The organism is Pseudoalteromonas sp. PAST1 (assembly GCF_021532515.1).
Taxonomy (GTDB): Bacteria; Pseudomonadota; Gammaproteobacteria; order Enterobacterales; family Alteromonadaceae; genus Pseudoalteromonas; species Pseudoalteromonas simplex.
Map to the genome: position 1 here is coordinate 1 of NZ_JAKGBH010000019.1, position 89,039 is coordinate 89,039.

Below are 89,039 nucleotides of genomic sequence, written 5' to 3' on the forward strand. Positions count from 1 at the left end.
TCACCCGTCCGCCGCTCGTCAGCAGAGTAGCAAGCTACTCTCTGTTACCGCTCGACTTGCATGTGTTAGGCCTGCCGCCAGCGTTCAATCTGAGCCATGATCAAACTCTTCAATTAAAAGTTTTTTGCTTGAAGTAAACTTCAAACCATGCTCAATGAATTCTGATTGTTTGTTTCTACTTTTTAAAAAAGTAAAATCAAAACGAATTGACTATATAGTCACTCAGTTACATTTGAGACTCTAAATTTGTTTGCTCCACTTAGTAAACTAAGCTTCGCTGTTAGAACTCAATCTGTACGAGTGCCCACACAGATGATTGCTTTATATTGTTAAAGAACGTTGCGACGTTGTCGCTAGGGATGCGTATAATACATCCTTAATTTTTCGAGTCAACACTTAATTTTAAACTTTCTTTTTAGACCGTTTTAAACCGAAGTTTTACTTAACTCTCTGTCACGTTGTTCAGCGCTTTTCATTGCTGCCCGCCGTGTCAGTGGATGCGCATTATAGGGAGATGGATTTTTAACGCAAGCACTTTTTGTAGAAAACTACTAAAAACTTACCTTTCGCGCAAAAAAAAAGCTAAAGGCAGTAAAAAACACAGTTTACTGTACAAAATACAGCCAACTTTTCTCGAGAGGATCTTAAGTATTATCGAAATTAGGTAATACGCAAGTTTTTAAATAAAAAAAAGAGCCACAATCTTAGTGGCGCTTTTATCAATCAACTCTTAATTAGTACAAGATACTATATAACTTACGACGATACTTAGATGCCAAGGCATCGCCATCAGGTAAAGAAGCGATAATTTCTAGATAGGTTGGTTTTGCATCTGCGTAGTTAAGATCTTTTTTAAGTACATTAAATAACATCTCTAGTGCTTCTTCTTTACGACCCGCGCTATTAAGAGCATTACTTAGTTCTACTTTTATCTCTAAATCATTTGGGTATTTTTCAACTTTATCCTGCAGTACTTTTATCTCTGGCGAATCTGTTGCAGCTAATGCTTGCTCACATTTTGCTTGAATATTTGTGAAATACGCATCACGTTCGTTTTCTGCAACCGAATCTAATAATGCCTGTGCATCTTCTAATTTATGAATTTGAATACAGATATCAGCTAAAACTAACTTTACACGTGTGTGATTTGGATCAAGTTCATAAGCCTGCTTTGCATAGTTAAAGGCATTATTTAGATCTTGATTAATTAACGCTTGCTTAGCTTGCTCTAATAATAACTCGTGTTGAGCTGGTAAATGTTTAGCTAGCGCATCGCGAATTTGCTGTTCTGTTTGAGCACCCGGTAACATATCCACAGGTGCTGAATCTTTTAACATCACAAGCGTTGGTAATGCTTGTAAACCAATTTGCTGCGCAAGTTGCCCTGCAAGAGCTTGCTCAACATCGCAATCTAATGTCGCTACTAATAAATGCTCACCATACTCATTTGCTATTTTCTCTAAAATTGCAGCTTGCTGATGGCACTCTGGGTTTTGCGCAGAGTAAAAAGTAAGTAGCACTAGCTTTTCAGCTGACGTTTCACCCAATGCTTGCTGCAAATTTTGTGGGGTAAGGTTTATCATATTATTCATTTGATTGATTGCACTATATAAGTATTTAGGTTTTTATATAGTGGCAAACATAACAATTACAAGCCCAACGGGTCGAGGTCATTATGAAATTATCTGCTATTTCTGCAGCTTTATTACTTCTTAGTCCATTCGCACAAGCAACAACGCTCGATTTAAACCTTCAAAAGACTATGCCTGAAATTGAAAAGCTATATTTAGACTTACATCAATCTCCTGAGCTGTCTTACCATGAAAAAGAAACGGGCCAAAAGCTTGCAAAGCAATTAAAACAACTGGGCTTTACTGTTACAGATAATGTAGGTGGTTATGGCGTTGTTGGTATTTATGAAAACGGTGATGGCCCTACAGTAATGATCCGCACTGATACTGATGGACTCCCAATTGTTGAGCAAACTGGAAAACCTTACGCTTCTAAAGTGACTGTAACAAATGATGCTGGTGCAACCGTTGGCGTAATGCATGGTTGTGGTCATGATATTCACATGAGTTCATTTATTGGCACAGCACAACAGTTAATGACACATAAAGAGCAGTGGCAAGGTACGTTAATGATGGTCGCACAACCTGCAGAGGAAGTTGGCGGTGGTGCAAAAGCAATGCTTAAAGAAGGGCTTTTCACTAAGTACCCTACTCCAGATCATGTTATTGGTTTGCATGTAAGTGCAAGTGTTCCTGCTGGTAAAGTTAGCATGAAAACTGAATATACAATGGCAAGTGTTGACTCTGTTGATATTATAGTAAAGGGCAAAGGCGGTCATGGTGCCTACCCACACACAACGATAGACCCAGTTGTGATTGCTTCACGTATTGTATTGGCACTGCAAACTATTACTAGTCGCGAATTGTCACCACTCGAGCCGTCAGTGATCACCGTTGGCTCAATTCATGGAGGCTCTAAACACAATGTCATTTCAGATGAAGTAAAACTACAACTTACATTGCGTAGCTATAACCCTGAAGTTCGTTTACAACAAATCGCGGCAATTAAACGAATTACTAAAGGCATCGCATTAAGTGCTGGGCTTGACGAAAGCTTAGCACCAGAAGTCTATGTGCATGAAAATGAGTCAATTCCTTCAACTTATAACAATCCTGCACAAACCAATGTAGTGCGTTCAGCAATTGCTAACGCTATTGGTGAAGACAATGTACTTGAAACTGAAGCTGTAATGGCCGGTGAAGACTTTGGCCTTTATGGCCGTACAGAACAAAATGTGCCGATTACTTTGTTTTGGTTAGGCGGTGTTGAACCGAGTCAATATGACTCAGCAATGCAATCTGGCGCAACATTACCTTCTTTACACTCAAGTAAGTTTGCACCTGATTACAAAAAAGCACTTCCTACTGGAATTACAGCAATGAGTAACGCCGCGGTTGCCCTATTCAACAAAAAGTAGTTTAGGCTGACTTAGCTCTGGGCTTAGCCTTCCTTTTAAAACGTCGCTTTTGCGGCGTTTTTGGTAACTGGGCAAAGACTTGGCTATCGCATTGCTTGGCTTGCTCAACTAAAGCATGTAACTCTTCCAACAATGGTGTTAAAAATTGCTGATAACTCATATGCTGTTCAGCGATATTACCTAACGATGCTTCCCACTTAGCTGTTAAGTCAGGGCTAGCAAGCTGTTCTGGTAATGTACTTATGAGTGCTTTACCTGTTGCGGTAGCCAGAATGTTTTTACCCTGACGTTCTAAAAAATGGCGTTTAAATAAAAGCTCAAGAATACCGGCTCGCGTAGCTTCAGTACCAAGACCATCTGTTTCCTTAAGGATCTTTTTAATTTCTGGGTCTTTCACATACCGACTGATGCCTGTCATGGCACTTAATAAGGTCGCATCAGTAAAATGCGCTGGCGGTGTCGTCATTTTGTCTACTACTTCACCTTGATTGCAATGCAGCTGTTGACCTTTTTCAAGTGGTGGTAAGGTTTGCTCATCTTTTAACTCTGTTTTGCCCATTAATATTTTAAAGCCTAAGCTAACATCTTGCTTAGCTGCTGCTTTAAAAAGCCCACCCGCAATTTCAACCGTTATTTTGGTTTCGTTAAATACATAGTCTGGATAAAATTGGATTAAATAATGACGACAGATCAAGCGATAGATTTTTTGTTCATCACTATTTAAGGACGCTGAGCGAAGTTGTTTTTCGGTAGGAACAATAGCGTGGTGAGCTGCCACTTTGCTGTCATTAAAACATTTACTCCGCTTACTGCTATCAGCTTGCTTACAAGCTTCAATTGCTTGACCTTCATTATTAGCGATGGCGGCAATAATACTCGCGGCATCTTTATGATGATCTTTTGGTAAATAGCGATTATCTGAACGAGGGTACGTAATTAACTTATGACGCTCATACAAGTTTTGGCAGGTATCTAGCACTTTTTGTGCAGGCATTGAAAACGCCTTTGCCGCATCAATCTGTAAAGCGGATAAATTATAAGGTAGCGGTGCCTGTTGTTTTTTTTGCTTTTGCTCAAGCTCAACCACTTTAGCTGGTTGATTAGTTATGCGTGACACAACATTTTCAGCAAGCCCCCTATGCAATACTCGCCCTTCTTCATCTTGATAAGGTTCACATGCTTTACTTGGTTGCCACTTTGCAGCAAATGTTTGCTGCTGCTGAGTTGCAAGGTGCGCTAAAACTTCGTAAAAAGGTTTTGCTACAAAATTAGCGATTTCATTATCACGATTAACGACTAAACCTAAAATAGGCGTTTGAACACGCCCAACAGATAGCACATTGCCAAATCCAGCTTTTTGCCCAGCAAGCGTATAGGCTCGAGTTAAATTCATGCCAAATAACCAATCGGCACGTGATCGAGCTAAGGCAGACACACTCAAAGGAATAAAATCGCGGTTCGATTTCAAATTATTTAGTGCTTTTTTAACTGCACTTAAGTTTAAGTCGCTGATCAAGAGTCGTTGAATTTGCTGTTTTTTGGCTTGGCTAAGTTTAACCTGTTCGATCACTTCATCAACCAATAGCTGGCCTTCCCTATCAGGGTCGCCAGCATGAATTATTGTACTTGCCTGCTTAATGAGCTTTTTTAGTACAGTAAGTTGTTTGCGTGTTTTTGCTTTAGGTTTTAATTGCCATTGTTCTGGCACGATAGGTAAATGCTCAAATCGCCATTTTTTAAAACTTGCATCGTAATCATCGGGCTCTGCTTGCTCAAGTAAATGACCAATACACCAAGAGACACAATCTCCATTACCAAGCTCTATATAACCATCCTGTTTTTTTTGTGGTTTTGGTAGAGCATCTGCAATGGCTCGTGCCAAGGATGGTTTTTCGGCAATGTAAAGTTTCATAACGCAACACTAAATACTGTTTTTATAAACAGTAGTCTAGCACAGGATTTTTAACGAAGAAACGCCTTAAGCTTGCTGGCTTCGTCGAGTAAAAAGATAGATAAGTGGCAGGTAACATACGACCACAGTACCAATATTGATTAGCGGTAGCAGGGTCTTATACATGTAAGTGCTGTAAGACAAATCCCAAAGGTGGCGGTCAACTAAACGGAACAATTGCAAAATAGGCGCCATTATCACAACCAACTGCCCTAAAACACTTTGCCATAAGTAGACTTTATCTTTAATACCTAAGTAAGCAATGATTGCCATCCAAGCAATATCATTAAAAGCCCAAACGACATAGCGCCAAATATAAATGTCATCAAATTCACGTAAGCCGCTATGAATTAAGGTACCGTATAAAAAGAAACATGCAGTTATTACGGTAAAGTGGAATGCCTGCCAATCTTTGCGGAGGTAGAAAACGAAAATAGCAGGGATCAGAATGAACACCCAGCTATTATTCAAAATTGAGATGGTATATACAAACCAATCAGGCAAAATTAACTAACCTTAATCTGTTTTACCATCATCGTCGCCACTACCATTACCAGGCATGTAGGTATATTTATCAACTTTTTTCATTTTTATTCTCTATTACATTTGTTAATGAGGCTTAACTTTAATTGATTTACTGCCTTACATCAATAGGTTCAGATTCGTGTGCTTTACCTTGCATAATAGAGATTTCAACACGGCGATTTCGCTTGCGATCTTCGTCGGTTACATTCGGTACTAGAGGCCTCGTTTCTGCGTGGCCGACTACCATCATACGGGACTTATCAAACCCTGGCGCTTTTTCCATTTCACTGGCAACTGCCACCGCACGTTTTGATGATAAATCCCAATTATTAGTATAAAGCTCATTCGATACTTGGAAGTCATCAGTGTGACCTGACACGGTTATTTCACCCGGCACATCTTTTAACAGCGTAGCAATATCACGAATAATAGGTTTAAATTTTGGCTGTAAAAAAGCACTACCCGATGGGAATGAACCATTCTCACGAATGCGAATAATAATTTGCTGGCCTAATGACTCGAGCTCAATCGCACCATCCATAATTTGCTGTTCTAGTTGCTGAGCAATTTTCTTCACAAGTTCATTTGTTTGTTCTTGATCAGCCGCAGAAATTGACTGTTCTAAAGCTTGTTGCTGAGCCGTACTTTGCGATTCACCACCACGTTTATTACCGCGCTGTTCTTGTCGACCACCGGCGGAGCTTTCGTCGCCAGCCTGAAACTCAAGCATTTGTTGTGTCATCTCAACGGTTTGTTGCTGAATCGTTTCAATAGGTGTTGGCTCAGGTTTGCCTGGAGTAAACTCCATGGCAATAACAGAGGTTCCTTTTGGAATATCTTTTACTTCAATTTTATTTTGTACACCAAAAGCAAACTTCATAGAGCCAGCAATTTGCTTAAACTTCAGCACGTCCATTTCAGAGAAAGCAAGCAAGAGTACAAAGAAGCACATTAATAATGACATTAAATCCGCGAAGGTACCCATCCATGCAGGCAAGCCTGGTGGAGGACATTTGCACTCTTCATCTGACATGCTCTACTCCTCGGTATCAACTTTACGTTTTGATTCGGCTAAGTAGTTTTTCAAAATACCTTCAATTACTTTCGGGTTCTGACCGTCTTGAATACCTAGCACCGCGTCAAGAATTAAGCGTTGATTGAGGGCTTCTTCGTCTTTACGCAGTTCTAGTTTTACCTGAATTGGAATAGCGACAACGTTTGCTAAGAAAGCACCATAGAGAGTTGTTAAAAGGGCAACTGCCATTGCTGGGCCGATTGCCTTTGGGTCATCCATGTTTGATAACATAGCAACCAGACCGATTAGCGTACCGATCATACCCATTGCAGGCGCAATATCGGCAAGTGATTTGAATAAACCAGCACCGAGTTCATGACGGTTAGCAGTAAGAGAAATATCTTTTTGCAGCGTGGCGCGAACGACATCAGCATCATGACCATCCACTAACATATCGACCCCTTTACGCATAAAACCGTTGGGGATTTCAGCTTCTTCTAATGCTAAGAAGCCACCTTTACGTGCAGAATCAGCTAATTCTACTGCTTTTTCAATTAATTCTTCCGGAGATTCGATTTTGAACATAAAAGCTTTTGCTGCCACTTTACCTATGCCCAAAAATTGCCCCATGGTGAAATTTGATAATACAATAAAAATCGAACCACCAAATACAATGACCACCGAAGGCGTGTTGTAAAACATTGCAACTTGGCCATCACTACTTAACACCATCGACATAGCAATTAAGCCTATGGCACCAAGAATACCTATTATGGTTGCTAAATCCACATACCCCTCCAGAGGAACAATTACACGATACACTCAAGTATCAAATTTTTATTATTAACTGTTTATCGGCAAGCAGTTGAAATACTTAAATCATTAAATGAATTAATTTTATTTTAATGTAAGATTTTTAAGCTACAAGTTTAAGCTGTATTTAAAATCGTAAAAATAGCATACTAAAAATGAATTATGCGTAAAAAAACACATCATTCTTTGACCTAGTTTAGCATTCCCCCTAAAATTGGCCTCACTTTCTAACAGCTATCGAGGCCACAATGGCAACAAAGAAACCAGAAAACTTAAGCTTTGAAGAAGCACTGGATGAATTATCTCAAATTGTTGCACAAATGGAGCAAGGTGAATTGTCACTGGAACAATCACTAAAACAATTTGAACGCGGCATTGCGCTAGCAAACGCTTCGTCTGGTAAGTTACAACAAGCCGAACAAAAAGTTGCCATTTTAATGGGTAACGATAGCCAAGCGCCTCTTAGCAATTTTGATTCAAACTTGGACTAATTAAGTGCAATTAAAAGAACAATTACAACGCGCTCGTGAAGACGTAGAAGCACACTTAAATCGCTATTTTGAACAGCCACTTAATACCGAAAAAAACATCAAAGAAGCCACCCACTACGGTGTTCTAAATGGTGGTAAACGCTTACGTCCTTACCTTGTATATGCAACGGGCCGGATGATGGGCGCGGACAAGGCCGATCTTGATATTCTTGCCGCCGCTATTGAGTGTATTCATAGCTATTCTTTAGTTCATGATGACTTACCAGCAATGGATGATGATGACTTAAGACGTGGCCGCCCTACCTGTCATATTGTCTATGGCGAAGCACAAGCCATACTCGCAGGTGATGCCTTACAAACACTGGCATTTGATTTAATTGCCAATCATCAATTTGCTGTTTCTGCGAGCCAGCAAGTAAAAATGATTGCCTCATTAAGCAAAGCCTCAGGTATTGAAGGTATGGTAGGTGGGCAAGCACTGGATATTGAAGCGACCGATAAAGAAATTACAGTTGCTCAGCTAGAGCGCATTCATCAGCTAAAAACGGGTGCCTTGCTTAATTGTGCAATTACACTCGGTGCATTGAGTGCAAAAAGCTGTGATGAACATACACTCGCGCAATTAAACCTATTCGGTCAAGCAATTGGGCTGGCCTTTCAGGTACAAGACGATATCCTTGATGTAGAAGCTGATACTGAAACATTAGGTAAGCCACAGGGTTCCGATGTTGCTGCAAACAAAGCAACCTACCCTGCTTTATTAGGGATGGCAGGCGCAAAGCAAAAAGCACAAGATTTGCTGGCTCAAGCCCATCAAGCTCTTGAGGCTATTGATTACGACACCAGCGAATTAGCGAGTCTTGCAAGCTATATTGTTGAACGCAATTATTAATACCTAAAAAGAAAGACAAAATAACTAAAAAATCGGAGCGGCAATGGGCTATAATGCACTCTGGTTAGCGAAGGATGTATAAAAAATCATGACACTTGATAGTAGCAAGTATCCATTATTAAGTTTGGTTGACGAACCAGCACAACTGCGTGATTTAGCGCAAGACAAGTTACCTGCGTTTAGTAAAGAGTTACGCGAATACCTACTTAACTCAGTTTCGCAAAGTAGTGGTCATCTAGCATCAGGTTTAGGCACTGTTGAGTTAACAGTTGCACTGCATTATGTTTATAACACTCCTGAAGATCGTTTAGTTTGGGATGTGGGTCATCAAGCATACCCGCATAAAATCTTAACGGGTCGTCGTGACCAAATGCATACTATTCGTCAAAAAGACGGTTTACACCCATTCCCATTCCGTGAAGAAAGCCCATACGATACTTTCAGTGTTGGTCATTCGAGCACCTCAATTTCAGCAGCCTTAGGTATGGCCATTGCTGCAGAAAAAGAAGGTAAAGATCGTAAAACTGTTGCTGTTATTGGCGATGGTGCGATCACTGCTGGTATGGCATTTGAAGCAATGAATCACATGGGTGATGTTAATCCTAACGTGTTAATTATCTTAAACGACAATGAAATGTCGATTTCAGAAAACGTGGGGGCACTCAATAACCACTTTGCCCGAATTTTATCTGGTAGCTTCTACACCAATATTCGTGAAGGCAGTAAAAAGCTCCTTTCTGGTTTACCGCCTGTGAAAGAACTTGCTAGCCGCATGGAAGAGCACCTAAAAGGAATGGTCATTCCGGGTACGTTCTTTGAAGAGTTAGGCCTAAATTACATCGGCCCAATCGATGGTCATGATGTAAATATGTTGGTTGATACCTTACGTAATATGCGTAACCTTAAAGGCCCACAGTTACTACATATTAAAACGCAAAAAGGTAAAGGTTATAAGCCTGCTGAAGCGGATCCAATTGGCTACCACGGCGTACCAAAATTTGATCCGAGCATGTCGAAATTACCAAAATCAAAACCGGGTGCTGCCACATTCTCAAATGTGTTTGGTGACTGGTTATGCGATATGGCAGCCCAAGACGACAAGCTAATGGCAATTACCCCTGCGATGCGTGAAGGTTCAGGCATGGTGCGTTTTTCAAAAGAGTATCCTGCGCAATACTTTGATGTGGCGATTGCTGAACAACATGCTGTAACGCTTGCAGCAGGCCTCGCTTGTGAAGGGTTGAAGCCTGTTGTTGCTATTTATTCAAGCTTTTTACAACGCGCTTACGATCAACTTATCCACGATGTAGCATTACAAAACTTACCTGTTTTATTCGCTATTGACCGTGCAGGTATTGTTGGTGCTGATGGTGAAACTCACCAAGGCGCCTATGACTTAAGTTTTATGCGCTGTATTCCTAATATGATTATTATGGCGCCAAGCGACACTAACGAGTGCCGCCAAATGCTTTACACTGGCTACCAATGCAATCAACCTGTTGCTGTTCGTTACCCACGTGGTAGTGCCGGCAATTGTGATGTTGAATCAACAATGAGTGCGATTGAAATCGGTAAAGCGCGTAGTATCAAACAAGGTAGTAAAGTGGCCATCTTGTCGTTCGGTACGCTGTTAGAGAGCGCCAAAGTAGCCGCAGATGAGCTAAATGCAACAGTGATTGATATGCGCTTTATCAAACCTCTTGATACTGAAGCTATTAATGAGTTACTTAGCAGCCATGATGTCATTGTTACTTTAGAAGACAATGCCATTGCAGGCGGTGCGGGTTCTGCTGTGAATGAATATTTGGCTGCAATCAAAGCCGATGTGACTATCTTAAATTTAGGTATTCCAGATGAGTTCATTAAGCATGGCACACAAGATGAAATGCACGCTGAGATGGGCCTAGATGCCAATGGCATCTTAACTCGCATTAAAGAGTTCATGGCTTAAAACTATACGCAATTCATTAAAAAGGAGCCTCATGGCTCCTTTTTTATTATTTAAAACCATACACATAAAAAATAACTTACCTATTTTCTATTTTCTTGCATCCAATATCTTTAGCTAGCCGTTTATTCATTGAGGTTAACTCGTGAGCACGTATTTTGTCGTTAAACAATACAGGTTGTTTGTTCACATTTGATGGAATATTTAAAAGGTATAGACAAATGAATACGATTAAAAGTAAAGCTATTAAAGATCAACAACTCGCTAATTCAAAACTATCTAAGGTCATGTTTTCTGCCATTGCTCTTGCTGTGATGCTGGGTATTACAGGGTGTGATGGAGATGATGGTAAAGATGGTGCTATGGGAGCTCAAGGTGCAGCAGGGCAAGACGGTACTAATGGTGTCGATGGCCAAAATGGCGCTGACGGTCAAAATGGCGCTGATGGTATGAATGGCAACGATGGCGCTCCTGGCTTTGCATCAGCAACATTTATATTAGCGAACAATGGCTCAGATAATGCGGGCACTATCAACCTCATTGATCAAAATGCCGCTAAACTCACAACATTTAATACTGGTGCTAATGAAGGTGTTGTTTTCGATAGCTTAGGTAATTTAGTGCAAGCTGCTGATTCTGGAAATGGAGCACTGAGTACCGTATGCCAAGTGTTAAACCGTGCAGATGGCATGTACACCAATAATATTGATCGTACGTTAACTGGCACAAACACCACACTTGTAAATCCGAAGGGCATACATATCTCTAATAAATATGGTCTTGTTTTTATTGCTGATTTTAATGCTATGCAAGTAACTGTATTTGGTAAAGAAGCTGCAGGCGATGTAGCACCATTAGCAACAACGGTAACTGATGCAACACCATGGGATCTTACGTACGATGAAAATAATGATCGTCTTTACGTCGCACTAACTAATGGTGATGTTGCTGTTTACGACAATTATGTAATGGGTGGTTTTACTGCAACACCAACTCGAACCATTACACCAAGTGATGAAACTGGTACAAAAATTTCAGTCAATATTCATGGTATTGCTTTAGATATGACTAGTAACAAGCTTGTGCTGTCTGATGTAGGTAGTGCATCTGATGCAACAGATGGTGCACTCTTTGTCATTTCAAATGCTGCTCAAGCAGATGGTATGGTAGCGGTTGACCGTCATATAGCAGGTCCAATGTCTATGCTCGGTAACCCTGTGGATATAAGTCTTACTGGCAGCGACTTGCGTGTGGCTGAAAAATCAAATGATGCAGTTTTAGTATTTAGTAATATATTTGCAGGCGAAAGTGGTGATGTATCACCAGATCTCATCACGCCAACAACAAAACCTGAATCAATAACAGAAACCGTTATGCATAATAATATGCAAGATAGCTCTGATAGTATTATGGTTAACATGCCCCTGCTCGGTGTAGCTGTAAGTAGTAACCCAGGAACAGTAGGTCCAACAACAGGTCAAATTAGTCGTTTAAACGCACCTTTAACAGCCGAACTGGCAACGTATAATGCAAATCAAACAATTGAAAGTGTGGCTTTTGATAAGTCTGGCACTAGCTACGCAACATTTGATGATGCAGTTACATCGATGGGTGGTATCGTTATTTCAAACAAGGTTGCAACACAGCGTAACGGCGAAAGTTACGCAACCAACCAAGATAGAACAATCATGGGAGCAAGTACTGGTATTATCTCACCAAAAGGTATTGATATAGCTTCAGATACAGGCATGATTTTTGTTGCTGAATTTAATGCAACAACGCCTGGTGTTCTCATTTTCTCTAGCTGCGCAACAGGTGATGTAAGCCCATTAATGACCCTAAAACCCAGTGCTAGTGCACGCCCTTGGGATGTAGACTATGATCCATCAACTGACAGGGCATTTGTTGCACTTACCAATGGCACAATTGCTGTTTTTGATGAAGTGAAAAGCAAGTGGATGTCAGGTATGACAACCATTACAGGTGAAGATCGTTTAATTACCCCTGCATCGGGCGGCACTGCATTTGCTGCACCAACCAATATTCATGGTATTGATTACGACCCATTAAGTGACTCACTAATAGTTTCTGATGTTGGTTCTGCAGCCGATGCCACCGACGGGAAAATTTATGTGATTAATAGTGCCGCTATGGCCAGTGGTTTAACCAATGTAAGTGTAAATATCGCAGGTCCTGCAAGCCAATTAGGTAACCCTGTCGATATTATGTATACGGGTAATGATTTATATGTTGCCGAAAAATCAAATGGCCTAGTTATGCGCTTTGATAATATTTTAAATAGCCCTAGCGGTGACATTGCAGCAACGGTGAGCTACTCCTTTACCGCCCCAGAGTCTGTGGCTGTTTTACCAGCTTGGCTTAAACACTAACCATCAAAAGGTGTTTAGGTAACGAACGCCTCTGTTGGCCTCCAATGCCTTATCTAGCCCTAGGTAAGGCATTTTTTATATCTGCTCACTTAGTTTAGAGAGTATTAACGCATCCAAATTTTAATATCGGCTAAACCATTGGCTTGCAGTGCGCTGAGCTGCTGATCAACATTGTTGCTTTGCTCGAACTCAAAAGCATCTAATTGCTCATCAAAGGTAATGTTTGCTACACCATCGCCACCGCGCTTTTTAACTTGATGCAGTGCGATATCGGCAAGGTTAACTGAGGTTTCCCAACCAATAACTTGGCCACCCAGTAAAGGTAACGGATAAAAAGACCAACCAATCGACGCAGTGATAGTGGTCGACTGCCCATTCGGTAATCTAAATGGGTTTGCTGCAATTGCTTCACATAAATCGGCCACATAATTGTCTATTGCTGTGCGTTTGAAATCACGTAGTAAGAGTAAAAACTCGTCACCACTCCAACGCGCAACATAGTCAGAACCTTGAGTACGGCTATTCAACAAAGTCGCCATTTGCTGTAAACAGCTATCGCCTGCAAGTGGGCCATACGCATCATTAATGCGGCTGAAGTTATCAAAGTTTATTATTAATAGCACTAGCGACTTACCCTGCGCTTGCAATGACTGTGAGTTACGCTGGAAGTGTTCGATATCTTTAGGGAGCTGATCAAACAAGAAGCGACGGCTACGTAAGCCTGTAAGCTCATCTGAGTGACTAACTAGCTTAAGCTGTGAGTTCACTTGGTTAAGCTTATCGTTAGCTTCTCGAAGCTCTACGGTACGTTCTGTTACTAAGCTTTCAAGGGCTAATTGCTTACGTTTCTCTTGCGCTCTAAATACCCAAAACACGAGGTAGAACAGTAAAATAAAGCTGCTGGTGATCAAGAGTCTAAAATAAATAGTCTCATCAAAACGACGCGGCACTACAAAGCTGTACTCGGTACGACGTGCTTTTTGCCAATCTTCACCACGACGCTTTGCTTCAAGTTGGAACAAAAACGACCCCGGCGGTAAGTTGGTATAGATTGCCTCACGACGAGTATTGGCATAACGCCAGTCACTGTCTAAGCCACTTAAACGATAACGGAACTCGATACTTGAAGGGGCATAATAATCAATCGCAGTGTATTTTAATGTTACATCGCGTTCATCAATTTGTAGCTCTGGCTTACTGCCTAAAGTAGCTGTACTTAAATGACGAAGCGGCGTGATCAAGCTTTCAATGCGAGGCTTAAGTGCTTGTACACCAAACAGCTCAACGCTCTTTGGTATTTCTACCACACCTTGCAGACTTGGGTACCAAATAGAGTTGCCTGTGTCTGCTACAGCATCATGGCCAAGGCCAGCACAACATTGACTGGCTTTACCATCAAGTTGACGGTCAAACGATGAGATCACTTGTTCTACTTTTAAACTTTCGATATCAGTACCAAACTGCTCTACAGGCATACGGTATACGCCTTTCATAGTACTGACCCAAATACGTTTTAATTGCTTGTCGTAAACTAGACTGAAAATAGAGCCATACGGTAGACCATCGGTGGCATCTAACTGACGCCACTGCCCTTTGGTACTGCGATAAAATAAGCCATCGTTAAGTGAACCAATTAATATTCCCACTCCTTCGATATTCAAAATACTGGTGACGTAAGCACTTTCTAAACTAGTTTGGTCGCCAATTTTTTCAATCCCGCGGTCGGTAAAGTAATAAGCTCCTTTACTGGTACCTATTAAGCCAAAATTTTGCTCATCATGAACATAAGTAATAAATTTGCTGCTTAAGAAGGCATTGTATGCAAAAGGTGTTAAACCACCATAACTTAAGCGGTACATACCGCGGCCAGTACCGAGCCAAAATCCACCTTTGCTAGAACGGCTAATTGCAAATACTGGGTTATCGCGCAGCGCTCGCCCAGGCACCGTATACAGGTTTTGGTTTTCGTAATAAAACACACCGCGGCCTGTTGCGATGTACAAACGATCACCATCAAATTGTAAGTCGTGCACTGCTGCTCGACCAAACTGATTACTCGGAATTTGATTTACAAAATTCTTGTTGTAGTCGAAGTAGCCAACACCGCTACGGTTAGCCACCCATAATTTGCCATCAGGTGCTTGGCTAATCGCCATCACCGCTTCGGTCATATTTGAGATAGCTGAGTGACGTTCAATACGCCCTTCGTGAGCAAGCCATAAGCCTTCACTGAAGCTTGCCAGCCAAATGTTATTTTGATTGTCACGGAAAATATCGGCAAACCAAATGCTTTGATCGAGCTGGCTAGGTTCAACCCATTGCCAATCTCCTGAATTATTACGGAATAATAAGCGTCCATAAGTAGAGATCCATAGCGCGCCATCGGAGTCGCTCATAAACTTATAAACGGCAGAGTTACTGGCATTTGGCAGTGGGAATGGACGCAGCTCGTCATCTAAATCAAGAAAGTAGGCACCAAGCTCTGAGGCAAGATACAAGTTACCTTCAAGCCACGCCATGTCATGAATAATGGTTTGCGCTAATCGTTCAGGTAGTGAAACCTTGGCAGTCAGCTCTAATCGTAATTTCGCAAAATCAGAAGAGGTATTAGTTAAACGCAATAAGTGACGCTCATTAACCAGCCAAATGCCTTCTGGCGACAACGCCATTTGGCTCACTGAACCCACAATTTGCGTAATAGCAGTGGCATTCGAGACCGGTACAATTAACGCGGAGTTTTGATTGAGTGTGACTTGATTTCGAGCAACATAATAAAGGCCATTCGCTGCAATCCAAATACTGCCTTTGGAATCTTCGAGAATATCGCGCACCGGACCTTTAACGTTAAAGGTTTGCGACATCATGGTTTTAGGATCAAGTGTTACTAAACCATTCTTGGTACCAACCCAAAGTAACCCTGTGCTATCGACTAGTAATTTATTGATACCATTACTTGGCAGGAAGTCGCTGTTTTGCGTATTGAAGTTAGTGAACGTATTACCATCAAAGCGGCTTAAGCCAAACTGAGTACCCAGCCACATATAGCCTTGCTCATCTTGAGCAATACTTTTTAATGATTGCGATGGCAAGCCATTTTGGATGTTCCACTGTTTGACGACGTAGTCAGTAATAGATGCAAACGCAGGCATGCTGCAAAGCATCAACAAACAGACAACTAGAAATCGCATCATATACTTGCCACCAAGTAACACTTAACTCATCGTTTAAAAAGGCAAATAGCCTGCTTTAAACAAGGCTTGAACACAAATTAATGAAAAAACACCTGCTAAAATATCATCAGCCATGATGCCCAAGCCCCCGTGTAAACGTCTATCTAAAATTCTGATAGGACCTGGTTTAGCGATATCAAAAAAGCGGAACAATAAAAAACCAACCAACAGTGACTGCCAACTCAGTGCAGCACCAATCATGGTGATATAATAACCAGCAACTTCATCCCAAACAATGGCTGGATGATCATGCACCCCTAAGTCATCTGCTGTTTTACCACATGCCCAAATACCAAACACACTGATCACGACAGCAAATACAATTTGTAGCCAAAGCGGAAAATACATTGTGGTGAAAATAAATGGCAAGGCAGCAAAGGTACCAAATGTGCCTGGCGCTTTAGGGGCAAGGCCTAAGCCAAAACCCAAACCAAAAAATTGGTGTGGGCGTTTTAAATTGAATAAACGGTTACTGCTCAAACCGGCTCCTTCGCGAAGTGCTGAAAGCCCTTACCTTGATAGTTAAACTTTTCACCATCAAGTAATAGCTCAATCTCACCTTCGCCACTTTTAATTTGACCCACACAACTTGCTTCAACACCATATTGGCGCAGTTTCATATCAACCATGCTTTTATTGCTTTCAGGCACAGTAAACAGCAACTCGTAATCGTCACCGTAATTTAAGATATAATCAAACTGCTCGGCACGTGGAATCGACGAATTTAATGCATCAGAAACAGGCACTTTATCGACATTGATCACTGCACTAACTTGCGATAGCGCTAAAATATGGCCTAAATCTGCCAACAAGCCATCAGAAATATCGATAGCCGCAGAGGCAGCGCCTCGCAAAACCTGACCGGCTGCAACACGTGGCGTCGGATAATCAAAACGATTATTTAAATAGCTTAAGTGTTCAGGGGCGATATCGAGGCCTTGTTTACGGGCTTCTATGGCTACACCAGCATCACCTAACGGACCTGTTACATAAATCCAATCGCCAACTTTAGCACCGCTACGGCGCAGTGCTTTGCCTTCAGGCACGATGCCTTTAGCACAAATCGTAATAGTTAAAGGGCCTTGAGTGGTATCACCACCAATGATTTGCACATTGAAGTACTCTGCAATTTCATGCATGCCTTCAGTGAACTCTTCAAGCCACTCTATATTTGCTTCAGGCAAAGTTAGGCCTACCGAAATCCACGTAGGTTCAGCGCCCATTGCCGCAAGATCACTTAAGTTAACAGCTAAAGCTCGATGCCCAAGAGCACGCGCAGAGATGTCATCAAAAAAGTGTACGCCCGCAACTAAAGTATCTGTTGTTACCGCCAATTGACAGTTTTCAGGCACAGTTACTAAGGCACAATCGTCACCAATACCTAGGTTCACATCACGGCGAATAATGCCACGGCCCTTAAAGTAACGATTGATTAATTCAAATTCCTTCATACACAAAAAAGCCGGCCCAAGCCGGCTCTCCTTTACGGGGTTACTTACTTACGCAGTTCTTTCACTGCTTTATCAAGTACACCGTTGACAAATTTATGGCTGTCTTCAGCACCAAACATCTTAGCAAGCTCAATGCCTTCATTGATTGCCACTTTGTAAGGTACGTCTTCACGGAATTTCAGCTCATAGCCAGACAGACGTAAAATTGCTTTTTCGACCATGTCTAACTCATCAGCTGGGCGTGCTAAATGTGGTGCAACGATTTCATCTAATTGCTTACAGTTAACAACAACACCGCGTGCTAGGTCTTTGAAATATTCGACGTCGATCTTAGTCACATCATTTTCAATTAACATTTGCTGTTCAATATCAGCAATTGGGTTGCCGCTTAACTGCCAAGAGTATACGGCTTGAAGTGCTAAGATACGTGCTTTACGTCTTGCTGCTGGTTTCACAGAGATTCCTTAAACTTAAATTTTGTCTAACACATTAACCATTTCAAGCGCACCTAAAGCAGCTTCGCCGCCTTTGTTACCCATTTTGGTACCTGCGCGCTCAATTGCTTGCTCAATACTTTCAGTGGTTAATACGCCAAATGCAACCGGGATATCGTACTCAAGAGATACTTGTGCAAGACCTTTGTTTGATTCGCCAGCGACTAAATCAAAGTGTGGCGTACCACCTCTGATCACGACACCTAGAGCGATGATTGCATCGTGTTCTTTCTTTGCTGCAACGCGTTTCGCTGCTAAAGGTAATTCAACGGCACCTGGTACGTAAACAACAGTAATGTCGTCTTCAGAAACACCACCTGTGCGCTTAAGCTCATCAACAGCACCTGCTAATAGGCTGCTACCAATAAAGTCATTAAAGCGAGAAATGACAATGGCAAATTTTTTGCCCGGTGCGTATTTGTTACCTTCAATAATTTTCATTTAATAACCCTAAAAAATAAGTTTAAGCGGTTGCGATTGCGCAAAAATTACGGCGCATAATACCACAAAAATATAAAAGTAGCCTAGTAAATCTATTTTCCCAAATTAAGAGCGAGGCTCAACATAGTCAACCACTTCTAAGTGGAAACCAGATAGCGCGTGGTACTTCTTAGGACGGCTCATTAAGCGCATCTTTTCAATACCTAAATCAGCCAAAATTTGCGAACCAACACCCACAGTACGCGAGGTACCTTGGAATTTACGATGACTGACATTTTCGCCCGCATCTTCAGCGGCAAAGGCTTTAACGGTTGCTTCTAAATCTTCAGTTGATTCTTGTTTACCTAAAATAACCAGCACGCCGTTATGCTCAGCGATATAAGCCATAGCATCTGATAAGCCCCAGCTACGATCAGCACTTCTATCTGATAATAGAATATCGTTAAAGGTGCTTTGTAAGTGAACTCGTACTAACGTTGGCTCATCTTTCGATACTTCACCTTTTTGTAAAACATAGTGAAGCTGACCATCAATGGTGTCTTTGTAGGTCACTAAATCAAACTCACCATGATCCGTTGGTAGTTTACATTTAGCAACACGCTCAATGGTGGTTTCGTTTAGGTTTCGGTATTCGATTAAATCTGCAATAGTGCCAATCTTTAAGTCATGCTCTTTAGCAAATACTTCAAGATCTGGGCGACGGGCCATAGTGCCATCTGCATTTAGAATTTCAACAATCACAGATGAAGGTTCAAGACCTGCTAAACGTGCTAAATCACAACCCGCTTCAGTATGACCAGCACGTGTTAACACGCCACCAGGCTGCGCCATAATTGGGAAAATATGCCCTGGCTGTACGATATCGCTCGGTACGGCACCTTTAGCGATTGCGGCTTGTACGGTACGTGCGCGGTCGGCTGCTGAAATACCTGTAGTTACGCCTTTTGCCGCTTCAATCGACATAGTGAAGTTAGTTGAAAAAGCTGCACCGTTATTTTTAACCATCAGTGGTAATTCTAACTGCTGACAACGCTCTTGTGTCATTGTTAAACAAATTAAACCACGGCCGTGTGTTGCCATAAAGTTGATGGCATCAGCACTGATATGTTCTGCCGCGATAATTAAATCGCCTTCATTTTCTCGGTCTTCATCGTCCATTAAAATAACCATTTTACCGGCTTTAATGTCATCGATAATTTCTTGCGCGCTGTGTAAATTCATAATGTGCCCATGAGAGTATGATTAATAGTGACGTATCTTTGCTTATTTAATAAAGCCAGCTTGTGCGAGCAAGCTCATTGATATGTCTGAACGGGAAGGTTGTTCAGCCCCTTTAATTAGGCGCTCTAAATAGCGAGCAATCTGGTCAACTTCTAAGTTCACCTGAGTACCCACCTGAAATTCTGCAATCGTTGTTTGCTCAGCAGTATGTGGAACAATCGTTAGCTTAAAGCGATTTTGCTCAACCTCGTTGACGGTTAGGCTAATGCCATCAATACACACCGAGCCTTTGTACGGAATGTACTTCATTAAATCATTGTCAGTACTTAACCAATACTCAGTTGCACGAGCATTAGGACTAATACTTTCGACAGTAGCAATACCATCAACATGGCCTGACACTAAGTGCCCACCTAGGCGAGAAACCGGTTGCATAGCTTTTTCGAGGTTAACTGTTTGCCCTTTTTTATAATGTGCAAACCCAGTTAAGCTAATTGTTTCGTTTGATAAGTCAGCACTAAAACCATCGCTATGTTTAGCGACAACCGTTAAACACACACCATTGGTGGCAATACTGTCACCGAGCTTGACGTCTTCCATATCCAAATTAGCGCTTTGAATACGAATAGCTAGATCGCCTTGCTTTTGTGTTAGTTCAACAATTTTACCTGTTGCTTCAATAATTCCAGTAAACATAGTGCTACTCTTTATTTTCAATTTTTGAGGCTTGCTTTGCTTTTGTCGCTGTTAAGCGAATATCGTCGCCAATCATCACTGTGTCAGTAAAGGTCAGTTCAGTGATATCACTCATCATGGTGACTTCTGCAAAGTTTAGTAAGCTTTTGCCCATATCACCTACTAACTTAGGGGCAATATAAACAATATATTCGTCAATTAAATCTTGCTCGGCAAACACCCCAGCAAGGGTTGCCCCCGCTTCGAGCCAAATATGATTAAATTGCAGTTCAGCAAGACGCTTTAAAACCGCCGATAAATCAACTTTATTGTTAACTGCTGGCACCACTTCGTGTTTAACAAAGTGAGGCCACTTGGTGTGATTATCAAGCGAAGTGGTAAAAATTATTACCGGGCTCTCGATGCTGAATAACGCAAGCTCAGGCGTTAACCTGTTTTGTGAGTCAATAATGATTCGGGTTGGTTGGCGCAAAGGCAACGAGGTTGGCATGGTAAATGGCAACTCATCAACACGGACATTAAGTTTTGCATTATCAGTAATAACGGTGTCTGCACCGGTTAAGATAGCGCAGCTTTGCGCACGAAATGCTTGCACATCTTGGCGCGCTTGAGGGCCTGTTATCCATTTACTTTGACCGTTATTTAGCGCAGTTTTACCATCTAAACTACACGCCATTTTACAGGTTACATATGGCAACCCAGTTTCCATACGCTTTAAAAAGCCTTTGTTTAAATCGCGCGCTTGTTGCTCAAGTAAGCCAGATGCCACACTAATACCAGCGTCAGCTAATATCTGCAGGCCGCGACCACTTACCGCAGGGTTTGGGTCAACCATAGCAGCAATCACCTTGCTTACACCCGCAGCTTTTAAACCTTCGGCACAAGGCGGAGTGCGTCCATAATGACTACAAGGCTCTAAAGTGACATAGGCAGTGGCGCCCTTTGCTTTATCGCCAGCTACAGCCAACGCATTCACTTCAGCATGGCCCTGCCCTGCGATTTGATGAAACCCTTCACCGACTATTTCGTCATCTTTAACCAGTACACAGCCAACATTCGGGTTTGGCGTGGTAGTAAAACGGCCGTGTTTAGCAAGCTCAATGGCACGCGCCATGTAAACAGTATCAAGTTCTGTAAACGACATGATTAATCACCTAAACGAGCGATTTCTTCTCCAAACTCGCGAATGTCTTCAAATGAACGATAAACCGATGCAAAGCGCACATAGGCTACTTTGTCGAGTTTTTTCAGCGACTCCATGATGCATTCGCCAATTAAATGGCTAGAGATTTCACGCTCACCGGTAGCACGAAGTTGAGATTTAATGATGTTAACGACTTCGTCGACCTGCTCAGTGCTCACTGGGCGTTTCTCTAAAGCGCGATGCAAGCCATTCAGTAACTTGTCTTCGTTAAATGGTTCGCGGCTACCGTCTTGCTTGATGACTCTTGGCATCACAAGTTCAGCGCCTTCAAAGGTGGTAAAGCGCTCATGGCATTCGTTACATTCACGTCGACGTCTCACTTGGTGACCACCGCCAACAAGTCTAGAATCAATTACTTTAGTATCTTTTGCGGTGCAAAAAGGGCAATGCATAGGGTTCTAGTTCCGTTTATAAAAAACAAAAAGGCCGCTTAGTAAGCGGCCTTTATGATAGCAAAAAACAACGCTATTGTTATCTTAATTACGGTTTAACCAGTAATTAAGCGTAAACTGGTAATTTTTTACAGATAGCTTTAACTTTCTCTTTTACTTCTGCTTGAACAGACTCATCGTTGATGTTGTCTAGTACGTCACAGATCCAGCCAGCAAGCTCTTTTGACTCAGCTTCTTTGAAACCACGGCGAGTAATAGCCGGAGAACCAATACGAAGACCAGACGTTACAAACGGTGAACGTGGGTCGTTTGGTACTGAGTTTTTATTTACAGTGATGTTAGCGTTACCCAGAGCAGCGTCAGCATCTTTACCTGTGATATCTTTATCGATTAGGTCTAGAAGGAATAAGTGGTTGTCTGTTTTACCAGAAACAACTTTGTAGCCACGCTCTTGCAGTACTTTAACCATAGCTTGAGCGTTCTTAACAACTTGTGCTTGGTACGCTTTGAATTCTGGTTGTAAAGCTTCTTTGAAAGCAACCGCTTTAGCAGCGATGATGTGGCATAAAGGACCACCTTGACCGCCAGGGAATACAGCGCTGTTTAGTTTTTTGTAGATCTCTTCATCACCACATGCAGAAACGATTAGACCGCCACGAGGACCCGCTAATGTTTTGTGAGTTGTTGTTGTAACAACGTGTGCGTGAGGGATTGGACTTGGGTATACACCCGCTGCGATAAGACCAGCAACGTGAGCCATATCTACGAATAAGTATGCGCCAACTTTATCAGCGATTTCACGGAATTTAGCCCAGTCAACAACGCCTGAGTATGCAGAGAAACCAGCGATGATCATTTTTGGCTTGTGCTCTAATGCAAGCGCTTCAACTTGAGCATAATCAATTTCGCCTGTTTCGTCGTTTAGGCCGTATTGAATTGCATTGTACGTTTTACCAGAAAAGTTAACGTGTGAACCGTGAGTTAAGTGACCGCCATGAGCTAAGCTCATACCTAGTACTGTATCGTGCGGCTGAAGAAGTGCTTGGAAAACAGCTGCGTTTGCTTGTGAGCCCGCATGCGGTTGAACGTTAGCGTAATCTGTGCCGAATAATTCGTTTGCACGGTCAATTGCTAATTGCTCAACAACATCAACATGCTCACAACCGCCATAGTAACGTTTGCCTGGATAACCTTCAGCGTATTTGTTGGTAAGCTGAGAACCCTGCGCTTCAAGTACGCGTGGGCTACAATAGTTTTCAGACGCGATCAGTTCGATATGCTCTTCTTGACGAGCCGTCTCTTTAGTGATGGCTGCAAATAACTCTGGATCGAAATCCGAAATATTCATGCTACGTTCTAACATGGGGTCTCCTAAGGCAACGTGTATGGTGTTTTTTGAAGGCTGTATTGTACGTTTAAAACGCACTTTTGCCTATCTTGTAAAGATGAACATATTTAAACAGGGATTGAATTTATTTCACAGTGTTTTAATAATGATATTTTTTTATTGATACATAATAAAAATTTATAGATTTAAAATATTTCATAGATATTTAAAATGTTATTTCAACGAAAAACCGCCCGATTAAATTGCGTTTTTATAGGGACAAACTAAGCTTATTGGACTAGTCAATATCAAGGATGGTATAAGTACATGTTAGCTAAACCAATATACGAATTAGTCCCCTACGGATATTTTTTTCTTGGCATAAGCTGTATCGCATTGGCAAATAATTATGTGCCAACTCTCATAGGTGTAATCTTATTTTTATTAGGTGCTAATATTTGGCGGATGCGTTCAGAAGCCAGAAGAACCGATCATTCAAGCCAGCGTGTTAAACAAAAAAAACGTCGCTATTACTATGAATTTAAACCCTTTATCATTTTTATTTCGGCTTTCACCTTGATGCAATGGACGCACAGTGAACTCGTCTCGATGATCAGTATTTTGCTGTGTATTTCGGCCGGGGTCATTCTTATCATGCGGGTTTTAAACCGACATAGTCATTCGTTACTTCATTAAAGGCTTCATTAAAAGGCTGCATTAAAAAGAGCGGCTTAGCCACTCTTTATACCTTTATTAAGCACTAAGCTAATTTATTAAACAGCTCAGTGCGAAGCAATTGATAATCAAACTTAATATCTTCAGCTAAACACTGTTTTGCTAATGCATCTGCTAGTGGTTTCGGCATAGGCAATTCGATGTCTAAAATTTGCTCTACGCTGTCTTTGAATTTAGCTGGGTGTGCAGTCGCTAAAAAGATACCTGCACTGCCATCAGCTAGATTTTCTTTCAAGCCCTGATAAGCAATTGCAGTATGAGGCTCTGCGATGTAACCGGTTTGATGAATTTTTTTCATCACTTCTTTTGTTTCTTCTTCACCAACACAGCTTGAATAAAAGTCATTATAACTAAACCATTCGTTATCCAACATAAACTGAACACGCGGCCAGTTATTCGGTTTACTTACATCCATCGCGTTCGATAGTGACTCAAGCGTATCATTCGGTGCCCACTCTTTATTTTGTAAAAAACGTGGCACCGTGTCGTTTTGGTTAGTTGTAGCGCTTAATTTCGCTACTGGCATACCAAGCACAGCACCGATCATCGCGGCACACACATTACCAAAGTTACCACTTGGAACTGAGATATGCGCTTTACTACGCTGCTCTTTTGGTAATTGAGCAATCGCTTCAAAGTAATAGCAAACCTGTGCAACTAAACGGCTGATATTAATTGAATTTGCTGAATTCAGACCAAGCTTTTGTTTCACTTCATCATCTAAAAACGCCTGTTTTACCATGCTTTGACAATCATCAAAGCTACCATCAACCGCATAGCAGTGAATGTTGTTGCCTAACGTTGTGAATAGCTTTTGCTGCGCTAATGAAATTTTACCTTTCGGGTATAAGATCACGACATCGATATTTGGCTTATTATAAAATGCATGGGCAACTGCAGCCCCTGTATCGCCTGATGTAGCCGTTAAAATCGTGACTTTTTCACCCTGATTAAATTGCGCAAGACACTCAGCCATAAAACGGCCACCAAAGTCTTTAAACGCAAGCGTTGGGCCATGAAATAATTCAAGGCAATAAATATCTTTTTCTACTTCAACTAATTTCACATCAAAGTTAAACGCATTTTGCACCATCTGTGCAACGGTATCGGCAGGAAGCTCGTCACCAATCAGGTGCGATAAAATCTTTCTGCTACGGCTCACAAAGTCTAAATCAAGTAACTTATCAATGTCTTGAATTGGTGTAAGGCTATTAGGGAAGAATACACCTTGATTACGCCCTAAACCAGTTTTTACCGCTTCAACAAACGACACCTGTTGTGTTTCATCTTTTAAATTATGTAATTGCATGTTTATTCCTTAAATTCTTTAAAGCTGTCGTGTGCCAAGCTGATCAAGTTGGCAGATGTGGCAGAAGCCCTGCTCATTGATGTAATTATCATTCAGCCAAGCTGCACACTGCTTAGCAGCTTCCAGGCTCTTACACACGGTAAATAATGTTGGGCCCGCACCAGAAATGCTGACAATCTCTGCACCAAGCTCTGGCAAGGCACTCTTTGCTTCGGCAAAGCCTTGAATGAGCGGTGCGCGATGTGGCTCAGCGATTTCATCACTCATAATGGAAAGCGCTGCGTCAAAGCGACCTGTAAGCAATAAGCTGCTAAATGCAGAAAGTCGCTGTGCGAACTCAACACTGTCGTGCATTGATAATTGCGTTGGCAAGACCGAACGCGCTTTTGCGGTATTCAGTGAAAATCCCGGAAAAGCCGCTACGTAATACCATTGATTATCAACAGGTAACGAAATTGACTTGTTCGGAATGAGTTCACCAGTTAATTGCAAGCCACCTAAATAACAGGGTGTGATGTTATCGTAATGACGACCGCCACTAACAATGGCTTCAAAATCAGCCATCAACTCGATAAGTTGCTCTTGAGATAAGTTGGTTTCAGCGAACTTATCAAGGGCTGCAAACGCAGCCACCACAGAACAGGCACTCGAACCTAAACCTGAACCAATTGGTAGGTTCTTTTTAAGCTCAAGTTTTACCGCTGGCATAGTCGGTGCAACGTGTTCTTTAAAATGAATTAAACATTGATAAGCCAAGTTTTCTTCAGCATTAGCAGGCAGTTTATGGGCATAGTCGCCAGAGCAGACAAAAGTATCTTGCTCAGCGGCACTCACCTCTACAACATCGCCTAATAAGGTGCCATCGATTGGTGCTAGCGCAGCACCTAACGCATCAAAGCCTACAGCAAAATTCCCGATTGAAGCGGGTGCATATACACGGATCATGACCAGCTCCTAACGTGTTAACGTTTTTAAAATGTCGGCAAATACACCAGCAGCCGTTACTTCAGCACCTGCGCCATAACCACGAATAACAAACGGACGAGGTTGATAATATTGACTTAAGATGGCCAGTGCATTTTCACCGTCACGGATATCATAAAGAGCATGGTTACTATCTACGGCTTCAATGCCTACTTTACATTGACCGTTTTCAATAGTACCCACATAACGAAGTACTTTACCTTCGCTTGCAGCACTTTGTATACGGTCGTTAAACTGTGCATCAAGTGATGGTAGTTTTGCCATGAAATCTGCTACAGAATCATCTTCTGCAAACCCTTTTGGTAAAACTGATTCAACTTCGATATCGCTAAGTTCTAACTCAAGACCCGATTCACGAGCAATGATCAGAAGCTTTCGGGCAACATCAGTACCTGATAAATCATCACGCGGATCTGGTTCTGTAAAACCACTTTCTTTTGCTTTTAACGTGGCTTCGCTAAGTGATAAACCATCTTGTAGCGCACCAAACATATACGATAATGAACCCGACAAGATACCGCTGAACTTAATAAGTTCATCACCGGCACCAAAGAGTGATTTCAGGTTATCAAGTACTGGTAAGCCTGCACCTACGTTTGTTTCGTATAAAAACTTACGATTATTCTTCTGTGTCGCTGCAACTAAATCTTGGTAGTAAGCATACGAGCTAGTATTGGCCTTTTTGTTTGCCGCAACAACGTGGAAACCGGCATTCAAGAAATCAACATATTGCCCAGCAAGCTTATCGGCTGAGCTACAATCTACGATCACAGGGTTAATTAAATGGTTTTGTTTAACAAATTGCTCGACCAAATTTAAATCAAATGCCTGCTCTGACACGGCTAATTTGTCTTGCCAACCATCAAAAGCAATGCCTTCGCTATCTAGATAAAGCTGCCTTGAATTAGCAACACCGTACAAGTTCAGTTTAATATTACGTTTTTCAAGCCATGCTTGTTGACGCTTTAACTGCTGGATAAGTTCTTGACCTACTAAGCCACAGCCAAGTAAAAACACATCGATTGAAGGAATGTGAGTAAAGAAGTTCTCATGGCACACTTTCACTGCGTCGTTGCATAGTTCACCATCGATAACCGCTGAAATAGCACTCTCAGTCGAGTCTTGTGCAATAGCAACAATGTTAACCTGCGCTTGAGCTAATGAAGCAAAGAACTTAGCTGCTAAGCCTTTGTGCGCACGCATGTTATCACCAACTAGGGTTACAATCGCAAGGTTACGCTGTACTTGAACTGGTTCGATTAAACCGGCTTGTGATTCTAATTCGAAAGCAGTTTGTAATGCTTCTAGAGCAAGTGATAGGTCGCTCTCATGCACACAGAAACTGATACTAAATTCACACGAAGATTGTGTGATTAGTACAATTGACACATTGTCATGCGCCAATGCATTAAATACTTTTGATGCCATACCCACTTTGCCTTTCATACCTGGGCCAGACACCGTTAACATAGCGAGGTTTTGTAAACTTGATAGCGCTTTAACAGGCTCGTTCGACACACTGTCGTTACTAATCACTGAACCTTCTGCACGTGGGTTATGAGTATTTTTGATCTCGCACGGCACGCCTGCTTTAGCACAAGGTAAAATCGTTTTCGGGTGTAATACTTTCGCACCAAAGTAAGACAGCTCCATTGCTTCTTTATAAGATAACGAATCAACCTTAGATGCTTTTTTGATATAACGCGGGTCAGCATTGTAAACACCGTCAACATCAGTCCAGATCTGGCATACATCAGCTTCTAGGCATGCTGCCGCAATAGCTGCTGAGTAATCTGAACCATTGCGACCAAGTGTTGTTAGTTCCCCCTGCTCATTGGCAGCAGTGAAACCCGGCATGATATAAATTGTGCTCGGTGCCGCTTTTAATGCAGCTTGAAAACGTAACTTACTTTCGGCCAAGTCAGCTTCAGCATCAATGTAGCCACCCACTGAAGCTATACAGTCTGTTGCTTCTAAATAACGAGCATTACTTTCGTTAAGCATACACTCCATCAAGGCAACACTAACGCGCTCACCAAAACTAATTGCATAAGCACGTACTTGGTCTGGGCAACACTTCAAAAGTGCAACACCATCCAGTTTATTCTTAAGTTCGTTTAAATCAGGCCAATTCACTACCTGACCAAAGTCAGCTTCAACAGCAGCTTTTAATTGTTCACAGCGCGCAACCAATGCTTGCCATAACTCACTAAAATCTTGCCCCTGCTCTGCAGCGCTTGCTAATGCTACTAATGAATCTGTCATGCCACCTGGTGCTGACAGCACTAACAGCATTTCATCGCGTAATTCTTCTTTGACTAACTGAGCTACCTGTTGCAAACATGCGTAGTCGGCCAAGGACGACCCACCAAATTTTAATACTCGCATTATTTATGTTTCCTCATTCCATAAACGAAAAAGGCCTGTGTTCTAGTGAACACAGGCCTATAAATTTGTTGCACCGACCTATGCCACTATCCCGTAAGGATGATGGTTGTAATAATAATGGTCGTTGCGTGATTAAATGTTTTCATAGCCTTTAGACTGCCTTAAATGTAGCCAAGCTGTCAACCCTTAAAGAAAAGATAAATTATGCGCTTTTGTTATACAAAAGATTAATGAATACCAAATTTATGCAAAGTTGCTTTCAGTCGAACAATATCTATTGGCTTATCGATGAAATCAATGGCTCCCAAACTAACTACTTTTTGCTTCATTTGCGCTTGAATATCAGCTGAAATCACTATAACAAAGCACTCTATTTTCTCTGCTTTGATCGTTTCAAGTACAGCAACACCATCTAGCTCTGGCATAGTTAAATCCAAACACAATAGATCAAAGTTTTGCTCGCGTAGTAAAGCAAGTGCTTCTCGACCATTGGTTGCTTGTTGAATATCAGCACTTAAACAGTTACCTAAGCACCGAACTACTTGTTTGCGAGCTATACTTGAATCATCACAAACCAGTATTGAAAAATTAGGGTTATTCATGAATATAAAAATCTTCGCTGTAGCAAATACAACATCTAAAAAGGCTAAAGTAAAAGACGAGCGAAATTTATAACACACTTTTATTGGTGCAGTAAGGTTAAGTTTTTTTAAAAAATAGTAACAATTTATAAATACTCCAGTAAAAAAGGATTTATTTATTTATTTTTAACCGTTTATTAGCTAACTTTAGAACTAATTGAATGTATTACAAATGTAACCAAGGAGCTATGGGTATTCTATGTTACAGAAAAGCCTATCAAAAGAATTGTTAACAAATGTGCTCTCGGTCTACTTCTTACTCACTTTTGTAGTGACCTGTGGGCAGGTTATTGCTGAATATGTAAACACTAAAGATTACATTCGTGACGAATTAACCACTTTACAAAAAACATTTAGCCGTAGTTTAACCCGTGCAATTTGGGAACTTAACGATAAACAAACCATCACAACAGCTGAAGGCTTACTCGCAATTCCTATGATCGAAGGCATTATTGTGCGCGATGATAGTGGCGAAGTACTCTCACAATTAGGTCGCTCATTAGATATTCACGAGCTATATAGCCAGCAGTTAGTGCAAGAAGAAGCGATAATTGAAGATACACCATCCGGTTTATTCGGCTATACATTTCCGCTTATTTTTGAGTTTTCGGGTAAAACAACTCAAGTAGGCGATGTAACCTTATTCTCAAGCCGAGAAGTGGTATTTAGCCGCATCATGATCTCTATTTATTTTCTAATCGGTAACGCAATGATCAAAACCACCTTTTTGATCATACTTTTCTTACTAGCATTCAGAAAACGCTTAACTGAACCACTTGCGCAATTTACAGAACAAATTGAAGATCTTGAACTAAACGATTTAGAAGGCCGCCATATCGAGATCCACACAACTGAACACAACGAATTAAAAGTAATGGAAGAATCTTTTAACCGTTTAATAGATAAAGTTGTTCTCTACCGAGAAGAACTGGAACATACTCAGAAAGAGCTTGTACTTAGTAATGAAAAACTCGATCAACATAATTTACAGTTAGAGCAAGAAGTCGCGCGCAAAACATCTAACCTTAGCCAAGCGATGATGGATTTGCAGCAACAGAAATATGAATTAGAAAAACAAAAGCTAACACTGACTGAAGAGATAGACCTTCGTAAACAAACTGAACAAGAACTCATAACCAAGCAAACTGAGTTACAGCGCTATGTTGATGAGTTGAACTTAGCACAGGAGCGCCTAGTCGGCTCCGAGAAAATGGCTGCTTTAGGCGGCTTAGTTGCAGGTATTACCCATGATGTAAATACACCAATCGGGATTGGTGTGACTGCGACTTCATTTTTACAAGAACGTTTAGATCAGATTGAAGCGGCATACAAAGAAAAAACCCTATCACCAAAAGCGCTTGAAGAGTTTATTAATGACGCCAAGCAAAGCACTAGCTTACTTACTAGTAATTTAGACCGTGCATCAGAGTTGGTTGCAAGCTTCAAACAAATTGCAGTCGATCAAGCCAGTGAAGCGGTACGTACTATTAATTTCAAAGAGTATTTAGGTGAAGTGATCCGCTCTTTACATCCAAAACTAAAGAAAACATCTCATCATATCAATTTAGATTGCCCTGAAGATTTAACACTCAACCTGCCTGCAGGCGCTATTAGCCAAATTTTTACAAACTTGATCATGAACGCACTTATTCATGGCTTTGAAGGTATTGAAAGTGGCATCATAGATATCATAATTAAAGACGAAGAAGATGAAGTCGTTATCGACTTTAAAGATAATGGTAATGGTGTATCCGAACATCAGCTAGAAAAACTGTTTGACCCGTTCTTCACAACCAAGCGTGATCAGGGTGGCAGTGGGTTAGGTACTCATATCACTTTAAACTTAGTGAAGCAAACCCTTGGCGGTGATATAGAAGTAACAAGCGAAGTTGGAAAAGGCTTGCATTACCATATTAGTTTCCCAAAAAACATGCCTAAACCGCTCTCAATGTTTAACTCATAAGCAATTCGTACTGATGGCGAAATGATTCATTTCGGCATCAGTTTTTTATTGTTATGATTGGGCAAATTTATTGAAAGGATTAGCCTAATTATGTGGTTTAGTAACCTTATCTGCTACCGTTTTAAACAAGACGTTTCATACTCTCAAGAAGACTTCGACAAAGCCCTAGAACAAGATCTGTTCCGCTCATGTACAGGCCAAGAGCTTTCAACATTTGGTTGGACAAAAGCCTTTGGTAAGCATGGTCAAACTCTATCTCACTTCTCTCAAGACAGCATTTTAGTATGCGCTAAGCGTGAAGAAAAAGTACTGCCTGCGGCCGTTATCAACGAATTGGTTGCAGAGAAAGTTGAGCAAATCGAAGCGGAAGAAAACCGTCCGGTAAAGAAAAAAGAAAAAGACGAACTAAAAGAAAATATTCTGCACACTTTACTGCCTCAAGCATTTAAAAAGTCGAGCCTACAGTTTGCGTTTATTGACCAAAAGAATGGCTGGGTTGTCGTTAACAGCGCAAGCTTTAATAAAGCAGAAGAGCTTTTAGCCCTACTTCGTAAATCACTTGGCACGCTACCTGTCGTACCTGCATTTGCTAATTATGATTTAGATGTATTTTTAACAGATTGGTTAACTAATTTCAGCACTCCTGAAGGCTTCTCTATCGGTAACGATGCAGAGCTTGAAGAAGCCGATGACAGTGGTGCTCAGGTTAAATTGAAAGGCCATGACTTATCATGTGACGAAGTAAAGTCACACCTAGAAAATGCTAAGCGCGTAACTAAACTGGCTCTTGATTGGCAAGAACGCGTTAAGTTCATGCTACAAAACGATGGTTCGATTAAGCGTCTAAGCTATTCAGAAACATTAAAAGAAGAAAACGCCGACATTCCAAAAGAAGATATGGCGGTAAAACTTGATGCTGACTTCATCTTAGCGTCAGAAGAAATTAAACAGTTGCTAGAAGAGCTGACCCAAGGCTTAGGCGACGCTGAAGATTTATAAAATTAACCTAAATGTTAATTAACACAAAGCGCGACTTGGTCGCGCTTTGTGTTTTTAGCTATTCAGTAAAAATGGCTTTGACCTCATCAAGCATATCGTGATATTCGTCTTCATTAAATAACTCAAGCGATTCTATTACGCCTTTATCTACATATGTTTGCAATGCTGCCGATTTGTCAGAAACCTGCAAGATGCCTTCTAAAATCGCACCAATACGAATAAAGTCAACATAGCATATATGCTCTGGACGATAGTTTGGATTTGCCCAGCTTTCAGCAACTTCGACGAACTCATCAGTAAAGCCCCAAGCACGCATAATTGCGCCACCTACTTTGCCTCCTAATTTTTGGATAGCGTGTGCCAAAAAACTTGGATTTGCAAAAACTTCAGGGTGCTTTTCAGCCTCAGTCAAAATTGGCAACACGCCTATGTTATAGACTAATGAAGCTAGCGTAATGGTATCTCGGTTCAGTGATGTTTGCTTATTTCGACGTAAGAAAAAGTCCATTAGAGTAATTGAGTGACATGCAACTTTAAGGGTTTTTTGCCATGCTTTATCCATATACCCTTTTATCAGCTCATTATGCGATACAAACAATTGTTCCATCGCCATTGCGGTGGCAATATTTTTGATTTGACGAAGACCAATTCGTGTGACGGCTTGATGAAGATTGGTGACTTTAACTGAGCGCCCCATAAATGCACTGTTGGCCACTTTAATCATTCGTGCCGATAACGCTGGATCATGGGAGATAACATCTGCCATATCCATCAAGTTTACTTCTGGGTTATCTGCTGCTTGCCTCACTTTTACTGCAACTTCAGGTAATGTCGGTAACACTAAAGTGTCATTATTTATTCTGTCGACCAATATGGTCAGTAATGCATTCTCTGTTGACATATGCGTGCCATCCTCTTGGGTTAGTTTGCCAAAATAAAGACAAACTAATGACTGACATTATTAGATTAGTTCTTGTTTTAGTATTGTCTAACTTAACGCTAAAGTTAAGAAAATCACAGAAATTATCTCTTTTTATGCTTTTTAATCATGTAACTGATAAATAAATATCGCTTCTAGCGCTGTATACTTGCCATGTATATGGCAGGTTTGCTTTAATGCATACACTTTTTGTTTTAATAACAATGACTCTCACTAAAATCGGGAACGGGCAAAATGACATTAAATAAAATTAGCCAAGCACTTATCTTATCAGGTGCTGTTTTTCTTGGTGCATGTTCTGATCAGCAAGCAACCACTTCTCAAACTCAGCCTGCTGCAGAGCAAACAAAGCAAAGTATTGAACAGAACAACCCACAACTTATCAATGCAGATGAAAACCGTTTAGACATTTACACAGACTTCACACTTACTTCTGATCTTAGCCACCTGAGTGATAACCAAAAGCAAATGGTTGGTAAGTTGATCGATGCCTCAAAAATTATGGATGAGCTATTCTGGCGCCAAGCATTTGGTGAGAACAAAGACGCTTTCTTAGCAAAAATCAATGATGAAAAAGTTCAGAAGTTTGCAGATATCAACTACGGCCCTTGGGATCGCTTAAACGGCGACCAAGTTTTCTTATCAGGTTATGAAGAAAAGCCTCTAGGCGCTGAATTTTACCCAAGCGATATCACTAAAGAAGAATTAAACAACGCAATCGTTGATGACAAAACAGGTCTTTACTCAGTGATCAAACGTGACGAGAAAGGCCTTCTTTACAGTGTGGCTTACTCTGTTGAGTACGCACAAGAGTTAGAAAAAGCAGCTAATTTATTACGTGAAGCAAGCAAGCTAGCTGATGATAAAGAATTCGCTAACTACTTAAGCATGCGCGCAGACGCACTAGTAAGTGATGACTTCCAACCATCTGATTTTGCGTGGATGGATATGAAAAATAACCCAATTGACGTGGTTATTGGCCCTATCGAAACCTATGAAGATCAATTATTTGGTTACCGTGCGGCGTATGAATCTTATGTACTAATCAAAGACTTGGCATGGAGCGAGCGTTTAGCTAAATTCGCTGCTTTCTTACCTGAGCTACAAAAAGGTTTACCTGTAGACGAAAAATATAAGCAAGAAGTCCCAGGTTCAGACGCTGACCTAAATGCTTATGATGTCGTTTATTACGCAGGCCACTCAAATGCGGGTAGTAAAACAATTGCTATCAACTTGCCAAATGATGAGCAAGTACAGCTAGAAAAAGGCACACGTCGTTTACAGCTTAAAAACGCCATGCGTGCTAAGTTCGATAAAATCTTAGTGCCTATTTCAGAACAGCTAATTGTTCCTGAGCAACGTAAACACATTACCTTTGACGCTTTCTTCGCAAACACGATGTTCCACGAAGTAGCACACGGTTTAGGCATTAAAAACACCATTACGGGTAAGGGTACTGTTCGCCAATCATTGCAAGAGCATGCAAGTGCCCTTGAAGAAGGTAAAGCGGATATCTTAGGTCTTTACATGGTTGAGCAATTACTTAAGAAAGGCGAGATCACTGACGGTACATTAGAAGATTACTACATCACCTTTATGGCTGGTATCTTCCGTTCAGTGCGTTTTGGTGCTTCAAGCGCACATGGTAAAGCGAATATGATCCGCTTTAACTTCTTCGCTGAAGAAGGCGCATTTTCTAAAAATGCTGACGGCTTATACAGCGTTAACATGGAGAAAATGAGCCAAGCAATGGAAAAACTATCGCGCTTAATCTTAACGATTCAAGGTGACGGTGATTACCAAAAAGTTGATCAGCTAATCGCAACTCATGGTGAGATCAAAGCAGAGCTAGCGAAAGATTTAGAAAAATTAAGCCAAGCTAATATCCCAGTTGATGTTACTTTCAAACAAGGCAAAGAAGTATTAGGCCTTTAATACCAGCCTTGTCTGATATAAAAAACGCTGCAATTGCAGCGTTTTTTATTATTCTCGTGCGACAAAACTTAATCCATATTTGCTATTCAGCTGGACTATATCACCACTAATCAACATCTTATTAAACTCTGAATTAAAATCATCTATAAACTCATTAAGCTCCCGTTGCTTAGTGAAACCATAATAGCCTTGATTCACCGTAATGATTGGCGACAGCATGATAACCTTACTAGAAATTGATAAATCATCAATAATCGGAAGAGCAGCTCGCGGGTGAGTCATCACTAAATCAACTCGATTGTGCATTAACTGTAAAAAACTAGCTTTAACACTCGCCACTTCTGACAAAGTTAGACTTGATTTATTGCGTTTAAATTCTGAACCATAATTCCAACCCCGAGTAATACCAATCACGTCTTTACGTAAGCTTGCGAAATTACCAGCCCAAGTTACATCGCTATTTTTTTTGGTAAAAAAGACAATAGGATCTTCATAAAATGGCAAGGCACTAAATTGCATATATTGTTGACGTTGAAGAGACTTATAAGGACCGATAATGGCATCTGCATGGCCTTGCTCAACCATTTTTAAAGCACGCTTTAGTGGCATGATATCGATGACGAGTTCATGCCCAAGGCGTCGACAAATTTCATGAGCAATATCAGCACCTAAACCAATCACTGTACCTTGTTGATCTTGTTCTAAGATTGCGGGGAAATGGCTCCCAACAAAGTAATAACTTTTTGCTGTTACGGAAAATGAACATAGAAAAGCCAATACGGCTATTACTGTGCTTTTCACTTTTATTAGTCTCTTATTTTTCGCATCTACTTAGCTTAGCGCAATTTAATATGATTGATTAAAAATGTGCTCTTAGTTGCTCTATTTGTTCATCGCTATATGGAACTGCCGGTAATTTACCCCAAATAGGCGCTGGCCAAGCCGGATCGGTAGTGAAGCGTGCAATATGATGAACATGTAATTGCGGCACCATATTACCCAATGCTGCTATATTGAGTTTGTCTGGGCTGAATACCTGTTGTAACAACTTACTCAGTTTGCCCGACTCTTGTAATAAGGTAATTTGTAGCTCTTCAGACAGATCGATAATCTCTTTAACGTCTGCAACTCTTGGCACTAAGATAAACCAAGGGTATTGGCTATCATTCATCAGCAATACTTTACACAGTGGCCAATCCGCAAGTTCAATGCAGTCGCGTTGTAGTTCTGGGGCCAGAGAAAACGACGTATCAGTATTTTTCATCAATAAATCCTTTGATATTGGGTAATCAAATCCTACTTTATAGCATTTTGTTGCAGTTGCCTAAGCTTACCATTAACATCATGGCAGTTTTTATTCGAGCGAAGGTACTCCTGTGCTAAAAAAAATTAAATCTCTCTCACTTGCTCTGCCAGTGGTGGCCACTGCATTTAGTGTGACTGCTGAACCACTCACACTTGAGCGTATTTTTGACGATCCAAGCTTAGCAGGCAAAGCGCCTGTACAACTTAAATTCTCTCCAGACGGCAGTCGTGTCACTTACCTGCAAGGTAAAACCGATGATTACAACCGCTACGATCTATGGGAATACAACTTAAAAGATAACAAAAACCGCTTATTAGTTGACTCTGCTGCGCTATTTTCTGGTCCAGAAAACTTATCTGATGAAGAAAAAGCACGCCGTGAGCGCCAACGTATTTTTGGTAAAGGGATCTTAGAATATAAATGGTCTAAAGATGGTAAAGCGCTTTTATTCCCACTTAATGGCGACCTTTACTATTACGAGCTTGCCTCAGCTAAAAGCCGCAAATTAACCGACACAGACGCATTTGAAACCGATGCACGCTTCTCACCTAAAGGGCACTTCGTATCGTTTATTCGTGAGCAAAACCTATACGCACTTAACTTAAAAACGGGTCAAGAAATCCAATTAAGTAAAGATGGTGGCGGTGTTATTAAAAACGGTATGGCCGAGTTTGTTGCGCAAGAAGAAATGGGCCGTATGACTGGCTACTGGTGGTCTGGTGATGAGTCTAAAATCGCTTATACCCGTGTTGATGAAAGCCCAGTAAAAGAAGCGATCCGTAATGAAATTTACGCCGATGAAGTAAAGCTTTTTAACCAACGCTACCCGTTTACAGGTACCGACAACGTTAAAATTCAGTTAGGTGTTGTAAGCATCAACAATCAAAAAACTGACTGGGTTGATTTAGGCGACGATCAAGATATCTATATCGCTCGCGCAAAATGGTTAAAAGATAACAAAACGCTTTCTTATCAGTGGCAAGACCGCTCGCAACATAACTTAGAGTTACGTTTTTATAATAGCGACACTAAAAAACAAACGGTTGCCCTAACAGAAACCAGTGATACTTGGATTAACCTACACTTTGATTTGCAATTCTTAAACGATAAAAAGCATTTCGTTTGGGCATCTGAGCGCGACGGTTTTAAACACCTTTATTTATACCGCACAAACGGTGAAATGATCCGTCAAATCACCCAAGGTGAATGGGTTGTTGATAGCTTAAAAGGTATCGATGAGAAAAAAGGCATCGTGTATTTTGCAGGTCGTAAAGACACAGCACTTGAGAGCCACCTTTACAGCGTACCGCTATTCAAAAAAGGCGAAATTAAGCGCGTAACTGAGCTAGGCGCTTACCATAATGTGGTGATTGCTAAAGATAACAAAACCTTTATCGATAACAGCTCATCAGTGAATAAGCCTGGCTCTGCGGCATTACGTAAAATTAATGGCGAATTTATCACTTGGCTTGAAGAAAACAAGTTAGATAAGTCACACCCATTAACGCCTTACCTAGCTGATTTGATCACCCCAGAATACGGCACACTAACGGCTGAAGACGGGCAAATCATGCATTACCGTTTATTCAAGCCAACTAATTACCAAGACGGTAAAAAGCACCCAGTTATTGTTAACGTGTATGGCGGTCCTCATGCTCAGCGTGTAACAAACAGCTGGCGTAGTAAAAACTTATACTTCCAATACATGGCACAACAAGGCTATGTTATTTTCCAACTTGATAACCGTGGTTCATACAACCGTGGTAAAAAGTTTGAAGACGTGATTTATAAGCACTTAGGTGTGGCTGAAGTGGCAGACCAAATTAAAGGTGTCGAGTTCTTACGCACCCTTGATTACGTTGACCCTGAGCGTATTGGTATTTATGGCCACAGCTACGGTGGTTACATGGCGCTTATGACCATGTTTAAAGCGGGCGACTACTTCAAAGCCGGTGTTTCTGGTGCGCCAGTTACTGATTGGGCACTTTACGACACTCACTACACTGAGCGTTATGTAGGTCACCCTGCAACTAACGCGAAAGGTTACGAAGCAAGTGCTGTCTTCCCGTATGCTGAAGGCTTAAAAGGCCCACTGATGATTTATCACGGTATGGCTGATGATAACGTGTTATTCACTCACGCCACTAAGTTATTCAAACAACTGCAAGATCAAGAAAAACAGTTCGAAATGATGACTTACCCGGGTTCAAAACACAGTTTACGTGGCAAGAGCGTACAAACGCACTTACACCAAACTATCACAAGTTTCTTCAACCGACACTTTAACGTTGAATAATCACGTTCAATTTCGGTAACTTAGACTAAAGGCTGATTGTTAAATCAGCCTTTTTTTTGTCTCAATGTATTCTACTATTTAACTAGATTTTCGACCTATTTTGGCTACGCTTAATACATTGCTCTTATGAGCATGACGAAGGAACACACATGAATTACTTACGCCGTTTTACAATTTTTCAGCGCCTCGCCATGTTAGTGAGTGTGGTCGTGATAGGGCTGATATTTTTGAGCGTCTCGAGTTTAACGCAGCAATACAGCTCGCTAAAGCAAGAGCAATACATAAAAACCCAAAACCTTGTTGAGTCAGCCTACTCTATTATTGAGCATAACTATGCGTTGTTTGAGCAAGGTAAGCTGAGTGAGCAACAAGCCAAGCAAGCAGCCCTCGAAACAATTTCTGCACTACGTTATGACAATAACAATTACTTTTGGATCAACGATTATGAACCCGTTATGGTCATGCACCCGTTTAAGCCAGAATTAAATGGTAAATCGCTAGCGGGCAGTAAAGATCCAGATGGTGTGTTGTTATTTGTCGATATGGTTAATATCGTCAAAAAACAAGGAGAGGGTTTTATTCCCTATAAGTGGCCAAAGCCAGGTAAAGATCAGCCCGTTGATAAAATTGCCTACGTAAAAGGGTTTGCAAAGTGGCAATGGATTGTTGGCTCTGGTGTCTACATTGATACCATTGAAGAGGCGTTCTCGTCACTTCGTACCCATGTCATTATCACCGCGGTAGTGATTATTGCCCTACTGGTTGCGCTTAGCTACCTAATTGCCAATAGCATTCTTCGTCCGACACAACTTGCCGCAAATATGATGAAAGATATCTCACAAGGTGAAGGTGATTTAACTCAAAAGCTTGATGAAAACGGCAATGATGAAGTGTCTCGTTTGTCGCGCTACTTTAATTTGTACACGGCCAAAATGCGTGAGTCACTAAAACATGTTGCCGACAACGCAGAGCAAGTGAATCAGTTTGCCCACAGCGTTGATGATGCCAGCAAAACCAATCATTCATTTATAGAACTGCAAAACGACAGCTCAACTCAAGTGGCCACTGCGATGGAACAAATGACCCATCAAATTCATGATGTCAGTCAGAATGCTGAACAAGCTGAGCATGCCGCTAACGAAGCTGCACAAAATGCAGAAACGGGTAAGCAAGTTCTTAATAAGACCATCACCGCCATTGAAACCTTGTCGCGTAACATTGAACAAGTGAGTAAGGTTACTGCCGACCTTGCTGCAGAGAGTAACAACATAGGCTCAGTGCTTGATGTTATCCGCAGCATTGCAGAGCAAACCAACTTACTGGCACTCAATGCAGCCATTGAAGCAGCACGTGCTGGTGAGCAAGGTCGAGGCTTTGCCGTTGTAGCTGACGAAGTGAGAACTTTGGCAAGCCGTACAGGTAAAAGTACCGATGAAATTCAAGCTATGATCAGTAAACTACAAACCGGTGCACAAGCTGCTGTTGATGCTGTATCAGCAAGTCAGCAGTTATCAAGTGAAACGGTTTCACAGGCAGGTGAAGCAAATAGCTCCCTCAGTGAAATTGAACGACTAGTCACTATTATCAAAGATATGAATAGCCAAATTGCCCGCGCTACTGAGCAACAAACCAGCGCCGCAGATGAAGTTAACTTGCGGATTAATGAGCTTTCTCAATCAACCGAGCAATCACTGTCGAATACCCAAGGACTTTCCAACGCCAGTGATAATTTAAAGCATAGCTCACAAGCATTGAGCGATGTAGTTAACCGTTTCAAACTCGATTGATCACAGCAATTCAAAAGCCCTGCAATGGTTTGCGGGGTTTTTCTATAACCTTTCTTTTTTATCCCCTAGTAATTTTTGAAGCCACCAAAAACACAACCCACTGATTTAATTAGACCTTTATTAAATAGATAAAAAAAAGATGATAAATAGATATTAACGAGATTTACATAAATAAATTAAAAAGGAACTAATGAGGTGTGCTGAATTAAATTGCCATTGGCATTTAATCACTATTACAAAAATAATAAGGAGCGATACCAAAGTGCCTTCAAGAAACATACACCCCAAAAAGAACACACACTTAAAGCGTACTATGTTAGCTGCAATTTGCACTTACTCGCTACTCGGAGTAACTAATCAAGCGCTGGCAGATACAACTCAAACAAAACAAATTCCATTACACTTTATAGTTGCAGCAACCGATAAAGATGGCGCTAATGCCAAAGTTGACCAAGCCACTATTGAGCAATCAATTGAAAACTTAAATTCACATTATCAAGGTACAGGTTACTCATATCACTATAAATCTACTGACTTCGTAACCAACGAAGAGATGCCTGGTTTTTATGACGACGATTACTCACCAGACAATAGAGTGTTATTTATTGAGCCTTATTTTGATAAATCAGCTTTAAATGTCATGGTCGCAGACTTTGATGGCGTCAATGGTAATGCGTTTTTTCCTTACTTTGGCGTAGATGGTGTGTTAATTGATACAGAAGATCTTGTTACAACGACACTCGCACATGAAATCGGCCATAACCTCAGTTTATTGCATACCTTTGCCGATGGTGATGATGAACCTATTTCAGTGCAAATCGGTGAACGTGGCTACTTGTACGGTGACCAGATAATCGACACCCCTCCTTCTTTTGATGACTTAGATGATGATATTGAAAATTGCGAATACACAGGCTCTGCCGAAGATGAAGAAGGTACTCCCTACGCCCCTGATGCCAAAAACATAATGAGCCAAGGAAAAAATACCTGCCGTACGCACTTTTCTGCACAACAAATAGACCGTATGCAGTACGTTTTGCAAAGAGATAAATACCATCTTTTTAATCAATTTGGTGAAGGTAGAACCGTACCAAACTGCGAAAACTCAATTATAGTTACTCAATTCCCACATATAGATGGCTTTAATTTTAATCAAGAAATAGCGCAGCCATGGGTTCAAGATGTAGCTAATAACGGCTTCTTTTTTAGAACCTCACCTGATTCAAATTCAAGCAGAACAGGTGCTGATGAACCCTTTGAGGGGCACAGCTATTTACAAATTGATAGTAGCAAACGGGATGACACTGATTTTGATGACATTGTATATGCCAAAAAAGGTGACAAATTAAACTACTTAAGCCCTTGCTATGACTTGAGCTTCATCGAAAAACCGACATTGGAGTTTTACTTCAATATGCACGGCAAAGATATGGGAACTAGTATTATCGAGGTATCCGCCGATAATGCGCAAACGTGGGCTGAGTTATGGCGAAAAGAAGGCCAACAACACTCCGACGGCGACATTTGGGAAAAAGTGACGGTTGATCTATCTAACTACAGAACAACTCCCGCACAGCTGAGACTAAGTCATATCATAGAAGGTGAAAAAGGTGATGCGTCATTTGATCTTTTCACTGTTTCGGGCACTCAACCTCAGCAAGATTATGAATTTAATAGTAATACTCTCAATATAGCCGAAGACGAAAATGAAGTAACATTCAAGGTCATTAAAAACTCTGGCTTAGATAGTAGTTCGAAAATACGAATTTACACCGAAGACGTGGATGCTATTGCTGGAGAAGATTATACAGCACTTGATGAGACCCTTACTTTTTCGAGCCAAGAAACTGAAAAAGAACTAGCTATAAATATATTTGATAATAATGAAGTTGATGGTTCTCGCTCTTTTAATATCAAACTAGCATCTGATGAAAGTGACATAATCTTCAATGAATCAATTGTAACGATTGAAGACAACGATGTTGATTTCAGCTATGAATTAGACATTTCAGACACACAAATATCAGAAAATAGCGGCCAACTATTAGTTGGTATAATCAAATCCGATCCAACCGATTTTGAAACAAAAGTTCGTATAAAAACGACGGATGATAGCGCGGTCGGCGGCACTGATTTTACAGCTCTTGATGAAGTACTTACCTTTGCTCAAGGCGAAACACAAAAAGACATTACGATCGACATTATTGATAATTCAGAGGTAGATGGCTCAAGACGCTTCACTCTCGTATTAGAGTCTGAATCATTCAATGAAAAATACGCTGATGAAGTAATCACAATCACCAATGAAGATGGTATTCCAGAGCATGCAACCCCAGATGATAAAGCAAGCGGCAGTGTATCAGGTTACTTTACACTAATGCTCGGCGCACTGTGCTTTATTCGTAGAAACCGAAAGAAGAACATAAAAGACTAAACCTGACCAAGCATAGGCTTTAGAGCACAGGGTTGTGTCTAAAGCTTATGCTTTTTAAACTTACAACTTACAAACAATAACGAGCGAATAAGCTGCTTACTGTTGCGGCGGTAGGCTTACCATGTTGCCAATCACCACCTTCTACACCACTGCCTGCGATATCCATATGAACATACGGTAATGGTTGCGCTGATTCAGTACCATGCTTATCTAAACCACCAACAATCGCTAAGAATGCCATCGGGAACTGATGACCACGTGCAGTTACAGCAGAAGCTGCATTGTTACTTGATAGTACGTCATCAGCTAATGTGCGAGGGCGAATGAAGTCATAATCTTCACGGCGGCTACGAGATACTTCTGCGCCATCTGCCCATAAATCGCCTAAGTCAGCAATTTGGCGCGAAATTTTCGCCGCGCGAGCTGGACCATTTTCAACATACGCACTGTAAGGACCCATAGCACGTGCTGCGTGGCCTGTTAGTGTTGCAACAGTGAATAGCTCTGGATTCACTTCGTTTAAAGCGCGATCTTTCATTTCGCTTAGTAAGTCGCCCATAGCTAAACGGCCTTCAGCATCTGTGTTACCGATACGAACACGTACACCTTCGCGGCTAGTAATGATTTCATCAGGAACAAAACAATCAGAACCAATTGAGTTACGAACTACGGCTAAGTAAGCAATCACTTTTACGCCTTTTGGTGCAAAGTCAGCCACTGATTTCATAAAGCCAGCAACCGAAGCAGCACCGCCTTTATCACGGCTCATACCTGCCATAAAGCCACCCACTTTAAGGTCTGCACCACCGGTATCGTAAACTAAACCTTTACCAACAAACATTAAGGTACGCTCAACATCGCCTTCAGGCACGTATTCTAGTTTTACAACACGTGGGTGATGACGCTCAACAGCATAAGATGCGCGCGCTACGGTGCTCATCATTGGGTAATCTTTATCGATAGTGTTGATATCTGAAATCACTTCAACAGACACCTTACTACCAGCAAATAACTCAACGCAGTAGTCTGCAAAACGAGGTGGTGCCATACGCTCAGGCTCTGTACCACATAAATCACGTGCAGCGTATTGACCTGCAGCAATAGCATTAAGCGCTTTGCTCATTGCCTCGTCTGCACCCACAAGGCTAATTTGGCTAATTGGTTCAATCGCTTGGCCGTGGAACTCACGTGCCTCAAGTGGTTGCCAAAGCGCTTGGCAAGCACCTAAATAAGCCACTTCAAGGGCATGCTTGTAACGGCTATCTTGATTTACGTTAGCAAGTAAAATTGCAGGCTGAGTGCTACCCGATGCTTTCGCTTCTAGTACACCTTGCTTTGCTGCATCAAAGTAACGACGTACATCATCATAATCACGGTTCAGAGGGCCTGTAGGCGCTAAAATAACGCGTTTAGAGTCAATTACAAGTAATGTCACTTGTTTGCCAATACGTGCGTCTACAGCTTGTTGATCGCTAATAGCTTGACTTAAGCTTGCGTCTGCTAAAGAAGAAAAATCATCACCGATAATAATCAATGCATCGTGATTTGCATCCGCTAGTTGAGGGGCTGCAACTGCATGAGGGTATGCCATAAAAAAGGTCCTGCTGTTAAAAACATAGGACCTTATTATCATTGATTTAGGGCGCTATTGCCAGCCAAGTAAGATAGCTTACTATAAGGCTGGCAAGCTAAGTTTACTGCTCTGTAATGTGTGCTGAGTCTTTACGATGCTTAACAATTACAGACCAAGCTTCAAGCATAACCAGTACGCTCACAACCAGTACTAACAAATCAAGTGTCACCAGTAACCAGTTACCTTGTTGATAGTACTCGCCCAATTTAATAACCCCAGCAAAGAACGCCATAACTAATACAAAACTCATTGGTATAAGCGTGTATTTAGCTGGACGATTCGCTTTAATTAACATTACCGAAATCACCAGTAAGGTTAAGCTTGCTAAGATTTGGTTAGTCGAACCGAATAACGGCCAAATGATCATACCGCCGCTACCGTCAGCGCCACCAGCTCCAAAGGCAAGCAGTAAACAGCTTAGAACTGCAATAAGTGTAGCTACAATACCATTACGAATGATGCTGATATTATAAATATCTCCCCACTCTTGGATGATATAACGCTGCAGGCGTACGCCAGAGTCCATGGTAGTCCCCGCAAACAAGACCACCATTACGGCAAGTAAGGTTGAAGCTACCTCTTGCGAGATACCCCAACCACTTTCAATTAAGTTAGCGCCACCATTAATAAAGGCGCTCACACTACCGGCGCCTAAGTGACTGTAAATTTCGTGCCATTCTTCAGGTGATACTGCAAGTGCAACACCACTAACTGCAACGAGTGTAATAAGTGCAAGCATACCTTCACCTACCGCACCTAAGTAACCCACAAAGCGACCATCAGTTTCTTTGTTCAACTGCTTAGAGCTGGTACCTGAAGACACAATACCGTGGAAACCCGATACCGCACCACAAGCTATGGTCACAAATAGCAATGGAATAATACTTGGTGTATCTACCGCCGTTTGCGTATTAAACGCAGGCGCTGTGATATCTGGCATTGATACAAACACCGCACCGTAAAGAAGCACTAAGCCAACCAATAACTGCATACCGTTGATAAAGTCACGAGGCTGTAACAGCATCCACACAGGCAATAATGAAGCAATGGCTGCATAGATAAATAAGATGATGATCCAGTTCGCATTCGCACTTAGACCAAACATTTCATCAGGTAATGAAATTGGCATACCACTACCAAGGTAAATGGTGTAATAAAGAATTCCCACACCAACTAAACAAAGCGGAATTAACGACACTTTACGGCGTAGTAACTGACCAATAACTAAGGCCACTACAATCGCTGACCAAGCGGGGAATACCGCGTTAGGTTGCGATACAAATGATTTGGCAATCACCACACCAAATACCGCATTCACCATCAATAGTACTAAGAACACCACAATCATAAATAATGCACGGGTGCGCTTACCAATTACGCTTTCAGATAAAGCGCCCATTGATTTGCCTTTGTTACGCGCGCTGGCCCAAAGAGCCCCCATGTCGTGAACACCAGCAAAAAAGATAGTACCAAATACCACCCAAAGTACCGCAGGCACCCAGCCCCAATATACGGCAATAGCAGGGCCAACAATTGGCGCAGCACCTGCAACAGAAGTGAAATGGTGGCCCCATAACACAACTTTGTTAGTTGGCACATAATCCACACCATCCTCAAGTTCATGAGCAGGTGTGACAAAATTATCATCCATTTTAAATATTTTTTCGGCGATGAATTTCGAATAAAAGAACCATCCGAACAACATACCGACTATTCCGAGCAGCACGATTACGACCGATTGCATAGTCATCTCTCTTATTAAGTTATAATGTTGTCTAAGGTGTTGAACTAGGCAGGCCTAGCACCCCAACTAGACACTAACAAACTTTCAAGCACCAAGGTGTTAACCTTTAGTCTAATATACTCAGCTGAAAATGCTCGTGAGCCTGACTCTTTATTCCGACACCTATCCCTAACAGGCGTACTGGCTGGTTATTACCTCGCTCATAGGCTTTGCTCATTAACTCAGCAAAAATGCGTTCGTCTAATTGATGGTGGCTTTGATCGGCACTGGTCACGACAAAATTGGCAAACTTGACCTTCACCGATAATTTATTGATGCGGTTGTTTAATTGTTGTTTATCAAGACGGCGGGTTAATTCATCCATCAAGCGGGGTAACTGGCTTAAACACTCGTCTAAATTATTTTTGTTGTATTCATAGGTGTGCTCAACACTGAGTGACTTTCGTACTCGCTCAGTTGACACTTTGCCAACGTACTCGCCTGCACACTTTTGATATAAAGAGACGCCAAAATTACCAATGTGCTGCTGCATCCAATTAACTCCTTTCGCACGCACATCAGCCCCTGTGTAAAGCCCTTTAAGTTGCAGCTTTTCTAAGGTCACCTTGCCAACGCCGGGAATTTTGCCAAGCGGTAAACTCGCCAAAAAGTCATCAACTTGATCGGGTAATACCACAAACTGACCATTAGGCTTATTTTCATCGCTGGCTATTTTGGCAATAAACTTTATTGGCGCAACGCCCGCTGAGGCTGTCAGCCCAGTGGTGTCATAGATTTCTTGGCGGATTTGCTGTGCCATGAGTGTTGCACTGCCTTTGCATGCGGTACTGTCGGTTACATCAAGGTAGGCTTCATCTAACGATAACGGCTCAATAAGGTCAGTGTACTTTGCAAAAATGGCGCGAATTTGCGTGGAGATTTCTTTATAAACCTGCATTCGTCCGGGCACGATAACCAGATCGGGGCACAGTTGTTTGGCATGATAGTTCGACATGGCCGAGCGCACACCATATTTACGGGCAATATAATTGGCTGTTGAAAGCACCCCGCGACGACTATTACCACCTATAGCCAGTGGCACATTGGCAAGCGCGGGGTTATCACGCATCTCTACAGCTGCATAAAAGCAGTCCATATCGATGTGAATGAATTTTTTCATCAGGAACACAACAACTGTTTATATATACAGTTATTATATTTAAACTTCCTGAGAGTGCAAGCTAAGAGGTTTGGCTTGTTTGTTGGTTTGGTTTTTTGCGACTGAAAAGCCGTGCGCCAAATAACCAAAACGCGGCTTCGAATAACAAGCCCACGACAATTAAAGCGATAAATCCTGACATTGTGCCCATGCTATAACAGAGCAAAGCTAGAGCAAGTAAGATGAAAAGTGCAATCCACTTTATCACCCTCAAGGTTAGTTGCTGCATAATTAAGGTCCTTTAATGTGTGTTCATTTTACTCACACTTTACGTAAGCGTGAACTTATAAATCTAGCACGATTTACTGAGATTTCTAATTTCCTTGAGCTAAAAGCATCATATTGCTAACCTAAGTTTTCTCACAATCAATGAAGATTTACTATGCAATCGTTTATAGAACAACACCCTATCAGAACCAAAATAAATGTCGCATGGGGTGAAATGGATGCCCTACAACACGTTAATAATGTGGTGTACTTTCGCTACTTCGAAACAGCTCGTATCGATTTTTTCACTCAACTAGGCTTTCTTAAAGATTTACAAGTAACAGGTGTGGGTCCGGTGATCAGCGAGAACAATGCTCGCTATAAACGCCCAGTAACATTTCCTGATACGGTGCATGTTGGTGTTAAGATTAGTGACATTGAACACGATCGCTTTATGATGCATTACACTGTATTTAGTGAAAGCCAAGACGCAGTAACAACCATTGGCTCATCACAAGTGGTTATGTTTAATTTTAAAACGGGTAAAAAAGCTCAGTTAAATGATGAGTTATTAACTGCACTTAAAGCCCATTCTAGCGATTAACAAGGATCTATTATGCTTTATAGCCCACTTGGTCGAAGTGGTATTGATGTATCTCGTGTCTGCTTAGGTAGCATGACATGGGGTATGCAAAACAACCAAGCCGATGCCGATGAACAAATCGCCTATGCGTTAGATAAAGGCGTTAACTTTATTGATACCGCCGAAATGTATGCCGTTCCACCTTCTCCTGACACCTACGGTAAAACAGAAGAGATCATCGGTAATTGGTTAGCGCGAAATAAAGACAAACGCGATGATCTTGTCATTGCCACTAAAATAGCAGGTAACGGCTTACCGTGGGTCCGCGATGCAGGCGATATTACTCGCCAAGCAGTGGTTGAAGCCGTTGATGCATCTCTTAAACGCTTGCAAACTGAGGTTATCGATTTATACCAATTACATTGGCCTAACCGTACATCACCGCACTTTGGTAAACAGTGGCCAGGTAAAGTGTGCTTCTCAGAAGCTGACACTGATCAAAATATCGCGGGTATGTTAGATATTCTTGAAGGTCTAAATGACTGTATCAAGGCTGGTAAAATTAAGCACTGTGGTTTATCAGACGACACTCCTTGGGGCATTAGCCAGTACTTGCGTTTAAGTGAGCAGCATAACCTTCCGCGTATGGTTTCTATTCAAAACGAATTTAGTCTCCTGCACGCCAAAGATTGGCCGTATTTAATTGAACAATGTATTCATGAAGATATTGCTTACCTACCTTGGTCACCGCTAGGTGGCGGCATGTTAAGCGGTAAGTACTTAAATGGTGCTCGCCCTGAAGGTAGTCGTTGGACGCTAGTGCAACGTAATGGTTTATTTAGAGACACAGTACAATCTCGCGCTGCGATTGCTGAATATGTTGAAATTGCTAACGCCTTTAATTTAACCCCTTCACAACTTGCATTGGCTTGGTGTAATCAAGTGGATGGCGTAAGCTCAACAATCATAGGCGCTACATCTATGGCGCAGTTAAAAGAAAATATCGATGCTTTTTCTGTGCAATTAAGCGATGAAGCTAACGATAAAATCGCTGACGTATTTAACCGTTATCCAATGCCTTTTTGAGCATCTCCCTGCAATATTAATAAGTCTATTAAATGATAGGCTTATTAATACTTATTCATCATTTTTACCTTTCTTCTACAACTTCATCAATACTTTAGTGTATGGTAATTCACAGCATTTAACTTTTTTGGTTGTTAATGAGTAAATACGTAAAACATATATTATGCATGATAATGGTGATAGTGCTTGTTCCTATAACCTATGCTTCAGAGCAGCTTTCTATAACTTGGCTCGAAACAGATAACAAACCTTTCTTTGTTGATAAATCTGAGCAATATCCTTTAGGTGGCTTGTGCAACAACATAACCGACTTACTGATTGAAGCAATGCCAAATTTTAAGCATCAAAAGTCACTATTGCCACCTAAGCGATTAAGCAAATATCTCGATGATGGACACTTAGCGTGTTACGCGTGCATGATCCATCGAGATAAAAAAACTAACCGTGCCACTTACTCTATTCCAACTGCAGTTTATCCATCCTTTAGCGTGTTAAGTACTGAAGAAAGAGCGCTAAAGATTAAGCAAAAACACGGTAATCCAGTGTCATTAATTTCATTATTGACTGATGCCAATTTTATTTATGGCCAAAATGATGCGCGAAAATTTGGCAGTAAACTGGACGCAATAGCTAAAAATACTAAGCTTTATGAGAGTGCTGCATTAAGTGGCACCGGCAGCCATGCAAACCAAGCGCTACTATCGCAGTTAGAGCATGGCTACATTGATTACACAATTGATTACCCATTTGTTGCTGATTATTACAATCAACAAAACCAACAGAATATTCAAAAGCTCAGCATTGCTAATCCAACTCAAAATGTGGTTTTTGGTGCCATTGGTTGCTCAACAAATGCGCCTAATAATTATGCCGAAAAAGTACTTGCAGAAATCAATGAGGCGCTGAAAAACAAAGTACTGCCGAGTGAAAAATACCAGCAAAGCCAACGAATTTGGCTCGAACAAAGCTTTCCTGAGTTTTCAACTTATTATCAGCACTCTATTTTAGACCCGCTTAAAGAGCCTGCCACTGATGAGATAACAGCTCCTGTTGATCATCCATAAGTGTTACAGCAAAGCTCGAATTTGCGACAACCTTCCCTACCCCTTCAGGCGTGCCAGTCATAATGATGTCGCCATCTTCTAGGTCCATAAAATCACTAATTTCAGCTAAGATTTGCTCTGCGTTATGCAGCATTAACCTTGTATCGCCTAGTTGAGTGTCTATTCCATCAATCTTTAGACTAAATTGATAATGACAACTGGCATTAACCGCAACAAATTCAGTAAAAAGCGCTGAACCATTAAATGCTTTTGCGCGCTCCCAAGGCAGGCCTTTTTCTTTAAGTGTGCTTTGTAAGCCTCGTTTGGTTAAATCAAGCCCAAGCGCAACCGCTGCCAGCTGTTTATCTTTAACTAAAAAGCAAAGCTCAGTTTCGTAATGTAGAGCCTCACCTAAGTGTTCGCTATTAAGAGAATCTGTGATGGCGCTATTTGGTTTTGCAAACAGCACCATATTTGTTGGTGTTTCATTGTTAAGCTCTGCAATATGCGCAGCATAATTACGACCTACGCAAATAATTTTGCTTGGGGTGAATACTTCTTTATTCCATTTCACTGATTGCACGCAAATACCTCTCATTTTAACAAATGTAAAAGACTCAATTTTTTATTTTTAGCATTAACACGCCAATTTCGTACCTAAAATAAGTAAATCCATTGGTAGAATAATTCTCATAATAACATAAACATAGATATTACCTTTCACTATAAGCGTTATTTATGTTGACGATTGTTTTACTTTCTAATAACTTAATGTAAGCGGTTACATTTTAAAAATCGGGTTCGGCGATTTTTTTTGAAAAGAAATGTAAGCGCTTACAAAAATAGACAACAACATAAAATAAAACCAAATCTGGAGATTTGCATGAACCACACACTTTTCAAGAAAAAGCAGCTTGCTATTAGCCTGTCTATGGCAATGGGTTTAAGCGCGCTAGTTCCTCACTCAGCTGTCGCCGAAGAACAGCCCGACAAAGCAAGTGATATTGAAGTAATACAAGTATCAGGTATTCGCGGAAGCCTAGTAAAATCAATGGATATCAAGCGTCAATCTGCGGGGGTTGTTGATGCAATTACCTCTGAAGACATTGGTAAATTCCCTGATACCAACCTAGCTGAATCTTTGCAACGTATTACCGGTGTGTCTATTGACCGTAGTAATGGTGAAGGTAGCAAAATTACGGTTCGTGGTTTTGGCCCTGAATTTAACTTAGTAACCCTTAACAATCGCCAAATGCCAACAACTGGCGGTCGTTCATTTGATTTTGGTGACATCGCAACAGAAAGTGTGAGCGGTGTTGAAGTATATAAAACAGCGCGTTCTGATATCCCTAGCGGGGGTATTGGTGCAACAGTTAATATCACTACAGCTAAACCACTTTCTAATCCTGGTTTGCACGCTTCGATTGGTGCAAAAGCAGTTCACGACACATCAAACGAAACAGGTGATGATGTAACGCCTGAGCTTTCAGGTATCTACAGCAACACATTCAACGATGACAAATTCGGGACTTTAATTTCAGGCTCAGTTCAAGAACGTGATAACCGCGAACAATCAATGGCAGTTGATAACTGGATCCCAGATGTTGATATTTCATCGTCTCCTGATTTAGCACTGACAGATAACAACCAGCGCGCAGATGGCGCAACCTGGTATCCGCAAAATGCAGGTTACGCGTTTTCAGACAATTCACGTAAACGTACCAATGGTCAACTTGTGCTGCAATACGCACCGAATGACCGCATTACTGCAACCGTTGATTACACTTACTCAAAACTCGAGTTTGAAAAAGATGGCCGTAGCTTTGGTGTATGGTTCAATAATGGTGGTAACGTCAGCGCAGCAACTATCAATGAAAAAGGTACTTACACGCAGGTAACTGAAATTGGTGGTGACTACTCTACAAACTTAAACCGTGGTGCAACAACCAACGAAAATAAATCGCTTGGTTTAAACATTGATTGGCAAGTAACAGACAATTTAAACATTGAGTTTGATGCGCATAACTCATCGGCTGAAAGTGCCGGTGTAGGTATTGGCCACGATGCGTTTATGATCATTGGTAACACATCATGTTCATGGTGTGAAAACCCAACGGTAAATATCGACGAAAAAATGGCTGACTTTAGCCAAGGCGAAATTCCGCTTATTGATATGACCTTAACCAATGGCCAAGCAGAAATTTTACCGAGCGATATGGGAACCCTTTTCGCCGGTGTGAACAAAGATACCAACACTAACGATCTTGACCAATACCAGTTAAAAGGTACGTGGTATAACGAAGACAGCGGTGCTCTATCGAGCATTAACTTTGGTGTATCACACACTAAAATCGATTTCCGTACGACAACAGCCTACTCAGGTCAGCTTGCTGCTGGTTGGTGGTTGAACTCTGCGGATTGGTACGATGACAGCATGTTCACTCGTGTCGACAGCTCAGGTTTACTTGATGGCTTCTCTGGTGGTGGTAGCGATAAGTTATTAAATTACTACTACGATGCTGATTTTGATGAGATTGTCGCGATTGCCGAAAGCATTGACTGTGATCATCCTGATGGCGGTATTGGCGCATGTAGCTGGCCTGCTGATGTAAACGGCATGGTGCAAGCGGGTCCAATCGATGACGACCACCGTGTAAGCGAAGAAACAACGGCGGTATACGCACAAGCTAACTTCGAAACAGAATTTAACGGTATGCCAGTGAACATCACTGCGGGTTTACGTTACGAATCAACAGATGTTACAGCAAACAGCTTAGAGCGCCCTGCTGTTGCAATGGAATGGGTTAACGGTAACGAGTGGTCATACATTTACGCTGATGAACGCTCATTCTCAAATGGTGAAGGTAGTAGCAAAGAGTTTCTACCTAGCATCGATATGAACATCGAAGTAGTTGAAGACGTTATTGCACGTTTCTCTTACAGCCGCAGCCTTGCTCGTCCTCCTGTAGGCGCGCTTCGCTCAACAACGTCATTCTTAGGTAACCCGAAAGTGGGTCAACGTAAAGTGGCTGTGGGTAACCCGAACTTAAAACCTTATACTTCAGATAATATCGACCTATCACTTGAATACTACTACGGTGAAGGCAGCTATATGTCTGCGGGTTACTATCGTAAGCAAGTTGATAACTTCCTTGTAAATATCACAACCGAAGAGACGATTGACGGTATTACAGACCCATTCATCGGTGATCGTGCTGAGCAAGCGCGTGACGATTTAGCGGCAGCGGGTGAGCAACCATCTGATCAAGCAATTCACGATAAGATCAACGAAAACCAAGGCACAGAAGAAGGCACACCTATCGTTGGTAACGATACAGATCCTCTAGCAAACTTCTTCGTATCGCGTGATAACAACATTGAAACAGCAAATCTATGGGGCTGGGAACTAGCAGCGCAACATATGTTTGGTGATTCTGGCTTTGGTATTGCCGCTAACGCGACTTTCGTATTTGGTGATGTTGAAGCAGACCGAGATGCTATCGGCTATCAATTTGCCCTACCGGGTTTAAGTGATTCAGCTAACTTCTCTGCGATTTATGATTTAAATGGTTTATCGGCTCGTATTTCTTATAACTGGCGTGATGAGTTCTTAACAGGCTTTGACCAACATGCTTCACCTATCTTTACTGAGTCTTATGGCCAGTGGGATATCAACGTGAACTATTCAGTTAACGAGAACCTAACTGTGTTTGTTGAAGGCCTTAACCTGACAGATGAAACGCAACGTACTTACGTTCGTTACTCTGAGCAGCTGTTACGTGCAAACCAATACGGTGCGCGCTACAACATCGGCTTCCGCTACTCGTTCTAGCATTTTGTTGTCAAAAAAGCCGCTCAACAGCGGCTTTTTTTTTCATAATTATGCTAGTTTGTCTACATAGCATTTGAGATGGCCTTAAACATGCAAAAGAATGAAGTAAAAAAAGTCGTCATTTTAGGTGGTGGTACAGCAGGTTGGTTATCTGCAGGTTTAATTGCTGCCCAGCCTCATTTAACTCACAACGCACAAATTACCCTGATTGAGTCGCCCGATATTGCCACCATTGGTGTCGGTGAAGGTACTTGGCCGACCATGCGACAAACCTTAAAAACCATCGGCATTAGCGAAAGTGAATTTATTCAACGTTGTGATGCGTCTTTTAAACAAGGCTCACGTTTTGATGGCTGGTGCGACGATGAAGGCGACGCACATTATTACCACCCGTTCAGCTTACCGGTGGCGTATCAGCAATTAAATATTGCACCTTACTGGTTTGCCAATAAAGATGCCGTGAGTTTCAGCCACGCGGTGGCAAGCCAAACCTACTTATGCGATCACCATAAAGCACCGAAAAACCACTTACATAGTGCCTATCAAGGTGAAGCAAACTATGGCTATCATTTAGATGCTGGTAAGTTTGCCATGCTGCTACAACAACACTGCACTACCAAGCTAAACGTTGAGCATATCGTCAGTCATGTTGAATGCATCAATAGTGATGAAGATGGCTATATTAGTTCATTGCAAACTCGCGATCATGGTACTATTGCGGGTGATTTATTTATTGATTGCTCTGGCACCCACGCAAAGCTGTTACATCAACATTACGGGATAGAGCTAATTGAGCAACACGATGTGTTATTTAACGATCGAGCCGTTGCCGTACAGGTGCCCTATTTAAACCCGCAGCAAGAGATCCTTTCTTATACCAAAGCCACGGCGCAAGATGCCGGTTGGATTTGGGATATCGGCTTACAAAGCCGCCGTGGTCTAGGTATGGTGTACTCAAGTCGTTTTGCCAGCAGCGAAGATGCGAAACAGGCGCTTAGCCAGTACATTGCAAAAACCCAGCCTGGTACCGCGCAAAATGAACTGACATTTCGTGAAATTAGTTTTACGCCCGGCTATAGACGCCGTTTTTGGTATAAAAATTGTTTAGCTATTGGTATGTCTGCGGGTTTTATTGAGCCACTTGAAGCCTCAGCGTTAGTCATGGTGGAGCTTGGCCTTAATAACTTACTTGCTAATTTCCCAACACATCGTGCTGCAATGCCGACACTGGCAAAACGTTTTGATGAGCAGTGCCATTATCGCTGGCAACGTATCATTGAGTTTTTAAAGCTGCATTATGTGCTGTCAAAGCGCACAGGCCTTTATTGGCAAGCTCATAAAGAGGCAAACTCAATTCCTCTTCAACTTCAAGAAAACTTAGCACTTTGGCAATATCAAAGTCCGTGGTTAAACGACTTTGACCGCGCTCAAGAGGTCTTCTCTGCAGCCAGTTACCAGTATGTACTTTATGGAATGAAGCAATTGCCACAATTTCCTGTACTTGCAATGCCAACGGCTATTATTGAGCATTTTAGTGCTAACCAACAACAAGCCAAACGCGGATTGCAACAACTACCCACTAACCGCGAGCTGTTAAATCATATTCAGCAATTTGGTATACAACCTATTTAATCTCAGTATTAGGAGGCCCAATGGCCAATCATGTCTTACTTGATAACATCAGCCATAAAGACCTAAAAGTGATCACCACACGCGGTGCTAACTGGGGCGACAATATTAGCTGCACTACCGTGTTTCCTAGTGAGTTTGCTAAAGTTCAAGCAAATCAACCTATCGTATTTCGTAAGCACCCGCAAACAGGTCAATTTGAAGCCCTCGCTTTATTTGGTTTTGAAAATGGTGAGAACTTGCTGCTAAACGAGCAAGGCGAATTGCAACTGAGTTACTTACCGCTAAGTATGCAGCGCCAGCCATTTTTAATTGGCCAACAAACCCAGTATAACAATGGTATTCCTGAGCAATCTCTGGTGGTACATATTGATTTAGACAGCCCACGCATAAGCACACATGATGGCGAAGCCATTTTCCTTGAACATGGTGGAAATAGCGAATACTTAAATCATATTGCTCAATTACTTAACGCGTTACATCAAGAACACCAAACAATTAATCTGTTTTTTGAGCGTTTGCTTAGCGTTAATTTACTCGAAGCTTTCAGTATTGAATATGCAGATAAAAATGGCGAAAAAGTCACAGTAAGCGGCTTTTATACTATTAACCAACAGGTGCTAAACGGCTTAACCGCTGAACAGCTTAAGCAGTTACAACAGCAAGGTGACCTACAGGCTATTTATATGGTGCTGGCATCAATGGAGCACATTCCTCATTTGCTTAATAAAAAATGGGCTCAGCAGTAATGTTTGCGGCTGCGCCAATAAAAGAATGCCAGGCTGCAAGCATTGCTGATCTAAAAGCGTTTTTAGCTGAGCTAACTGAGCCACTGGTCATCAGAGGTCTCTGCGTTGATTGGCCCCAAGTCATGGCAGCTAAACAAGGTTCTAAAAACGCCTTAGACTACCTTTTAGGGCTTGCCAATAACGCCCCTGTACGCAGTTTTAGCAGCCAAGCAATTCATCAGGGACGCTATTTTTATAACGCTGATTTCTCAGGGCTTAATTTTTCACAGCACGCCGATAACCTAGTTTCTGTACTGCAAAAATTAGCACGTTCACTCACACAAACCGACAGTGATTCACTGTATATGGGCTCTACTGCTGTGGAGTATTGCGCTCCGGGCTTTAGTGTTGAAAACCCATTAACAGTAACCGATTATAACTGCCTAACCAGCCTCTGGGTGGGAAATCATAGTCAGATTGCGGCTCACTATGACAATGCCGATAACCTAGCTTGTGTTGCTGCGGGTAAGCGTACGTTTACTCTATTGCCAACGGAACAGGTCAATAACCTTTACGTTGGTCCACTCGAATTTACACCCGCTGGGCAAGCGATTAGCTTGGTTGATTTTAATAACCCCGATTTCAGCCGCTTTCCACGCTTTAAAGAGGCTTTAGCAAAGACGCAATCGGCAACTCTTGGCCCTGGCGATGCTATTTATATTCCAGCGCTTTGGTGGCATCAGGTTAGTGCAACCAGTCCGTTTAATGTGTTGGTGAACTATTGGTGGCGACAAGCCCCAGAGTATTTAGCAAACCCATTTGATGCCATGCTGCACAGTATGCTGGCAATTAAAGACTTGCCAAGCGAGCATAAACAAAAATGGCAGCAACTCTTTAATCATTATGTGTTTGCTGATGATGTGGATTTAGCAAGCCACGTTGCTGAGCCTGCGCAAGGGATATTAGCGGATATCGACGAACTAACGGCCAGAAGAATAAGGCAGCTATTACTACAAAAGCTCAACCGATAGAATGAACCAAAAGCCAGCGGATGCAACGAGTTCGGCGAAGCATCTGCAGGCTCTTGGTTCATAATTCACTTATAGCAATCCGCTTAATTAAGTACTATTGCGGATTGGTTTTACCCTTTATTTGTACTGCTGATGGCTGCTTTGTTGCACAGCCTATACCTGTTTCACTATTTTTACTACATTGAAAAACACGTACGTAATCCACCAGCATTTGCTTAGGATAACCCGTAAAATCAACACCTTGCCATCTTGCCAAACTAACTGCCAGCCTTCTCCTAGGCTGGCTTTGACAGGCGCTGGGGTTTGCTGACAGGCACTAAGCGCACCTGTTAGCAAAATAACAGCATACGATTTTACTGACATGAGACTGTTGCGTCCTCGGTGTGCGCGCTCGTTACTGATAGTTTAGCAATTGATACTTGCCATGCACCTTCAGTGGCTAATTGCCAAGGCGAGAATACTTGCCCAAGCTGCACACCTTGCTCTGCAAAGCAGCTCAAATCTACCGTTAGTGTTTGCCAATCATTTACTGCTTTAAGCTGTTTGCTAATATCAAATTGGCCGTCACAGTTTTCACCACATTGCATACCTAGCATTAGCGGCGCATCAGCAGCTTGGTCTACCTTAATCTGCATTTGCAGTTGACCCGCTTTTTCAACGTATGAACGTAAATCCGATGGGAACGCAGCCATTAAACGAACCGCAGCCGCTTCTTTACCATTAAAGCTGATTGCGCGCGCATCTTCTTGTACGTCTTTATCAAAGGTTTTTACGCTAACAGCGTTAAGGGCTGCACGGCTACTGGTCATGGCTTGTTGCTCAGAACCACTTTGTAGTTGCAGTGACCACGGTGCTTTTACGGCACGTTCAAATAATACTAAGTCTTCTAATTTAGCGGCAACTTGTGATTTTTCGCTAAGGTCATCTGCTAATGTGTTTTTATCTTGGTAAGTTAAACCAAAGCCATATGGCAATAGTGGCGAGTAGTCATTATCACCACGGTTTTGGTTACCTACCGGGTTATTTGGCCACGAGAACGATAACTTACCTTTAAAGTCATGATTGATAGAACCATCTTGCTTTTTAAAGATAACATCGCTGATTGCATCACCTTCACTGCCTGGTAACCAAGTTGCGACAAACGCATCACTAGCATTCAGCTCTGCATTCACCCACATTGGGCGGCCACTAATAAATAGCGACACCACAGGAATACCGGCATCTTTTAGCTTTTTAAGCAGGGCTAAATCAGTTTTATTACCACGTTGGTATTCAAGGTTATCTAAATCACCATTACCTTCTGCATACGGCTGTTCACCAAACACCACAATCGCGACATCTGGCTTAGATTCAAATTCGCCATTCACATTGTATTGAACCTGACCACCGGCTTGCTCAACTGTATTTTTGATCCCATCAAAAATTGAAGAACCACCCGGGAAGTCGCTATTCTCGTTACCTGTACCCTGCCAAGTGATTGTCCAACCACCTGACTGCATACCGATGTTATCTGCGCCCTGACCGGCAACTAATACATTTGCATTTGCTGATAGCGGTAACAACTGTTGTTTATTTTTCAGTAGTACCAGTGATTCACGGACTGCTTGTTTTGCAACTGCGCGATGTTCTGCACTACCAATGATTTCTGTTTTACCTGAAAGCGGACGCTTGGCAGGGCTTGGCTTATCAAACAAACCTGCGCGCATTTTTACACGTAAGATACGTGTTACTGCATCATCGATACGGCTTTGTGCAATTTCGCCACTTTTAACTTGCTTAATAAGGTTTTCGTAAAGTGGTTTCCATGCATCTGTCGGTACCATGTACACATCAAGACCGGCATTTGCTGCTTGCGCGCAGTTGCCATTAGTACAACCCGGAATTTGACCGTGGCCGTTCCAGTCACCAACAACAAAACCATCAAAACCCATTTTATCTTTTAGCACGTCGGTAAGTAGGTATTTACTGCCATGAATTTTTTCACCGTTCCAGCTGTTGAATGACGCCATTACGGTTTGCGCCCCCGCACCTAAGCCACCTACATAACCTTGCGCATGAATATCAAATAACTCTTGCTCAGATGCCGTGTTATTACCTTGGTCATCACCGCCTTCTGTGCCGCCATCACCTAAAAAGTGTTTAACCGTACTGATCACACGTTTATCAGATAAAAAGTCGTCATCAACCGCACCTTGCAACCCCTTAACAATGGCTGCTGAATACGCTTTTACAATTTCAGGGTCTTCAGAATAGCCTTCATAAGTTCGGCCCCAACGGTCGTCACGAACAACAGCCACAGTTGGTGCAAATACCCAGTCGATACCAGTTACCATCACTTCTTGCGCGGTAGCGGCGGCAATTTTTTCGATTAACTCAGGGTTGTTTGTTGCACCTAAACCAATGTTATGTGGAAATAATGTCGCACCAATTACGTTATTGTGACCATGCACGGCATCGGTACCCCACATAGTCGGAATTGAGCTGCCATCGAGCGACTCATCAATTGAGGCTTGATACATTTTTTCAGCAAGATCAATCCAATCTGCAGCGCTGGCATGTTTATCATTATTAGGGAATGCGCCACCGCCATTGAGGTAAGAACCAAAGCCGTATTTACGCATATCTTCAACGGTTATATCGCGAATTTCTGGCTGGATCATTTGCGCAATTTTTTGCTCAAGAGTCATATTTGCCAACATTTTCGCAATTTGTGCTTCCATTTCTGGATTTGCTGCAATGCCCGTTTCGATATTTGGCCAAATTTCTTGCTCAGTGCTCACGTTGGTCACCTTATCTTGTCCAGTACAACCTAGCATGCTGACGCTTGCCATCATTAACGAACAGAGAGTGAATGTTTTTTTCAATTTCATTTTTTGCACCTATGAAGTCTGAGTTGATACTTTTGAGCCAACCAGCGCAAAGTAAGTAATATATAAATAACAGGCGATTGGTAAGAATAACGCCATTTGCACGCCAATAGAATCTGCTAATACGCCTTGTAGTAATGGAATAATCGCCCCCCCTACAATCGCTAAACATAAAATGCCTGATCCTTTTGAGGTGTATTTGCCAAGGCCGTGTAAAGCAAGGCTAAAAATGGTTGGGAACATAATCGAGTTACATAATCCCACAAGCAAAATTGCCCACATAGCAAGGCTGCCCTCACCCGTCATAGCAATCAATACTAACAATACCGCCAACAAGCCATGGCATGCCAACACCTTGCCTGCATTAAATTTCTGCATTACAACTGCACCAATAAAACGGCCAACCATGGCTCCTGCAAAGTAGTAGCTAATATAATGCGCAGCTTCATTTTCTGGTAAACCAGCAATGTTATCTAGGGTCAAAAAGCCCACCAAAAAGCTACCAATCGCCACTTCTGCGCCCACATACACAAAAATACCTACAGCACCTAAAATGAGGTGGCGGTAACGCCAAACACTGCCTAAATCAACAAAATCTTCTAAATCTTGATGTGCCGCTTCGCTATCACTTTCTTTACCTAGTTTTGGCAGTTTTAAAAATGCAAAGATAACCGCAAGTACCAACAAGCTTAACGACAACATTAAATAAGGGAGTTTCACTTCTTCTGCGGTGGCTTGACTAACCTCAGATAGAATTAACCAACCACCAAAAATTGGTGCAACCGTGGTTCCTAACGAGTTAAATGCTTGTGTCATAGTCAAACGCGAAGATGCTGTTTTTTGCGGACCAAGTACACTTACATAAGGATTGGCAGATACTTGTAAAATCGTGATGCCCGAGGCAAGGACAAACAAGGCTAGTAAAAATAATTCGTACACATGGGCAACCGCAGCTGGGTAAAACAGCGCACACCCCACGGCTGCGACCACTAAGCCAACCACGATACCAAACTGGTAGCCAATACGACTGACCAACTTTCCAGCAGGCATCGACATCACAAAATACGCACCAAAGAAGCAAAATTGAATGAGCATAGCCTGCGTATAGTTAAGTGAAAACATACCTTTTAAATAAGGGATTAAAATGTCATTCAGACAGGTTATGAATCCCCACATAAAAAATAATGTGGTCAATGATGCCAGCGCAAAGTGCTGCTTAGGCATATCTGCTTGGCTTGCAGCAGCCGACACAGGGGTTGAAACATGAGCCATAATTTTCTTCTCTAGTTAATTATATTTATCAGTTTGTTACAGCAAGGTTTAATACTTAATCACTAACAGCAAATAGCGAAATATGTTGCAACATTAAATGTAAGCGCTTACATTTATAACATATAAATCATATTTAGCAATTTATTTGCAGAAAAATTGTAAGCGCTTACAACTGAGTCTAAGCTCTAATTTACTAAGCCTTACACTTAACCCGAAGGACGAGTATCTACTGTGTATAAATCAATTTCACTGTTACCAGATTCATCTTTACTCAAGCCCGAGTTCACGTTCGGTGTGGCAACAGCTTCATTCCAGATTGAAGGGGCACGCGATAAGCGCCTTGATTGTATCTGGGATACATTTTGCGAAAAGCCTGGCGCTATTGCTGACCAAAGCCATGGCGATGTAGCTTGTGACCATGTTGCACGTTGGCAGCAAGATGTCGAGATGATTGCAGATTTGGGTGTCGATGCTTACCGCTTATCTATTTCGTGGCCAAGGGTCATGCAGCAAGATGGCTCGGTTAACGAGCAAGGTATGGCGTTTTATGTTCAGTTATTAACGGCTTTAAAAGCGCGTAACATTAAAACCTATGTCACCTTATATCACTGGGATTTACCTCAATACCTTGAAGATAATGGCGGCTGGTTAAATCGCGAAACTGCCTATAAATTTAAAGACTATGCCGAACTTGTTACTCAACATTTAGGCCATTTGGTTGATTCATTCGCCACCTTGAACGAGCCATTTTGTAGCGCTTATTTAGGCTATGAAGTGGGTGTACATGCACCTGGCATAAAATCACAACAAGCTGGCCGACAAGCAGCGCACCACTTACTACTCGCCCACGGCCTTGCTATGCAAGTATTACGTAAAAACTGCCCAAGCACAGAAGCAGGTATCGTATTAAACTTCAGCCCAACGTATCCTTTAACCGAAGATGATAAAAAAGCCGCAGAGCTTGCTGATCAATACCACAATCAATGGTATATCAAAGCGATTTTAGAAGGTGCTTACCCCTCTTTACTGGATGATTTAGCAGATGAAGTTAAACCAATTATTATTGCTGGCGATATGGCGATTATTCGTCAAGCCGTCGACTTTATTGGCGTTAACTATTATACCCGCATACACTACAAAAATACCGCTGATGGCTGGTTTGAAGAAGCAAGCCTTACGGATGTTCGTGTTACCGATATGGGCTGGGAAGTTTATCCACAAGGCTTAACTGAGCTTTTAGTATCATTGCATCAGCAATATGATTTACCAAAAATGTACATTACCGAAAATGGCGCAGCCATGGCCGACACGCTAGAAAATGGTGAAGTAAACGACATCGAGCGAGTAGATTATTATCACACTCATTTAAATGCAGTGTGTGATGCAATTCGCCAAGGCGTCAATATTCAAGGCTACTTTGCGTGGAGCTTAATGGACAACTTTGAGTGGGCCTATGGCTACGAAAAGCGCTTTGGGTTAGTTTATATTGACTACCAAAGCCAACAACGCATTTTAAAAGAAAGCGCAAAACAATATCGCGCGCTACTCAAACAGCGATAAAAATAACAACAATCGAGAACACACATGCTGACAAAAAGAGAAAAAATAGCCTACGGATTAGGCGACACAGCAAGTAATATCATCTTTCAAACGGTGATGTTATTTTTAACTTTTTTCTATACTGATATCTTTGGTATTTCACCCGCGATTGTTGGCACCTTGTTTTTGGTGGTGAGAGTCGTTGATGCCATCACCGACCCATTAATGGGAGCCTTAACCGATTCAACTCGCACTAGGTGGGGAAGCTATCGCCCCTACTTACTCTGGCTCGCTTTACCATTTGGGGTGATCAGCATGATCACCTTCACCACACCAGATCTACCTGAGTCAGGCAAAGTCATTTACGCCTTTGTCACTTACACTTTGCTGATGCTGGTGTACACCGCGATTAACATTCCTTACTCAGCGTTAGGTGGGGTATTAAGTGGCGACCCGAAAGAGCGAGTATCCATTCAATCTTATCGCTTTGTGTTTGGTATGCTGGGCGGCTTAATTGTCAGTGCCTGTACTTTGCCTTTGGTAAACTGGCTTGGCAAAGGTGATAACGCTACGGGCTACCAACTCACGATGGCCCTGATGAGCGGCTTAGGTGTGATCTTATTTTTGATTTGTTTTCGCTTTACCAAAGAGCGCGTAGCGGCGCATAACAGCTCATCGTTGAGCTGGAAAACCCGCATGAACACGCTATGGCAAAATGGCCCATTTAAAGTATTGTGCTTTGCTGCATTTATGCTGTTATCCAGTATGGTACTGCGCACCACCCTTGCCATTTACTATGTAAAATATGTACTTGGTGAAGCCGAGCTGGTCACCTACTTTGTTACCATCGGCATGATAGGTAATATTCTGGGCTGTGCCTGTGCAAACCCTCTTAGTAAACGCGTTGATAAAAAAACCGCCTATATTCGTTTGCAATACATCTCTGCGGCAATTAGTTGCGTGGCATTTTGGTTGCCAGGCGAACAACTTGCACTTGCCTTTGCGGTGTACTTTTTGTGGTGTTTTTTCACGCAAATGGCAACTCCGTTACTGTGGGCAAAAATGGCCGACACCATAGATTATGGGCAATGGAAAACCGGTGAAAGGCTAACAGGCCTAGTCTACGCAAGCGTGGTCTTTTTTATTAAGCTTGGCCTTGCTCTTGGCGGTGCCATTGCAGGTTGGTTATTGGCATTTTATGGCTATGAAGCCAATACCGAACTCAGTGAACACACGCTCTCGGGTATCTTAATTTCATTTACCCTTTACCCAGCAATAGGTAGTATGCTTGTCGCATTTATCATGAAAAGGTATATTCTTGATAATCAAACGGTTGAGCGGATCAGTGCCGATTTATCGTTAAAAAAGCATCCATAACTTTGTTTAAAAAGGAATAACATGGCCACCATTTACGAGGTGTCGAAACTTGCAGGCGTTTCTCTTGCAACCGTTTCGCGAGTAATGAACAACAATGCAAATGTCAGTGATGCAACACGTAAAAAGGTCACTGCCGCAATGGATGAGCTTGGCTATAGACCTAACTCAATTGCTCAGTCACTGGCATCAAATTGCTCGAACAGTGTTGGTCTACTGGTCTCTGAATTACAAGGCCCATTTTACGGGCCTATGATGAGCGGCATTGAAAATACCTTTCGTAATCAAGGCAAACACCTGATTATTGCTGCAGGTCACAGTGATGAAGAACGAGAAAAACAAGGGATTGAATTTTTAATTAGCCGTAACTGCGATGCGCTTATTTTGCATGTTGAAGCAGTCAGCGACGACTACCTAATTAAACTTAGCAAAGGCCGTACTCCGTTTGTACTAATCAACCGCTATATCAGCGAACTCAGTGACCGCTGCATTTTGCTTAATAATATTAAAGGCGGATATCTAGCGACTAAACATGTTCTAGAACAAGGTCATAAAGACATTGCCTACATCAGTGGACCAGCTTGGAAGCAAGATGCCAAAGACCGCCTAGAAGGCCACAAACAAGCGCTGGCTGAGTTTAACCTTGAGTTTGATGAAAACCTCTTATTTCAAGGTGATTTCATGGAAGCGAGCGGTTATGAGGGGTTAAAAGCGCTTCATCAACAAACGCATCCATTCACGGCGCTTATCTGTGCTAATGATGAAATGGCAGTGGGTGCCATGGCAAGCGCACGCGATTTAGGGCTAACGTTACCTAAGCAATTGTCGATTATGGGCTACGATAACGTGTTTTTCACCCGTCACGTTTACCCACAATTAACCACCATTAATTACCCCATAAATGAAATGGGCCGCATGGCTGCTGACTGGGTGTTAAACCAAGTTTATCAAAAACAAACACCGCCGTTACAAACGCTATTTGAACCTGAACTAGTAGTCAGGCATTCAATTAGTCAGCAATAAGCTCGGATAACAAGCCAAGATTAATCGGTTTTAACAGCACTTGTTCTATATCAAGTTGTTTAATTCTTTCTGGCTCTGGTTCGGCGCCACTTACAATGACTAATTTTAAGTCGGGGTGGCGCTGTTTAATTTCTTTTGCTAAATCTAGCCCTCCACCATCAGGCAAATGCATATCGAGTAATACTTTAGCAAAATTTTGGTCGTCACTCAGTGTCTCAAGACACGCAGCACAACTTGGCGCTATGACAGTTTCAACACCTAAGCTTTCAAGCAATAATTGGGTAATCTGTGCCGCATCACTGTCGTCTTCAACCAATAAATAACGCGTGCTCTGGTTGGTCATTTCAGGGCTGTCGTCTTGCTCAACCACAGGTGCAGTATTGCCTTCGCAAATATAATGATTAAGCACTTGGTAAAGCAACCCAGAATCAACCGGCTTGGCAATCATATCGTTAAAACCCAGTGCGCTTAACTCAGTTTTCACCCCTTTCATAGTGGCCGCAGTAAGCGCGATAATTGGCCCTTGATAACCCATTTTACGAAGTTCAATAGTGGCTTCTTTACCGCCCATAACCGGCATATGCAAATCAATAAAAACAATATCAAAAGGCTCACCCGCTTGTTCTGCATTAGCGACTTTCTCAATAGCTTGTTTACCGTGTTCTGCGTATTCCACTTCAGCACCGGTCATAGTGATCATATGACCTACTAGGTTACGTAAATCTTTTAAGTCGTCGACCACTAATACCCGACCACTGGTTTCAAGGGTGGCTAATTTTTGTTGGCAATCTGGGTTTGAATCAAAACGCAGTACTTGGCGCTCAACATCACGAATGTTGCCCGGGTAGATAGAAAGGGTAAATTCTGAGCCCACACCTTGCGTAGACTCAAGCTCAATTGAGCCTTGCATTCGATTAAGTAGCTCAGAACAAATGGCAAGGCCAAGCCCTGCTCCACCGACATCTCGGGATTCTACATCAGCAATTTGTTCAAATGGTTTAAAGATCAAAGCTTGTTTTTCGGCTGGGATTCCAAGACCTGTGTCTTTAATACTAAAAAACAGCATTTCGCGCTCATTAACCCAAGCAGTCCAAGCACGCACTGTGATCTCGCCTTGGTTAGTAAACTTAATTGCATTGTTGATGATGTTAATCAGGATTTGGCGTAACCGCGTCGCGTCTGTGTTGACAACTAAAGGTAAGGCTTGCTGAGATTCAAATTTAAGTGTTAAGCCTTTATCAACCGCTGAGACGCGCATTAAGGTATAAACGTCCGCCATTAGGCTATCTAAATTGACATCACTGCAATTGAGCTCAAGTTTATCAGCAGCAATTTTTGATAGGTCGAGCACATCATTAAGTAAGCTCAGAAGATGCTTACCATTTCGGTAAATCACACCCAGCTCGTTTTGGGCATGCTGGTTCTTACCACTTTGCATTAGTAACTCGGTATAACCCAAGATGGATGACAGGGGCGTACGTAACTCATGGCTTAAATGCGCCAAAAAACGGTCTTTAGAACGGTTTTCTGCTTCAGCTTTTAAGCGTTCAACACGCTCATCTTCAACATCTCGTCGTGCTAACGCATAACGAATAGCGCGGGCAAAACGGCTAGAGTTCATCTCGTTTTTAACAAGGTAATCAACCGCACCGGCATCAAGCGCTGCAGAATCGAGAGCTTCATCTGATTGCCCGGTAAGCATGATAATCGGACCGCGAAAACCATTATCAACGGCCCGTTTTAGCACTTCTAAACCATCAGAGGCACCTAAACGATAATCTAACAAACAAATATCATGCTTGTTTTCGCTCAGCACACTGATGGCCTGTTCAGGGCAACTTAACCACTCAACATCGAATGTATGGGAACCTAATTGCTCTAGGTAGTCGCAAGTAAGAATATAATCGTCTTCGTCGTCTTCTACTAAGAGTAATCGGGTTACCTTATCTAACATTCTTATTCCTTATAGCAATTTGCTTAATAAAATATTATCGCAAATTGGAATTAATCGTTCTGTGGTGTTGGCAGCTCTACAAACTCTACCCAGTATTTCCCTAATGTTTGCATTAACTCGACTAAACCTTCAAAAGTAACTGGCTTAGTAATGTATGATGCAGCCCCTAAGTCGTAGCCTTTAACCATATCTTCTTCTTGTTTTGATGTAGTTAAAATCACCACCGGAATACCCTTCAAGTTAGGGTTAGCTTTGATTGCTTGTAAAGCTTCACGGCCGTCCATACGCGGCATATTCAAATCGAGTAAAATCAAGCCCGGGCGCGGTGAGCTTTCTTTTTCACTAAATTTGCCTTTACGCTCAAGGTATTCAAGCAGTTCTACACCGTCTTCAACAAAAAACAACTCGTTTAATACACGGCTTTCGGCCAATGCATCTTGGGTTAATAAACGATCATCTTCGTCGTCATCAGCCATTAAAATGGTTATTGGTTTAACTTTATTAAGTGGCATTACGCCTCTCCTTGTAGTGTGAAAAGCGATGTTTCCACGGGTAATTTAAGAGTGAAGCTTGCACCCTCACCAACGCGACTACTTGCTGTTATTTCTCCGCCATGACGCTCCACAATACGGCGACAAACCGATAGTCCTATGCCTGTGCCTTTGTATTGCGAACGGCCATGTAACCGCTGGAACGGAACAAATATTCTTTCTAGGTATTCTTCTGAAAAGCCAATTCCGTTATCTGAAATTGTAATAACTTCCCACTCTACATCAGTGTGATGAACTTCGCTAAATTCTGAAATTCGCTGATATGCAATATCAATCACAGGCGCAACATTCTCACGCCTAAACTTTACTGCATTCGACAGAATGTTTAAGAACAACTGTAGCATTTGACTCGGGTCTGCTTGAATATGCGGTAAGGTATCGAGGTTAACCGTGGTCTCAGATTCTTTTATTGCGATTTCAAGATCATCAAGTACCTCTGCAACGACTTCATTCAAATCTGTATCAACAAAGTCCTTACCACGAGTGGTTACGCGTGAGAATTCAAGTAGGTCATTGATTAAATTAGACATACGCTGAGCGGCATTTTTCATACGATTAATGTAATCAACCCCTTTTTCGCCGAGCTCATCTTTAAACATCTTTTCAAGGCGGTCACTGAAGGCTTGAATCTTACGCAGTGGTTCTTGTAAATCATGACTTGCAACAAAGGCAAAGTCTTCAAGCTCTCTATTTGAGCGACTTAGCTCATCTGAATAGATGGTTAACTCTTGCGTTCGTTCTGCAACCTTTGCCGCCAAGTTTTCGTTTTGTTTTTCAAGGTCAGCTCGGTACTTAGCTTGATTGCGTATGTTGATACGGGTTAACACAAACATACCAATAAGCAGTAAAGCACTTGTCACTGCAGTAATCGCAAATGTTAACTTCGCTTCGTTTTTAATTTGTGAGAGCTTTGCAAACTGCTCTATTTTAAAATTAAGCTCACGCATTTGAATTTCATCAACTCCAGCGCGAATATCTTTATATAAATCACGACCTTGGTCTGTTAATAACAAGCGGCGAGCTTTCACGTCTTTATTTGCAAGAGCTAGATCGGTGGTTTTAGTCATCACTGCGACTTTATCGTTTACTAAATGAATTAAACGAGCAATGCGGTCTGCTTGACCGGGAATTTCTGAATGCAAGCTTTTCACAAGCATGATCTGCGCTTGCATTGAAGCGATAGCATCATTGTAAGGCAGTAAATAATCTTCTCGGTCACTAAGAAGATAACCTCGCTGACCTGACTCAGCCTGTACTACAGATAAATGTAGCCGCTCTATTGCAGTATTAAGTGAGTTAGTATTATCAAGACTACTTTGTGTTTCTGTTAGAGAGCGAATGCTATTGAGGGCTAAAAAAGCATTCGCCACCACGATACACAGCACCACGGCAATAAAGCCAGCCCAACTGACCGCTATTTTTCCTTTTTGTTTTTGCATTTGCTTCCCAATCAATGAGTGCTCAATCTGCTGCGTGAGTGTCACTTATTTCTTGTAAGTGTTCACTGCACTGCTGACAGTTTGTAATTATTTTATCTAATGCCTCGAGTGCTTTTTGCTTAGGCATATCATTTTCTAATACGAGCTTAACTAACTCTGCATTCATCGAAATACGGTTTAGCGGTGCACGAGCATCGTGCACCATTTTTCGTAAAGACTCGTTGTTACTCATAGCTATCCTTAGTTATTTGTATTCGCCAATGCCCCCATAAGCATTTAAACGGTTATAAAGTGTTTTCGTACTGATCCCCAGCATTTGCGCAGCAATCGTCTTATTACCTTGTACTTTATCTAAAGTCGCGTGGATCAATTCTTTTTCAACTTCTTCAATGGTTTGCCCTGCAACAACTTGGTTTGCTTGGCTCTCTTTATTCACTTTAGAAAACGGTGATTCTAACGAATCAGGTAAAGTAATAACGGAGCCTTTTGGGTCACTCATAATAAAGGCACGGTGTATAGCATGGCGAAGTTCACGCACGTTACCAGGCCAATCATGTGCCTCAAGTTCTTTGATTTGCGCTGCTTGCCATTTAAAGTCGGTGCCGTTTTCATCATTAAGCTGATCTAAAAAAGCATTGGCAAGCAATGGAATATCTTCTTTGCGCTCACGAAGCGGTGGAATATCAATAGGGAATACCGCTAAACGAAAGTAAATGTCTTCACGAATAACATTATTTTGCGCAAGGTCGGTCAAGGTGCGGTTGGTTGCAGAAATAACGCGGCAATTTACCGCTTGCTCTTTGGTTCCACCCACTCGAGTTACTTTTTTACTTTCGAGTACACGTAGTAAGTTTGGCTGCATATCAATGGGCATTTCTGTCACTTCATCTAAAAACAAAGTACCACCAGCAGCTTGCTCAAACACCCCCTCTTTACGTGCAATAGCGCCTGTAAATGCGCCCTTTTCATGGCCGAAAAGTTCGCTACCAATCAGCTCTTTAGAAAATGCACCACAGTTAGTTGCTACTAAAGGGCCATCACACTCAGTGGCGTTGTGAATTGCCTGAGCAACCACTTCTTTACCAGCACCACTTTCCCCCATCAACATTACATTGGCAGAAGTTGCTGCAACACGCTCAATCATAGTGTAAAGCTTTTGCATCACCTCAGATTCACCAATTAAGGTGCCAAAGTGGCGTTTTGTAGCTGGCGTTGCTTTTTTCTTAGGGCTTGCTTTTTTCGGGTTGAGTACCCGTTCTATATCTTCTCGTTGTAGTGGTTTGACTAGGTGACCAACATTAGGCTCACACATTTCAGCCAACTTACCCTTTACTGAAGGATGCCCTGAGATTAACGTAACACGAGGCGATTGACCGATTGCTTTTAAGTGCTCAAGCAAATGTAGACCGCTGCCATCTGGCAACATAAAATCTAAAAAAACATGGTCAAACGTGTTGTTTTCAAACCATTGCTCAGCTTCAGCAAGGTTCGCTGCGGTATTTATATTGTGCCCGAGGAACTCAACAATGTGACAAACTACATCACTAAACTCACTGTCATCATCAACTAAAAGTACGTTTAACATATTTATTCCATAAGCTTTTTTAATCATTCTACGCTTAGTTCCAATAAAAATAAAATAAAGCGCGTTAGATACTAATTGAATTCAAATTACGACCATATTACTGCATTTAGTTCCACTTTAGGGTAAAAAGTGAGAAAAATACTAGAAACGGGTTATTATTGCCTACTCAAAATTAAGCTGAGCTGTACTTATTTTAAGTTATTAAGTTGTAATCATATGAAGTTATTAAGAAAAGTTATTCACCCAAGTTTAGGAAACGACTACGGCACTGTATTTATTCGTAACACTGCCCGCGCCATTGTTTTAAAAGGTGAACAAATACTACTTTTATACACCGCTCGTTATGATGACTACAGTTTACCGGGTGGCGGGGTTGATAAAGGCGAAAGTATTGAGCAAGGGCTCCTGCGAGAACTTCATGAAGAAACAGGCGCACAACAAATTCAAATAAAGCATTCACTAGGCTTATACGAAGAAATCAGACCTTGGTACAAAGACGACTTTGACTGTGTTCATATCAAATCTTATTGCTACTTTTGTGAAATAAGCGATGAATTTGCTGACCCAAAAATGGAGCACTACGAAGTGCAAAATGGCATGCAACCTAAGTGGGTGAATATATTTGATGCCATCGCACACAACGAAACCACCATGGCAATGAGTGAAAAACAGGGCTTATCGATTCAGCGCGAGACCTTTTTATTAAAGCTGATTGCTGACACTCTTTAAGTTTTTTACATTACTTTACGCAACCCTCAGCCATTGGGGCAGTCTATACTTATAATTAAAGCCAATTATGAGAGTCAACCATGAGTAAAGTAGCTGCCCTTTCTAAGCCAACCATCCTTTTACATTGGACCGTTGCCATTTTGTTTATCGGCGTATTTGCGATGGGCATTTATGTTGCTGATTTTGCCGAGCCACCCGCTAAATTTACTTATATGGGATGGCATAAATCAATGGGCTTAGTAGTATTAGTTTTTGCCATCGCAAGGCTTATTTGGCGCATAAAAGAAGGCGTATTACCTGCAACATCTGACATGCCTAAATGGCAAACCGTAATTGCTCACTTCACTCATGGCTTATTATTACTTGCGACCCTAGCTATGCCGTTATCTGGATTTATCATGAGCTATGCGGGCGGTCGTGCAATTAGCTTCTTTGAGTTTGAGATATTGAGCGCACCAGAAAAAACACCTTGGCTTGCAGATGCAGGCAGCTTTGTGCACCACAGTTCAGTGCTCATTATCGTGGTGATTTTAGCCTTACACGTTGCTGCTGCACTTAAACACCAGTTTGTTGACAAAGATGGCATGCTGAGCCGCATGCTAGGTAAGTCTTAAATAAAATTTAAGCGGGCTTAGGGTTAGCATAAAAGCGCCATAAGCCCACTAAATTACTTATTAAAAACACTGTTTCCATTACCACTGCTAGTGGTGAAAACGCTAATAAATTGTGAACTATCCAGCACACAGTGCCGACAATCATCAACAGGCGTAAGGTAAAATCTTTGCCTTGGAATGAAGCATAGGTTTGCATTAACGTTGCTGCCAGTGCGATAAAGCTAACCCAGCTATGCAATGTTAATAGTACTGCGCTAATACTCAAAAGCATAAATGCTATCATCACCCAAGTTTTGCGCGCAAAAATACAATAGCCATAACGTAGTGCTGCAATCAACATTAAGCTTGCAGCACTGAAATTATCAAGCAGCATAAAATGCACTGATGTCAGTAATACTGAGCTAAACAAACAAGCTAAAATAGCTTGTCTTTGTTTAAACTGAAAAGAAGCCAAATCGAGTAATGTGGCAATGGCAACTAAGCACTGAGATAAAATAAACATAACGACTCCTGAAAAATCAGCAGTGTAATGTTCACTGTTTTGCTGCGCCTTAACTTAAGTTAAGACGCCGTCTAATTCGCGATAAAGAAATCGCTGAAATCCCTAAATACATAGCAACATCGTTTAAGCTTAATTGCTCAAGCCAGTGCGGTTTTTGATCTAATAAATATTGATAACGTTGCTCTGGCGTATTGAGTAATAAAAACGCTTCTTTTGCTTCTTTAAACAATAATTGCTGACTAATTAATTGATATTTAATTGCTTGCCAGTCAGTACTATCAAATAAAACCAAAGGTACCTTAATAAGCTCAGCATCACGTATTACTTTGAGTTGATAGAGCGCAGGGGTTTTGGTTAACCAGTTACCATAAAGCAGTGCAAACTCATCTTGAAAGTAAAACTCTTTACACTTTTGTGTGCCTTGCGATGATGCATGTAATGCACCAAGCACCCCTGATATAATTAAGTAACCCGCATTTTGCTCATCGCCTTGCTGTAATAAAATATCTCCCTTGGCGTATCGCTTAATTGTGCATTGCCCAGCAAGTTTATTACGAAATTTACAAGCTAACTGATGGTAGCTATCACCAAGAGGAAGTAACTGAGCATCGTTCAAGATTGCCAACCTTGCATTAGTAGTTCAGTAATTTGCTGAGCATTAATACCTTCTCTAACAATAAAGCGCTCACCACACCAAAGTGGTGAAAAACCACTATCGCCTTTGGCTTCAGCTTTTGCACGTAATGCGGTCATCGCAATCGACGCATACGGAAAAGGCGGCACTTGCTCTGGCATAGCTCCTAACTCTTGCATGACTCGATTGCTAATACCTCGTGCTGGACGACCAGAGAATAAGGTCGTCAATTCAGTTGAGTCTGGCGCAACCGTTTTTAATACTTCACGATGTAAAGCACTTGTTGTCGCTTCTTCACAAAGTAAGTAAGCGCTCCCCACCTGCACTGCTGCGACACCTAATGCTTGGTATTGGGCGACATCTTCTGCCGTGCAAATTCCACCTGCTGCAATAACAGGTATATCAAGCTCTACACATTCTCGCACTAATTGCGCAGTGGTTGGTTGCAGCGATAAATCCATTGATAAAAAATGGCCGCGGTGGCCGCCAGCTTCAATCCCTTGTGCAATAACCGCATCGGCTCCATTTGCTTGTAACCAACGCGCTTCATCTAACGTTGTGGCTGATGAAAGAACCGTTCCGCCCCACGCTTTTATTTGAGAAACAATCTCTCTACTTGGTAGACCAAAATGAAAGCTTACAACGGCAGGCGTGTAAGGCGCGATAATATCTATTATTTGTTGATTAATTGGCTGGCGCGAAGCATTACGGGTAAATTGTGAGACATCGACAGCAAACTCATCAAAATAAGGTGTAAGCAGATTATGCCAAGCCGTTTGCTGAGCCAGGGTATAGTCGGGTGTTTGATGACAAAAAAAGTTAAGATTGTAAGGCTTATCAGTATGCTGGCTAAGATAATCAAGTTCTGATTTTAGCAGCTCTGCGGAGAGCATAGCGCAAGGTAAAGAACCAAGCCCTCCAGCTTCACACACAGCGACTGCCAGTTTAGCATTTTGCACACCCGCCATCGGCGCTTGAATAATCGCAAGTTCAGTTTTTAACACAGAATTTGTCATTACATATTCCTTGTAAGTTTTTCAACCTAATGCAGTTTTTACAGAGTTTAAGCTTCTCAAAGGCTAACTGAAAAATAAAAGTCTTCTAAAACAATAAGCTATAAAAAGCAAAAAATAGGTATTAGCTTTGCAGACTAGCTCCTACAACTTTGTAAGGAGATAATGATGACTGATACTGTTACTACAATCAATCCAACTAATGAACAAACGATCAAGACTTATAACTTATTGTCACTGCAACAAGCACAGAGTGAAGTTGACCAATGTCATCAAGCATTTTTAAAATGGCGCACTACATCCCATGAGCACCGCGCAAAATTACTTAATAAACTTGCACAAGTAATTGATTCTAATCAACAAGAATTAGCCCAACTAATGACCGATGAAATGGGTAAGATTTACCAACAGGGCCTTCAGGAGGTTGAGCTTTGTGCAGCAATTTGTCGTTATACCGCTGAGCAGGGACCAAAAGTGCTTGGCGATGAAAAGCGAGATATGCAAGACGGACATGCAATTATTAGTTACCAACCAATTGGTGTAATACTTGGTATTCAACCATGGAACTTCCCGCTATATCAAGTCATTCGCTATGCTTGCGCGAATGTTATGGCAGGTAACACCACAGTGCTAAAACATGCTGGTAATGTATTTGGCATGGCCGAAAAGATTGAACAATTATTTAAACTGGCTGGTTTTGACGATTATTGCTTTAAGAACTTACTTATTGATGGTAAAACCGCAAGCGAACTAATAGATCACTCAGCGATTCGTGGTGTAACCTTTACTGGCAGCGATGGCACAGGCAAAAAAGTCGCAGAGCGAGCAGCTAAACAGGTTAAGAAAACCGTGCTCGAATTAGGCAGTAACGATGCATACATCGTACTTGATGACGCTGATTTAAATACGGCGATTACCGCATGTACGCAAGGTCGTTTGATAAACAACGGACAAACCTGTGTTGCGGCAAAACGCTTTATTGTGGTTGATGCTTTATATGATGATTTTAAAGCTCTAATCAAAGAGCAATTTGAGCAAGTTGTTCTTGGCGATCCGAACGATGAAAAAACCACGCTTGGCCCAATGGCTCGTAAAGATCTGCGCGATCAGCTTCATCAGCAAGTCACTGACTCTGTAAATGCAGGTGCTACTATTATCACGGGCGGTAAAGTTGCTGAACACACCGGCTTTTATTACACCCCGACCTTGCTTGAAAATATCAAACCGGGCATGCCCGCTTATGACGATGAATTATTTGGCCCTGTGGCATCACTTATTCGAGCCAAAGATAACGCAGAGGCAATGCAAATTGCTAATGATTCACGCTATGGTCTTGGCGGCGGTATTTTCTCAAAAGATGAACAAGCAGCCATTGAGCTTGCAAAGCTTCACTTTGACACCGGTATGGTAAATATCAATGGTTATGGTCTTGCGCAACCGAACTTACCATTTGGTGGTGTAAAAGACAGTGGCTATGGCCGTGAACATGGCGGTTTTGGACTACGAGAATTTGTTAATATCAAAACCATTATGGTCAACGACTAATCACTATTAAGGGCTCATTAGAGCCCTTTTTTATATCTGATTGTGCCGTCCTTAATAAGGTTATCACTTTTCATACCAATCCGCTTAATTAAGTAGTCTATTTTGAGGCAATAAAACCTCGTTGATAACAAGGCAAAAATTTCGTTATTTAGTTGTTCTAAATGAGAAATTTTTAACGCAGTTAGCGACAGGTTTTATCCCTCAAAATGATTAAGTATTATTGCGGGTTGGTATTAAACATTGGCACTTGTTGCTTCGAGGCTGCTGGCATTTTTAACTCATCCACTGCTTTTTCTTTATCAATCTGCTCTTGTTGTTTTTGGTTGTCAGAATCGGGGTTATAAACAAGCTCTGTAAGAAGTGCAAAATGGTCTGAGCCATACTTTGCCAAACGCTCAATACGCTTAACACTAAACTCATTACTATGAAAAAGATGATCAAGTGGCCAGCGCATAAAGAAATAACTGGCATGAAAGGTATTAAAAAAGCCGCGGCCTTTACGTGGGTCTAACAAGCCACTAATACGCATAAACAAACGGGTACTTCGCGACCAAGCAACATCATTTAGATCTCCTGCAACAATACAAGGTCGCAGTCTGTTTTTAAGTGCTTTTGCTAAGATAATTAGTTCAGTATCACGCGGCCGTGAGCTGTCTTCTTCCGTGGGGCTCGGAGGTGCAGGATGAATAAAATGCCCTTGAACTTCTACGCCATCTGCATCTTCAAACAAAATATGGATTGAGGGGATATCGCTTTCTATAAGCTCACAAACTTGCTGTTGTTTAATTTTAAACTTGCTGTACAAGTGCATACCATAACGATTATCTTTTGGGCAGTACACTCGATACGGGTATTCTTGCTCTAAACTGCTCAGTTCATTCTGCCAAGTTTGATCAGACTCTAACGTAATGAGTAAGTCTGGTTGGTGCGAGTTAACTAAAGCAATGAGTTTGTCATATTCGCTGTTCGACATCAGTACATTTGCCGACATAATGCGAATACTGTGCTTATCGGTTTTATTGCTTGAAGCAACTTCTTTATTAGCGAACCTTGTGTAAGGGTAAATCCAGCCAACTTGTAAAAGCAACACGACGATACTCGCCAGAGCACAACCAATATAAGGCGCGGAGCCCGTGCGACTGATTAAATAGCTTGCAGCAATTAAACTCGCACAAGCAAGGTAAACCACTTGCAAGCGTACAAAGTCACAACTGCGAATTAAATAATGTTGGGAATATGAAAATGGCAAGATTGAGACCACTAGCAGCATGGCCAATAGTGAACCCAATCCATAAGTCATGATCGATTCAAGCAAAACTAGCGGCTCAGAATAGAAATAATTTCTCGGGTGTCTTCCACTAAACGCACAACAGTATCGTCAACTTGAATTGAGATTAGACTATCTCTGTCTCGAGATTTAATCACTTTACCGCGGCGGTAAATATCACGGTCAAGAATATCGCCTTTACGTAATTTCTTCTGCCAACCGGGTGGTAAATCGCCACCATTATCAAGTTTCTTTTCAAGGCCAGGTGGTAGACTTTTATCTTTGCCCTTATCCTTGTCTTTATCTTTTGCAAGTGCGCCAGCCGTCACTAGGCTTAAACCTATCACTGCAACTGTTAACAATGCTTTCATGCGAGTGCTCCTTCTATGAGTCCCAATTAAGCGTAGCAAGTTTTTCTGAACTGGGTATGAAACCAGCTAAAAAAAGCCGCTAAGCGGCTTTTGACAGGATTAACGATGGCGAGTAACGATTGATAAAATCTCTCGCGTATCGTGTACTAGATGAATAAGGCGGTCATCGATTTCGATGGCAATAATGCCATTTCGGTCGCGACGTTTAATCACTCGCCCATGACGATATATATCACGGTCAAGAATATCACCATGGTGATAACGCTTATACCAACCAGGTGGTAAGCCACCACCATACCCTACTTTTTTGTATAAACCGGGTGGTAAGTCACGGTAGCTGTAATGGTCGTATCTATCGTAACGATCATGTCTGTCATGATGATGGTGATGTTTGTGGTGTTTTTTATGCTTTTTACGTTCGTGCTTATGTTCGTATCTATCGTGGTCACGATCATGTTTCGCGTTTGCTTCCATAGGTATCAAACTCAAACCTAAAACAGCAACTGAGATAGTAATTAATTTATTCATAAAAGAGACCCTCAACGTTTGCTCTTGATAAAAAGCCTAACGTTTTAGCCTGAATCATAGATGAAGGGTTACAATTTAAAAACGTAACTGTTTACATATCAACACATTAGAAAGCTAACCTTTACATTTCTTTAAACTTCTTTGGCACTATTTACGAAAAATCGAGTCTGAGTTACAGTTCCGTTTGAGGCGTTTGTCGTTATATTTGCAACATAAACAAAGGCTTCCTCACAACATAATAAGGATAATTTATGAATGTTCTAAAATGGTGTTTGGTCATTAGTATTACTGCACTAACGGGCTGTAGTGCCATGATGAGCCAATATGGCAATCAAAAAACGCAATCAAGTTCATTGGTTGAGTACCTTTACCCAGACCAACAAGATAGAGCTGCACACCAAGCAACGATTCCAACTTTGAACTTACCAGCCACGGTAGGGATTGCCTTTATTCCTAACAAGTACAATGATGGCTTGCATCATGGTGATGAAATCGCACTGCTAAATAAAGTTAAAAAGCAGTTTATGCAATATGACTACATAGACCGTATTGAAGTGATCCCAAGTACTTATTTAAAAGGCAGCGAAGGATTTACCGCATTAGAGCAAGTATCACGATTATATGATGTGGATATTATGGCGCTTGTTTCATACGACCAAGTGTCGCAAAGCTTAGAAAATAACGCAGCATTTTTATATCTAACGATTGTAGGTTTATATGTTATTCCGGGCAATGAGAACTCAGTACAAACCTTTGTAGATACTGCCGTATTTGACGTGAAAAGCCGAAAAATGCTGTTTCGCGCGCCAGGTATTCATAAAGCAGAGCAACGCAGTACAGCAATTGGCATCGATGAAGTCGCTAAAGAGCAGTCGCTGGCAAGCTTTAATGGCGCTGTTGATGACATGATCACGAATCTCGATGCTGAATTAGCGCAATTTAAAACCCGCGTAAAAGAAGAAAGAGTGGCCAATGTCACACACAGAAATGGCAGTGGCGGCAGTAGCTTATTCTGGTTAGTGGCAGTACTGGCAGGTTTTGCCGTACATCGCCGTAGTGCATAACAGACAAAGTTATTAATCGAGAAAGCTTTTACCCATCCTAAAAAGCAGTTACCCTTTGGTTTTTGTTGTACCTAACCAAAGGGTTTTCATGAAGTTGTCGATACTTTCAGTGCTTGTGGGCACCTCATTATTTAACCAACAAGCCATTGCAAATAATGAACTAGAACATATTACAACGACCGCATCACGCAGCGAAGTATTGGCAGATCCATTGCCTGTAGTGGTCAGCAGTATTTCACAGAAGCAACTGGCGCTTATCGCTCCAACTCACATTGAACAAGCCCTTAAACAGGTTGCTGGTGCTAATCTTCAACACGGTAACGGCCAAGAGTATTTACCCGCTTTACGTTCGCCTGTACTTTCTGGCGCAGGTGCATGCGGTGGCTTACTTACTGCCGAAGATGGTATTCCACTTCGCGCAGCTGGTTTTTGCAACATCAATGAATTATTCGAAGCCCACACTGAAATGGCTGAACGCATCGAAGTACTGAAAGGCCCGGGCTCTGCACTTTATGGTTCAAACGCTGTACATGGTGTAGTCAACGTGATCACTCCAGATACAACCTATAACCACAACCAACTTGGTTTTGATTACGGCTCGTTTGGCTACACCCGCTACAAACTAGGTGCGGGTCGTGATTTTGGCGAACAAGGTTTAGGTATTAATGCCACTATTACTCGAGATACGGGTTATCGTGATGACGAAAGTGTTGACCAAGAAAAGCTCTCGCTACGTCACCGTTTTGATGGCGAAAAACTAAGTGTAAGTACAGGCCTGACTTACACCCATTTAGATCAACAAACAGCTGGCTACATAGAGGGCTTTGAAAGCTACAAGGATAAGCAAATAGCTCAGTCTAATTTTGATCCTGATGCATTTCGTAAAGCCCGCTCTTTGCGTGTTTGGTCAAAGCTAAATTGGACACAAGATGAGGCTAACAGCTTTACCCTTACGCCTTATATCCGCGACCAAGACATGACCTTCTTTAAGCATTTTTTACCGGGTACTCCCCTTGAAGAAAATGCTCAGCAAGGTGTTGGCCTACAATCAAGCTGGCAGCACAAGTTAACCGGCTCTAGCCTGTTAACTGTTGGCTTTGATGGTGAGCTTACAGATGCTGACTTTTTACAATATCAAGACAGTCCCACTCAAGGCTCAGCATTTTTAGTCGCCACCGTGCCTCAAGGCAAACATTATGATTATCAAGTAACAAGCACCCTATTAGCACCGTTTGTGAATCTTGATTGGCAACTTGATGAGTTACTTATCAGCCTGGGTGGTCGATACGAGCGTATGCGTTATGACTACGACAACCATATGTTGGCTGGCCGCACAAAAGAAGATGGCACAGCATGCGCCATGGGTGGGTGTCGCTATTCTCGACCAGAAAGCGGCGAAAATCGCTTTACTAACTTTTCACCTAAGCTTGGTTTAAGCTATCAATATGCTGAAAACCAGTTTATCTACGCCAATGCTTCAGAAGGTTATCGAGCACCGCAAGCGGCAGAGCTTTATCAGTTGCAACGCGAACAAAATATCGCAGATCTTAAATCTGAAACAGCTAAAAACCTAGAGCTTGGTTTAAAAGGTCAACAAGCACAGCTGCATTATGTAGTTAGCATTTATGCAATGAATAAAAAGAATACCATTTTCCGCGACAGTGATTTTTATTACGTCAATGATGGCCAAACTCAGCATCGTGGTGTTGAGCTTGAGTTAGCTTATGCCATTACACCAAGTCTATCGATGCAGTTAGCCGCAAGCCACGCCAAACATACATACAGTTATGACCAAGTACTCAGCGGGATTAACATCAATGGTAATCTTATTGATACTGCTCCACGTAACATCGCAAACTTGCAGCTACTTTGGCAAGCAAACGACATTACGCGTGTTGGTCTTGAGCTACATACCACCAGCAGCTACTTTACTGATCCTGAAAACCAGCATAGTTACCAAGGCCACTCATTAGTAAATTTACGAGCGGCGTGGCAGCTAACAGCTAACCTTAGTGTGACGGCACGAATAAACAATTTAACCGACGAGCGTTACGCAGAGCGTGCTGACTACACCACATTTAGTGGCGACCGCTACTTTCCGGGTAGACCGCGCAATGCCATGTTATCAGCAAGTTATCAGTTTTAAATAACCGCATTTTTTGGTGAGCTATCTCATAGTTCACCCACGCTGTTTCGTGTTTTGGTATGATAAATGTACCTCTTGCTATTACTCCTAAACAGCGTGACATCTTCTCAAAATCTAATTCGTAACCTTCTTTTAGTGCTGGGCATTTTTCTTATTGCAGCCAGCTTACGAGCCCCGATCACTGGCATTGCACCGGTACTTGAACAGATCATTGAACAGTTTCAGTTAAATGCATCGCAAGCCGGCATGTTGACGACTTTACCTTTAATCGCGTTTGCCATTGCCTCACCTATGGCGGCAAGTCTTGCTAAAAAGTGTGGCCTTGAAATATCACTGTTTATTGCCCTTGTACTCATAGGTATAGGGGTTGTCTCTCGGGTTATTGATTCTGCCACCGTGCTTTTTATTGGTACCGCAGTAATTGGTGTCGGTATCGCGATTGGTAATGTGTTATTACCAAGCCTAATAAAACGTGACTTTCCACACAAAGTGGCAGTAATGACGTCGAGTTATGTTTTGGCGATGGGCATATTTGGTGGCAGCTATTCAGCACTCATCATTCCGCTCGCTGAATACAAAGAAGTTGGCTGGCAATTGGCGCTTGCCAGTTATGCCTTATTGGTTGTGCTGGCTATTATGGTGTGGTTACCACAACTTAAGCAACATACCATGCCAAAACAGGCATATGTGTCAAACAATACACAAAACAAAATTTGGCACTCTGCACTGGCTTGGCAAATCACCTTATTGCTCGGCTTTAACTCCTTTTTCACTTATATCATGCTTGGTTGGCTACCCAGTATTTTAATAGAAGGTGGCCATAGTGCGCAGCACGCGGGCGCTTTGCAAGGCGCCTTTCAAGTAGCCTCTGCGCTACCAGGTATTGTGCTTATTCCTCTGCTTGCCAAATTAAAAGATCAACGCATCTTAACGCTAAGCTTGGCATTACTTGGCGCGCTTTGTTCTGTTGGATTATTAGTTGCGCCTAGTTTTGCGATGCTTTGGTCAGTCACCTTAGGTTTTTGCTCAGGTGCCTGTTTTATCTTAGGCTTATCATTTGTAAGCCTACGTACTCATGACTCAATGCAAGCCGCTGCGTTATCGGGTATGGCGCAATGTATCGGGTATTTATTGGCTGCCACAGGCCCTATTATTGCGGGCGCCTTACATAGTTATTTCAACAACTGGGCGGGAGCACTTTGGCTGTGTATGGCATCAAGCCTATTGTGTGCTTTATTTGGTTACTTAAGTGGCCGAAATATCACCATCGGCCAGCAATAAATATGAAACCACAGCTATTTAGGGGCGGTTTCAAAGGCACTCATATTACTAAGGTTATCGAGCCAAGGTTTATGTGAGCGATACCAAATATGCGCTTTAGGGATGAGCTCATCAGCTTGCTCTACGGCGCCAATACGTAAGCCATAAATACGTTCACCTGCACCGACAGAAGTCGCGTACAAAGCTGTACCACAATTACCACAAAACCCTTGCGCACGTTGGTTGCCACTTTCAGCTATTTTTATATATTCTTTTGGCTTAGCACCTGTAAAGGTAACTCCATCTGGCGCAGACACCACAACCGTACGAAAAGGCGCACCTGAGATAATTTGGCAATCAGTGCAGTGACAGTTTATCACTTTATTTTCATCAACGTTTGCATGGTAAGTTACCTCACCACAATGACAACGACCGGTAACCTTCATATTAAACTCCTTGTTGAGATGACTGCTCTTTTACAGGGTAATGATTAGCGTGTTTCAAGCTTTGTAAATCATTAAAACGTACCCCATGCTGAGCCATAATAGGATGTATTTTTTTGCTTATCAATTGCCTGATATAAAAGGGCTGATTCGGCACAAAATGATGGATTGTGTGGGTACGACCAAAATCAAAACAAAATAGTTGAAACGGTAAAAACCAGCGGCTGGTGATCACATGCGTTTGCTCAAGCAAATTATTTACACCGCCATAATAATGCATTGAAGATGTCACTAAGTTAAGAGAACTCGAACGAATAATATTAGGCACGATAAGTACCACCATTAAAAACTCTGCCATCGCCAATAACTCAGCTCCCCACGGCGGCAATGTAAATGGCTGTACGAACTGCACTGCATAATAAGCAATTACCCCGTAAAGAATCGCAAAATACGCAGTAGCAATCGGAAAGCCCGCATTAAATACACGGAAGAACTTAAAACCACTAATTTCTTTTTTAAATCGCTTGGTATTGATTAACAAACCTAGCAAGCCATCAGTAATGACCAAGGCTCTCAACAAGGGCGACTTAATACCATTGCCTACTAAACGCTCTTCTAAATCTTGTGAGGTGCCGGATACTTTATGGTGATGTAAGTGAATCTTTCTGCGATACCAAGGGTTCACCGTATTAGGCCGCATAAGCCACACGGTTAACATCATAAAGTTATGTATAAAAGGACGATTACTAAAATACTGCTTATGGATAAGGTCATGCTCAAGCTCATGCGATATTGAGGTAATAAAGGCAGCCAGAATGATGCAAAGCCACGAGGGAATAACCGCTAAGTAATAAAGTGTCGCAACACCGAATAGTGAACACAACGACACCAGCAGAATTACCATCGCAATTTTATTCTGTTGGTTAAGTATAGGGTAACGCGCTCTTAACGACTGCTCTTCGGCCTTAATGGCTGTAACAATCGCCTTGATGTTTTGCTTTGCGGTTAATTTTGACATAGTAAGCTTTTGCTAACTGCTTAATACCAAAATCATACCGTAATTATCTACTGCTCTCGAGAAAATTGCGTTAAAAATGGTATTACATCATTTGCTGGTAATGGCTTAGAAAAGTAATAGCCTTGGATATAATCGCAGCCTGCTTCGGTAAGCACCGCCAATTGCTCGCGCTCTTCAACCCCTTCAGCAACGACCTTAATACCCAATACTCGACTCATTTGGATAATCGATTTAACCAGCGCTTCGTCACCTAAATCAACATGAACTTCATCTATGAAAGACTTATCAAGCTTGAGTACATCAACAGGGAAACGGCGTAAATAACTAAGAGATGAATAACCGGTACCAAAATCATCCAATGAAATTAAGCAACCCGCCTCTTTTAATTGAGTAAGCACATCGAGATGGTTAGTATTTTCAGGAGCTAAAACACTTTCAGTTAATTCAAAAGAGATTTGTGACGGCTTAACCCCTTGATTGTTGATAATTTCAAGCCATGCATTACGCTCAGGATTAAACTCAGTAAACTCAAATAAAGACCGATTTACGTTAAAAACAACATCGTTATAACCTTGCAGCTCTAACGCTTTTATTTGCTGACAAGTCTTAACCAACACCAGCTCACCAAGTGGAATAATCACTCGAGACTCTTCTGCTAACGGAATAAACTCCGCAGGTGATACCCATTGCCCTTGATTATTCCAACGCACTAAACTTTCGAATTTAGCAACCGTGTTATTTTCTATATCGATAATAGGTTGAAAATAAACTTCAATTTCGTCGTTTTTCACTGCCAAAGTTAGCTGATCTATTAGCAAGTTTTGTGTTTTTATTTTGTTATCCATTTCAGTGCAGAAAAATAAATACTCTGTACCAGCTTGCTTTGCATTGAGAGTTGCAAGCTCAGCTTGTCTTATCAAGCGGCGTGCTATTTTTTCGATTTTATGTTCAGAGGAAGAAATATAACGTTGCTCAAAACAGCTGATCCCAAGAGTTACATATACTTGCTGGCTAATACCACCAATTGAAAAAGGCTCAACCAACAATGCTGTAATTTGCTTACAAACATGTTCTAGCTCACTAATATGTTGATAGGTTTGTAAAATAGCAAAGCTATCACCATCTATTCGTGAAAAGGCTGATTCTTTAAAACAGCTTTCAAGTCGCTCAGCTAGTTTACATAAGACTTTGTCACCAAATGTTAGGCCATATACCGTATTAATATTCTGAAATTTATCAACATCAAAATAAATTACTGCCAAGTTTGTATCTACTTCATCTTGATATGCAAGAGACGAAATTAAAGTACACAAGTACTCTTTAAAGTAAAAACGATTAGTTAACCCTGTAAGTTGGTCGTGGTTAGCGTGAAAATAAATTTTTCGCTCAGCTTCTTTTTTCTCGGTAATATCTAAAATAAACGCCACATAGCAATCCTCAGCATTATTTTGCATTTTGGTTATTGATAAAAATTGCGTATATAACTTACCTTGCTTAGTTTTATTGGTAATTTCACCAGACCATTTGCCTTCAGTATTAATCTGATGCCACATAGCTTTATAAAAATGTGGATCATACTGGTTTGAACTTAAAATTTTAGGGTTTTCCCCTAAGACTTCGTCCAGCGAATAGCCCGTCATTTTAGTGAAGGCAGTATTTGCATAGGTAATTTCTACATTGTGGTCGCAGATAAAAATAGCTTCGTGGCTTTGTTCTATTAACTGATTAGAAAAATCTAGCTTAGCAATGAAACGGTCTTTTTCAATTTCACGCTGGATTAAACCTGTAAATAACGAAAAGAAAGATTCGATTGATAACGCATCACTTATTTCATGCTGAAAAAGCGCTACCAGAATGGTATTTGTCTTGCCAGAAATGCTTTGTAATGGCACACCCACATAAGCTTCAATATCCATATCAACAAGCAATTGATCATTAGGGAATAGCTGCTGAACACCTGAGTTGTAACTTGAAACACTGCCACAGCTGACATCATTGCATGGTGTACAGCGAATATCGTAGCTGATGTTTTCAACTATTTCGTCATGCGCAACTAAAGCAATGGTTGTCGCATATAAAGTTGACTCATCGACTTGAGCCAAAAAAACATGCGAAGCACCCAGCACTTCTGATAAAGATAGGCATATTGCATTATAAAAGTTCTCACTTTTAAGATTTGAAATACTTTCAACAATACGCTTTAAATCGTATGTACCCATGTTATGCCACCCAACCGTTTTTTCCGCTAAGAGTCTGACTTAACCTGAACTAAAGACGGTAAATTCTATTATATTAAGCACTTAAACACCATGGTACTCTAGTCGAAAGCGGTTAACTTTCAAACAAATAAGCATACATTTTTCATGGTTATTTCAAAAGTAAGCATAGTTTGAAGTTTACAGGTTATAAATAGAACAAAAGTTATTTTAATCTGGGGTGAATTAGTACTTAGATTTGAGTTATAGGTCTTAGGCTCTGGGTGCTAGGCAAAATACCCCCTTGGGGCTGAGGGTGGTTTCAAAACCCAACAACCGCAAAGCTCGGCTAAAAACTGACAGCTGATGGCTGGTAGCTTTTTCAGACATAAAAAAACCCTAACCAATTGGCTAGGGTTCAAAAGTGGTACCAGTAGGCGGACTTGAACCGCCACGCCCGAAGGCAACGGATTTTGAATTTGTGCAAGAGCATAGGTAAGAACTTAAGCTATTGATATTTAACCATTTTATTTTTCATAGCTGTGACAAAATGTTGTCACAATGGCAAAAAATCGTCACAGTTTTTTATAGAATTTACTTGAAGATAAACACTCGCGATCACGGGCTTTATGCCATTTTAGGCGTTAGTGTTAAGCTTAAAAAACACAAACCATCTGCACCTCAAACCGATAACTTTCTTGTTCTTCGTAAACCCTAACACTTAAAACTAGGTCACTATGGCCTTCGTTTCTCGTCCATAAATCCACTAGAACATCCCAATAATCTCTTTGCCAAATATAGACAGATGAATCCCATGCCTCTTCAGGTAAGCTAATCAACTCTTCATTGTAATCTTCAATGTAAGAATTTATTTGGTTTGAGGTAGCCTCAGGTAATTTCGACACTAATGGAATTTTACCTATTGAGTAGTGGTCATTTTTAACGAGGCACTCTACAACGGCGCATAATGTTTGTCGCCACTCAAAAGGTATTGGTAGCTCTTTTTGTTCGTCCTTAGTAACCATTGAGTCTCCTTATATCTATTTATTCTTTCTCTTAAGTGCAATATGCGGACATTGATCACTATAGTTTCCAGTTAGATGTAAGTTCTAAGCTTGTGCGTTATCAAATCTTTACCTGTACATTTTTTATATAGTGCACATAAACTTTTATGTGAAACATTAAGCTCTTCAAGCGCATACTCACAAAAACACAACATAAAATCAGGAGCCATATGATCTTCTTTATTTGTAACGTGCTCAATTAAACTGTCAGTTATATGCTTTATTTCCGCTATACCTTCGTAGGCTTTTTCAGCGAGATCAAACAAGTCAGTATCTAATGCTGGCAATTCAAAAAATATCTTATCAAATACAATTGTAGATACTTCATAAACAGGAGCTCCGCCTCCACCGCCATCGTTTCTTTTTTCTTCTAAACGGCAACCATTTGGATATTTATTAACAACAAAATAATTACTTTCATTCCAGCTATTTTGAATGCCTTTTAAGTGTTCCCTTAAAGACTTTATAACCCAGTTATTCTTCTCTATTTCATTTGATAAAAGCCTTTTTATTGCAGCAATTTTACGCCTGTCCGCCATATGTCTTCTATAGAACTCGAATAACTCTTTTAATATAAAAAGAAAAATAGCAACAATAACAGTAATGGGAAGTACATTTGAATTCATTAATACACCTTAAGCCCGCATTTGCAGCTTGTTTGCAACGCAGTGGAAAACCTATTCGATAATATGCGCTTGCTACACCAAGTGGCGTTGTTTCCTAAAAGTTTGAACTATCTTGCCAGCCTGTGATCAGATCATCTATATCCTACTAGCCCGTGCAACAACAATGAGCAAAATCACAAACTGGTCTCACTATAATCAAGCCCTCGTTAACCGCGGTAATATTCGCTTCTGGTTTGACGAAAAAGCAACGCGTCATTGGTATAACGAATGTACTCACGGCGGGCGTGGCCGCTCTAATCATTTCTCTGATCTTGCTATTGAAACTTGCTTAACACTCAAAGCTGTCTTTGGCTTGTCGTTCAGGGCACTACAAGGGTTCACACAATCGGTATTATCTTTGATGAAGCTTCCGCTTGAAGCCCCAACCTACAGTTGTCTGTGTAAGCGCAGTGCTGAGTTGAATATTAAATTTCGCAGTAAAGTCCGCACCACTGGATTTGTAGATATTGTAGTTG

The 89,039-nt window shown here is 41.6% G+C and carries 75 protein-coding genes and 1 rRNA gene; 29 read left to right on the top strand and 47 right to left on the bottom strand.

The window, feature by feature from the left end; translation table 11 throughout:
- Positions 1 to 116 (bottom strand): 16S ribosomal RNA (locus L1272_RS10950); the annotation flags it as partial.
- Between the two features lie 618 nt (positions 117 to 734).
- A complete protein-coding gene (locus L1272_RS10955) occupies positions 735 to 1,592 on the bottom strand; it encodes a tetratricopeptide repeat protein (RefSeq protein ID WP_187490593.1) in 858 nt (285 codons plus the stop codon).
- Between the two features lie 83 nt (positions 1,593 to 1,675).
- Between L1272_RS10955 and L1272_RS10960 the strand changes: the two genes are divergently transcribed.
- The gene (locus tag L1272_RS10960) at positions 1,676 to 2,989 is read left to right on the top strand and encodes a M20 metallopeptidase family protein (protein ID WP_235373398.1); all 1,314 of its coding nucleotides are present in this window, start codon (positions 1,676 to 1,678) and stop codon (positions 2,987 to 2,989) included.
- Position 2,990: 1 nt separating this feature from the next.
- Here L1272_RS10960 and L1272_RS10965 read toward each other — a convergent pair whose 3' ends face one another.
- The 4 genes from L1272_RS10965 to pomA form a co-directional block, all read right to left on the bottom strand.
- Positions 2,991 to 4,901 (bottom strand): DNA topoisomerase III, encoded by a 1,911-nt coding sequence (locus L1272_RS10965; protein ID WP_235373399.1) that lies wholly within the window; start codon positions 4,899 to 4,901, stop codon positions 2,991 to 2,993.
- Positions 4,902 to 4,967: 66 nt separating this feature from the next.
- Positions 4,968 to 5,444, bottom strand: coding sequence for a hypothetical protein (locus tag L1272_RS10970; protein ID WP_199530190.1), 477 nt, complete (start codon positions 5,442 to 5,444; stop codon positions 4,968 to 4,970).
- 130 nt (positions 5,445 to 5,574) lie between these two features.
- The gene (locus L1272_RS10975; RefSeq protein WP_054552563.1) at positions 5,575 to 6,498 is read right to left on the bottom strand and encodes a flagellar motor protein MotB; all 924 of its coding nucleotides are present in this window, start codon (positions 6,496 to 6,498) and stop codon (positions 5,575 to 5,577) included.
- Between the two features lie 3 nt (positions 6,499 to 6,501).
- Positions 6,502 to 7,269, bottom strand: coding sequence for a flagellar motor protein PomA (gene pomA / locus L1272_RS10980; protein ID WP_054552564.1), 768 nt, complete (start codon positions 7,267 to 7,269; stop codon positions 6,502 to 6,504).
- Between the two features lie 272 nt (positions 7,270 to 7,541).
- On the opposite strand from pomA, the gene xseB reads away from it, so the two are divergent.
- The 4 genes from xseB to L1272_RS11000 all read left to right on the top strand — a co-directional run bounded on the left by xseB (position 7,542) and on the right by L1272_RS11000 (position 13,014).
- Positions 7,542 to 7,784, top strand: coding sequence for an exodeoxyribonuclease VII small subunit (gene xseB / locus L1272_RS10985; RefSeq protein WP_054552565.1), 243 nt, complete (start codon positions 7,542 to 7,544; stop codon positions 7,782 to 7,784).
- A gap of 4 nt (positions 7,785 to 7,788) precedes the next feature.
- Positions 7,789 to 8,676 (top strand): (2E,6E)-farnesyl diphosphate synthase, encoded by an 888-nt coding sequence (ispA, locus tag L1272_RS10990; protein ID WP_138615821.1) that lies wholly within the window; start codon positions 7,789 to 7,791, stop codon positions 8,674 to 8,676.
- An 88-nt stretch (positions 8,677 to 8,764) separates the two neighbouring features.
- Positions 8,765 to 10,627 (top strand): 1-deoxy-D-xylulose-5-phosphate synthase, encoded by a 1,863-nt coding sequence (gene dxs / locus L1272_RS10995; protein WP_138615819.1) that lies wholly within the window; start codon positions 8,765 to 8,767, stop codon positions 10,625 to 10,627.
- A 284-nt stretch (positions 10,628 to 10,911) separates the two neighbouring features.
- A complete protein-coding gene (locus tag L1272_RS11000; protein WP_442961829.1) occupies positions 10,912 to 13,014 on the top strand; it encodes a hypothetical protein in 2,103 nt (700 codons plus the stop codon).
- A gap of 104 nt (positions 13,015 to 13,118) precedes the next feature.
- On the opposite strand, the gene L1272_RS11005 is transcribed toward L1272_RS11000, so the two are convergent.
- The 10 genes from L1272_RS11005 to glyA form a co-directional block, all read right to left on the bottom strand.
- The gene (locus tag L1272_RS11005; protein ID WP_235373402.1) at positions 13,119 to 16,205 is read right to left on the bottom strand and encodes a ligand-binding sensor domain-containing diguanylate cyclase; all 3,087 of its coding nucleotides are present in this window, start codon (positions 16,203 to 16,205) and stop codon (positions 13,119 to 13,121) included.
- Positions 16,206 to 16,238: 33 nt separating this feature from the next.
- A complete protein-coding gene (locus L1272_RS11010) occupies positions 16,239 to 16,724 on the bottom strand; it encodes a phosphatidylglycerophosphatase A family protein (protein ID WP_054552569.1) in 486 nt (161 codons plus the stop codon).
- The gene (gene thiL / locus L1272_RS11015; protein ID WP_235373405.1) at positions 16,721 to 17,695 is read right to left on the bottom strand and encodes a thiamine-phosphate kinase; all 975 of its coding nucleotides are present in this window, start codon (positions 17,693 to 17,695) and stop codon (positions 16,721 to 16,723) included. Before thiL ends, L1272_RS11010 begins: the two co-directional genes overlap by 4 nt.
- Before the next feature lie 44 nt (positions 17,696 to 17,739).
- Positions 17,740 to 18,150, bottom strand: coding sequence for a transcription antitermination factor NusB (gene nusB / locus L1272_RS11020; protein ID WP_054552571.1), 411 nt, complete (start codon positions 18,148 to 18,150; stop codon positions 17,740 to 17,742).
- A gap of 15 nt (positions 18,151 to 18,165) precedes the next feature.
- Positions 18,166 to 18,630 carry a 6,7-dimethyl-8-ribityllumazine synthase gene (gene ribH, locus L1272_RS11025; protein WP_054562661.1) on the bottom strand — a complete coding sequence of 155 codons (465 nt, stop codon included), beginning with the start codon at positions 18,628 to 18,630 and terminating at the stop codon, positions 18,166 to 18,168.
- 105 nt (positions 18,631 to 18,735) lie between these two features.
- Complete coding sequence (gene ribBA / locus L1272_RS11030; protein ID WP_138615817.1) at positions 18,736 to 19,851, bottom strand: bifunctional 3,4-dihydroxy-2-butanone-4-phosphate synthase/GTP cyclohydrolase II; 1,116 nt, start codon at positions 19,849 to 19,851, stop codon at positions 18,736 to 18,738.
- A 42-nt stretch (positions 19,852 to 19,893) separates the two neighbouring features.
- Positions 19,894 to 20,547, bottom strand: coding sequence for a riboflavin synthase (locus L1272_RS11035; protein ID WP_054552574.1), 654 nt, complete (start codon positions 20,545 to 20,547; stop codon positions 19,894 to 19,896).
- Positions 20,548 to 20,551: 4 nt separating this feature from the next.
- Positions 20,552 to 21,691, bottom strand: coding sequence for a bifunctional diaminohydroxyphosphoribosylaminopyrimidine deaminase/5-amino-6-(5-phosphoribosylamino)uracil reductase RibD (gene ribD / locus L1272_RS11040; RefSeq protein ID WP_235373406.1), 1,140 nt, complete (start codon positions 21,689 to 21,691; stop codon positions 20,552 to 20,554).
- A gap of 2 nt (positions 21,692 to 21,693) precedes the next feature.
- A complete protein-coding gene (gene nrdR, locus L1272_RS11045; protein WP_054552576.1) occupies positions 21,694 to 22,143 on the bottom strand; it encodes a transcriptional regulator NrdR in 450 nt (149 codons plus the stop codon).
- A 106-nt stretch (positions 22,144 to 22,249) separates the two neighbouring features.
- Entirely contained in the window at positions 22,250 to 23,506 is a 1,257-nt protein-coding gene (glyA, locus tag L1272_RS11050) for a serine hydroxymethyltransferase (RefSeq protein ID WP_235373408.1), read from the bottom strand.
- Positions 23,507 to 23,866: 360 nt separating this feature from the next.
- On the opposite strand from glyA, the gene L1272_RS11055 reads away from it, so the two are divergent.
- Positions 23,867 to 24,166, top strand: coding sequence for a hypothetical protein (locus L1272_RS11055; protein WP_138615810.1), 300 nt, complete (start codon positions 23,867 to 23,869; stop codon positions 24,164 to 24,166).
- Between the two features lie 64 nt (positions 24,167 to 24,230).
- Here the strand turns inward: L1272_RS11055 and thrC are convergent, their stop codons facing one another.
- The 4 genes from thrC to L1272_RS11075 all read right to left on the bottom strand — a co-directional run bounded on the left by thrC (position 24,231) and on the right by L1272_RS11075 (position 29,488).
- Positions 24,231 to 25,514: a threonine synthase gene (gene thrC / locus L1272_RS11060; protein ID WP_235373409.1), complete on the bottom strand. Its 1,284-nt coding sequence runs from the start codon at positions 25,512 to 25,514 to the stop codon at positions 24,231 to 24,233.
- 18 nt (positions 25,515 to 25,532) lie between these two features.
- Positions 25,533 to 26,459, bottom strand: coding sequence for a homoserine kinase (gene thrB, locus L1272_RS11065; protein WP_138615806.1), 927 nt, complete (start codon positions 26,457 to 26,459; stop codon positions 25,533 to 25,535).
- Between the two features lie 9 nt (positions 26,460 to 26,468).
- Complete coding sequence (gene thrA / locus L1272_RS11070) at positions 26,469 to 28,886, bottom strand: bifunctional aspartate kinase/homoserine dehydrogenase I (RefSeq protein WP_235373410.1); 2,418 nt, start codon at positions 28,884 to 28,886, stop codon at positions 26,469 to 26,471.
- A gap of 227 nt (positions 28,887 to 29,113) precedes the next feature.
- Positions 29,114 to 29,488, bottom strand: coding sequence for a response regulator (locus tag L1272_RS11075; protein ID WP_138600400.1), 375 nt, complete (start codon positions 29,486 to 29,488; stop codon positions 29,114 to 29,116).
- A gap of 238 nt (positions 29,489 to 29,726) precedes the next feature.
- Here L1272_RS11075 and L1272_RS11080 point away from each other — a divergent pair, with 238 nt between their 5' ends.
- Together L1272_RS11080 and rdgC are read left to right on the top strand one after the other, a co-directional pair.
- Positions 29,727 to 31,490: a sensor histidine kinase gene (locus tag L1272_RS11080; RefSeq protein WP_054552582.1), complete on the top strand. Its 1,764-nt coding sequence runs from the start codon at positions 29,727 to 29,729 to the stop codon at positions 31,488 to 31,490.
- A gap of 90 nt (positions 31,491 to 31,580) precedes the next feature.
- Positions 31,581 to 32,489: a recombination-associated protein RdgC gene (gene rdgC, locus L1272_RS11085; RefSeq protein ID WP_235373412.1), complete on the top strand. Its 909-nt coding sequence runs from the start codon at positions 31,581 to 31,583 to the stop codon at positions 32,487 to 32,489.
- A gap of 58 nt (positions 32,490 to 32,547) precedes the next feature.
- Here the strand turns inward: rdgC and L1272_RS11090 are convergent, their stop codons facing one another.
- On the bottom strand, positions 32,548 to 33,390 hold the full coding sequence (locus tag L1272_RS11090) for an HDOD domain-containing protein (protein WP_054552584.1): 843 nt from the start codon (positions 33,388 to 33,390) through the stop codon (positions 32,548 to 32,550).
- A 273-nt stretch (positions 33,391 to 33,663) separates the two neighbouring features.
- Here L1272_RS11090 and L1272_RS11095 point away from each other — a divergent pair, with 273 nt between their 5' ends.
- Positions 33,664 to 35,364, top strand: coding sequence for a dipeptidyl-peptidase 3 family protein (locus L1272_RS11095; protein WP_199530194.1), 1,701 nt, complete (start codon positions 33,664 to 33,666; stop codon positions 35,362 to 35,364).
- A 48-nt stretch (positions 35,365 to 35,412) separates the two neighbouring features.
- Here the strand turns inward: L1272_RS11095 and L1272_RS11100 are convergent, their stop codons facing one another.
- Positions 35,413 to 36,165, bottom strand: coding sequence for a substrate-binding periplasmic protein (locus tag L1272_RS11100; protein ID WP_054552586.1), 753 nt, complete (start codon positions 36,163 to 36,165; stop codon positions 35,413 to 35,415).
- Between the two features lie 58 nt (positions 36,166 to 36,223).
- Positions 36,224 to 36,628, bottom strand: coding sequence for an HIT domain-containing protein (locus L1272_RS11105; RefSeq protein ID WP_138600394.1), 405 nt, complete (start codon positions 36,626 to 36,628; stop codon positions 36,224 to 36,226).
- 112 nt (positions 36,629 to 36,740) lie between these two features.
- Here L1272_RS11105 and L1272_RS11110 point away from each other — a divergent pair, with 112 nt between their 5' ends.
- The 3 genes from L1272_RS11110 (at position 36,741) to L1272_RS11120 (ending at position 43,187) form a co-directional block, all read left to right on the top strand.
- On the top strand, positions 36,741 to 38,966 hold the full coding sequence (locus L1272_RS11110) for a S9 family peptidase (RefSeq protein WP_138600392.1): 2,226 nt from the start codon (positions 36,741 to 36,743) through the stop codon (positions 38,964 to 38,966).
- 149 nt (positions 38,967 to 39,115) lie between these two features.
- Positions 39,116 to 40,753: a methyl-accepting chemotaxis protein gene (locus L1272_RS11115; protein ID WP_054552589.1), complete on the top strand. Its 1,638-nt coding sequence runs from the start codon at positions 39,116 to 39,118 to the stop codon at positions 40,751 to 40,753.
- A 313-nt stretch (positions 40,754 to 41,066) separates the two neighbouring features.
- Positions 41,067 to 43,187, top strand: a complete 2,121-nt coding sequence (locus L1272_RS11120) for a Calx-beta domain-containing protein (protein ID WP_054552590.1) — start codon at positions 41,067 to 41,069, stop codon at positions 43,185 to 43,187.
- A 67-nt stretch (positions 43,188 to 43,254) separates the two neighbouring features.
- Here L1272_RS11120 and L1272_RS11125 read toward each other — a convergent pair whose 3' ends face one another.
- The 4 genes from L1272_RS11125 to L1272_RS11140 all read right to left on the bottom strand — a co-directional run bounded on the left by L1272_RS11125 (position 43,255) and on the right by L1272_RS11140 (position 47,991).
- Positions 43,255 to 44,778 carry a M17 family metallopeptidase gene (locus tag L1272_RS11125; RefSeq protein ID WP_235373413.1) on the bottom strand — a complete coding sequence of 508 codons (1,524 nt, stop codon included), beginning with the start codon at positions 44,776 to 44,778 and terminating at the stop codon, positions 43,255 to 43,257.
- A gap of 103 nt (positions 44,779 to 44,881) precedes the next feature.
- Positions 44,882 to 46,564: a carbon starvation CstA family protein gene (locus L1272_RS11130; RefSeq protein ID WP_054552592.1), complete on the bottom strand. Its 1,683-nt coding sequence runs from the start codon at positions 46,562 to 46,564 to the stop codon at positions 44,882 to 44,884.
- 106 nt (positions 46,565 to 46,670) lie between these two features.
- On the bottom strand, positions 46,671 to 47,723 hold the full coding sequence (dinB, locus tag L1272_RS11135) for a DNA polymerase IV (protein WP_054552593.1): 1,053 nt from the start codon (positions 47,721 to 47,723) through the stop codon (positions 46,671 to 46,673).
- A 61-nt stretch (positions 47,724 to 47,784) separates the two neighbouring features.
- Positions 47,785 to 47,991 carry a hypothetical protein gene (locus L1272_RS11140; protein ID WP_138616066.1) on the bottom strand — a complete coding sequence of 69 codons (207 nt, stop codon included), beginning with the start codon at positions 47,989 to 47,991 and terminating at the stop codon, positions 47,785 to 47,787.
- A 153-nt stretch (positions 47,992 to 48,144) separates the two neighbouring features.
- On the opposite strand from L1272_RS11140, the gene L1272_RS11145 reads away from it, so the two are divergent.
- The 3 genes from L1272_RS11145 to L1272_RS11155 all read left to right on the top strand — a co-directional run bounded on the left by L1272_RS11145 (position 48,145) and on the right by L1272_RS11155 (position 50,702).
- Positions 48,145 to 48,573, top strand: coding sequence for an acyl-CoA thioesterase (locus tag L1272_RS11145; protein ID WP_054552595.1), 429 nt, complete (start codon positions 48,145 to 48,147; stop codon positions 48,571 to 48,573).
- Positions 48,574 to 48,585: 12 nt separating this feature from the next.
- The gene (locus tag L1272_RS11150) at positions 48,586 to 49,638 is read left to right on the top strand and encodes an aldo/keto reductase (RefSeq protein ID WP_138616062.1); all 1,053 of its coding nucleotides are present in this window, start codon (positions 48,586 to 48,588) and stop codon (positions 49,636 to 49,638) included.
- 182 nt (positions 49,639 to 49,820) lie between these two features.
- Entirely contained in the window at positions 49,821 to 50,702 is an 882-nt protein-coding gene (locus L1272_RS11155) for an ABC transporter substrate-binding protein (protein WP_235373415.1), read from the top strand.
- Here the strand turns inward: L1272_RS11155 and L1272_RS11160 are convergent.
- Positions 50,653 to 51,264 (bottom strand): fumarylacetoacetate hydrolase family protein, encoded by a 612-nt coding sequence (locus L1272_RS11160; RefSeq protein ID WP_054552598.1) that lies wholly within the window; start codon positions 51,262 to 51,264, stop codon positions 50,653 to 50,655. The genes L1272_RS11155 and L1272_RS11160 overlap by 50 nt on opposite strands.
- 300 nt (positions 51,265 to 51,564) lie before the next feature.
- On the opposite strand from L1272_RS11160, the gene L1272_RS11165 reads away from it, so the two are divergent.
- The 4 genes from L1272_RS11165 (at position 51,565) to L1272_RS11180 (ending at position 57,901) form a co-directional block, all read left to right on the top strand.
- Positions 51,565 to 54,513, top strand: coding sequence for a TonB-dependent receptor (locus L1272_RS11165; protein WP_235373417.1), 2,949 nt, complete (start codon positions 51,565 to 51,567; stop codon positions 54,511 to 54,513).
- Positions 54,514 to 54,603: 90 nt separating this feature from the next.
- The gene (locus L1272_RS11170; protein WP_235373419.1) at positions 54,604 to 56,145 is read left to right on the top strand and encodes a tryptophan halogenase family protein; all 1,542 of its coding nucleotides are present in this window, start codon (positions 54,604 to 54,606) and stop codon (positions 56,143 to 56,145) included.
- Between the two features lie 20 nt (positions 56,146 to 56,165).
- A complete protein-coding gene (locus tag L1272_RS11175) occupies positions 56,166 to 56,891 on the top strand; it encodes a SapC family protein (RefSeq protein WP_235373420.1) in 726 nt (241 codons plus the stop codon).
- On the top strand, positions 56,891 to 57,901 hold the full coding sequence (locus L1272_RS11180; protein ID WP_235373421.1) for a cupin-like domain-containing protein: 1,011 nt from the start codon (positions 56,891 to 56,893) through the stop codon (positions 57,899 to 57,901). The genes L1272_RS11175 and L1272_RS11180 overlap by 1 nt, the downstream gene beginning before the upstream one ends.
- A 94-nt stretch (positions 57,902 to 57,995) precedes the next feature.
- Here L1272_RS11180 and L1272_RS11185 read toward each other — a convergent pair whose 3' ends face one another.
- The 3 genes from L1272_RS11185 to L1272_RS11195 form a co-directional block, all read right to left on the bottom strand.
- Positions 57,996 to 58,157, bottom strand: coding sequence for a hypothetical protein (locus tag L1272_RS11185; RefSeq protein WP_235373422.1), 162 nt, complete (start codon positions 58,155 to 58,157; stop codon positions 57,996 to 57,998).
- Positions 58,158 to 58,254: 97 nt separating this feature from the next.
- Complete coding sequence (locus L1272_RS11190; RefSeq protein WP_235373423.1) at positions 58,255 to 60,771, bottom strand: glycoside hydrolase family 3 protein; 2,517 nt, start codon at positions 60,769 to 60,771, stop codon at positions 58,255 to 58,257.
- 9 nt (positions 60,772 to 60,780) lie between these two features.
- Positions 60,781 to 62,040: a sugar MFS transporter gene (locus tag L1272_RS11195; protein WP_235373425.1), complete on the bottom strand. Its 1,260-nt coding sequence runs from the start codon at positions 62,038 to 62,040 to the stop codon at positions 60,781 to 60,783.
- A 231-nt stretch (positions 62,041 to 62,271) separates the two neighbouring features.
- Between L1272_RS11195 and L1272_RS11200 the strand changes: the two genes are divergently transcribed.
- From L1272_RS11200 to L1272_RS11210, 3 genes are read left to right on the top strand one after another with little or no spacing between them, the layout of a single operon-like run.
- Positions 62,272 to 63,600 carry a GH1 family beta-glucosidase gene (locus L1272_RS11200; RefSeq protein ID WP_235373427.1) on the top strand — a complete coding sequence of 443 codons (1,329 nt, stop codon included), beginning with the start codon at positions 62,272 to 62,274 and terminating at the stop codon, positions 63,598 to 63,600.
- Between the two features lie 24 nt (positions 63,601 to 63,624).
- On the top strand, positions 63,625 to 64,956 hold the full coding sequence (locus L1272_RS11205; protein WP_054552606.1) for a glycoside-pentoside-hexuronide (GPH):cation symporter: 1,332 nt from the start codon (positions 63,625 to 63,627) through the stop codon (positions 64,954 to 64,956).
- Positions 64,957 to 64,977: 21 nt separating this feature from the next.
- Positions 64,978 to 65,976 carry a LacI family DNA-binding transcriptional regulator gene (locus tag L1272_RS11210; RefSeq protein WP_138600360.1) on the top strand — a complete coding sequence of 333 codons (999 nt, stop codon included), beginning with the start codon at positions 64,978 to 64,980 and terminating at the stop codon, positions 65,974 to 65,976.
- Here L1272_RS11210 and L1272_RS11215 read toward each other — a convergent pair.
- Genes L1272_RS11215 through L1272_RS11235 form a run of 5 tightly spaced genes read right to left on the bottom strand, consistent with a single transcriptional unit; the run spans position 65,963 to position 71,505 of the window.
- The gene (locus L1272_RS11215) at positions 65,963 to 67,930 is read right to left on the bottom strand and encodes a response regulator (protein ID WP_166338159.1); all 1,968 of its coding nucleotides are present in this window, start codon (positions 67,928 to 67,930) and stop codon (positions 65,963 to 65,965) included. The genes L1272_RS11210 and L1272_RS11215 overlap by 14 nt on opposite strands.
- A gap of 50 nt (positions 67,931 to 67,980) precedes the next feature.
- Positions 67,981 to 68,442 carry a response regulator gene (locus tag L1272_RS11220; protein ID WP_054552609.1) on the bottom strand — a complete coding sequence of 154 codons (462 nt, stop codon included), beginning with the start codon at positions 68,440 to 68,442 and terminating at the stop codon, positions 67,981 to 67,983.
- Positions 68,442 to 69,920 (bottom strand): sensor histidine kinase, encoded by a 1,479-nt coding sequence (locus L1272_RS11225; RefSeq protein ID WP_235373429.1) that lies wholly within the window; start codon positions 69,918 to 69,920, stop codon positions 68,442 to 68,444. Before L1272_RS11225 ends, L1272_RS11220 begins: the two co-directional genes overlap by 1 nt.
- A 22-nt stretch (positions 69,921 to 69,942) precedes the next feature.
- Positions 69,943 to 70,152 (bottom strand): histidine kinase, encoded by a 210-nt coding sequence (locus L1272_RS11230; RefSeq protein ID WP_054552611.1) that lies wholly within the window; start codon positions 70,150 to 70,152, stop codon positions 69,943 to 69,945.
- A 12-nt stretch (positions 70,153 to 70,164) separates the two neighbouring features.
- Positions 70,165 to 71,505 carry a sigma-54-dependent transcriptional regulator gene (locus L1272_RS11235; protein ID WP_235373430.1) on the bottom strand — a complete coding sequence of 447 codons (1,341 nt, stop codon included), beginning with the start codon at positions 71,503 to 71,505 and terminating at the stop codon, positions 70,165 to 70,167.
- A gap of 216 nt (positions 71,506 to 71,721) precedes the next feature.
- On the opposite strand from L1272_RS11235, the gene L1272_RS11240 reads away from it, so the two are divergent.
- Positions 71,722 to 72,234, top strand: coding sequence for an NUDIX hydrolase (locus tag L1272_RS11240; RefSeq protein ID WP_054552613.1), 513 nt, complete (start codon positions 71,722 to 71,724; stop codon positions 72,232 to 72,234).
- 80 nt (positions 72,235 to 72,314) lie between these two features.
- Positions 72,315 to 72,848 (top strand): cytochrome b, encoded by a 534-nt coding sequence (locus L1272_RS11245; RefSeq protein ID WP_235373432.1) that lies wholly within the window; start codon positions 72,315 to 72,317, stop codon positions 72,846 to 72,848.
- Between the two features lie 7 nt (positions 72,849 to 72,855).
- On the opposite strand, the gene L1272_RS11250 is transcribed toward L1272_RS11245, so the two are convergent.
- From L1272_RS11250 to L1272_RS11260, 3 genes are read right to left on the bottom strand one after another with little or no spacing between them, the layout of a single operon-like run.
- The gene (locus L1272_RS11250) at positions 72,856 to 73,350 is read right to left on the bottom strand and encodes a YgjV family protein (protein ID WP_054552615.1); all 495 of its coding nucleotides are present in this window, start codon (positions 73,348 to 73,350) and stop codon (positions 72,856 to 72,858) included.
- Positions 73,351 to 73,399: 49 nt separating this feature from the next.
- Positions 73,400 to 73,966, bottom strand: coding sequence for a Crp/Fnr family transcriptional regulator (locus L1272_RS11255; RefSeq protein ID WP_235373433.1), 567 nt, complete (start codon positions 73,964 to 73,966; stop codon positions 73,400 to 73,402).
- Complete coding sequence (locus L1272_RS11260; RefSeq protein ID WP_235373435.1) at positions 73,963 to 75,000, bottom strand: NAD(P)H-dependent flavin oxidoreductase; 1,038 nt, start codon at positions 74,998 to 75,000, stop codon at positions 73,963 to 73,965. The genes L1272_RS11255 and L1272_RS11260 overlap by 4 nt, the downstream gene beginning before the upstream one ends.
- A gap of 165 nt (positions 75,001 to 75,165) precedes the next feature.
- Between L1272_RS11260 and L1272_RS11265 the strand changes: the two genes are divergently transcribed.
- Positions 75,166 to 76,542, top strand: a complete 1,377-nt coding sequence (locus L1272_RS11265) for an NAD-dependent succinate-semialdehyde dehydrogenase (protein ID WP_138600346.1) — start codon at positions 75,166 to 75,168, stop codon at positions 76,540 to 76,542.
- A gap of 217 nt (positions 76,543 to 76,759) precedes the next feature.
- Here L1272_RS11265 and L1272_RS11270 read toward each other — a convergent pair whose 3' ends face one another.
- From L1272_RS11270 to L1272_RS11280, 3 genes are all read right to left on the bottom strand, one after another.
- Entirely contained in the window at positions 76,760 to 77,842 is a 1,083-nt protein-coding gene (locus L1272_RS11270; protein ID WP_235373436.1) for an endonuclease/exonuclease/phosphatase family protein, read from the bottom strand.
- 17 nt (positions 77,843 to 77,859) lie between these two features.
- Positions 77,860 to 78,180, bottom strand: a complete 321-nt coding sequence (locus tag L1272_RS11275) for a hypothetical protein (RefSeq protein ID WP_235373438.1) — start codon at positions 78,178 to 78,180, stop codon at positions 77,860 to 77,862.
- A 99-nt stretch (positions 78,181 to 78,279) separates the two neighbouring features.
- The gene (locus L1272_RS11280; protein ID WP_235373439.1) at positions 78,280 to 78,708 is read right to left on the bottom strand and encodes a hypothetical protein; all 429 of its coding nucleotides are present in this window, start codon (positions 78,706 to 78,708) and stop codon (positions 78,280 to 78,282) included.
- A gap of 251 nt (positions 78,709 to 78,959) precedes the next feature.
- On the opposite strand from L1272_RS11280, the gene rhlP reads away from it, so the two are divergent.
- The 3 genes from rhlP to L1272_RS11295 all read left to right on the top strand — a co-directional run bounded on the left by rhlP (position 78,960) and on the right by L1272_RS11295 (position 83,199).
- Positions 78,960 to 79,772, top strand: a complete 813-nt coding sequence (gene rhlP / locus L1272_RS11285; protein ID WP_235373440.1) for a rhombotarget lipoprotein — start codon at positions 78,960 to 78,962, stop codon at positions 79,770 to 79,772.
- Between the two features lie 88 nt (positions 79,773 to 79,860).
- Positions 79,861 to 81,918 carry a TonB-dependent receptor gene (locus L1272_RS11290; protein WP_235373441.1) on the top strand — a complete coding sequence of 686 codons (2,058 nt, stop codon included), beginning with the start codon at positions 79,861 to 79,863 and terminating at the stop codon, positions 81,916 to 81,918.
- 66 nt (positions 81,919 to 81,984) lie between these two features.
- Positions 81,985 to 83,199, top strand: coding sequence for an MFS transporter (locus L1272_RS11295; protein WP_235373442.1), 1,215 nt, complete (start codon positions 81,985 to 81,987; stop codon positions 83,197 to 83,199).
- Between the two features lie 14 nt (positions 83,200 to 83,213).
- On the opposite strand, the gene L1272_RS11300 is transcribed toward L1272_RS11295, so the two are convergent.
- From L1272_RS11300 to L1272_RS11320, 5 genes are all read right to left on the bottom strand, one after another.
- Positions 83,214 to 83,624, bottom strand: a complete 411-nt coding sequence (locus L1272_RS11300) for a GFA family protein (RefSeq protein WP_235373443.1) — start codon at positions 83,622 to 83,624, stop codon at positions 83,214 to 83,216.
- Position 83,625: 1 nt separating this feature from the next.
- The gene (locus L1272_RS11305) at positions 83,626 to 84,639 is read right to left on the bottom strand and encodes a fatty acid desaturase (protein ID WP_235373445.1); all 1,014 of its coding nucleotides are present in this window, start codon (positions 84,637 to 84,639) and stop codon (positions 83,626 to 83,628) included.
- A gap of 47 nt (positions 84,640 to 84,686) precedes the next feature.
- Positions 84,687 to 86,858 carry a putative bifunctional diguanylate cyclase/phosphodiesterase gene (locus tag L1272_RS11310; protein WP_054552627.1) on the bottom strand — a complete coding sequence of 724 codons (2,172 nt, stop codon included), beginning with the start codon at positions 86,856 to 86,858 and terminating at the stop codon, positions 84,687 to 84,689.
- 632 nt (positions 86,859 to 87,490) lie between these two features.
- Positions 87,491 to 87,859, bottom strand: a complete 369-nt coding sequence (locus L1272_RS11315; protein WP_235373446.1) for a DUF7668 domain-containing protein — start codon at positions 87,857 to 87,859, stop codon at positions 87,491 to 87,493.
- A 71-nt stretch (positions 87,860 to 87,930) separates the two neighbouring features.
- Complete coding sequence (locus tag L1272_RS11320; protein ID WP_235373448.1) at positions 87,931 to 88,524, bottom strand: hypothetical protein; 594 nt, start codon at positions 88,522 to 88,524, stop codon at positions 87,931 to 87,933.
- Positions 88,525 to 88,687: 163 nt separating this feature from the next.
- On the opposite strand from L1272_RS11320, the gene L1272_RS11325 reads away from it, so the two are divergent.
- Positions 88,688 to 89,039: transposase (locus L1272_RS11325; protein WP_235373449.1), on the top strand; the 352-nt coding region annotated here is incomplete at its 3' end.

Bases quoted from the DNA above. Each gene is read 5' to 3' on its own strand.
- L1272_RS10955 (WP_187490593.1), bottom strand. From the start codon at position 1,592: ATGAATAATATGATAAACCTTACCCCACAAAATTTGCAGCAAGCATTG.
- L1272_RS10960 (WP_235373398.1), top strand. From the start codon at position 1,676: ATGAAATTATCTGCTATTTCTGCAGCTTTATTACTTCTTAGTCCATTC.
- L1272_RS10965 (WP_235373399.1), bottom strand. From the start codon at position 4,901: ATGAAACTTTACATTGCCGAAAAACCATCCTTGGCACGAGCCATTGCA.
- L1272_RS10975 (WP_054552563.1), bottom strand. From the start codon at position 6,498: ATGTCAGATGAAGAGTGCAAATGTCCTCCACCAGGCTTGCCTGCATGG.
- xseB (WP_054552565.1), top strand. From the start codon at position 7,542: ATGGCAACAAAGAAACCAGAAAACTTAAGCTTTGAAGAAGCACTGGAT.
- dxs (WP_138615819.1), top strand. From the start codon at position 8,765: ATGACACTTGATAGTAGCAAGTATCCATTATTAAGTTTGGTTGACGAA.
- L1272_RS11000 (WP_442961829.1), top strand. From the start codon at position 10,912: ATGTTTTCTGCCATTGCTCTTGCTGTGATGCTGGGTATTACAGGGTGT.
- L1272_RS11005 (WP_235373402.1), bottom strand. From the start codon at position 16,205: ATGATGCGATTTCTAGTTGTCTGTTTGTTGATGCTTTGCAGCATGCCT.
- thiL (WP_235373405.1), bottom strand. From the start codon at position 17,695: ATGAAGGAATTTGAATTAATCAATCGTTACTTTAAGGGCCGTGGCATT.
- ribH (WP_054562661.1), bottom strand. From the start codon at position 18,630: ATGAAAATTATTGAAGGTAACAAATACGCACCGGGCAAAAAATTTGCC.
- ribBA (WP_138615817.1), bottom strand. From the start codon at position 19,851: ATGAATTTACACAGCGCGCAAGAAATTATCGATGACATTAAAGCCGGT.
- L1272_RS11035 (WP_054552574.1), bottom strand. From the start codon at position 20,547: ATGTTTACTGGAATTATTGAAGCAACAGGTAAAATTGTTGAACTAACA.
- ribD (WP_235373406.1), bottom strand. From the start codon at position 21,691: ATGTCGTTTACAGAACTTGATACTGTTTACATGGCGCGTGCCATTGAG.
- nrdR (WP_054552576.1), bottom strand. From the start codon at position 22,143: ATGCATTGCCCTTTTTGCACCGCAAAAGATACTAAAGTAATTGATTCT.
- glyA (WP_235373408.1), bottom strand. From the start codon at position 23,506: ATGTTAGAACGTAGCATGAATATTTCGGATTTCGATCCAGAGTTATTT.
- thrC (WP_235373409.1), bottom strand. From the start codon at position 25,514: ATGCAATTACATAATTTAAAAGATGAAACACAACAGGTGTCGTTTGTT.
- thrB (WP_138615806.1), bottom strand. From the start codon at position 26,459: ATGATCCGTGTATATGCACCCGCTTCAATCGGGAATTTTGCTGTAGGC.
- thrA (WP_235373410.1), bottom strand. From the start codon at position 28,886: ATGCGAGTATTAAAATTTGGTGGGTCGTCCTTGGCCGACTACGCATGT.
- L1272_RS11075 (WP_138600400.1), bottom strand. From the start codon at position 29,488: ATGAATAACCCTAATTTTTCAATACTGGTTTGTGATGATTCAAGTATA.
- L1272_RS11080 (WP_054552582.1), top strand. From the start codon at position 29,727: ATGTTACAGAAAAGCCTATCAAAAGAATTGTTAACAAATGTGCTCTCG.
- rdgC (WP_235373412.1), top strand. From the start codon at position 31,581: ATGTGGTTTAGTAACCTTATCTGCTACCGTTTTAAACAAGACGTTTCA.
- L1272_RS11090 (WP_054552584.1), bottom strand. From the start codon at position 33,390: ATGTCAACAGAGAATGCATTACTGACCATATTGGTCGACAGAATAAAT.
- L1272_RS11095 (WP_199530194.1), top strand. From the start codon at position 33,664: ATGACATTAAATAAAATTAGCCAAGCACTTATCTTATCAGGTGCTGTT.
- L1272_RS11105 (WP_138600394.1), bottom strand. From the start codon at position 36,628: ATGAAAAATACTGATACGTCGTTTTCTCTGGCCCCAGAACTACAACGC.
- L1272_RS11115 (WP_054552589.1), top strand. From the start codon at position 39,116: ATGAATTACTTACGCCGTTTTACAATTTTTCAGCGCCTCGCCATGTTA.
- L1272_RS11120 (WP_054552590.1), top strand. From the start codon at position 41,067: ATGTTAGCTGCAATTTGCACTTACTCGCTACTCGGAGTAACTAATCAA.
- L1272_RS11125 (WP_235373413.1), bottom strand. From the start codon at position 44,778: ATGGCATACCCTCATGCAGTTGCAGCCCCTCAACTAGCGGATGCAAAT.
- L1272_RS11130 (WP_054552592.1), bottom strand. From the start codon at position 46,564: ATGCAATCGGTCGTAATCGTGCTGCTCGGAATAGTCGGTATGTTGTTC.
- dinB (WP_054552593.1), bottom strand. From the start codon at position 47,723: ATGAAAAAATTCATTCACATCGATATGGACTGCTTTTATGCAGCTGTA.
- L1272_RS11140 (WP_138616066.1), bottom strand. From the start codon at position 47,991: ATGCAGCAACTAACCTTGAGGGTGATAAAGTGGATTGCACTTTTCATC.
- L1272_RS11145 (WP_054552595.1), top strand. From the start codon at position 48,145: ATGCAATCGTTTATAGAACAACACCCTATCAGAACCAAAATAAATGTC.
- L1272_RS11150 (WP_138616062.1), top strand. From the start codon at position 48,586: ATGCTTTATAGCCCACTTGGTCGAAGTGGTATTGATGTATCTCGTGTC.
- L1272_RS11165 (WP_235373417.1), top strand. From the start codon at position 51,565: ATGAACCACACACTTTTCAAGAAAAAGCAGCTTGCTATTAGCCTGTCT.
- L1272_RS11170 (WP_235373419.1), top strand. From the start codon at position 54,604: ATGCAAAAGAATGAAGTAAAAAAAGTCGTCATTTTAGGTGGTGGTACA.
- L1272_RS11175 (WP_235373420.1), top strand. From the start codon at position 56,166: ATGGCCAATCATGTCTTACTTGATAACATCAGCCATAAAGACCTAAAA.
- L1272_RS11180 (WP_235373421.1), top strand. From the start codon at position 56,891: ATGTTTGCGGCTGCGCCAATAAAAGAATGCCAGGCTGCAAGCATTGCT.
- L1272_RS11190 (WP_235373423.1), bottom strand. From the start codon at position 60,771: ATGAAATTGAAAAAAACATTCACTCTCTGTTCGTTAATGATGGCAAGC.
- L1272_RS11195 (WP_235373425.1), bottom strand. From the start codon at position 62,040: ATGGCTCATGTTTCAACCCCTGTGTCGGCTGCTGCAAGCCAAGCAGAT.
- L1272_RS11205 (WP_054552606.1), top strand. From the start codon at position 63,625: ATGCTGACAAAAAGAGAAAAAATAGCCTACGGATTAGGCGACACAGCA.
- L1272_RS11210 (WP_138600360.1), top strand. From the start codon at position 64,978: ATGGCCACCATTTACGAGGTGTCGAAACTTGCAGGCGTTTCTCTTGCA.
- L1272_RS11215 (WP_166338159.1), bottom strand. From the start codon at position 67,930: ATGTTAGATAAGGTAACCCGATTACTCTTAGTAGAAGACGACGAAGAC.
- L1272_RS11220 (WP_054552609.1), bottom strand. From the start codon at position 68,442: ATGCCACTTAATAAAGTTAAACCAATAACCATTTTAATGGCTGATGAC.
- L1272_RS11225 (WP_235373429.1), bottom strand. From the start codon at position 69,920: ATGCAAAAACAAAAAGGAAAAATAGCGGTCAGTTGGGCTGGCTTTATT.
- L1272_RS11230 (WP_054552611.1), bottom strand. From the start codon at position 70,152: ATGAGTAACAACGAGTCTTTACGAAAAATGGTGCACGATGCTCGTGCA.
- L1272_RS11235 (WP_235373430.1), bottom strand. From the start codon at position 71,505: ATGTTAAACGTACTTTTAGTTGATGATGACAGTGAGTTTAGTGATGTA.
- L1272_RS11240 (WP_054552613.1), top strand. From the start codon at position 71,722: ATGAAGTTATTAAGAAAAGTTATTCACCCAAGTTTAGGAAACGACTAC.
- L1272_RS11245 (WP_235373432.1), top strand. From the start codon at position 72,315: ATGAGTAAAGTAGCTGCCCTTTCTAAGCCAACCATCCTTTTACATTGG.
- L1272_RS11250 (WP_054552615.1), bottom strand. From the start codon at position 73,350: ATGTTTATTTTATCTCAGTGCTTAGTTGCCATTGCCACATTACTCGAT.
- L1272_RS11260 (WP_235373435.1), bottom strand. From the start codon at position 75,000: ATGACAAATTCTGTGTTAAAAACTGAACTTGCGATTATTCAAGCGCCG.
- L1272_RS11265 (WP_138600346.1), top strand. From the start codon at position 75,166: ATGACTGATACTGTTACTACAATCAATCCAACTAATGAACAAACGATC.
- L1272_RS11270 (WP_235373436.1), bottom strand. From the start codon at position 77,842: ATGACTTATGGATTGGGTTCACTATTGGCCATGCTGCTAGTGGTCTCA.
- L1272_RS11275 (WP_235373438.1), bottom strand. From the start codon at position 78,180: ATGAAAGCATTGTTAACAGTTGCAGTGATAGGTTTAAGCCTAGTGACG.
- L1272_RS11280 (WP_235373439.1), bottom strand. From the start codon at position 78,708: ATGAATAAATTAATTACTATCTCAGTTGCTGTTTTAGGTTTGAGTTTG.
- rhlP (WP_235373440.1), top strand. From the start codon at position 78,960: ATGAATGTTCTAAAATGGTGTTTGGTCATTAGTATTACTGCACTAACG.
- L1272_RS11290 (WP_235373441.1), top strand. From the start codon at position 79,861: ATGAAGTTGTCGATACTTTCAGTGCTTGTGGGCACCTCATTATTTAAC.
- L1272_RS11295 (WP_235373442.1), top strand. From the start codon at position 81,985: ATGTACCTCTTGCTATTACTCCTAAACAGCGTGACATCTTCTCAAAAT.
- L1272_RS11300 (WP_235373443.1), bottom strand. From the start codon at position 83,624: ATGAAGGTTACCGGTCGTTGTCATTGTGGTGAGGTAACTTACCATGCA.
- L1272_RS11305 (WP_235373445.1), bottom strand. From the start codon at position 84,639: ATGTCAAAATTAACCGCAAAGCAAAACATCAAGGCGATTGTTACAGCC.
- L1272_RS11310 (WP_054552627.1), bottom strand. From the start codon at position 86,858: ATGGGTACATACGATTTAAAGCGTATTGTTGAAAGTATTTCAAATCTT.
- L1272_RS11315 (WP_235373446.1), bottom strand. From the start codon at position 87,859: ATGGTTACTAAGGACGAACAAAAAGAGCTACCAATACCTTTTGAGTGG.
- L1272_RS11320 (WP_235373448.1), bottom strand. From the start codon at position 88,524: ATGAATTCAAATGTACTTCCCATTACTGTTATTGTTGCTATTTTTCTT.